This is a genomic window from Gammaproteobacteria bacterium (assembly GCA_015709695.1).
Taxonomy (GTDB): Bacteria; Pseudomonadota; Gammaproteobacteria; order Steroidobacterales.
Genome location: CP054183.1, coordinates 1,708,571 through 1,821,532, shown reverse-complemented (window position 1 = coordinate 1,821,532; position 112,962 = coordinate 1,708,571). Strand labels below are relative to the sequence as shown.

Sequence of the window (112,962 nt, the reverse complement as noted above, 5' to 3'; positions counted from 1 at the left end):
GCGCTTCGTGCAGAACGCCGCGGGCATGATCCTCTCGCCGCAGGCGGCGTTCCTCACGCTGCAGGGCTGCAAGACACTGTCCGTGCGCCTGGAGCGGCAGTCGGCCAACGCCATGGCGATCGCGCGCTTCCTCGAGGGGCACCCGCAGGTGGCCCGCGTCTGCTATCCCGGCCTCGAGTCCTTCCCGCAGCACGAGCTGGCGCGCCACCAGGCGAGCGGCTTCGGCGCCATGCTGTGGTTCGAGGTGAAGGGCGGCGTCGCCGCGGGCAAGGCGCTCATGGACGGCATCCGCGTCTGGAGCCTGGCGGAGAACCTCGGTTCGGTCGAGTCGCTGATCACCCACCCGGTCACCATGACCCATGGCGCGGTGGAACCCGCCGAGCGGCTGCGTGTCGGCATCACCGATGGCCTGGTGCGCGCCTCCGTGGGCATGGAGGACGCCGAGGACCTGATTGCGGCCCTCGACGCGGCCCTCGCCCTGACCCGCCGCTGAACAGCGGGCATGGGCGGGTATTGAAAACCCGCCGCCTGTCCCCATCTCCCTGTCCAGGGCCGGACGCGATCCGGCCGGCGAATCAGTTGGTACTGGACAGGAGACAAGCCCATGACACTGGTCAACTGGAGTCCGTTGCGCGAGTTCGACGATATCTTCGAGCGTTACAACCGGCTGTTCCATCGCCCGGCGGCAGCGGCCGCCAGCGATACGGGCGAGGTGGTGCAGTGGCGCCCGGTCGCCAACATCTCGGAGACCGACAAGGAATACCTCATCAAGGCGGAATTGCCCGAGGTCGAGAAGAAGGACGTGCAGGTGACGGTGCAGGAAGGCGTCATCACGCTGCGCGGCGAGCGCCGCTTCGAGCGCACGGACGACAGCGAGAAGCAGCATCGCGTGGAGTCATTCTACGGCAGCTTCGCCCGCAGCTTCTCGTTGCCTGCGGATGCCGACGAGGCGCGCATCTACGCCGAGTCGAAGGACGGCGTGCTGAAGGTGCACATTCCCAAAGCCCAGGCTGCCAAGCCGAAGCAGGTCGAGATCCAGGTGAAGTAGCACCACGCGGCAAGGGTTGATGCCGGGACCGGCCGCAACGGCCGGTCCCGGGCCCGCGCTGGCGGCGCCGGGTGCGTGGCTTGACCTAAGCGGCGACGCCGCTTGACCGAATCCACTGGACATATCAACGCCGCCTGAAACGGTGACGCCGTTCACCGTGGCGCTGCCCGGCCGCGCCTATGTTGGGCCCGAGTCGAGACGACCAGCGGCCGCAATGGCCGGGGTACGCGGGCCATGAAGACGGGCATCGCCTTTCGTGCAACAGTTCCCGGCCGCGGGGCCATGGTCCCGCTGCTGGCCCTGCTGGCCTCCGTCGCCACGGCGGGCGAGCCGCCGGTACTCCATGACTTCGACACCCGGCTGGCCGCGTCCCATGTCGTCGCCCCGCTGGAGATGGGCGGCGGCCTGGGTGCCCACGGCCTCGCCAGTGCCGTGATGCCCGGCAGCGAGCTGTCCGACGATGCGGAGGCCGCGGCACCCGCCGCGGAACTCGCCGCAGGCCTGGACCTGCAGGTGGATCGCAACCGGCGCAAGTTCCGCACCCGGGCCATCGACTGGGTGATGGACCAGTCGGTGGCCGCGGGTTATCTCGCCGACTTCCTCGTCGGCGGTGCGGATTCAGGCTGGCACTTCACCATGGACCCCCGTGGCGATGACGAGTACAGCCTGCAGTGGAAGGTGAAGTTCCGCTGAGTCAGCCGAGGTTCTTCTCGACGAACTCCCAGTTCACCAGGTGCGTCAGGAAGGTGTCGATGTACTTCGGCCGGTCGTTGCGATAGTCGATGTAGTAGGCATGTTCCCAGACGTCGATCGTCAGCAGCGGGGTCTGCCGGTGGGCGATCGGCGTATCGGCATTCGCGGTCTTGGCGATCTTCAGCCGACCGTCGGCGTCGCGCACCAGCCAGGCCCAGCCGGAACCGAATTGCGTCGCCGCGGCACTGCTGAATTCCTCGCGGAACTTCGCGAAGCCACCGAAGGCCTCGTCGATGGCCTTGCCGATCCTGCCGGACGGCGTGCCGCCGCCGCGCGGCTTCAGGCAATGCCAGTAGAAAGTGTGGTTGTAGACCTGGGCGGCGTTGTTGAAGACGCCACCCTCCGAGTTGCGCACGATGTCCTCGAGGGACTGCTTCGCCTGCGGCGTGCCGTCGATCAGTTTGTTGAGGTTGTTGACGTAGGCGTTGTGGTGCTTGCCGTAGTGGAAGTCGATGGTCTCCGCGCTGATGTGCGGGACCAGCGCTTCCTTTGGCCAGGGTAGCGGGGGTAGCTGGATTGCCATTGCTTCTTCTCCTTGGTTCCTGGGTTCGGGATTACTTCAGAGTGGATGGGTGCCGCTGGAGTTCCTGCGCATGGATTCCCGGCAGGTACTGCGTGCTGATCTGCGCCCATTCCAGCTGCAGCCAGGGCGTGTACTGCTCCGGATGGGTGGCGATTGCCGCGGTCAGCTCGTCGGGGGCGACGTAGCGCCAGTCGGCGACCTCCGCGGCATCGGCGCGCGGCTCGCCGTCGGCGACTCCGGCGAACACCCAGCAGAGCTCGTGCTCGACGCCGATGCCGCGATACTCGGCGCGGTACTCGAACTTGTAGAGGAAGCGCAGTTCCGCGCCCAGTGCCAGTTCCTCGGCGATGCGCCGGCGCGCCGCGGCTTCCACCGCCTCGCCCTGGCGGGGATGGCTGCAGCAGCTGTTGGACCAGTACAGCGGCCAGAGCGGCTTCGCGGCGCTGCGTTGCTGGAGCAGCAGCTCTCCCTCGCGGTTGAACAGGAACACCGAGAACGCACGGTGCAGCCGGCCGGCGCCCTGGTGGCACGCCTCCTTGGAGAGGAAGCCGGTCTCGCGGTCCGCGGCATCCACCAGGATCAGCATGTCGCGCGGGTTGTTGGCGGCTGCGCCCAGCGCGCTCACGGCGGCGTCCCGATGGCCAGGGCCATGGCGCGGAAGCCCTGCCTTTCGGCTGCCTGCTGCACGCGGCCGGCATCGGCTGCGCTCGCGCACAGCGCCACCATGGCGCCGCCGCCACCGCCGCCGGTGAGCTTCGCGCCCAGCGCTCCCGCGGCGCGGGCGATGCCGATGAGCCGCTCGAGTTCCGGCGTGGAGACCTGCAGGGCATTGAGCAGGCCCTGGCAGATGTTCATGAGCTCGCCGAGTGCCCGGTGGTCGTGGTCGCGCAGGGCGGCCACGGCCTGCAGCACCAGCGCGTCGATGTCATCGAAGATCTTCTCGTACAGGCGCGGGTGGCGCTCGCGCGCCTCGCGCACGTTGCCCACGGTCTTGGCGGTGAGTCCCTCGCTGTGCGTCATGCCGATCACCAGCTGCAGCGGCTGGTCGATCTGCAGCGGCTCCATCAGCGGCGGGTTGCCACGACGATAGAGCAGGGCCCGGCCATGGGTGGCCAGCGTGTTGTCGATGCCGCTGGGCCGCCCGTGGGCGACCTCCTCGGAGAGGAAAGCCAGCTCGTTGATCTCGGTGTCGTCGAGCCCCAGGCGGAAATGCCGGTCCAGCGCGCGGATGATGGCCACGGCCACCGCCGCCGAACCGCCGAGACCCATGCCGCGCGGCACGTCGGGAAACACCTCGATGCGCAGGTTGCGGTCGGTGAGTCCCAGGCGGTCGAGGATGGCGCCGGCGGCACGCTCGAAGGAGCGCCGCTGCTCCGGCGGCTTGGCCAGCTGGTACTCCACGCCCCAGCGCGGGATGATGAGTTCCACGCCGTGCCCTGCATCCGCCACCACGGCGCGGGTGGTGACCGGAAGGGGCAGGGCGATGGCATGGCGACCGTAGACGACGGCGTGCTCGCCGAGCAGGATCACCTTGCCGTGGCCGACCCCGGCCTCGGTGTCCGGCGCGCGGCGCAGCACCGTGCCGCCCGCCGCGGCCTGGCGCTCGCGCTGCAGCTCCGCCAGCAGCTCCTGCGCCTTCCACACCTTGATGTCGCCGTCGCGCAGCACGCGCTCCAGCACCTCGTCGAAGAGTTCCGGCGGCGTGCCCGCCGCCTTCACCACGCTGCGCGCGTGCAGCGTCATGTGGCCGGTCTGGATGCCTTCGGTGGCGAGCGCGCGCAGTGCCGCGAAGTTCTGTGCCAGGCCGACGGTGGCCATGACCTCGGCCAGCTCCTGGGCGCTCTTCACGCCGAGCAGGCGCATGTTCATGGCCACGCCGGGGTTGGATTCGAGCGGGCCGCCGACGATGCCCACCTTCATGGGAAGCTCGAGGCGGCCGCGCAGGTTGCCCTGGTCGTCCTTCCACCACTGCGACAGCGAGCTGTAGCGCCCGAGGCGGGCGGCATAGGCATGGGCGCCGGCCTCGATGGCGCGCCAGTCATTGCCGGTGGCGAGCGCCACGGCATCGATGCCGTTCATGATGCCCTTGTTGTGCGTGGCGGCGCGGTAGGGGTCCACGCAGGCGAAGTCCGAGGCGATGATGATGCCGTCGCGCACCCGTTCGCCGGAATAGCCCTTGCCGGCGAGGGCCGCCGCCGGCAGCGTCACTTCCGCGCTGGCCAGGGCGCGGTCGGCGAGGTTGGAGAGGATGCGCAGGAACACCGTGCCCTCGGTGATGGATTCCACCAGCGAAGCCACGCCCTCGCACATGCCGTTGACGAGGTTGGCGCCCATGGCGTCGCGGGTGTCCACCAGCAGGTGCATCACCAGCATCTCGCCGTCCATGGTGGTCATCGGGTGGCTTTTCACCTCGATGTCCACGGCGCCGCCGCCGCGTGCGGCCATGCGCGGATGCAGGCTGTTGGCGAGGTCGAGGATCTCCTGGCGGCGTTCCAGCAGGGCCGCCATGGCGCCAGCCATGTCCGGCACCTCGATCACCTGGATCTGGCCGATGAGGATCGGCGCGCCCGCCCGGGCGCGGAAGCCGCCGGCGCCGCGCGCCAGCTTGGCCGCGGCACTCAGCGCGGCGACGATCGAGGGTTCCTCCACCGCCAGCGGCACCACGTAGTCGCGGCCGTTGATCAGGAAGTTGAGCCCGAGGCCGATGGGCATGCCGAGGACGCCGATGACGTTCTCGATCATCTTGTCGGCGGCGTTGACGTCGAGCGTGGCCTCGCCGCGCGCCAGCCGCTCGAGGTCGGCGTCGGTGAGCAGGCCGCGCTCGTGCACGGCGCGGACGCGCTCGGCAGGCGACATGCGGTAGAAGTGGGGGATTCTCGATCGGGTCAAGGTGGCGATTCCGGGCAACTGCAGCTGGCGCGCCGCCAGGGCCAGCCGGCGCGGAGCCGGCCCGCAACCTGGCAGGCCAGACGTGATTATGCCATTTGCGGCTGGCCAACCCGATGCCACAATGGCTCCGGCTCTCCGGAGGAATCCGCCCGACATGACCCGGCGCTTCGTGATGGCAGCCCTCGCGGCTGCCGCCCTGGCCAGCGTCGCCGCCGCCCCGCGGCCGGCGCAGGCCGACGAGGGGATGTGGACGTTCGACCAGTTCCCGCGCGACGCGGTGCGCAGCCGCTACGGCGTGAACATCGACCAGGACTGGCTCGACCGCGTGCGCCGGGCGACGGTGCGTATCGAGGGCGGTTGCACCGGCTCCGTCGTCTCGCCTTCCGGCCTGGTGCTGACCAACGAGCACTGCGTGCGCGACTGCCTGCAGCGCCTGTCCGGCCCGGCGCGCGATGTCGCCGGCGCGGGGTTCCTCGCCGCCGATCGCGCCGGCGAGGAGCGCTGCGCGGCCGAGCAGGCGTCCATCCTCGAGCGCATCGAGAACATCACCGCTGCCGTGCAGGCCGCCGTGGGCGACGGCGCCGGACCGGCCGCGAACGAGCGGCGCAAGGCGACGCTCACCCGGCTCGAGCAGGCCTGCGAGGACGACTGGCGCCACCGCGGCGACCCGCATTCCTGCGAGGCGGTGACGCTGTATGGCGGCGGGCAGTACTTCCTCTATCACTACCGCCGCTATGCCGACGTGCGCCTGGTGCTGGCGCCGGAAGCCGACATCGCCTTCTTCGGCGGCGACCTCGACAACTTCCGCTTCCCGCGCTGGGACCTCGATTTCGCGCTGCTGCGCCTGTACGTGGATGGCAGGCCCGCGCAGACGCCGGACTTCCTGCGCTGGCGCCGCGCCGGCGCCGCGCCCGGCGAGGCGGTGTTCGTCGCCGGGCATCCCGGCAGCACGCAGCGCCTGCAGACCGTGGCGCAGCTGCGCTTCGAGCGCGAGTACGAGCTCGGGCACTGGCTGCTGCGCGCCGCCGAGCTGCGCGGCCGCTACCTGCAGTTCGCCAGCGGCGGCGCGGAGCCGGCGCGCATCGCCGAGGCGCCGCTGTTCTCGCTGGAGAATGCGCTGAAGGTCCGGCGCAACCAGATGGCGACGCTGCTCGACCACCGTTTCATGTCCGCGCGCGAGAAGGACGAGCAGGCGCTGCGGACCGCGGTGGCGGCCGATCCGCGCCTCAGGGCCGCATCCGGCGCCTGGGCGGACATCGACAGGGCGCTGGCAGGCTACGCTGCGTTCTACGACCGCTACCTGTTCCTCGAGCGCGGCGCAGCGCTGCAGGGCGAGCTGGCCTCGGCCGCGCGCCTGCTGGTGCGCGCGGCGATCGAGCGTGAGAAGCCCAACGAGCAGCGGCGGCGCGAGTTCAGCGAAACGGCCCTCCCGCAGCTGCGCCAGGAGCTGCTGGCGCCGCAGCCGGTGTACCCGGCATTCGAGACGCTGCGCCTCGGCTACTCGCTGGAGAAGCTGGTCGAGTACCTGGGGGTGGATGACCCGGCGGTGCGCCTGGCGCTGGGGCGCGAGGCCCCGCGCAACCTGGCCGCCAGGCTGGTGCGCGACACGCGCCTGGCGGATCCGGCCTTCCGCGAGCAGCTGTGGAATGGCGGGCTGGCGGCGGTGGAGGCGGCGGACGATCCGCTGCTGGCGCTGGCGCTGCGGCTCGAGCCGGAGGCCGCGGCCCTGCGGCGGCGCCATGACGACCAGGTCGAGGCGCCGATACGCGCCGCGGAGGAGCGGCTGGCGCGGGCGCGCTTCGCCATCCACGGCACCCGCAGCTACCCCGATGCCACCTTCACCCTGCGCCTGAGTTACGGTGCGGTGCAGGGCTGGCGCGAGGGCGACCACGACGTGGCGCCGTTCACCCGGCTCGACGGGCTCTACGCCCGCGCCACCGGCCAGCCGCCCTTCCGCCTGCCGTCGCGCTGGCTGCAGGCGCAGGCGCGGGTCAACCTGGACACGCCGTTCAATTTCACCACCACCAACGACATCATCGGCGGCAACTCCGGCAGCCCGGTCATCGACGCGCGCGGGCGCCTCGTCGGGCTGATCTTCGACGGCAACCTGCATTCCATCGGTGGCGACTATGGCTACGACGCGGCGCTGAACCGCGCGGTGGCGGTGCACCCGGCCGTGATGGTGCTGGCGCTGGGGGAGATCTATGGCGCCGATGCGCTGCTGCGTGAACTGACCATCGAATAGGAGCCCTGGGAATTTCATGGACAGGATCTGGCTGCGGAGCTACCCGCCCGGGGTTCCCCCGGACATCGAAATCGATCCGGCGGACTCGCTGGTGGGCATGCTGGAGCGCGCCTGCCGGCAATTCGCCGCGAGGCCGGCGTTCAGCAACCTCGGGCGGGACATCAGCTTCGCCGAGCTCGACCGCCTGAGCGAGCGTTTCGCTGCCTTCCTGCAGGGCGGTCTGGGTCTCGCGCGCGGCGAGCGCGTGGCGATCATGCTGCCGAACCTGCTGCAGTTCCCGGTGGCGCTCTACGGCGTGTGGCGCGCCGGACTGGTGGTGGTCAACGTCAACCCGCTCTACACGGCGCGCGAGCTGGCGCACCAGCTCAGGGACTCGGGCGCCACGGCGATCGTCATCGTCGCCAACGCCGGCGCCGTGCTGGAGGAGGCACTGGTGCAGACCGCGGTGCGCCATGTCATCGTCACGGAAATCGGCGACATGCTGGCCTTCCCGCGCCGTCAGCTGGTGAACTTCGTGGTGCGCCATGTGCGCCGCATGGTGCCGCGCTACCGGCTGCCGCGCGCCATCCGCTTCGACACGGCGCTGCGCCATGCCGGTGCGCTGCAGCCGGTGAAGCCGCGCGCTGCGGACCTGGCCTGCCTGCAGTACACGGGCGGCACCACCGGCCTCGCCCGTGGCGCCATGCTCAGCCACGGCAACCTGCTGGCCAACGTGCGCCAGATCAATACCTGGTTCGCGGGCGTGCAGCGCCCGGGCGAGGAGGTGGTGATCACCGCGCTGCCGCTCTACCACGTCTATGCGCTGACCTGTAACTGCCTGGCGTACACCGAGCAGGGCGGGCTCAACGTGCTGATCACCGATCCGCGCGACATGGCGGGCTTCATCCGCGAGCTGCGGCGCTGGCAGTTCACGGCCATCACCGGCGTCAACACGCTGTACCAGCACCTGGCGAACCACCCCGAGCTGAAGACCGTGGACTTCTCGCACCTGAAGATCGTCTCCGCCGGCGGCATGGCGGTGATGGAGGCCACCGCGAAGCAGTGGGCCGCGGTGACCGGCACCGAGATCCTCGAGGGCTACGGCCTGTCGGAGGCCTCCCCTGTGGTCAGCTCCAACCGTCCGGATCTCGCCGCCTGGAGCGGCAGCATCGGGCTGGCGTTGCCGGGCACGGATGTCTCGCTGCGCAATGACGAGGAGCGCGAGATGCCGGTGGGCGAGCCCGGCGAGATCTGCGTGAAGGGGCCGCAGGTGATGCAGGGCTACTGGGGCAACCACACGGCCACCGGTGAGGTCATGACCCGCGACGGCTACCTGAAGACCGGCGACATCGCGGTGATGGACGCCGACGGCTACATGCGCATCGTCGACCGCAAGAAGGACATGATCTCGGTCTCCGGGCTGAAGGCCTATCCGAACGAGATCGAGAATGTGGTGATGCTGCACCCGGCGGTGCTGGAAGCCGCCTGCATCGGCGTGCCCGACGCCGGTACCAGCGAGGCCGTCAAGGTGTTCGTGGTGCTGCGGCCGGGCAAGACGGCAACCGCCGACGACATCCGCAACATCTGCCGCGAGCACTTGGCCGCGTACAAGGTGCCGAAGCACGTCGAGTTCCGCGACTCGCTGCCGAAGTCCAACGTGGGGAAGATCCTCAGGAGGGAGCTGCGGGGGAAATAGGTCAGGCACCTCTCTTCATGGGGCATCGCAGAAAAATAAGTCAGGCACCTTTTCTCATTTTCTCAGGGCAGCGACGGCGGTCCAGTGGGCCTCGCTGGTCCAGCTGGCGATGAAGTGTTGTTCCTCGACGGGTGCGAGTTCGGCGTGGGCGCGGCGGCGGGCGGCGGCGACGGGGGCCTTGCAGCCTTCGAGCACGGCGCGGGTGCGGCAGAGGTAGGGCTCCAGGAAACTGTCGAGGCAGGATTCCAGTGCCTGGCCGGGCGCGCAGATCCAGTCGACCAGGCCGATCTCGAGCGCGCGCGCCGGTGCGATGCGCGCGGCGGTGGCGAGGATGCGCAGCGCGCGCCGGTCGCCGACGGTCAGGGCGAGGTCGATACCGCCGCCCCAGGCGGTGGTGACGCCGAGCTGCGCCTGCAGGAAGCCGATCTCGGCGTGGGGCGCGGCGATGCGCAGGTCGCAGGCGAGCGCGAGTTCGGCGCCGCCGCCGAGCGCCGGGCCGTTGAGCGTGGCGATGACGGGCACTGGGAAGGCGCGCACCTGGTCGAGCGCGGCGCGGCCGCGGCGGCTCATGGCGCGGGTGTCGTCCGCCGAACGGATGGCGTCGAGTTCCTGCAGGTCGCCGCCGGCGGCGAAGCACTTGTCGCCGGCGCCGCTGATGACGGCGCAGAGGATGCCGGTGTCGGCGGCATGCTCGCGGAGCGTGGCGCCGATCTCGTCGAGCAGGGTCAGCGCCAGGGCGTTGCGCTTCTCGGGGCGGTTGAGGGTGAGGTGGAGGACGGCGCCGCGGCGCCTGACGATCAGATCACTGGACATCGGCAGCGGCCCTCAGAAGTACAGCCGCATGACGCATTCGGCGACGCAGGCCGGCCGCGACTGGCCGTCGATCTCCACCGTGTATTCCTCGGTGAGCTCGATGCTGTTCTTCACCTCGGCCACCGCCAGCAGCCGGCAGCGCGCGCGGATGCGGCTGCCGACTGGCACCGCGTTGGGGAAGCGCAGCTTGTTGATGCCGTAGTTGATGATGTTCTTCACGCCGGGGAACAGCGGCTTCGACGCGTCCACGAGGCCGCGAAGGTAGGGATAGAGCGAGAGGGTGAAGTAGCCGTGGGCGATGGTGCCCTTGTAGGGTGATTCGGCGGCGGCGCGCTTCGCATCGACGTGGATCCACTGCAGGTCGCGGGTGGCGCGGGCGAAGTCGTCCACCATCTCCTGGGTGATGGTGAGCCAGTCGCTCAGGTGCACCTCGGCACCGGTCTTGCTGCTGAGATTGGCCAGGTTGCTGGCCAGGGCGTCGGCGGGTGCCATGGGCGACTCCTTGCGGGCGATTTGACGATTTCCGGCGGGCCGGGATGCTAGCAGATGCCCGTCGGGGCAGCGATGCATCGCCAGGCGTTCCGGGCGGGGAACCCGCGCGGCCGGCGCGCTTCCAATGTTCAGGAGGATGTCACGTTTCCGGCCGGCCCCGCGCCATTGGCGACCGATGGGCCTGCGGGCCTGACGATATAATCGTCACCATGATCGCCGTTTCCCGCAACGCCCCGCGTCCCGGCGGCCGCCTGGCCGGTACCGGGCTGTTGCTGGCGGTCGTGCTGGCGGCCTGCAGCAGCGCCAGCCAGCAGTCGCCCTCCGGCGGGGCGGGGCAGCCCCCGTCCGGTGGCATGGGCAGCCCGCCCCCGGGCAGTTCGGGCAGCCAGGGTGCCTCCGGTACCGCGGGCAAGCCGGGTGGGCAAACGGCGGGTCTGCCCGGCGCCCAGGGCAGTGGCCAGGCCGGTAGCCAGGCAGGCAGCCAGGCAGGCAGTCCAGGCGGCACCCAGGGTGGCCGGCAGGGCCAGTCCGGCAGCCAGTCCGGCCAGAGCAGCCAGGGCGGCTCGAGTGGCCAGACAGGCCAGGTTGGCCAGGCCGGGCAGTCGGGCCAGTCGGGCCAGTCGGGCCAGTCAGGCCAGGTCAGTCAGCATGGCCAGTCGGGCCATGGCGGCCAGGTTGGTCAGGCTGGGCAGGCGAGCCAGTCCGGCCAGGTCGGCCAGGCCGGTGCAGGCGGCGGTGGCGATGATCCGCAGGGTGCCTTCGACAAGTCGCTCGGTGATTTCGACGGTGAGATCGCCCGCGAGCGGGAAGTGCTGGCTTCGGCGGGCAAGGGTTCGGGCCAGGGTGCGCAGTCACGCGAGGCGGCGGATGCCGGCGCCGTGAAGGGCACCGGCGTGGCGGGCGGCCGCTTCCCCGGCGGTGTCGCGGATACCGGTCCGGGTGGTGCCGCCGGACCGGCCGGGATGCCGGGCGGTAACGCCGGCGGCGGCACGGCCGAGGCCGGTGCCGCCAACACGGGCAGCAGCGCCGGTGGCAGTGAAGCGGGCGGTCCGGGTCAGCAGCAGCCGGGCAATGCCGGCAGCGGCACCTCGGGCAGGGGCGCGGAGCAGGCGGGCAGCGCGGCGCCGGACATTCCCGCCGACATTCCCCAGGACGGCACGGGCGAGGACCAGGTGGCCCGGCAGCTGCGCGAGGCGGCGCTCGCCGAGAAGGACCCCAAGGTACGCGAGGCGCTATGGGACCAGTACCGCCGGCATACCGGCATCCGCAAGTGAGGCAGCCGTGGCGGCCGTGCTGAACCGCCGCTGGTTGCGTGCCGCTGCCGTGGTCGCGGCGATGGCGGCGGTCCTGCTGCTCACGGCGTGCTCGACCTCGCGCAACATCAAGTACGACACGGTGGCACTGGAGCGCACCGAGCAGCAGGTGCCCGAGGCCGAACTGCTCGACGTCGGCATCGTGCTGTTCGATCCCGGTGTCGCCGAGGGCGACGCCGATGCCGACAGCCTGGTGTTCCCGGAGGTGCGGCGCGCCGAGGCGCGCTACATGCCCTTCCACCTCAAGACCACGCTGGAGGCGAGCGGCCAGTGGGGCCCGGTGTGGGTGCTGCCGGAGAAGTCCGATTCGGTGGACCTGCTGGTCTGGGGCCGCATCGACCAGTCCGATGGCCTGGACGTGGTGATCCGCGCCGGCGCCTGGGACGCCACCGGTCGCGAGTGGCTGAACAAGACCTACCGGACGCGGGTTCCCGAGAAGGCCTACTCGAAGTACCGCGACCGGACGCAGGATCCGTACCAGAACGTCTACAACGAGATCGCCAACGACCTGCTGGAAGCGCGCCGCAAGCTCTCGGCGCGGGAGCTGCAGGCCGTGCACGAGGTGGCGGAGCTGCGCTATGCGGCGGACCTGGTGCCGAGCGCCTTCGAGGGCTACCTGGCGAAGGGCCGCAACGGGATCTACAGCCTGCAGCGGCTGCCTGCGGCCGACGACCCGATGCTGGTGCGCATGCGCGCCGTGCGCGAGCGCGAGTATGCGGTGGCCGACACGCTCAACGAGTACTACGCCTCGCTCTACTACGACCTCACCGGGCCCTACGAGGACTGGCGCAAGGTGTCGCGCGAGGAGACGATCAAGTACCAGGACCTCAAGCGCTCGGCGATGCTGCGCTACCTGCTCGGCGGTGCCGCCATCCTCGGCGCCGTGCTCTACGAGGGCTCCGGTGGCAGCAACAGCGCCGTCACCATGGTCGGCGTCATGGGCGGCATCGAAGGCATCAAGGCGGGCATGGGCAAGTCCGCCGAGGCCAGCATTGCCCGCGAAGGCCTGAAGGAGCAGGGCAAGTCGCTGGAGGCGGAGGCCGAGCCGCTGGTGGTGGAGGTCGAGGGCCAGACCCTGCGCCTGACCGGCAGCGCCGAGGAGCGCTACAAGGAATGGCGGCAATTGCTGCGGCAGATCTATGAAAAGGAAACCGGCCTGCCGCCACCACCCGCAGCCGCCGCGCCGGCCGCCAGCGGCTGAGCGCCAGCGCGCATGCCACAGCTGACGGCGGGAAGCACCGTGGCCGGGCGGTTCCGGCTGCTGCGCCTGCTCGGCCGCGGCGGCCACGCCGAGGTCTGGGCCGCCGAGGACGGGGCAGAGGCCCGCCCGGTGGCGCTGAAGATCGCCGGTGACGAGGCCGCTGACGCGCAGCTGCTGCGTGCCGGGTTCCTGCAGGCGCGCGCGCTCGTGCATCCGGGCATCCTGCGTCCGCTGGAGTTCATCGACGGGCCGCCGGCCTGCGTGGTCATGCCCCGTGTCGAGGGCGGGGACCTCGGCCAGCTCCGCGGCGCCGGGTGGCGCAGCGTGCTCGCCGCGCTGCTGGATGTGGCCGAGGCGCTCGATCACGCGCACCGCCAGGGCATCGTGCACCGCGATCTCAAGCCGGCCAACGTGCTGCACGAGGCGGATGGCCGCTGGCTCATCAGCGATTTCGGCACGGCAGCCGGGGACCGGGGCGGCACGCTGCCGGCGATGAGCCCGCAGCAGCTCGATGGCGCGCCGCCCGCCGTCGCCGATGACGTCTATGCCCTGGGCGCCATGGCCTGCGAGCTGCTGGCGGGTGAGCCGCTGTTCCATCCCGCCGTGGACGCGATGCGCATCCGCAGCGAGGCGCCGCGCATCCCGATGACCGACCTCGGTGGCGCGGCGCTGCCTGCGGCGCTGCGCGCGCTGCTGGCCGCGACACTGGACAAGGATGCGGCGCGCCGTCCGGCGAGCGCCGCGGCGCTGCGTGCCTCGCTGGCGGCGATTCTGGACGATGCCCAGGCCGCTCTTCAGGCCAACGACCCGGCGGCCGCTGGCGGCATCCTTGCCGTGGCGCGACGCGCCACGGCGCAGGCGCCCGCCGCGGCGGGCCCGCCGCGCCGCCGGGGCCTGCCCGCGGCGGCTGTGTACGGCGGCCTGGCGCTGCTGCTGGTCGTGGCGGTGCTGGTCATCGGCTTCCTGCCGGACTGGATGCGCGCGCGCGCGCCGCGGGTGGCACCCCCGGCAGCGCCGGTGCCGGCCGCGTCGCCGGCCGTCGCGGCCGAATCAGCGGCAACGTCGAACCCACCGCCGGCGTCCGCGCAGCCGGTATCGAGCGCCGAACTCGATGGGGCGCTGGGCGAGTTCCTGCGCCTCGACGACGAGTTGAAGAAGGCCGGGGCCGAACGCTGGGGTGGCGCCGACTGGACTGCCCTGCGCGAGCAGGCCCAGGCTGCCGATGCGGCCTATCGCGGGCGGGACCTGGCCGCGGCGCTGGCGGGCTACCGTTCGGCCACGACACTGGGCCGCGCCTTGCTGGCGAGCGCGCCACGGCGGCTCGCCGATACCCTGGCTGCCGGCGAGGCGGGATTGCTCGCCGGTCGGCAGGCCGAGGCCACCGCGGGCTTCACCGCGGCCCTGGCCGTGGATCCCGGCAACGCCGCCGCCCGCCGCGGGCTGGAGCGCGCCGGCCACCTCGACCAGCTGCTGGCGCTGCTGTCGCGGGCCCAGGCAGCGGAAGGCGCCGGCCAGCGCGCGCAGGCGCTCGAGCTGTACCGCCAGGCGGCGTCGCTCGATCCGGCCTCGGCGCCGGCCGGCGAGGGCGTGACGCGGCTCTCCCGCGCCGTGGCGCGCGACAGCTACGAGACGCAGATGGCGCGCGGCCTCGCCGAGCAGGCCGCGGGCCGCAGTGGCGCCGCGCGCGCGGCCTTCACCGCCGCGTTGCAGGCGCAGCCGGGGGATGCCGCGGCACAGGCAGCCCTGGCGCAACTCGATGCCGACAGCAAGCTCGCCCAGCTCGCGGCACGGCAGGCCGAGGCCCGCGCCTTCGAGCAGGCCGAGCGCTGGGGCGATGCCGCACGCAGTTACGAGGCCATGCTCGGCGTCGATGCCAACCTCGTGGCCGCGCGCGAAGGCCAGGAGCGGGTCCGCGCGCGGCTGGACCTCGACACGCGCCTGCGCGCCGCGATCGCCAACGCCGACCACTTCAACGACGACGCCGTGCTTGCCGCGGCGCGCAGCCTGCTCGCCACCGCCAGGGAGACGGCGAAGGAGACGCCGCAACCGGGCCCGCTGCTCTCCGGGCAGGTTGCCGAACTCGAGCGCCTGGTCAGCGTCGGCGCCACCCCGGTGCCGGTGCAGCTGGAGTCCGATAACCTCACCGAGGTGACCATATTCAAGGTGGGGCGCCTCGGCGCCTTCAGCACGCGCACGCTGGCGCTGCGCCCCGGCACCTACACGGCCGTCGGCGCGCGCGCCGGCTATCGCGACGTGCGTCGCAGCTTTCGCGTGGTTGCGGGCGGCGCGCAGCCGCCGGTGGTAGTGCGCTGCGAGGACGCCATCTGAACCGCCCGCTGGTCATCGGTTCGCCGGCGGGCACACGGCGGCTCACGGACGCCGAGCTGCCGATCCGCATCGGCAGCGGCTCGGCGGCCGACATCCGCGTACCCGGTCCCGTCACCGGGGAGATCCTCGGCCTCATCGGCTGCCTCGATGGGCGCCCCTTCCTGCAGGCCACGGCCAGTGCGGCCGCCGGTGGCACGACCCTGGCCGTCAACGCCGCGCCCGCAGCCGCCACCGGCTGGCTGGAGGACGGCGATGTCATCACCGCCGGCGCGCTGCGCATCGAATGCCATTTCGATGCCGAGGCATTGCGCTTCTCGGTGGCCTACACGGACACCGAGTACGCGACGCTGCCGCCGGTGGCAGCCACGGCGGCCGCCGCGCCCGGGCCGGCCATCACGGCGGAGCGCCTGCGGGCGCCGCCACCGGCCGGGCGCCGCCGCCGGCCCTGGTGGCTGTACGGCAGCCTCGCGCTGCTGGCCCTGCTGGCGCTGGAACTGTTCACCGCGCGGGCCGTCGGCATCCAGGTGACGCCGGCGCAGGCGCGGGTGACGCTGCGTGGCAGCTGGCTGCCACTGCAGCTCGGTGGGCGCTACCTGCTGCACCCGGGCCGTTACACCGTGGAACTGGCGGCCGATGGCCACGAACCGCTGACGGCGCCACTGGTGGTGGGCGAGGAGCGCAGCCAGGATTTCCATTTCAGCCTGAAGCCGCTGCCCGGGCGACTGGTGCTGGAGGGTGCTCCGAGCGGGTCCCTGCAGCTGAGCGTCGACGGCCAGCCGCAGCAGCCCGCGGCCGATGGCAGCTATGCCGTGGCCGCCGGCAGCCACCGGCTGCGCGTGGTGGCCGCCCGCTACCAGCCCTACGAGACCACGGTGGAAGTCACCGGCCGCGGCGAGCGCCAGGCCGTGCGGGTGGCGCTCGTGCCCGACTGGGCCGATGTCGACATCCGCAGCGAGCCGCCCGGCGCGCGCATCAGCGTGGGCGGGGAGGCGCTGGGCGTCACGCCGGCGACCGTGCCGGTCGCCAGCGGCCAGGCGCAGATCGAGCTGCGGCTCGAAGGCTACAAGCCCTGGCGCCAGTCGCTGCAGGTGACGGCCGGGCAGAAGCTGACGCTGCCACCGGTGACCCTGCAGGAAGCCGATGGCCTGCTGGAGGTGGTGAGCCTGCCGGCGGGCGCCGCGGTCAGCATCGATGGCCGCTACCGCGGCGTGACACCGCTGGAGACGGAGATCGCCCCGGGTCGCTCCCACACGGTGCTGGTGGCGAAGCCCGGCCACGAGACCGCCACGCGCAGCGTCGCCGTGGAGCGCCGTGGTTCGGCGTCGCTGCACGTGGAACTGGCGGCCCGGCTCGGCGTGGTGCGCGTGGAGAGCGAGCCGCCGGATGCGGAGGTCCTCGTCGATGGCGTCGCGCGTGGCCCCGCCGGACAGGAGCTGCAGCTGCTCGCGGTGCCCCATCGCATCGAGCTGCGCAAGGCGGGCTATGCCAGCTACGTCACCGAGGTGACGCCGCGGCCGGGCATGCCGCAGCGGGTGCAGGCGCGCCTGCTGACACCGCAGCAGGCGGTGATGGCAGCGGTGCCGAAGACGGTCACCACGAAGCAGGGCCAGGAGCTGCGGCTGGTCGGTCCCGGCGAGTTCGAGACCGGCGCGCCGCGCCGGGAGCAGGGCCGGCGGCCCAACGAGACCCAGCGACGGGTGCGCATCACGCGCGCCTACTACATCGGCCTGCGCGAGGTGACCAACCGCGAGTACCGCGAGTTCCGGCCCAGCCACACCTCGGGTGCCGAGAAGTACAAGCAGCTCGCAGGCAGCGATCACCCGGTGGTGATGCTCGGCTGGGAGGACGCGGCCAGCTACTGCAACTGGCTGAGCGACCGCGAGGGCCTGCCGCCGGCCTACGTGCTGCGCGATGGCGCGCTGCGCCTGGCCGAGCCCGCGACCCGGGGCTATCGCCTGCCCACGGAGGCGGAGTGGGAGTGGGCGAGCCGCTACAATGGCGGCGGTGGCGAGCGCCGCTACCCGTGGGGAGACCAGATGCCGCCTGAACCCGAGTCCGGCAACTTCGCCGACAAGTCCGCCAGGGGTATCGTCGCCAACGTGCTCGGCGACTACGACGACGGCTATCCGGTGACCGCGCCGGTCGGCCGCTTCCGGCCGAGTCCGCTCGGCTTCTTCGACCTCGGCGGCAATGCCGCGGAGTGGGTGAACGACCGCTACAGCGTGTACGGCGCGGGCGATGCCGTGCTCGTCGACCCGCAGGGTGCCGATACCGGCCAGTACCACGTGATCCGCGGCTCCAGCTGGCGCCAGGCCAGCATCAGCGAGCTGCGCTTCGCCTACCGCGATTTCGGCGACCAGGGCCGGCTGGATGTCGGCTTCCGCCTCGCCCGCAACGCCGACTGAGCCCGGGGCGAGGCAAGGGGGAACGACCATGCAGATATTCAAGGTGGGACTGGTGATGGCGGCCGGGCTGGGGTCCACCTGGGCGGCGCGTACGGTCACCGATGCCTGGCTCGGCCCGCAGCCGGCCGCCGCGGCCCTCGCGCAGGCCCCGGCTGCGGAGCCCGCTGCACCAGCCGGCGGCGCCGGTGGCGCCGCGGCGCCGGCAAAGCCGCCCGAACTCAGCCGCGAGGAACTCGATGCCGAGCTGCGCCGCGCCCAGGCCGAGCTTGCCGGCAAGCCCTCCGCCGATGAGCTGCAGGAGTTCCGGCCGTCGAAGCCGCTCGCCGCCGACCTCGCCATCGCCCTGCCATCCGACATCTGAGCCGCCGCCAGCACCCCGATCATTTCCGAGGTCAAGCCAGCATGAACCGCACCTTCAGCCAGGAAGCCGTGTTCCAGATGTTCGCGCTGGTGATCGCCGTGATCGTCGTGCACGCCCTCTACGTCACGGTGATCTACCCGAACGCCGAGGCCATCCTCGCCGCGCAGCTCGCCGCCATGCGCAAGGACCCGAACTACGAGGCGCCCGCCTCGCTGTTCGTCACCGTGCGCGACTTCGAGCCCGAGGCCTGCCTGATCCTCTCGGTGTGGTGCCTGGCGCTGATCGGCTACAAGTGGCGGCTGGTGGCGCAGGAGCGGCGGCTGTTCGAGCAGCCGCTGCTGCCGATCGCCGAGGGCATGCGCATCCTGCCGGAGGACAGCCGCGAGTACGTGCGCCACATCGAGGCGCTGCCGGCGGGCCAGCGCGAGCTGCTGCTGCCGCGGGTCATCACCCACACGCTGCGCCGCTTCGGCGCGGTGCGCAACCTGCAGGATGTCGCCACCTCGATGCACCGGCTGGTGGAGTCGGAAGCCAACCGCCTGGATTCCGAGATGGCGATGATCCGCTTCATCGTCTGGGCCATCCCCGCCATCGGCTTCGTCGGCACGGTGCGTGGCATCGGCCTGGCGCTGCGCATGGCGCACCGCGCCGTGGAGGGTGACGTGACGCCGGTGACCCAGTTCCTCGGCTCGGCGTTCAACGCGACGCTGGTGGCGCTGCTGACCTGCATCACCCTGATGTTCCTGGTGCACCAGCTGCAGCTGATCCAGGAACGCCTGGCCCTGGATGCCGAGGCCTGGTGCGAGGACAACCTGATCCGCCACCTGCATGTGAGCTGAGCGGCCGCAGCGGGAGCAGTACGGGCATGGCGACTGCCGCAGTGGACCTCAACGATGCCGCGCTGACCCTGGCCGCGGCGGGGCGTGTGCTGTGGGCGGAGCCGGGGCTGGCGGCGGCCACGGGGGCGCTGGGCAGGGCAGCCGGCGAGGCGGCGGCGCCGGTTTCCACGCGCCACTGGCGCGACCTGGACGATGGCCCGCTGCCGCGGCCGCTGGGCTCCTGGCGCAGCAGCGCGGATATCGTGCAGGCGCAGCTCCTGCAGCTGCGCGCCGCCCTGCCATCCGGCTGCGAGGCGCTGGTGGCCGCGGTGCCGTCCAGCTGGTCGGCGCGCCAGCTCGGGCTGTTGCTCGGCCTGGCGCGCGATGCCGGCCTGCCGCTCGCCGGCTTGGTCGACTCGGCGGTGGCGGCTTCGCGCCGGCCCGCGCCCGGCCGCGAGCTCTGGCACCTGGAACTCACGCTGCACGATGCCGGCCTGACGCACATCGGCCAGGCGGACGGTGCCTCGCGCGATACCGCGCAACGCCTCGACTGGCTGTCCTTCCAGGCCCTGGATCGCGCCTGCGCGCGGGCCATCGGCGCGGCGCTGCTGCGTGCCAGCCGCTTCGATCCGTTCCACGATGACGGAAGCGAGCGCCAGCTGTACGCCGGCCTCGCCGGCTGGCTGGCCGACCTGGCGGGGCATGAATCGCGCCGGGTGTCCATCAGCTACCGCGGCAGCGAATTCGCCGCCGAGGTCAGCGCGGCGGAGCTGCGCGCGGCGGTGACGCAGGCGGCCGAGCGGCTGCTGCAGCGGCTGCGCGCGCTGGCGCCGCCCGCCGCCGGAGCGGTGCTGCAGGTACCCGACCGCCTGGCCGGCTATCCGGGACTGCTGGAAAGCCTGGCAGGGCTGCCGGGCTGGGAGATCGTCACGCTGGAGCCGGGCGCGGCGGCGCTGGGCGCGCTGCGGCTGGCACCCACGGCGCCGTCCGGGGCGCTCGCGCTGGCGACGCAGCTGCCCTGGGACCGTCCGCCCCTGCCGTCGCATCGGGACAAAGGCAGCGTCCTGGCCGTGGTGGCCGCCGCGCGGCCCAGCCACCTGTGTTACGGCCATCGCCTGCTGCGGCTCGACGGCCGGCCGTTGCGCATCGGCTCGCAGCTCGCCGACGGCGAGTACGGCCTGCAGCTGCCCGCTTCGCTGCAGGGCCTGTCGCGCCGGCATTGCAGCCTCGTGCTCGAGGCCGGCCGCGTGCTGCTGCACGACCACAGCCGCTACGGCACCCGCCTCAACGGCGTGGCCGTGGAAGGCTCCGCCGTGCTGCATGCGGGCGACCGCATCGAGATCGGCCAGCCGCCGGTGGAGCTGCGGCTGCTGGCCGAGGAGGGCGTCGATGCGCCAGCGCCGTGAGCTGAACGTCTTCAGCTGGTCCTTCCTCGACGCCATCACCTGCGGCTTCGGCGCCGTGGTGCTGACCTTCGTCATCATCAACTCCCAGGTGTCCAGCAATGCCCGCGACGCCAGGGCGGACCTGCGCAGCGAGACCACGCGGCTGGAGCAGGAGGTGCTCGATGCGCGCAAGAACCTGGTGCGGCTGCGCAATTCGCTGGACGACGACCAGAAGGACGAGAAGGTGCTGGCCGAGGAGGCAGCGCGGCTGGCGGTGATGCTGGCGCGCATGCAGGCCGAGGTCTCGCAGGCCCAGGGCGACAGCAGCGCACGGCGCGAAAGCATCGAGCAGCTGCGCGCCGACGTGAAGCAGCTGGAGGAATCCAACCAGCGCCTGGCCGCGCGCACCACCGAGAAGGCGGGCAGCGGGCAGAAGCTGCGCAGCTTCACCGGCGAGGGCAACCGCCAGTACCTCACCGGTATCCGCATGGGCGGCAGCCACGTGCTGATCCTGCTGGATGCCTCCACCAGCATGCTCGGGCGCACCTATGTCAACGTGGTGCGCTTCCGCAACATGGCCGATGCGCGCAAGATCCGCGCGCCGAAGTGGCAGCAGGCGGTGCGCACGGTGGACTGGCTCACGGCGCAGATCCGGCCCGGCACCAGGGTGCAGATCTATGCCTTCAACGAGCAGGCGCAGGCGGTGCTCGACGGCACCGGCGGGCGCTGGCTCGAGGTCCGCGACGGATCCGAGCTGACGGCGGCCGTGGCGGCGGTGCGCAAGCTGGTGCCGGACAAGGGCACCAGCCTCATCAACGCCTTCGCGGTGGTGAAGCAGCTGCAGCCGCAGCCGGACAACATCTTCCTCATCACCGATGGCCTGCCGACCCAGGGCGAGAAGCCGCCCGCGCAGGTCGAGGACGTGAAGGAGGAGCGGCGCGTGAAGTTCATGGTGGATGCCGTGCGCTCGCTGCCGCGGCGCCTGCCGGTCAACGTGCTGCTGTTCCCCATGGACGGCGATCCGGATGCCGCCGGCTACTTCTGGGATCTGGCCTACGCCAGCGGCGGCTCGCTCATCACTCCCTCGCAGGACTGGCCCTGATGCGCCGCAAGCGTCGCGAACTGGAGATCTTCAGCCTGTATTTCCTCGACGGCATGTGCTGCGCCTTCGGCGCGGTGATCATGCTGCTGCTGATCACCAAGGCGGCCGAGCCGCGCATCATCGAGCAGGCCCGGGCGGACGAGCGCGGGCTGATCGCGGCACTGCAGAAGGAGCTGTTCGACATCCGTGGCGAAACCACGGAACTCGACCGGCAGATGAAGAGCGCGCAGGGCGACCGCCAGCGCGCGGATGCGACCATCGCCCGCCTGCAGGCAGACCTCGGCCGCATCCGCGGCCAGTACCAGGCCAGCCGCCAGCCGGCCGTGGACAGCGAGCTGGAGGGCCAGCTGCTCGCCACGCGCCAGCGGCTCACCGAGGAGATGCGCCGGCTGCTGGCCGGATACCGGGCACCGGAGAAGGACGCCACGGTGGGCGGCATCCCCGTCGACAGCGAGTACATCATCTTCGTCATCGACACCTCGGGAAGCATGTTCCAGGGGCCCTGGCAGCTGGTGATGCGGAAGATCTCCGAGGTGCTGCGCGTCTACCCGCGCATCAGGGGCATCCAGGTGATGAGCGACGAGGGCAAGTACATGTTCCCCAGCTATGCCGGCAAGTGGATCCCCGACTCACCGACGGCGCGGCAGCAGATCCTCGGCACGCTGGCGAACTGGAGCCCCTACAGCGACTCGAGCCCGGTGGAGGGCATCGCCGAGGCGATCAGCACCTTCTACGAGCCCGGCAAGCCGGTGAGCATCTACGTCTTCGGCGACGATTTCCCGACCGGGCAGGTCGAGGCCGTGGCCCGCTACGTGGAGCGCATCAACAAGGCCGATGCCAGCGGCAACCGGCTGATGCGCATCCACGGCGTGGGCTTCCCGACGCAGTTCGCCGGTGGCCGCATGGGCAACGGCCTGCGCTTCGCCAACCTGATGCGCACGCTCTGCGAACGCAACGGCGGCACCTTCGTCGCGCTGACGACGCTGAACTGAGCGGGCCGGCCCCGCGGCCCATTTCCCCACCAACCGGAGGAGCAAGCCATGACATCGAGCACGGACCTCACCAGCCGCCGCTGCAAGCCCTGCGAAGGCGGAGTGCCGCCGCTGGCACCGGCGGCGATCGCCGCGCTGATGCCAGCCCTGCACCCGGACTGGAAGCTGGCGGCGGACGGCAAGTCCATTCGCCGCGTCTTCGAGTTCTCCGGCTACAACCGCACCATCAGCTTCGTCAATGCCGTGGCCTGGATCGCCAACACCGAGGGTCACCACCCCGACCTCGAGGTCGGCTACGGGCGCTGCGCGGTGGCCTGGTGGACCCATGCGATCGGCGGCCTGTCGGAGAACGACTTCATCTGCGCGGCCAAGGTGGACCGTCTGGTCGACTAGGCATCCCCGCCGGGCCTAGAATGCGCGCGCGCGGCCGCCAGGCGGCCGGGAAAGCGCGCCGGATCCAGCCAGCCACCCGCCATGACAGACACCTCGCAATCGCAACGCCAGCTGGCGGTGCTCGCCCTCGGCGTGGTCTTCGGCGACATCGGCACCAGCCCGCTCTACGCCTTCCGCGCCGCGCTCGCCATCTCCCCGGCCATGGCCCAGCCGGAGAACGTGCTCGGCGCCCTGTCGCTGGTGGTCTGGGCGCTGATCATCGTGGTCTGCATCAAGTATGTCGCCGTGGTGCTGACCGCGGACAACCGCGGCGAGGGCGGCGTGCTGGCGCTGGCCACGCTGGTGCTGGGCGGCCGCGTCGCCCGCGGGCGCGTCCTCATCGGCAGCATGGGCCTGCTGGGGGCGGCGCTGTTCTTCGCCGATGGCGCCATCACACCCGCGATCTCGGTGCTGAGCGCGGTGGAGGGCCTGACGGTCAGCCGGCCTTCCCTCGACTGGCTGGTGGTGCCGCTGACGCTGCTCATCCTGCTCTGCCTGTTCCGCTTCCAGGCGCAGGGCACGGCGCGCATCGGCAGGTTGTTCGGTCCGGCGATGCTCGCCTGGTTCCTGACGCTGGCGCTGCTCGGCCTGGCGGCCATCGCCCGCAAGCCGGCGGTGCTGCAGGCGCTGAACCCGGCCCATGCCGCCGGCTTCATCCTGCACCACGGAGAATTCAGCCTGGCGGTGGTCTCGGCGATCTTCCTCGCGGTGACCGGTGGCGAGGCGCTGTTTGCCGACCTCGGGCACTTCGGCCGGCGCCCGATCCGCCTCGCCTGGTACACGCTGGTGCTGCCGTCGCTGCTGCTCAACTACCTGGGCCAGGGTGCGCTGGTGCTCGCCGACCCCGCGGCGGCCGCCAACCCCTTCTTCCTGCTGGCGCCATCCTGGGGGCTGCCGGCGCTGGTGGTGCTGGCCACGGCGGCGACGGTGATCGCTTCGCAGGCGGTGATCTCCGGGGTGTTCTCCGTGGCGCACCAGGCGGTGCGCCTGAGCTACGTGCCCCGCCTGGAAGTGCGGCATTCGTCGGCGAAGGCCTACGGCCAGGTCTACGTGCCGTTCGCCAACACCCTGCTCGGCATCGCCACCATCGTGCTGGTGCTCGGCTTCGGCAGTTCCGAGTCGCTGGCCGGCGCCTACGGCGTGGCCATCGCCATCGCCATGGCCATCGACACGGTGCTGATCCTGATGTGGCTGGCGCAGCGGCCATCGGCGCCCGATCGCGCGCTGATGCTTTTGATGGCGCTGATTTTCCTGCTGGACCTGGCCTTCTGCTTCTGCAACCTGCTCAAGGTTCCCGATGGCGGCTGGGTACCGATCGTGGTCGGCGCGGCGCTGTTCATCACCATGAATACCTGGACCAGGGGCCGTGTGATCATCGCCAGCTACATCGCCCGCGAGCATCGCAGCGTCTACCAGCTGCAGCAGCTGCTCGCCTCCGACAACCCGCCGCTGCGCGTGCCGGGCACCGCCGTCTATCTCGCCAGCAACCGCGAGGGCCTGCCCCGCGCGCTCTGGCACAACGTGCGCTTCAACAACGTGCTGCACGAGCAGGTGCTGCTGGTGACCATCGAGACCGAGGAAGTGCCGCGGGTCGGCCGCGACCGGCGCATGGAGATCACCGAGGTGCTGCCGGGCATGACCCGCATCGTCGCGCGCTACGGCTTCATGGAAAGCCCGCAGATCACCCAGGTGCTCTACGACGCCGACAAGGAGGGCCTGCGCTTCGACCCGGCGCAGGCGACGTTCTTCGTCGGCACCGAATCGGTGTTCTACGGGCGCAGCACCCTGCGTGCCTGGGAGAAGCGCCTGTTTGCCTTCCTGATGCGCAATTCCCGCCGCGCCGCCAGCTTCTACGGCGTGCCGGACACGCGGCTGGTGGAGTTCGGCACGCGCCTGCGGGTCTAGCCGCACCTGCCGGCCGTGGCAGCGGGCTTCCGTCGCTCCCGGTGTTTGCTAAGCTTGCGCCTTTCCACAGGAGAACCGCGATGACCCATCGTCTGCGCCCGTACGCGTGGTGGCTGGCCCCGGTCCTGCTGGGCCTGGCCGGTGCCGGCACCGCTGCCGACCTGAAGCTGGACACCGCCCAGGACAATCTCGCCGCCGCCCGCCGCATCCAGTGCTCGACGAAGGATGGCGAGGCCGTCACCTGGTACTGGAAGGGCCATGCGTACAGCCGCGTGCCGGGCGAGGCCGACCGCCAGCTGTTCGCGGTGGAGGGCATGAACATCCGCCAGTGCGGGCCGCTCAACGGCGCCACCGATGGCAGCTTCATGATGGCCACGCGCGAGGTGCTGGTGTACGAGGATCCGAAGACCGGCAAGGTCCTCGAGACCTGGGAGAACCCCTGGACCGGCAAGCAGGTCAAGGTGGTGCACGTGGCCAACGATCCGGTCAATCAGCGCATCGGCGCCACCGACCGCGCCGGGCGGCCGTTCAGGCTGCCGCTGGAGGTCATCGGCGGGCAGTGGTGGATGACCGCCACCGTGCCGCTGTTCTACCGCAACCCGCTCGCCGGCGACTACCAGGACTACATCGGCGGCAAGTACCACGCCACCGAGATGTTCAACTTCTTCGGCAGCGTGCCCGAGCTGGCCGACTCCCGCCGGCGCTCCGTCGGCGTCAGTGTCGGCTGGGTGCGCATGTCGGGCTGGCTGCCGTGGATGGAGATGGGCGACCGCGCCGGGCTGATCTACTTCAGCACCGCGGGCCGCAAGCTCGACCGCTGGGAGGACATGCCGGAGGCTTTCCGCAACGAGATCAAGGCCAACTACCCGCTGTACCTCGCACCGCCGCCGCTGGATGACCCGCGGCCGAACGAGACCAGCTGGTCGTACTTCAAGAAGGTGACGCCGGTCGGCAAATGAGCGCGCCGATGCAACAACCCGGGCGGCAGCTGCCGGTGCGCAATCCACGCACCGGCCAGGCCGACTACGTGATCCATCCGCCGGATGCCGCCGCGCTGGCGGTGCTGGGCGACCGGTTGCGGCAGGCGCAGCCCGCCTGGGCGGCCGCCGGCGTGGCGCACCGTGCCGGCGTGCTGCGCGAGTGGGCCGGCGCGCTGCTGGCCGATCCCGGGCCGGTGGTCGACGCGCTGGCGACCGACACCGGGCGCTACCGCCTGGCGCTGAGCGAGATCCAGCCGCTGCGTGGGCTGGTCGAGGGCTACGCGGCCATGGCCGCGGCGCTGCTCGCGCCGCCGGCGGAGCGGCCATCGGTCGCCCCGGGCATCGCCATCGGCACGGAATCGGTGCCGTACGCGGTGGCCGGGGTGATCAGCCCATGGAATTTCCCCTTCCTGCTGTCCACCCTCGATGCCATCCCGGCGCTGATGGCCGGCTGTGCCGTCATCGTCAAGCCGAGCGAGGTGACGCCGCGCTTCATCGCGCCGCTGATGGAGTCGGTGCGCCGCGTGCCGGAGCTCGCCGGCGTGCTGGCCTTCATCGAAGGGGATGGTGCGACCGGCGCGGCCCTCATCGAGGAGTCCGACATCGTCTGCTTCACCGGCAGCGTGGCGACCGGCCGCAAGGTGGCCGAGGCCTGCGCGCGGCATTTCATTCCCGCCTGCCTGGAACTCGGCGGCAAGGATCCGGCCATCGTGCTGGCGTCGGCCGAGCCCGCGAGGGCGGCCGAGGTGATCCTGCGCGCCTCGGTGCAGGCCACCGGCCAGGCCTGCCAGTCCCTCGAGCGGGTCTACGTGCAGCGGTCCATCTACCAGGCCTTCCTCGACCATCTGGTGGCCGCAGCCCGGCGCATCGAGCTGAATTACCCGGACATGCGCCAGGGCCAGGTCGGCCCGCTGATCTTCGCGCGCCAGGCGGAAATCATCGCCGGCCAGCTGGCCGATGCGCGGGCGCGCGGCGCGCAGGTGCTCACCGGCGGGGAGATCGAGTCCCACGGCGGTGGCAGCTGGCTGCGGCCGACGGTGGTCACCGGCGTCACCCAGGACATGAAGCTCGTGGCCGAGGAAACCTTCGGGCCGGTGATCCCGGTGATGCCCTTCGACGACATCGACGAAGCCGTGCGCCTGGCCAACGACTCGCAGTACGGCCTGTCGGCCGCGGTGTTCGGCGATGAAGGCGAGGCGCGGCGTGTGGCGAGCCGCCTCGATGCCGGCGCCGTCAGCATCAACGATGGCGGCCTCACCACCGAGGCCTTCGACGCCGAGAAGAATTCCTTCAAGTTCTCGGGCATGGGACCCTCGCGCATGGGTCCGTCGGGCCTGCTGCGCTTCCAGCGCAAGCGCGCCATCCTCATCCAGCGGGGGCGGGCCAAGGTCATGGCCGACCTCGACGAGCGCGGAGCCGGGCCCGTCAACTGAGCATGAATCCGGCCTGGCATCTGTTCGTGCCGAAGCTGGTGACGACGCTCCGGCAGGGCTACGGCGCCGGCGATTTCCGCCACGACCTCATCGCCGGCCTCACCGTGGCCATCGTCGCCCTGCCGCTGGCCATGGCGCTCGCCATCGCCTCCGGCACCACGCCGGCCAATGGCCTGGTCACCGCCGTGGTCGCCGGTTTCCTCATCTCGGCGCTGGGCGGCAGCCGCTTCCAGATCGGCGGGCCCACCGGTGCCTTCGTCGTCATCGTCTACGGCGTCATCGCCCGCCACGGCTACGATGGCCTGCTGCTCGCCACGCTGATGGCCGGCCTGATGCTGGTCGCGGCCGGGCTGGTGCGCCTGGGCACCTGGATCAAGTACATCCCGGAGCCGGTGGTGACCGGCTTCACCTCGGGCATCGCCGTCATCATCTTCTCCAGCCAGGTGAAGGACCTGCTCGGACTCGAGCTGGGCGCCGTGCCGGCGGATTTCTTCGCGAAGTGGGCCGCGTTCTGGGATGCGCGGGCGAGCTGGACACCGGCCGCGGTCGCGCTGTCCGCCGGTGCGCTGGCCCTGATCCTCGTGCTGCGCCGCCATGCACCGCGGGCGCCGGGGTTCCTGCTGGCCATCATCGCCGCGGCGCTGGTGGCGGCGCTGGGCGGCCTGCCGGTGGAAACCATCGGCTCGCGCTTCGGCGGCATCAGCGGCAGCCTGCCGGCGCCGTCGCTGCCGGCCATTTCCCTGGTGCGGATCCAGGAGCTGCTGCCCAGCGCCTTCACCATTGCCTTCCTCGCCGGCATCGAATCGCTGCTCTCGGCGGTGGTGGCCGACGGCATGACCGGCCGGCGCCATCGCTCCAACTGCGAGCTGGTGGCGCAGGGCGTGGCCAACACGGCCTCGGCGCTGTTCGGCGGGCTGCCCGCCACCGGCGCCATCGCCCGCACCGCCACCAGTATCCGCTCCGGCGCGCGCTCGCCGGTCGCCGGCATGCTGCATGCGCTGTTCCTGCTGCTGTTCATGTGGTTCCTGGCGCCGCTCGCCGCCTGGATTCCCATGGCCAGCCTCGCGGCGGTGCTGGTGATGGTCGCCTGGAACATGAGCGAGGTGGAGCGCTTCCGCCACCTGCTGCGCGGCCCGGTGGGCGACCGCGTGGTGCTGCTGGTGACCTTCGGCCTCACCGTGGCGGTGGACCTGACGGTGGCCATCGCCGTGGGCGTGGTGCTCGCCTCGATGCTGTTCATGCACCGCATGAGCGAGGTGGCCGCAATAGCCAGCGGTGCCAGCGCCGCCTCGCTGGGGCTGGTCGAGAACGACGTCGATGATTTCAGCCGGCCGCGGAGCGACACCTACTCGCAGCGCGATGCCCTGCCGCCGGGGGTCGAGGTATTCCAGTTCCGCGGGCCGCTGTTCTTCGGCGTGGCCGACCGGCTGTCCGAGGTCATCGATGCCATCGGCGGTTCGCCTCGGGTGTTCATCCTGCGCATGCGCGAGGTGCCGCTGGTGGATGCCACCGGCGCCGCGCGGCTGCGCGATTTCGTCAGCAGGGCCGGCCGCTGCGGCACCCGGGTGCTGATCTCCGGCCTGCAGCCGCAGCCACGGGAGGTGCTGGCGCAGGCGGGGGTCATCGGCGACGCTTCGCAGGTGACCGCTGTCGCGGATTTCGCCGCCGCAGTGGCGCTGGCGAGGCAGATCGTGGAATCCTGAGCCCCGGCGAAGCAGAGCGCCGGCGGATGGGCCGGGCATTGGACCAGCAGATGTACTTCGACCTGCTCAGGGCGAGCCGTGTCGTCTGGCTGCTGGCCGTGCTGGGCCTGCCGCCTGCAGCAGCGGCGAGTACCGAGGGCAACCCGGTGCCCGCGCCACCGGCCGCCACGGCACCCGTCAGCCGCATCCTCGTCGGGCTGCGCCCACCCGCTGCCACGGTGGACGGCCCGGCCGACGGCCGGGTGCAGGCACTCGCCTGGCGCAGCGGCCTGGATCTGCGCCGGCAGCAGGCCATCGGGCCGACGCTGCGGCTGCTCGAGCTGGAGCGGCCGGTGGCCGGCGGCGAGCTGGCGGAACTGCTCGCGAGGCTGCAGGCCGACGCCACGGTCGCCTTCGCCGAGCCCGACGCCCGCGTGCGGCGTCACGCGGTGCCCAACGACCCGCTGTACGCCGGGCAGTGGTACCTGAAGGGCAGCGAGGTGGCCGCCATCGATGCCGAGGCGGCCTGGGATGTCAGCCAGGGTGCGCCGGACATCGTCATCGCCGTGCTGGACACCGGCGTGCGCTTCGAGCATCCCGACCTGCTGCGCACCAGCCAGGGCGGCCGCCTGCTGCCCGGCTACGATTTCGTGCAGGCCGATGCGGATGGGGCCTTCCGCGTCGCCAACGACGGTGACGGCTGGGACGCGGATCCCGCGGATCCCGGCGACTGGATCAGCAGCAGCGATGCGCAGCTGCCGGTGTTCAGCGGCTGCACCGTCGAGGACAGCTCCTGGCATGGCACCCGCGTGGCCGGCCTGGTCGGTGCCCGCAGCAACAACCTCGCCGGCATCGCCGGCGCAACCTGGCAATCCTGGATCCTGCCGGTGCGCGTGCTCGGCAAGTGCGGCGGCAGGAATTCCGACATCCTGCAGGGCATGCGCTGGGCGGCGGGCCTTCATGTCGATGGCGTGCCGGACAATCCCTATCCGGCCCGTGTCCTCAACATGAGCCTCGGCGGCGAAGGCAGCTGCACGCAGAGCTATCGCACGGTCATCGGCGAGCTCGATGCCCTCGGGGTGGTCGTCATCGCCTCCGCCGGCAACCTCGGTGCGCCCGTGGACTACCCGGGCAACTGCCCGGGCGTGGTGGCCGTGGCCGGCCTGCGCCACATCGGCACCAAGGTCGGCTACAGCAACCTCGGCCGGGAAGTGGGCGTGTCTGCCCCGGCCGGCAATTGCGTGAACACCAGCGGCCCCTGCCTGTTCTCGCTGGATACCACGGTCGACCAGGGCACGACCACGCCACTGGGCCCGGCCTACACCAGTCCGCTCGATCCCAGCGTCGGCACCAGTTTCGCGGCACCTCAGGTGAGTGCCATCGCGGCGCTGATGCTCGGCGTCAACGGCAGCCTCGGTACCTCGCAGCTCATTGCGCGCCTGCGCGCCAGCGCGCGGCCGTTCCCGGCACCGGGCATGGGCGTGCCCCTGTGCCACGTCCCGACCAGCGCCAGCGACATCCAGGAGCTCGAATGCGGCTGCACCACCAGTACCTGCGGCGCCGGCATGGCGAACGCGCCGGCGGCGCTGGCCGAGGCCCTGCGGCCGATCGCCCGGGCGACGGCGACGCCGGTGTCCGTGCTGCCGGGGGAGGCGGTCACGCTCGATGCCGCGGCCAGCCTGGCCGCCAACGGGCGCAGCATCGCGTCATACAGCTGGGTGCCGGTGAGTGGCACTGCCGACATCGATCCGGTGGATGTCCCTGTCGCGAGCCTGCGGGCTGCCACCAGCGGACTGGTCACGGTGCGCCTGACCGTCACCGACGACCAGGGCGCGAGCGACAGCACCGACCTCGTGGTAACGATCCGCTCGCCACCGGCGCCGGCTGGCGGTGGTGGTGGAGGCGGGGGTGGAGGTGGCGGCTCGCTCGGCTGGGCCGGGCTGCTGCCGCTCGGGCTGGCTGCATTCCGTCGCAGCCGCGCAGCCTGATCAGAACATCGAGTTGCCGGATGGCGCGCCGGGCTCCGGGCCGCTGCCGCGGCTGGCGATGTACTCGCCGGTGATCATCTGGTCATAGGCCATGCCCGGGCCGATCATCGGATAGACGCCGGCATCCGGGTCGATGATGACCTCGAGGAAGGCCGGGCCGCGGTACTCCATGAATTCCTGCACCACGCGCGGCACGTCGGCCTTGCGGTCGAGGCGCGCAGCGTAGCCGAAGCCATCGGCCTGGGCCGCCTTGACGAAATCCTTGCGGCGCAGCGACTTGTCGCTGCCGGAGAGCCGCCCCTTGTAGAACAGCTTCTGCCACTGCTTGACCATGCCGTCGCCGAAGTTGTTGAGGACCAGCACCTTGATCGGCAGGCCGTAGGTGGTCACGGTCTCCATCTCGCCGAGGTTCATGCGCAGGCTGGCGTCGCCGTCGACATCGATGACCAGGCGGTCGGGCCGGGCGATCTGCGCGCCGATGGCTGCCGGCAGGCCGAAGCCCATGGTGCCCATGCTGCCCGAGGTCAGCCACAGGCGGGGCTGGCGGAAGTCGAAATACTGCGCGGCCCACATCTGGTGCTGGCCGACGCCGGTGGCGATGATGGCCTCGCCGCGCGTGTGGCGGTTGATCTCCTCGAGCACGTAGTACGGCTGGATGAGCGTGCTGTCGTGGTCGTAGCCGTAGGCATAGCGGCGCTTGAGGCCGGCCAGCTCGGCATGCCATTCGCCGAAGTCCTGGGGCTGGTGGTGGCGCTGCCCCCAGGCGGTGAGCGCGTCGAGGTCGCGGTCCAGCACGCCGACATGATGCCAGTCGACCTTGCGGACCTTGCCGATCTCGGCGGGGTCGATGTCGAAGTGCGCCACGCGGCGGGCCCTGGGCGCGAAGCGGTCGGGGATGGCGGCGACGCGATCATCGAAGCGCGCGCCGACGGCGATGAGGAAGTCGCAGTCCTCCACCGCGTAGTTGGCGAAGGCGGCACCGTGCATGCCGAGCATCTGCATCGACAGTGGATCGGTGGTGTCCACGGCGCCGATGCCCATCAGCGTGGTGGTGACCGGCACGCGGAACTGCTGCACGAAGCGGCGCAGTGCCGCCGAGGCGTTGGCATTGACCACGCCGCCGCCGGCATAGATCAGCGGCCGCTTCGACTCGCCCAGCAGCGCGAAGAAGGCCTTGCAGTCGCTGGCGGCCAGGCGGTTGTTGCTCACGGCCTCGATGCGCTGGCGATAACCTGGCGCGGGCAGCAGCCCGCCGCCCTGGAACTCGCCGATCCAGTTCTGGATGTCCTTGGGCAGGTCCACCACCACCGGCCCCGGCCGCCCGCTGCGGGCGATCTCGAAGGCGGTGCGGATGGTGGCCTCGAGCTTGAAGGGATCGGTGACGAGGAACACGTGCTTCGCCACCGGACCCATGATCGCGGAGACCGGCGCCTCCTGGAAGGCGTCGCTGCCGATCATGGCGGTGGGCACCTGACCACAGAGCACGACGATCGGGATGGAATCCGCCATGCTGTCGCGCACCGGCGTGACGGTGTTGGTGGCGCCGGGGCCGGAGGTGACCAGCACCACGCCGACCCGGCCGCTGGCGCGCGCGTAGCCCGCGGCCATGAAGCCCGCGCCCTGCTCGTTGGCGGGCACGAGGAGCGGCAGCGGGTCCTTGCTGGCGCCGTTGCGGTGCTCGTCGTTGAAGCGGAACACGGCGTCGTAGGTCGGCAGTATGGCGCCGCCGCTGTAGCCGAAGATGATCTCCACGCCCTCGTCGGCCAGCACCTGGACGATCATCTCCGCGCCGGTCATGCGTTTGCCGGCGAGGGGATGCGGCGAGGTCGCCGCAGCTTGGGGTGCTGTTTTCATAAGCATGGGCTGGCGGATGGGCAGGTTGAATGCCGGCGGGCCTGTGGACCCGAAGGACGGACCTGCCCTGCGAGTCTCTGCCAATCGTGTGTGCAATGCAAGGGTTTTGCAGGTTTTTCCGTGCATTGCGCGGCTATCGGGCGCGTCGGTTGATCCACCGGTGCCCACACGTCTCACCCGCAGCATTCACGGAGCGGGCGCAATGGGCGAGCACGGGGCAGGGGACATGGGCACGAGTGCGGCAGCGGTGCGCGACGAAGTCTTCCGCGAGCAGCGGCAACAGGTCGCCGACTTCCGGTTCGGCAGCGAGGTGGCGCAGGTCTTCGACGACATGCTGCTGCGCTCGGTGCCGTTCTATGCGGAGATGCAGCGGATGATCGCCGAGATGGCCGGCGACTTCGCCGTCAGCGGCAGCAACGTCTATGACCTCGGCTGCTCCACCGGCACCACGCTCCTGCACCTGCACCCGCACCTGCCGAAGGACATCCGCTTCGTCGGCGTCGACTCCTCGCCGGAGATGATCGAGAAGTGCCGGCAGAAGCTGGCCGAGGCAGGGTTCGACCGTCCCCACGAGATCACCTGCGCCGACCTCGACCAGGGCTGCCCGGTGCAGAACGCCTCCATTGCCCTGCTGGTGCTGACCCTGCAGTTCATCCGCCCCCTGAACCGCGACCGGCTGCTGGCGCAGATCCACGAGGGGCTCAACGACAACGGCTGCGTGTTCCTCGTCGAGAAGGTCATCGGCGAGGATTCGCTCTTCAACCGGCTGTTCATCGAGCACTACTACGAGATGAAGCGCCGCAACGGCTACAGCCAGCTGGAGATCAGCCAGAAGCGCGAGGCGCTGGAGAACGTGCTGGTGCCCTACAAGTTGCTGGAGAACCGCGAGATGCTGCTGCGCGCCGGCTTCCGCCATGTCGACGTATTCTTCAAGTGGTACAACTTCACCGGCATGGTGGCCGTCAAATGATGGTGGCCATCGGCAACTTCGCCTTCCGCTTCCGCAATTACCTGTTCCCGCTGGCGCTGCCGCTGGTGCTGCTGCCGGGGCCGCGGATCTTCGATGAATACTGGTGGGCGGCGCTGCTGGGCCTGCTGGTGGCCCTGGCGGGCCAGTCGGTGCGCGGCATGACCATCGCGCTGAAGTACATCATCCGTGGCGGGCGCGACCGGCGTGTCTACGCCGAGGACCTGGTGACCGACGGCCTCTATGCCCACTGCCGCAACCCGATGTACGTGGGCAACATCCTGATGATCTCCGGTGTCGCCATCACCTCCAACTCCTGGTGGTGCGTGGCCATCGTCATTCCCCTGTTCACGTTCCTTTACCTGGCCATCATCGCCGCCGAGCAGGCCTACCTGGAGCGGAGGTTCGGCGACGCCTTCCGCGCCTATTGCCGGGACGTGCCGGCCCTGCTGCCGCGGTTCCGCGGCCTGGCCGGGACCATCGGCCGCATGGAGTTCCACTGGCGCCGCTTGCTGGTGAAGGAGTACGGCACCGTGTTCGGCTGGGTGTCGCGCTGGATACTGGTGGTGGCCTGGAACCTGTGGCGGCTGGATCGGCTGCACCTCGACGACGCGGCCGTGCAGGGGCTCGTCGCCGGCTTCCTGGCCGTGCTGGCCTTCTGGCTGACGGTGCGCAGGCTGAAGCACCGGCGGCTGGTGGTGGCCGACTGAGGCCGCCGGCACCCGCATTGCATTGCCGCCCGTTCTGGGCGACGATTGCCAATCCAATCAACGTTATAGGCGGCCCGCCCGGCGGGCGGTCGCAAGTCCATGCGCCATATCATGTCCATCCTGCTGCAGAACGAGGCGGGCGCCCTGACCCGGGTGGCCTCGCTGTTCTCGACCCGCGGCTACAACATCGAGTCGCTGAGCGTGGCACCCACCGAGGACGCGCGCTTCTCCCGCCTCACGCTGGTGACCCACGGCTCGGACCAGGTGGTGGACCAGATCAGCAAGCAGCTGCTGAAGCTCGTGGACGTCGTCAACATGGCCGACATGACCGGTGGCGACCACATCGAGCGCGAGCTGCTGCTGCTGAAGACGCGGGTGGCCGATGCCGCCTGGGAGAAGGTGGCCGAGCTGGTGAAACGCGAGGGTGCGCGGGTGCTGGATGACAACCGCGCGACCTTCACCGTCGAGCTGACCAGCACCTGCGGCCGCATCGACGAATTCGTCGAGAAGATGTCGAACCTGGCCACCATCCTCACCGTCGTGCGCAGCGGCCCGATGGCCATCGGCCGCGGCGCCCAGACGGTCACCGCTGCCGTCGACTGACGCCGGCAGCGAGTCTCAGCATGGCCAGCCGCGCGCGCCGCCGCAGGGATGATTCACGCCTCCGCGAGGCATCCCGCGTGGTGGTCAAGGTCGGTTCCTCGCTGCTGGTGGAGAAGTCCACCGGCAGGCTGCACCGCAAGTGGCTGCAATCGCTGGTACGCGAGATCGCGCGCATGCGCAGCCGCGGCCAGCAGCTGGTGCTGGTGTCCTCCGGCGCCATCGCCCTCGGCCGGCGCTACCTCGGCCTGCGCCCGGAACAGCGCAAGCTCGAGGAACAGCAGGCCGCCGCCGCCGCCGGGCAGGTCATCCTCGCCCACGCCTACCAGGAGCTGCTCAACCGCCACGACATCAAGGTGGCGCAGGTGCTGCTGACCCTGGAGGACACCGAGAGCCGGCGCCGCTACCTCAATGCCCGCAACACCCTGCAGACCCTGCTGGAGCTGGGCGTGGTGCCGGTCATCAACGAGAACGACACGGTGGCCACTGCCGAGATCCGCTACGGCGACAACGACCGGCTCGGCGCCCGGGTGGCCGAGATGGTGAGCGCCGACGTGCTGGTGCTGCTTTCCGACGTCGATGGCCTCTACGATGCCGATCCCACACGCCAGCCCGATGCGCGCCTGATCCCGGAGGTGCGCGAGATCACGCCGGACATCGAGGCGCTGGCCGGCGCCTCGGGCACCGAGTTCGGCTCCGGCGGCATGGTTACCAAGCTGGCGGCCGCGCGCATGGCGCTCTCCGCGGGCTGCGACACGGTCATCGCCAGCGGCAAGCGGCTGCGGCCGCTCGCCGCCATCGAGGCCGGCAAGCCCTGCACCTGGTTCGTCAGCACCGGTTCGCCGCTGGCGGCGCGCAAGCAGTGGATTGCCGGCACGCTCAAGCCGCGCGGGCATCTCACCATCGATGCCGGCGCGGAGCGCGCGCTCGCCGGTGGACGCAGCCTGCTGCCGGTCGGCGTGGTGGCGGTGGAGGGGCGGTTCGGCCGCGGTGATGCGGTCACGGTGCGCAACCGCGAGGGGCGGGATCTCGCCCGCGGCCTCGTCGCCTATGACAGCGAGGAGGCGCGGCGCATCCAGGGGCGCCACAGCGAGGAGATCGGCGAGCTGCTCGGCTACCGCGGGCGCGAGGAAATGATCCACCGGGACAACCTGGTGCTGCTGAACGGGACGAACCATGAGCACAGCCACTGACGCCGGCGCCGTCGCGCTGCCGGAGCTGATGCGCGACCTCGGCCTGCGGGCCCGGGCCGCGGCGCGGGAACTGGCGCGCGCGACCACGGCGCAGAAGGATGCGGCGCTGCGGGCCGGCGCGGCCGCGATCCGCGCGGGCACCGCGGAGATCGTCGCCGCGAACGCACAGGACATGGCCGCGGCGCGCCAGCGCGGCCTCTCGAAGGCATTGCTCGACCGCCTGCTGCTCGATGCCGGGCGGGTCGAGGCGATCGCCCGCAGCATCGACGAGGTCGTGGCGCTGCCCGACCCCGTCGGCCAGGTGATGGCCGAGTGGACGCGGCCGAACGGCCTGAGGATCCGCCGCGTGCGCGTGCCGCTGGGCGTCATCGGCATCATCTACGAGAGCCGGCCCAACGTCACCGCGGATGCCGGCGCGCTGTGCCTGAAGTCGGGCAATGCGGTGATCCTGCGTGGCGGCTCGGAGAGTTTCCATTCCAGCAGCGCCATCCACCGCTGCCTGCAGCAGGGGCTGCGCGAGGCGGGGCTGCCGCAGGATGCCATCCAGATGGTGCCGACCACGGACCGCGATGCCGTGGGCCTGCTGCTCGGGCAGATGCAGGAGTTCGTCGACGTGGTGGTGCCGCGCGGCGGGCGCAGCCTGATCGAGCGGGTGCTGAGGGATGCGCGGGTGCCGGTCATCGGCCATCTCGAGGGCATCTGCCACACCTATGTGCACCGCTCGGCGGATGTCGCCATGGCGACGCAGGTGGCGCTCAATGCCAAGATGCGCCGCACCGGCATCTGCGGTGCCACCGAGACGCTGCTCATCGACCGGGCCTGCCTGGCGACGCACTACGCACCCATCGCCGATGCGCTGGTGGCGGCCGGCTGCGAGCTGCGCGGCGACGCCGAGGTCTGCGCGCGCGATCCGCGCGCGAAACCGGCCACCGAGCAGGACTGGCGCACCGAGTACCTCGACGCGGTGATCTCCATCCGCGTGGTCGCCGGCGTGGAGGAGGCGGTCGACCACATCAGCCGCTACGGCTCGGGCCACACCGAGGCGATCATCGCCGAGGACCAGGCCGCCGTGGCGCGGTTCTTCCGCGACCTCGACAGCGCCATCCTGCTGCACAACGCCTCCACGCAGTTCGCCGATGGCGGGGAGTTCGGCATGGGGGCGGAGATCGGCATCGCCACCGGCCGGGTCCATGCGCGCGGCCCGGTGGGCGCCGAGCAGTTGACCAGCTTCAAGTACCTGGTACTGGGCAGCGGCCAGACACGGCCCTGATCGCCGCCGCCTGTGACCTGCCTATCAGTCCGCACGCCTGGCTGAAGCAGGGTGCGGCACCTGCGACCTGTGCCGCAGAATCGCCCGCGGCGGGCGCGCTAGCCTCGGGGCCATGTACGGGGCCTTCATCTTCATGGGCGCGTTGTTCGGCGTGGCATTGAGTGTCACCGTCGGCCTGTTCTACGTGCTCAGCCTCGGTGGCGACTTCAAGTCCAGCCTGCATGATGTCGCCGGGCAGCTGCGCGACCGCCTCACCGGCCGGCGCCGTTACCAGCCGCAGGTATCCGGCGAGCGGCGCGTGGAGAGCGACAACCGCGTGCGCTCGCTGCAGGAAGAGCTGCGGGTCGCCAACCGCCTGCTCGACCAGGCCCGCGCCGAGCGCGAGGCCAGGGAACAGCAGGCCAGCCAGGGGGCCGACCAGCTCCGCGAACTCCAGCAGCAGGTCCTCGAGCGGGACGAGCGCATCCTCGCGCTGGAAGGCCAGCTCGGGCAGCAGGCTCCGCAGCTGCAGGCCTTGCGCGAACAGCTGGCGGAACGCGCCTCGCAACTCGCCCAGGCGCAGCGCCAGGCCAAGGACCTGCAGATGGAGATCGAGGTCCTGCACTCCGGCGTCGACGTCGTCAGTCCGTAGCAGCGCCCGGCCGGGCGTCGTGCCCGGTGTCATGCTAGGCTCGCCCCGCGCGGGGCGGGAGATCCACGGTTGGACTTCGACGTCATCATCATCGGCGGCGGCATCAACGGCGCCGGTATCGCCCGCGATGCCTCGCTGCGCGGCCTGCGGGTGTGCCTGCTGGAGCAGGGCGACCTCTGCGGCGCCACGTCGCGCTGGTGCAGCCGTCTCGTCCACGGCGGCCTGCGCTACCTGGAGTTCGCCGAGTTCGGGCTGGTGCGCGAGTCCCTGCACGAGCGCGAGGTGCTGCTGCGCACGGCGCCGCACCTGGTGCGGCCGCTGCCGCTGCTGATCCCGCTGCTGGCCGGGGCACGCCGTGGCCCGCTGACCGTCCGCGCCGGCATGTGGCTCTACGACCTGCTGTCCGCCGGCAAGTCCCTGCCATCGCACCGCATGCTGGATGCCGCGGCCACGCGCCAGGAGATGCCCGGCCTCGATGTCGCGGGCCTGCGCGGTGCCGCGGCCTACCACGATGCCCAGGTCCGCTTCCCCGAGCGGCTGGTGCTGGAGAACCTGCTCGCGGCCAGCGCCGCCGGCGCCGTCATCCGCCTGCACACCCGGGTGCAGCGCGTGCTCGTCGAGGCCGGCCGGGTGAGGGGCGTACTGGCGAGCGACCTGCGTCGCGGTACCACGGAGACGCTGGCGGCTCCCCTGGTGGTGAACGCAGCCGGGCCCTGGGTGGATCAGCTGCTCGACAGCCTGGCCGGCCGGCGCCAGCGCCGGTTCATCGGCGGCTCGAAGGGCACTCACCTCGTCACCGCGCCGCTGCCAGGGCTCGGCGCGAGCGCCTGTTATGCGGAGGCAGCGGCCGATGGCCGGCCCTTTTTCATCATCCCCTGGAACGGCATGACGCTGATCGGCACCACCGACATTCCTTTTGCCGGCAATCCCGGCGAGGTGCGCAGCGATCCGGCCGAGGTCGACTACCTGCTGGCCGAGGCCCGCAGGCTGTTTCCCGGCGCCCCGCTGTCACGCGCCGGGGTCCACTACAGCTACGTGGGTGTGCGCCCGCTGCCCGCGGCGGCGGGCAAGGACCAGGCGGCGATCACCCGGCGACACCAGCTGCGCCACCACCGCACGGTGGCCCGCGGCCTGTATTCGGTCATCGGCGGCAAGCTGACCACCTACCGCAGCCTCGCCGAACAGGTGGTGGACCGGCTGGCACGGCGTATCGGGCGCGATCTCGCCGAATGCAGCACGGCCCGGGAATCGCTGCCGGGCGCGCTCGCCGATCCGGTGCCGCTGGCGGCCGACATCACGGCCCGCACCGGCCTGGATGGCGCGGTGGCGGCGCGCCTGGTCGGTCTCTACGGCAGCCGGGCGGACGGCGTTGCCGCGCTCGTCGCCCGCGAGCCGGCGCTGGGTGCCACGCTGGGCAACGGGACCGCCATCGCCGCCGAAGTGGTGCATGCCTTCGAGGAGGAGTTCGCCACCAGCCTGGCCGACTGCCTGATGCGGCGGACGATGCTGGGGCTCGGCGCCGATCTCGGTGCCAGCGTGCTCGACGAGGCGCTGCGGGTCGCGGCGCGGCAGCTCGGCTGGGATGCGGGACGCTGCGAGGCGGAGCGCGCCGGCTTCCTCGCGGAAACCGCGGCGCTGCGCCTGCCGGTTCAGCGCTGAGGCGCCGCGTCCCCCGCGGGGGCGGCGCCAGCCGCGGGGGGCGGCTGGTCGCTGAGGGTGATGCCGCGCTTGCGCAGCTCCTCGACGATGATGGTGGCGTTGGCATTGCCGCCCTTGGCGAGCCGGGCGATCCGGCCGGCGAGGGAATCCATGCGCTCGCGCAGCCTGGCCGACTGGTCGACCTGGGCTTCCTGGCCGCTGATGGCTTCGCGCAGCTTGCCGCGCTCGATGACCAGCTGCGTGGTCTGGAAGCCGCTCCAGCCGATGACGGCGATGGCCAGCAGCATCAGCGGCAGGAACGCGTTCTGGTTGCCCTCGCTCATCGTGGCGCCCCGCCCGCAGCCGGGTCGATCTTGATGCCCTCGGCCGCCAGCAGGTCGCGCACCTGCTCGTCCTGCGTGCGTACCGCGCGCTGCGCCAGCTCCTGGACGATCTGCCCGTAGAGCTGCTCCATGGCGATGCTCTGCTGGATGTACTGGGCCCGCGAAGCGGCCTCGGTCTTCAGCGTGGTGTTGGCCTGGACCATGAACATGTTGGTGACGGCCAGCGCCACGGCGAGGATGCCGGCGCCGGTGAGGATCCAGTACTGTGCGGGCTTCAGCATGGGCGGGGAGCCTAGCGCTTTCCCGCGCGGCTGTCACCCGCGCGGGAGCCTGCTACAGGTTCTGGATCAGCCGGTCGCCGAACTCGGAGCACTTGACCTCGCGGGCGCCGTCCATGAGGCGCGCGAAGTCATAGGTCACCGTCTTCTGGCCGATGGTCTTGTCCATGGCGGAGATGATGAGGTCGGCGGCCTCGGTCCAGCCCATGTAGCGCAGCATCATCTCGCCCGAGAGGATCACTGAACCCGGATTGACCTTGTCGAGGTTGGCGTACTTGGGCGCGGTGCCGTGGGTGGCCTCGAAGACCGCGTGGCCGGTGACGTAGTTGATGTTGGCGCCCGGGGCGATGCCGATGCCGCCAACCTGGGCGGCAAGCGCGTCGGAGAGGTAGTCGCCATTGAGGTTCATGGTGGCGATGACATCGAACTCCTTCGGCCGGGTCAGCACCTGCTGCAGGGTGATGTCGGCGATGGTGTCCTTGATGAGCACGCGGCCGGCCTTCAGCGCCGCATCCTGCTCCTCGTTGGCGGCCTTCTCGCCCTTCGCGGCCTTGGTCTTCTCCCACTGCTCCCAGGTGTAGACCTTGCCGCCGAACTCGCGCTCGGCGAGCTCGTAGCTCCAGTTCCGGAAGGCGCCTTCCGTGAACTTCATGATGTTGCCCTTGTGGACGATGGTGACGCTCTTGCGCTGGTTGGCGACGGCGTACTCGATCGCCGCGCGGAACAGCCTCTCGGTGCCGTCCTTCGAGACCGGCTTGATGCCGATGCCGGAGCTGGCGGGGAAGCGGATCTTGCCGAACTCCTTGGCGAAGTTGGCCTTGAACAGCTCGAGGAAGCGGCGATTGGCCTCCGAGCCCGCCTCGAACTCGATGCCGGCGTAGATGTCCTCGGTGTTCTCGCGGAAGATGACCATGTCGACGCTGGCCGGGTTGCGCACCGGCGAGGGCACGCCCTCGAACCAGCGCACCGGGCGCAGGCAGACGTAGAGGTCGAGCAGCTGGCGCAGCGCCACGTTGAGCGAGCGGATGCCGCCGCCGATGGGCGTGGTGAGCGGACCCTTGATGGAGACCAGGTACTCGCGGCAGGCTTCCACCGTGGCGTCGGGCAGCCAGTTGTTGAACTGGTCGAAGGCCTTCTGGCCGGCGAAGACTTCCACCCAGTGGATCCTGCGCTTGCCGCCGTAGGCGCGGGCCACCGCCGCGTCGAGCACCCGCACCGATGCGCGCCAGATGTCCGGACCGGTGCCGTCACCCTCGATGAAGGGGATGATCGGGTTCTCGGGCACGCGCAGCTTGCCATTCTGGATGCTGATCTTCGCGCCGCCCGCGGGGGCAGTGATCTTCGGCTCGGCCATGGGAACGGACTCCTTGAATCGACAGATTACAAGGGTGCCGGTGTTCACTTGTTGCCTTGTTGGTCTGCCAAGGCAGGCCAACAAGGCAACAAGTGAACACCGGCACCGTCAGAGGGCGCCAATTATCGTGAGTTGGGCGGGTCCTGCCAACCGCGTCGATGCCCGCGGGGCCGGTCCCTGGGCCGGCCTACGTACATTTCCCGATCCCGGCAGGGGATCTCAGCGGGCGATGTCCTCGACGCGGGACGGCTCGGCGAGGAAGCGCAGCAGGGCCGCGCGGACCAGCGGCTGGCGGAAGCTGTCGATATGCCCGCCGTCGTAGGCCAGCAGGGCGCTGGGCGGGCGTGCCGCTGCCCGCAGCGACTCGGCGTGGTGGAAGCCGACGATCGGGTCGCTGCGGCCGTGGATCAGCAGCAGCGGCACCGGACTGATGTGGCCGACCTGGTCGAGCAGGTCGTAGCCGTCGGGCATGCTCCAGGCGATCGGCCACTGCAGGGGCCAGGTCAGCCAGCTGCGGCTGGCGACCTCGCGGGCGATCCAGCCGTAGCGGGCGAAGCCGGCGTCGAGCACCACGCCGGCGAAGCGCGCGCGCACCGCCGGGTCCGAGCCGGCGAGGTAGCCGCCGAGCGAGGCACCGAGGCTCTGCCCGAGCAGGTAAAGCGGCCGGCCGCGGCTCTCCGGGTCGGTCGCCAGCCAGTCGAGCGCGGCACGGATGTCGCCGAACACCGCGGGCAGCCGCGGGCTGCCCTGCGAGTCGCCGAAGCCGCGGTAGTCGAGCAGCAGCACCTGGTAGCCCGCGGCCGGCAGCCACCACACGCTGGCGATGTGCGTGCTGATGTTCTCGGCATTGCCGTGCAGGAACAGCACCGTGCCCTGCGGCTCGCCCTGCGCCGGCAGCCACCAGGCCGCGAGCCGGGTGCCGTCGGCCGCCTGCAGTGTCACGTCCCGGTACTGCAGGCCGAGCTCGGCGGGCGTGCGCAGCAGCGGCTTCATCGGCACGAACAGCAGCCTGCCGCAACTGCCGAGCAGCAGTGGCAGCAACAGCAGGGAAAGCCGGCGGAGCAGCGTGGCCATGGGCTCAGAAATGGTAGCGCAGCGCGAGGCTCGCCTCGTCGACGCGGTCGTGGTCGTTGACGCGCCGCACGAGCTGCAGGCGCAGGCCGAGGTTGGCGCCGAGCACCACTTCGTGGCGCAGCGCGAGCTCGGTTCGCTCCTCGCCGCCGGTGAAATGGTAGTAGTCGGCGCTGGCGAGCGTGATGCCGGCGCCGCTCTCCAGCCTCAGGCCGACGGCCAGGCCGGGGGCGAGGTCCAGGGAATGGTCGAGCGCGTGGTTGGCCTCCAGCCGCCCGGTGCCGAGGGCGTAGAGCAGCAGCGCCGGCCGGGGCGCCCAGCTGCCGCCGAAGCCGGCGTTGGCCTGGGTGGCGAGCACGTCGTCGCCATCGACCCATTGCCGCTCCAGGCCCGCGTTCACCCGCCAGGACCAGCCGCGGAAGAACAGGTCGCGCGCTGCCAGCGAGGTGATCTCGAGCGCGTCGAAGCGCTGCAGCTGCAGGGTGCCGCCTTCCCTGAGCCGCACGACGAAGCGCGCCATGTTGAGCGAGGCGCCGGCGGGATAGCCCGGTGCCGGGTCGAGCAGGTCGTGGTAGCTGATGCGCCACTCCAGGTCGCCGAAGCCCCGCGATTCCTCCAGCCCGGCCGCGACCGCGACCAGCCCGGTGCGGTGGCCGGTCTCCGGTGCCGCCGGCCGTGGCGCCGGCGCCGGTGCCGGTGCGCCCGCCGTCTGTTCCAGGCGCTGCAGCAGTGCGAAATTCCGCCGGCCGAGCGCCTCGGTGGTCGGCGCATGCACGGCGCGGTCGCGCAGGTACTGGTAGGCGACTTCGGCCACCAGCCGCTGGCGCGCGGGGGCCAGCGCGGCAAACGCCCGGGGATCGGCGTCGGGGTCGTCGGCCAGCTGCCGGGCCAGCTGGCGCTCCGCGGCGTCGAGCTGCGCAATCTGCCAGCGCAGCGTGGTGCGCGTGGCCGGCCGCCAGGCGACATCGGCGACCATGCCCGCGTCGATCACGGCGCGCACGGTGTCGATCGGGATCGCGTAGTTCGGGAACCGGTCGGCGAGGTCGTGGCCGGGGCGTGCGACGTCGAGCAGTTCCAGCAGCCGCAGCGAGCAGTTCTCGTCGAAGAAGTAGTAGTCGAAGTTGATGTCGCGCAGTTCCCAGGCATGGGCCAGCAGGCGATCGAGTTCGGCGGCGTCGAGATCGAGGCGGTATTCCCAGAGGTCGCGGCTCTCCAGGCGGGAATACTCGCGCAGCTTCTCGAAGTACGGGCCGGCGGCGAAGCGCCCGGGGTAGCCGCCGAACAGCCCGCGCCAGGCGTAGACGAAGCCGTTCTCGTCGGGCGGCACCGTGGCGCCGAAATTCAGCGCCCAGGAGAGCAGTGGCGTGCGCCGTTCAGGCGTGGCCGAATCGAAGCGCAGGAAGGTGTGCCCGTACATCGACGACGGGCTGTTGAGGTAGCTGGAGGCGAACACCAGCACGGCTTCGCGCACCGCCAGCACGCTCCGCCACTCCTCGTACTCCGGGCAACTGGCGGGCGGCAGCGTGGCGGCCAGCCCCGGCAGGCGTGCGCGGAGCCACTGCGTGCGTGCCGGGAAGCGGCACTGGGTGGCGGCATCGATGCGCAACGCCGCGAGCGTCGCCGCGAGTTCAGCGGCCGGGTCCTGCGCACCGCGCGGGCTGAGGAAGAAACCGGGATCGTCGACGAAGTTGCGCAGCCGGCCGGGAATCCAGGACGGCGTGTAGTGCAGCAGCTGCAACCATTCGCGCTGCCCGGCCAGCGCCGCCACCTCCGGGCCATCGGTGTCGATGACGGGGGCGGCGGGTGCCGCCGCGGCCAGCAGCAGCCCCAGGGCCAGGCCCGCGTGGCGGGCACGGCCGATGCGCGCGGACGGCGGGGGCACCTCGGCGAGCCGCACCGGAGCGGCCCCTGTCGGGGCCGCTCCGGCGGGCCATCAGGTCAGGATACGTAGTGCGCGAGCTGCTCGTGCCCGCGCATCAGTTCCACGACGCGATCGCTCACCTGCTCGGCGGTGACATCGGCCGAGGGAAACAGGGTGGCGAAATTGTCGTGCATCAGCTGCTTGAACGCGGTGCGGTCGGCTTCGTCGACGCCCATGGCGACGGCCACCGCCGTCAGGGCCTCGCCGTCACCACGCGCCACGTCCTCGCTGAACTCGTCCATCACGGCGCCGATGAGCGACTTGCCGCCGTAGGTCAGCTTGCCGTTCGCCGAGCAGCCGTTGGTTCCGGTGGTCATGCCGAAGGTGGCATTGCCGGAAGTGCCGTTGGTGAGGCTGGCGACGATGTGGGCGCCGAGGCCGGACTGCCCGTTCATCAGCATGTTGCCCCAGCCGCAGTTCGGTCCGCCCGGTGCTTCGGCGAACGCCACCGCAGACGTGCCCATGAGGGCCGCAACCATCAAGATTCGCTTCATGTGACCTCCCGTGTGAAACAGAAATCGCGGACCCGCATCATCCCCGGATGATGTATCGCGACCGCGCGGGGGAGACTAGCACAGTCGCGGCATGCCGCGAGCGGCCTGGTGCACGGTCGTGTGACGCCATCGATCCGGTGGGCTGCGCTCAGGGCGTGCGCCAGGCGATTTCCAGATACAGCTCGCGCTCCCGCCCCGGGAAGTAGCGATAGGTTGGAGCCGGGAAGGCGACATAGTCGGCGCGTTCGGCATAGAGCCTGTCGGCCAGGTTGTCGATCCGTGCCGTGAGCGTCCAGTCCGCCGACAGGCGCCAGCTGCCGCGCAGGTTGAGCAGGTCGTGGCCGTCGTAGCGGGTGGTGTTGCCGACATCGAGGCTGTAGCTGCCGATATGGACCCACTCCAGCTCGGCGGTGGCGCGGCCCCGGGCGAAGCCGAGATGCGCGCTGCCGAGCGTGCGCGGTGCCGTGTCGATGTCTTCGCCGGAACGAATCGGCTCACCGCCGGGCGTGACGGCATCGAAGGCGTAGGTCTGGCGGGAGTAGCTGCCGGCCAGTCCGGCATAGAGGCCGGATGACCATTGCCGCTGCGCCTGCAGTTCCAGGCCACGGTGGCGCGTGCGGCCGTCGCCGACGTTGAAGCGGCTGGCGTCCTGGAAGATGACATGGTGCTTCTTCATGGTGTAGCCGACGGCCTCGATGCGGGTGGTGGCGCTCAGCCAGTGCAGGCCCAGCTCCGCGCTGTCCAGCGTCTCGGATTCCAGGTCGGCGCGCACCTGCTGCGATTGCAGGCGATAGAGCTCGGCCGCCTGCGGCGGGCGGAAGCCGCGGGCGAGGCTCGCATAGGCCGACAGGCCTGGCGTGATGTGCCACAACAGGCCGGCGTTCGGCGCCAGGTTGAAGAAGTCGTCCTGCCGGTCGGCCGGCCGGCTGTAGCGGCAGGGACCCGGGGTGCACGGCGTGCCATCGTCACGCGTGTTGCCATCGATCATGTGGTTGTCGTAGTCGTAGCGCATCATCTCGGCGCGCAGGCCGGCCTCGGCGAACCAGCCGGTGCCGAGCGGCAGCCGCAGCTGAGCGAAGCCGCCGGCAAGGTAGCTGGTGGCGTCGTAGTCGTAGTGGCGGCCGGCCGGCAGGCTGCCGATGCCGGAATCGCCGGCCTGGGTTTCCTTCAGGTAGCCGCGGGCGAGCTCGAGGTCGACGCCGGAGGTGAGTGCCCGGCCGCCGCCGAGCGGGACGTGGCGGGTGGCCATGAGGCCGGTGCTCCACTGGCCGTTTTCCTCGCGGGGCTTGCCGGGCAGGAAGTGCTGCAGGAAGTCCATGCCCGAGCGGTGCAGCCAGGCGCGCAGGTCCGTGCCGGCCAGCGGCTGCCCCGCGGCCGGCGTGAAGCGCAGGTCGAGCCGCTCGCTGTCGGCCTTGCGGTAGGCCTCGGGATTGAGGTTCTGCCGCCGCAGCGTCTCGTCCTTGTAGGCGTCCTGGCCGACGATGTACCCGGCAGTCTCCTGGTCGAGCACCGTGCCGGCGAAACCGGCTTCCAGCGTTCCGGCGGCGCTGTCGTGTGCGAGCCGGAAGAAGCCCTTGGCCTGGTCGTAGCCGGCATCGTCGCGGAAGTCGCCGTCGTGGTTGAGCAGCAGGCCGGCCACCGCCGCGTCATCGCCGAGCGGGCCGCGCCACTGGCCGATGCCGCGCCAGTAATCGTATGGCCCCGCCTCGAGGCTCCCGGAGAATCCCGCCGGTCCACCGGGCGCGGGCAGCAGGAAGTTCAGCGTGCCGTGCAGGCCGTTGGCGCCGTAGGCGGCCTTCGCCGGTCCGCGTACCACTTCCATGGCGATCGCCTGCTCGGTGAGGATCTCGAACAGCTCGTTGACGTTGCAGAATCCTGCGGGCCTTACCGGGATGCCATCTTCCAGCATGAGGAAGGCACCGCAGGAGCCGGGGCCGGTGAGCACCGGCGAGCGGATCGCCGGCAGGCTTTCCTGGCCCGAGCCGCGCTCCAGCCAGGTGCCGGCAGCCTGCATGCCGAGCTCCACCGGATGCGTGGCGCCGACCAGGCCGATGCGCCCGGCGTCGATGCGCGCGGTGTTGCCGAGCAGGTCGATGCCGGCAACCGGTTCGCGGGTGGCGGTGACGAGGATCTGCGGGGAGAGGGGCCCGTCGCTGCCCGCGGCGGTGGCGCTGGCCAGCCAGCACGCCAGCAGGACCGTGGCCAGTGCCCTGCCAGGATGCGACCGGCCCCGCACGCGCGGTCAGCGCTCGATCGGTTCCAGCACCACGCTCGGCAGGTCGCTGCCGCGCGAGTAGCGATGCCGCGAGCCCATGTCCTGCAGCACGCTGTCGCGTTCGGCACGGGTGGCGTACCAGTGCTCGGTGTGCCAGCCGGCATCCACGAGCCGTGTGAAGGGATCCTCCGGCGGCGCGCTGACGCGGATGCCGAAGCGCAGTTCCTTGGCCGGCGGGTGGCTGGCGTTGTTGGGCTGGGAAACTTCCACTGTCATCACTCCTGCCTTGCCCGGCTGTCGTGCCCGAGCCAGCCGCGAAGTCTGCGGCCGAGCGGCTGCAAGGTCCAGCGCCAGGCGCGTGCCGCGGCACTGGGCCGGGCCAGCAGCCGGCGCTGCCGCGCGGTGAGCCGGTCGGGGCAGTACTGGCGCTTGTGCTTGAGGAGGTGGCGCAGGTCCTCGCGCGCCATCAGCCGGAACAGCCGTCCTCGGCCGGGATCGATCCAGGCGAGCTGGAAGTCGATGAGCGCAGGCGCGCCGGCATCTGTCACCAGCCAGTTCGGCTCGCGGGCGAGGTCGTTGTGGGCCACGCCGCGCCGGTGCATGCGCACCAGCAGCCGCAGCGCGAAGCGGTAGTAGGCCGGGTCCACGGGCCGGGCTTCGCGCAGGGTGCGGCCAGCGATGGCACTGCGGGTCAGTCGCCGGCCGTCCCAGCCGAGCAGGCGGGGGACGCCATCGAGGCCGGCCAGCCGCCGCAGCGCCCGCGCTTCCCGGGCCGCCAGGCGGCGCGACAGCGGCCGGGCCCACCAGCGGGCCGCGTCCGTGTCACGGCAGGCCACCGCCGGCTCACCCGGGAGCAGGACGACGGTGCCGAGGATGGCGGTACTCTGGATGGGCATGACAACCGGCCGGGGAAACACGCAGAATCCGGGCGATCCCCCGTCTGCAACCGGCACGCACAGCGGTGCCGGCATGAGGAGTCACCATGTCAGAGCATACCGCCCTGGTCCGCTGGCAGAACACCGGCGATGCCATGGAGCCCGAGGACTATCCGCGCGACCACCGCTGGGAATTCGCCGGCGGCCCCGTCGTGCCCGCATCCGCCGCGCCGGCCTACAAGGGTGGCGCCGGCTGCATCGATCCCGAGGAGGCGCTGGTGGCCGCGGTCTCCTCCTGTCACATGCTGACCTTCCTGGCGATCGCCGCCAGGAAGAAACTCGTCGTCGTCAGTTACCGGGACCAGGCCGTCGGCCACCTGGAAAAGGACGCCGACGGGCGGCTGGCGATCACCCGCATCGAACTCAGGCCCGTGGTGGAATTCGCCGCCGGCATGCAGCCCGGCGCCGAAGACCTGCGGCGACTGCACGAGTCCGCCCACCGCAACTGCTTCATTGCCCATTCCATCAGGGCGAGCGTGACGGTGGCGTAGGCGGCTGGCACGGCACGAACCCGCCGCCCCATGGGGTTTGAACATACTATTCCCACAAGCGGCGGTGATGGGTTACATTCGGGATGCTGGCGATGAGGATGCCAGCCGTTGTGACGGGGGCGCCGAGGGAGTCGCAACAACCATTTTGGGGAGGGCCGAAGATGGCCGCAGGATTCGTGATGCAGGGGCGCAGTCTGCTGGTGGCCGGGTGTGCGGCATTGATGCTGGGCACCGGCCTGGGCAGCGAGGCGATTGCGCAGGAGACGAAAGCCAAAGGCACGCTGGACGAAATCATCGTCACCACGACCAAGCGCGAGGAGACGCTGCAGAGCGTGCCCATCTCGGTCGGGGTCATCGGCGGCCAGGCGATCGAGGAGTTCGGCCTGAAGGGCCTGGAAGACGTACAGAACTACGTGCCCAACCTGGTCATCCAGGAAACCCTCGGCAGCTACTCCATCCGCATCCGCGGCATCGGCTCGGGCGCCAGCCAGCTTTCCTTCGTGAGCGCGGTCGGCACGTTCACCGACGGCGTCTACTGCGGGCGGCCACGCTGCTTCCAGAACCCGCTGTTCGACGTCGCGCGCATCGAGGTGGTCCGTGGCCCGCAGGGTGCGCTGTTCGGCAAGAACACCATCGCCGGCGCGGTGAGCACCATCTCGAACGGCCCGACCGAGGACCTGTATGCCGAGGTCAGCACCGGGGTTGAAGTGGCCGAGGGCGGCTACAACCTCAAGGGCATCCTCTCGGGTCCGATCACCGATACGCTCGGCTTCCGGGTGGCGGCCCAGGGTGAGTACCTGGACGGCTACGTCAAGAACACCACCACGGGCAAGGACGAGAATGCCGTGGATTCGCAACTGATCCGCGGCATCCTCGAGTGGAAGCCGACGGATAACCTGCGGGTGCAGTTGAAGGCCGAGCAGAGCAGCCGGGACTATGATGGTTACACCAACCAGTTGATCGCCTGGGGCGGCAATCCCGGTACCGCTTACTACAACCCGCTGACGGCCGGCGTGCCGTTTTCCAAGGTCGAAAAGCTCGACTGGAAGACCTCGGCGCTGGTGATCTGGCCGGATGGCCAGTACGACAACACCGATGGCTCGAACTATGCGCTGCAGGCCGACTGGGATATCGGCGGTTTCACCCTGACGTCGATCACCGGCGCCGTCGGCTTCGACTTCAAGCGGCGGACGGCAGCGACGGTCGCCACCGTGCTGGCGATCGACAGCCAGATCATGGAGGACTACGAGCAGTACAGCCAGGAACTGCGCCTGCTGTCGCCCACCGGCGGGGTGTTCGACTACGTCATTGGTGCCTACTACTCCAAGGACAACTCGAAGATCGAGCAGACCGGTGTCTACATGCCGTCGTTCGGCACGCTGTACACCAACCCGCCGAACCTCGACAGCATGAGCTTCGGCGCAACCCCGCGCTCCTACCGGGGCGAGGGTGACAGCTATTCGGCCTACGCTACCGGCACCTTCCATTTCATGGATGATCAGCTGCGGACCATCCTCGGCCTGCGCCTCGGCAAGGACACGATGGATGCGCACTCCTGGATCAGGAACAGCACCTACAGCCGGGTCACCGACTCGACAACGCCCATCGGTCCGCCCGGACAGCTGGGCGCCAACTATCCGGAGTTCAACCTCTATGGTGACCGCGAGGAGCGCTACACGCTGCCGTCTCTCACCGTCCAGTACGACCTGACCGACGAGATCATGAGCTACATCTCCTATGGAGAGGGCTTCAAGGCCGGCGGGTTCATTGCCAACGACCAGCTGGTCGGCGCGAACGTGCTCGCCCAGGTCGCCGCCACCACGGTGGGCGGTGTCAGTTCCTGGGCCATGGAATACGCCGGCATGCCGACCATCACGCCGGCGCAGCTGCAATCCGGGGTCTGGCTGAAGCAGAACAACGGTGTCTGGGACTACAAGCCGGAGAAGTCGGAGAGCTGGGAGCTCGGCGCCAAGATGAAGTTCCTCGATGGCGCCCTGAACTGGAACATCGCGCTGTTCCACACGGAGTTCAAGAACATGCAGTCGTCCCAGTACGACGGCATCCGCTTCATCACCCGCAATGCCGCCCAGGCCACCACCAAGGGCATCGAGACCGATATCCAGTGGCGGGCGACAGACAACCTCACGCTGGGCTTCAGTGGTGGCTATGTCGATGCCACCTATGACGAGTACAAGAACACCTTCTGCAAGGTCATCAAGGAGGATGGCACCCTGGCGGTACCGGGCTGCACCAACGGCAACGGCGACCTGTCCGGCGAGCCGCTGGAGCGGACGCCGAAGGTCGAGGGCACGCTGACCGCCGACTGGGACAGCCAGATCAGCTCGTCGCTGCGGCTGCTGGTCAACGGTGCGGTTTCCTATTCGGGTGACTACTTCATCACGCAGGACATGTCGCCCCTGTACGAGCAAGGCAAGTTCACCAAGATCGACCTGCGACTGGCCCTGGCCGACGTCGATGACCGCTGGGAGGCAGCGATCATCGGCCGCAACATCACCGACCAGGAGACGATCAACCATGCGTTCCAGGTGGGACGGGCCCATGCGGCATCGGTGTCTACTCCGCGGTACGTCACCCTGCAGGGCACCTGGAGGTTCCGCTAGAACGAGGCAGGAACGGCATCGACAAGTCGAAGGGCGGGCATTGTGCCCGCCCTTCTTTTTGGTTCATCGCAGGCTGGCGGGGTAATGGCCTGTCGTCGGCTCTCCAGGGCAGCGGGAGAGCCGGGATGGAACGGGAAGTCATCGACCACCCTCGTCGAGGGCATCAACAACCGCATCAAGGTCATCGAGCGGATGGCCTACGGCTTCCGCGACCAGGAGTACTTCTTCCTCAAGATCCGGGCGGCCTTCCCCGGAGTTGCGCGATGAACCAAAAAAAAGCGGCCCGGGCTTGAAGCAACGGGCCGCAATGCGGAGGAATCGTCGCCGGGGCGGGCTAGAAGACGCCACCTTCGGCCGGGGCGGCGCTGCCGTCCTCGACACCGAAGGTGCGCGCACCGCTCGGGGCCGGGGTGGTCATCTCCGGGTCCGCAGCCGCTGCACGGCTGGCGCCCTGGCCCGGCAGCGCCGGGGCGATGGCCGCCAGGGTGTCGATGAAGCGGCGGCCGGAGGCCTGTGCGGGAATGCTGGTGTCGGTGAGGATCTTCGCGGCGCTGCGCTCGCCCTGGTAGTACTCGCCGTTGGCGTCGCTGTCCATGGACAGCACGCTGCCGTCCAGGGAGACGCCGGCGAAGAAGCCGCGGCTGCGCGCGTAGGAGTAGATCTCGCTCTGCATCTGCAGGTCGGTCGCGGCGCTGGCCTGGCGGCCCACCGGGCCGGCGGCGATGGAGGCATCCCCGCCGAGGGTGATCTTGCCGCTGGACAGGCCGTCCAGGGCGCGCTGGCTCTTGAATACCAGCACCAGGTCCGTGGATTGCAGCCCGGCCTGGAAGCCGATGCTGCCGCCGGCCAGCTGCACGAAGGCCGGGTTGCTCCACTGGCCGTCGGCGCGGCGTGCGACGACGATGCCGCGCCCGTAGGTGCCGCCGAGGACGAAGCCGCCCTTGAGCACGCCGGGGATCACGGCCACCGCGTAGGCCCGGCTGAGCAGGGCCGGGGGCACGGCGTTCTCCGGGATGCGTTTGAGGTCCTGCAGGATCTGGGTGGCGGTATCCACCCGGTAGTCGAGCTCGGAGGCCGTGGCGGCGCTGCTGGCAGCGGCGCAGGCCAGGGCAAGCAGAATGGCAGTCAGTCTCGTCATGGTCGTTCCCTCCTGGTTTGGGAGCTCGCGGACCTTCTTGACGAGACCTTCCGAGCGTTGGCCTTAATTTACTGCAAATCATGCCGTTAGGAAAGAGTCTTTTTAATCGAGGTGAGCGGAGGAGGATAGACCCCTGTCAGGCTTGGGTTGACGCTGGCGAGGCCCGCCGGCCCGGCGGGACGCACCCGGGCGATTGCGACCCCCGGTTGGGCCCTCTAGGATGCCGCGCATGACCGGCGAGGCGACCTTTCCGTGCCGCCTCTGTGGCGGGCGCAACCTGTACTTTTATTTCTCCCTCGGCAACGACGGGCGGTTCCGCTATTACCGCTGCCCCGACTGCGCGCTGGTCAACTACGACCTCGCGACGGGGCTTGACCAGGAACAGTACACCCTCGAGTTCATCGACCCGACCGACGACCGGGCCCCCAGGAACCTCGACAAGGACCAGTCCTGGGCCTTCATCCAGCGCCAGCTGCCCGGCCCAGGGCGGCTGCTGGACATCGGCTGCGGCACCGGCCGCCTGCTGTACCTGGCGCAGCGAGCGGGCTGGCAGGTCAAGGGCCTGGAGCTCTCGCCCGCCATGGCGGCCTTCGTGCAGGACAAGCTCGGCGTAGAGGTGATGGTGGGGGATTTCCTCGCCAGCGATCCGGCACCGGACGATGCCGGGGCATACGACATCGTCTGCCTGCGCCATGTGCTGGAGCACTTGCCCGATGGGCTCGGCGCCATGGCGCGCATCCGCGCCCTGCTGCGCCCGGGCGGGTATTTCCTCGCCGAGATGCCCAATGTCGAGGCGCTGTCGAAGCGCTGGCGGCGCTTCGCCGAGGGCGCCGGGCTGCACCGGCGGCGCTTCCCGCCGGATTTCGTCGCCGGCCACTGCAACGAGTACTCGCGCCGCGCCTTCGGCGAACTCTGCCGGCGCAGCGGCTTCGAGCTGCTGCGCTGGGAGACCTACTCGAAGAAGCCGCTGGCCAACTGGTTCCTCAATCGCGTTGCCGTCGGCACCAAGGCGCGGGCGCTGGCACGGCTCGCCTGAACGGCGGCTCAGCCGCGCGTCGCGGCCTCGGCGTAGGCGGCGCGGGTGGCCTGCGCGGACTTTTCCCAGCTGAAGCCGCGTGCATGGCTGGCCGCCGCGGCGCGCCGGGCGGCGCCCATGTCCAGCGCCCGATCCAGTGCCGCCGCCATGTCGTCGACATCCATGGGATCGGCGATCTCGGCATGACCCGCTGCCACTTCCGGGGCTGCGCCGAGACTGCCCGCCACCACCGGCAGGCCGCAGGCCATGGCTTCGAGAATCGGCAGCCCGAAGCCCTCGTAATAGGTCGGGAACAGCAGTGCGGCCGCCGAGCGGTACAGCGCCTCGATCTCCGCGTCGCTGCAGAAGCCGAGCAGTCGCACCCGGCTCTCCAGGCCAAGCCGGGTGACGGCCTCCATTACCGTCTCGCCGCCGAGCGCCATGGGTCCGGCCAGCGCCAGCATGCGCCCGCGCGCCGCGGCTGACCGGGCGAAGGCCTCGACCATGCGCGCAACGTTCTTGCGCGTGGACACGCGACCGACGAACAGCACGAAGCCGGCCGCCAGGCCATGGCGTGCCGCCACCGCGGGATCGGCCGCTGCGTCGTGGCGGAAGCGCTCCTCGATGCCATGGGGAATGACACGCACGCGCTGCGGGTCGTAGCCGAACAGCTCGAGCAGGTCGCGGCGGGTCACCTCGCTCGGTGCAATGACGAGGTCGGCCGTCTCCCGCAGCTCTTCGTAGGCGCGCTGCTTGCGCGCGCGGAAAGCGGCCGGGGCGAACCAGTCCTCGGCGACCCGCAGGGCGGCAAGGTCGTGCACCGTCACGACGCCGGCCGGCTCCTTCCAGGCGGGCAGCCAGGCCTCGGTGCCGTGCACCACCTCGGGGCGCAGCCAGGGCGAGCGCAGCCAGGGGCCGTGATAGCTGCGCACGGGCAGCTGCGCGGGATTCGGCAGCCAGGCGCGGCGGCGCCAGCGCGAGAGCCGGACCAGCAGCTCCAGGTGGTCGTCGGGAAAGGTCGCGGCGAGCGCTTCGCTCAGGAAGCGCGCGTAATGGGCGACCCCGGTGGGCTCCCGCAGGCAGGCCGTGGTGACTTCGATGCCGATGCGCATGGTCGCTGCCATGCTACAGGAGGGTGGCGTCCCCTGCCGTTCATCGTGCAGGGGGTGGAGAAGCTGCCTGGATCGGCGCCGTGCGGCCTAGATCGTCCCGTTGACGATGGGATTGAAGGCCATCAGTGAATCGCGCAGCGACGGCGGGCCGAGGCCGTGCATGGGGAACTTGCTGGCGAACTGCGCCTGCTCGCCGTGCAGGGCCATGTAGTTGAGCGCCACGGTCTCCACCAGCAGGTTCACATTGTTGGCGGCCGGTGTGCCGGCGGTCTCCACGGAGCCGTCGGCGCGGAACCAGCCGAGCTGCTGGTGGCGCTCCGCCGGCCGGCCGTCGCCGGTGAAGAGCGTGGGGCGGCCGCCCGGGTTGTAGACCAGGAAGAAGCTCGCGGCGGTGTTCTGGTCGTCGCCGGTCCACACGCCCTTGCCGCGGCCATTCGGCGAGTTGTCGAGCATGCCGCTGGAGTTCACCGAGCCGTCGCTGAACACGTAGAGCATCAGCGGCACGCCGACGCGTGCCGCGTACTCCAGGCAGGCGCCCATGCAGGCGCCGGCACGGAAGTCGCGCAGCTCGCCGGTGGAGCGGTCGCCGGTGTGGTAGTCGAAGCCGCCCATGGTGATGGTGCCGGCACCGGCGTAGCCGTTGACGACCATCTTCATCACCGCGGCGGTCTTGCGGAACTCGCCGTCGCCATCGAACTCCGCATCGCTGAAGATGCCGGTGGCGCCCTTGATCTGCGCATCCAGCTCCGGGTTCAGCGCCGAGGGGTTGCCGTAGCGGTCGGTGATCGATGCCGACTTGACGTAGCCGCAGCGCACCAGGTCCTTGATGACCGCATCGGCGCTGACCTTGGTGTCCACACGGCCGAGCTTGCTGTGGCTGATGCGCTCGATGGACTCCATCACCGCCACCGCGTCGTCCTGGTTGAGCAGTCCCACCAGCTTGCCGGTGTCCACCAGGCCGGTGACGTCGCTGGTGCGGTCCACCTTGGTCGGGCGCACCGAGACATCCATGGTGGCGGCGGGGGCCATGGAGTTGCCGCCGGAATCCGAGCTCTGCGAGCCGATCAGGGTCAGCAGCTCGCCATCCGCGCCCGCGCGCCAGATGGCATACATCGGGTTGTGCGGATTGTTGCCGGTGTCGTTCTCCGAGCGCGCCGGGATCACAGCGCCGTTGATCGCGGCCATGGTGCCGGCCGAGAGGCGGGTCTTCATGCCGCGCAGGAACGAGCTGTCGCTGTGGAAGGCGAGGCCGAGCGTCGTGTCGATGAAGCCGGGCGCCGCCGGGGTCATGTCACCGGGCAGGCCGAGCTTGCCGTAGCCCGCGGTGGTGAGGAAGTCCTGCTGGCCGCCCTGCTGGCCGACCAGCACGCTGGAGCCGGCGATATTGGCGCCGCCCGCCAGGTCGAAGCAGATGAAGGGGATCTTGCCGGCGCCGAGGTTGGAGATGCCACAGGGACCGAGCAGTGCCTGGATATCCGGCGAGAGCGCGGCATGGGCCGCCCTCGGGTCGGCGAACAGGCTGAACAGCGAAGCCCCGGCCACCACGGCGCCACCCCTGGCGAAGCCCTGGGCGATGAACTCCCGCCGGCTCACCGGGCGGCGATGATCCGGGTGCCGCAGTGGCTGGTCCAGGCCGAATCCCTTGCGATTGCGCGTCATGACTTGTGCCTCGTTCCGTCCTACTGCACCAGCATGCCGGCGCTGCCGAGCGCGGCGGCACAGCTGGCCTTGACCACCACGGGGGTGCGGTCCGCGGCGCAGCTGCCGCCGCAGGCCGTGAGCCGGTCCATGAGATTGTCGAGTTCCGTCTTCATCTCCACCGAAGGCTGCGAGGCCAGGTTGCTGTTGAGCACCTTCGCCACCAGCGGATCCAGCACCAGGTCGCGCTCGCCCGCGGTGTCGAAGGCCTGGCTGGCGGGCAGGGCGAAGTTGAAGCCCGGGAAGAAGGCGGTACGCAGCGGCACGCTGTCCACCAGCGCGTTGCAGTACTCGATGGCGAGCTGCGCCACGCCCACCTGGTGCGCCGAGAGGAAGCCCTCGATGCTCTCGACGGCGGGCAGCTGCTGCTTGATGGTCGTGAAGGTCTGCTTGACGCCGGTCGCCTGCGTGCTCACGCCCGTCACCTGCGACATGGTGGCGTTGATCTCGTCGAATATGCGCACGCCGATGTCCGGTTGCGGCGGGCCATCCGGCGGCGGCGGGGGCACCAGCACGGCCGGCTCGGTGCGCACGTCGGTATGGGTGCCGAGGACCTCGAAAGTGAGGAAGAACTCGTCGCCATCCGGTCCGAGGTTGAGCGGGATCACCGTGCCCACGCCGCCGAGCGACTGCCCGGATGCGCCGATGGTGGTGTCGAGGTTGACGTAGGCCTGGCCCACCTGGGACTCGACGCCATTGACGCCGATGCGCATGGCCTTCACCGGGACGTTCAGCGTCGGCGGCGAATCCGAGAGCACGATGAACAACGGCTTCTGGAACAGGTAGCTGTAGGTGTCGAAGCGCGCCACCTCGAACATGACGTAGGCATCCGGCACGTTGACCTGGCTGGCCACCGAGAACAGCAGGAAGTACTTCTCGCCGACGCCGACCGCGAGGTTCTGCTGCACCTGGGCCTGGGTCAGCGCGCGGTTGTGGATGGCCACCATGCGCAGCACGCCCTTCCACTGGCGGTCGCCGGAGACCTCGTTGCCGAGCACGAAGGCGAAGGTGTCGTCCCAGTCGTTGAGGTTGTCGCCGCCCAGCGGGTCTGCGTCGCCGGTGTACTCGCCGTTGACGTAGATGCGCCGGCCGTTGACCTGGTCGTAGGTCACCACCACGTGCTGCAGCGTCGCCTGCAGGCGACGCGCGGCGTCGGCCGTGGACAGGCGCGGCTCGCCGTTGCCGTCGCTGAGCGCGTTGCGGTTGAGGAAGTCGTAGTTGTAGAGCGTCTGGCCGAGGGTGAAGTTGCGCGCCGTGGTGCCGGCCGAGTAGCTGACGATGCGCGCGTCCTCCTGGGTGACGTTGCCCGGGGCGACCCAGGCTTCGATGGAGTACTCGCCGGTGGCGCCGATCAGGTCGCGCAGCTTGCGGCTGGCGGTGGTCGAGCCCTGGGCCTTGCCGGACTTGACGCTGATGCCCCAGCCGCCGACCCAGCTGATCTCGCCGGACAGCGTCAGGTTGATCGCCGGGTTGACACCGCTGGTGTCGAAGGCGGTGGTGCCCGAGCCCTCCTTGAATTCCCAGAGGGCGATCTGGCTGGCCTCGTAGCGGTTGCCGCCGCTGGCCACCGTGCCGTCGGTGAGCTTCAGCGCCTTGCTCACCACGAGGTTGGCGGCCACGCCGGTTACCGGCACCTGGGCGGCGAAGGCTTCGATGGCCGCCTGCATCTCGGCGGAGTTGGCCGCGCAGTCGCTCCAGCAGTTGTGGAACTCGTCGCGCAGGCGCACCACCAGGCGCGACTGGTCGGGGTGGTCGAGGTTGATCTTCGCCTTCGCCGCCGCGTAGGCCGCCGCCAGGTCCGGGTCGGCGAAGAACGGCTGCTCGGGCGTGCGTGCCGTGGAGCTGTGGCAGGCCGCGCAGTACTCGGTGAGGATTGGCTCGTAGAGCAGCGTCTGGAACAGCGTCGGGTCGGCCGGGAAGGCACGGCTCTGGCCCACATCCTTGATCACCGGCGGCTGGATGTTGATCTGCCGGCTGCCCACCGCGCCGCTCGGGTTGGCCCAGTTCTCGATCCACTGGGCGATGATGTCGGAGCAGGCGCCCAGGCTCGCGCCATCGCTGCCGAGCCAGCAGTGGTGGCCACCGGCCACCTTCTGCGCCAGCTGCGAGGAGGGCGGGTCGCTGCGGTTCACCACGGTGTTGGCCGCCTCGTAGGCGAGGTTGACGTTGTCCTCGCGCGCGAACTGCGGCGCCTGGCCGCCCGCCTCGTGGCAGGAGCCGCAATCGGCCGGCGTGCCTTCGCGCACGTTGGCCCACAGCGCCGACATGAAGGCCTGGATATCGCTGGTCTGCGGTGGCGGACCGCCGTAGGAGGACACGCCCGGATTGCCGCCTGAGAGGTTCGGCTTGCCCACCACGTCGGCGCCGCCGCCGCCGCAGGCGGCAAGCAGCACGGCGGCGGAGGCGGCCAGCAGCGCGCGACGCAGGGCCGGGAACAGCTGCAGCAGGGTCATGCTTGCCTCGATGCGTTTCATGCTCAGTCCCCCTTGCAGTACACGGCCGCCTCGGCGAACGTGCGCTTGAGCTTGAAGCCGTTGGCCCTGAGGGAGCTGACCATGGTGTCGACCTGCCCGCGGTCGGCGCCGTTCGCCGGGTCGCGCAGGCAGACGTTGCGGAACACCTTCTGTACCTGGCAGCGTGCGAAGGCATCGCTGTTGGCCAGCTCCGCGCCGAGCGAGGCCGCGCCCTGGCCCGAACCGCTGCTGCCGCTGCCGCTGGCTGCCCAGCCCAGCACGCGGTTCTGCCCGCGACGCCAGTAGTTGACCCAGTGGTCGTCCTGGGTGACGTAGCCGGTCTTGAAGTTGTCGGCGTTGATGAGGAACTTCGGCTGCACCTGGCCGGGCGTGTACACCAGCCGCCCGGCGACCTGGTCCCAGTTGTAGTAGGCGAAGGCCTGCGTCATCGGGTCCAGCCCGGTGTGGCAGCCTGCGCAGGCATTGAGGTACACGCGGCTGTCACCGCCGGGTGAGCGCGAGACGTCCTGTGGTATGCGATCCACCGGCAGCGAGGGATCCTTGAGCTCTTCGAGGTCCTTGCACAGGTGGTTGAGTACCGTGAAACGGAACATGGCGCGGTTGGTGCCCGCGATGAAGAACGCCTCGGAGGCGGCGCGGGTGCTGAGCACGCCGGCGATCGCCGCGGCCGGCAGGTCGGTGACGGCCGTCTGCGTGGTCTGCACCAGGCCGGTCTTGAGGTCCGCACCCTGGTCGTCCATGGCCTGGTAGTGCGCATTGCTGGTCATGGAGTAGGCCGGCAGCCCCAGCCCGGGGCCGCCGACGTAGAGGATGTTGGCCGACAGCACGGTGTTGAATGGCACGTCGTCGCGCACCATGCCGACGATGGTGGCGGTGTAATCGTTCAGCGGCACGAACACCGACTGCGCCTTGTTGGTCCAGGGCGCGGCGAAGTTCTTCAGCGTGACGTTGTAGAACGACGGCGACTCCATGGCCGTGAAGGCCGCGGCCATGGCATTGCCGCCGGAGATGTCGGCCGCCATCGCATCCAGGGTCGCCGCCGTGGGCGGTACCCCCGACAAGCGGTCATGGATGCGCTTGGCCTGTTCGCGCGCGCCTGCCAGCGCGCTGCCGCTGGCCAGCACCAGCAGCAGGCCCAGCACCAGGCCGCGCGCAGCAAGCCGCCCGCGGCCGCCGGCCACGGGGTCCGTGATGCATGTCCCAAGCGAAGCCCGCGAGGGCTTCCGCGTACACCCGCCGTTCATAGCACCCGTCCGCACACAACAGCGCATTGCGCGCTGCGGGGAAGTGTAGGCCCCCGGTGACCATCCCCTTCTGTGATCGCCTTAACAGTCCGCTCATTTCGCCATGCATTACGTTAGCTCCGCTGCGTCTGTCCGCGCCGCGCGGGCTCAGACTTTCCGCGGGTGTTGGATTAATGCGGGTGTGTGCCATGGCGTACCGGCTGCGGGGCGAATGCGTGCGTATTGACTGGATGAAGACGGCTCTCCTGCTGTGGGCGGGCGCCATGCTCGGCGCCTGCGGTGGCGGTGGCGTCGGCGTCGGCAGCGGGCAGGGGCCCGACCCCGTGGTGCCGGACGTCGCCATCGCCTATGTGGTGCGGCCACTTCCCGCCAACGGACAGGGCCAGCTCGTCGCCGCCGATGCGCGCCGGCTGCGTACCTTTCATCCGGGTGCCGATCTCTGGGTGCGCGAGCGCGCCGCGCCCTCCGCGGCGGCGCGCAATGTCACCGGCAGCCTCACCCAGGGCCGGTACGACATCCGCGATCTTGAAACCTCGTGGGACGGCGAGCGGGTGATCTTCGCCATGTGCGGGCCCATCGATCCGGATGCCGACGACGAGGACCAGCCGAAGTGGGGCATCTGGGAGTACGACCGTGTGCGCGACGTGCTGCGCCGGGTCATCGACTCTGATGTCATCGCCGCGGCGGGCCACGATGTGGCGCCGCATTACCTGCCCGACGGCCGCATCCTCTTCTCCTCCACGCGCCAGCGCCAGACCGGCGCGGTGCTGGTGGACGAGGGCAAGCCGCAGTATGCCGGCCTCGAGGAGGACCGTCGCGAGCCCGCGTTCGTGCTGCACGTGATGGATGCCGATGGCGGCAACATCCACCAGGTCTCCTTCAACCAGAGTCATGATCTCGACCCGACGGTGCTGTCCACCGGCGAAGTGGCCTTCACCCGCTGGGACAATGCCGGCAGCGTCGGCGAGATGTCGCTCTACAGGATGAATCCCGACGGCACCGGCCTGCAGCTCCTCTACGGCGCCAACAGCCACGCCACCGGCACCGGCGGCGCCACGGTGCAGTTCCTGCAGCCACGCGAGATGGCCGATGGCCGCCTGCTGACCATCCTGCGTCCGTTCAGCGCGCCGAGCCAGGGCGGCAACCTGGTGGCCATCGACACCGCGCGCTACGTCGACAACACGCAGCCGCTGGCCGCCGACATCGGCATCCTCACCGGTCCGGCACAGGCGGCCGCCACCGTGAACGATGCGCTGACCGACGGCAGCATCTCCCCGCGCGGCGCCTACGCTGCTGCGTATCCGCTCCACGACGGCACCGGCCGGCTGCTCGTCAGCTGGAGCCAGTGCCGGGTTCTCGATGCCGGACGGCCGATGCCCTGCACGCCGGAGCGACTGGCCGTTGCCGGAGTCCAGGCGGCGCCGCCGGTCTACGGCATCTGGGTCTACGACCCGCGCGACAGCACGCAGCTGCCGGTGGTCGCGCCCGTGGAGGGCGTCATGGTCAGTGACGTGGTGGCCTTCGAATCACAGCCGCTGCCGCCGGTGATCTTCGACAAGGAAAGCACCGGCGAGCTCGATCCCGAGCTGCTGGCGGAGGGCGTGGGCCTGATCCGCATCCGCAGCGTCTACGACATCGACGGCACGGCTTCGCGCGACATCGCCACCACCGCCGATCCGTCCCTGACCACCGCGGACCAGCGCCCGGCACGCTTCCTGCGCCTGGAGAAGGCGGTGGCCATCCCGGACCGCACGGTGCGCGACTTCGACAACTCCGCCTTCGGCGCCTCGGCCGGGCAGGGCATGCGCGAGATCCTCGGCTACACCATGGTGGAGCCCGACGGCTCGGTGGTGGTCAAGGTGCCGGCCAACGTGCCGGTGGCGCTGAGCGTGCTCGACGCCCAGGGGCGACGCATCAGCGCGCGCCACCAGAACTGGCTGCAGCTGCGCGCCGGCGAGGTGCGCAGCTGCAATGGCTGCCACAATCCTTCCTCGCAGCTCTCCCATGGTCGCGACGGCCTGTTCGACAGCGCCTGGCCGGGGGCGGCACTCGACGGGCAGCCATTCCCGCATGCGAACCCGGCGCTGTTCGCCGACAGCGGCGAGACCATGGCCGATGCCCGTGCGCGCATCTCCTGCGCCACCGACTGCGCGGCCATCACGCCCGGCGTGGACCTGCGCTTCGACGATGTCTGGACCGACGCCGTGGCTTCGGGCCGCGCCCCCGACGCCAGTTTCGCCTGGCGCTACGCGGATCTCTCCACGCCCGCGCCCGCCAGCGCCGCCTGCCTCGCCGCGTGGACGCCCCAGTGCCGCATCACCATCAACTACGAGACCCACATCCACCCGCTGTGGTCGGTGAACCGCCAGGTCGTCGACGGCAACAACGTGGTGGTGGCCGACCACAGCTGCACCAGCTGCCACAACGTGGTGGATGGCAATGGCGCGGCGCAGGTGCCTGCGGGTCAGCTCGACCTCTCGGCCGGTGCCTCCGATCTGCGCCCGGAGTTCTTCAAGTCCTACGTGGAGCTGTTCTTCGGCGACAACGAGCAGGAGCTCAACGGCGGCGCGCTGCAGGACGTGCTGGTGCAGGTCGGCGTCGACCCCGACACCGGCGATCCGATCTTCGCGCCGGTGCCGGTGAGCGCGGTGATGTCGACGGCGGGATCGCTGCAGTCGCCCGGGTTCTTCAACCGCTTCCTCGCCGGCGGCAGTCACGCCGGCTGGCTCAGTGGAGCCGAACTCAAGCTGCTGGCCGAGTGGGTGGACCTCGGCGGCCAGTACTACAACAACCCCTTCGACGCTCCGCTGAACTGAGGCTGCATGCCAACCAGGATCCTCATCGCCCTGCTGGCCGCGCTTGTCCTGGTGGCACCCGCTTATGCAAAGCCCGCGACCCTCGAGGTGGTGGTGGCGGAGCCCTACCTGGAGATGCACACCGGGCCGGGGCGCGGCTACCCGGTATTCCACGTGGCTGATCGCGGCTCGAAGATCGAGGTGCTGAAGCGGCGCACCGACTGGTTCAAGGTGCGCACCGACCGCGGCGTCACCGGCTGGGTGCGTGACGAGCAGCTGGCGCAGACCCTCCGGGAGAGCGGAGAGCCGCTGGTCATCACCGACCCGGGCTGGGACGACTTCGCCAGCCGCCGCTGGGAGACCTCCCTCAGCCTCGGGGATTTCGACGGCGCCAGCTCCATCTCCCTGACCGGTGCCTGGCGCATGTCGGCCAACCTCTCGGTGGAGCTGCTGGCCGCCCAGCTGAGCGGCGAATACTCCGATGGCTGGATGGCCGGGCTGCGGCTGGTGCACACGCCGTTCCCCGACTGGCGGATCTCTCCCTACCTGCTGCTCGGCACCGGCGTGCTCAGCATCAGCCCGCGCGCCAGCCTGGTGAGCACGGAGGACCGCACCGACCAGTACGGCCAGGCCGGGCTGGGCCTGCGCGCCTACCTGACCAGGCGCTTCATGTTCCGCGCCGAGTACACGGGCGACATCGTCTTCACCAGCCGCGACGACAACGAGGAAGTGGAAGAATGGAAAGCAGGATTCGCGTTTTTCTTCTGAGGGCCGCGCTGCTGGGCATCGCCGCGGCGGCTGCCGGCGGCTGCGCCAGCCGCTCGCTGGACCGCGAGGCCGAGGCCGACCAGGCGCGCCCGGTGATCGACCCGCAGGTCGAGCGCCGTGATGTCAGCCGTCCCAGGGTCGACACCGAGGACTTCGAGCTCGGTGGCTATGTCGGCTTCCTCAGCGTCGAGGACTTCGGCAGCAACACCGTGTACGGGGCGCGGCTGGCCTACCACATCACCGAGGGACTGTTCGCCGAAGCCACCTGGGGCACGAGCGATGCCGGCAAGACCAGCTACGAGATCCTCTCCGGCAGCAGCGCGCCCCTGCTCACCGACGACGAGCGCCAGTTCCAGTACTACGACGTTTCGCTCGGCTACAACCTGCTCCCGGGCGAGGTGTTCATCGGCCGCAACCACGCCTTCAACAGCGCGCTCTACCTGCTGGTCGGCGCCGGCAACACCCGCTTCGCCGGCGACGACTACTTCACCTTCACCTACGGTGCCGGCTACCGGGTGCTGGCCCTCGACTGGCTGGCGCTGCATTTCACCGTCCGCGACCACATGTTCGACATCGACATCACCGGCGAGGACAAGTCCACGCACAACATCGAGTTCACCCTGGGCGCCACGGTGTTCTTCTGAGGAGGAGGGCAGATATGCAATCGATGACACGCGCAACCGCCATGCCCGCCGCGCTCGCCGCGCTGCTGCTGGTGCTGCCGCTGGCGGCGCCCGCCGCGCCCGCCACCGCGCCGGCGCCCGACTTCAGCCTGCCGGCCCGTGCCGGTGGCGATGTTTCCCTCGCCAGCCTCAGGGGCCAGGTCGTGCTGGTGAACTTCTGGGCTACCTGGTGCGGCCCCTGCCGCAAGGAGATGCCGCTGCTCGAGCAGATCTACCAGCGCTACAGGGGCCTCGGCTTCACGCTGCTCGCCGTCAACGTCGAGGAAGACAGCGCCGGCGCCGACCGCTGGCTCAAGGACACGCCGGTGACCTTCCCCGTCCTCTTCGACCGCGACAACCACGTCAGCAAGCTCTATCAGGTCACCGCCATGCCCAGCACCGTCATCATCGACCGCAAGGGTCAGGTCCGCTTCATCCACTACGGCTACACGCCCGGCACCGAGGACCAGTACCAGGACCAGGTCCGCAGCCTCATCCGGGAGAAGTCATGACACCGCGCGTCCTCGTCCTCGCCCTGCTCGCCATGGCCGCAACCGGCTGTGGCATCCAGCCCTGGGTCAAGCCCTACGAGCGTGACCGCCTCGCCGATCCCATCATGAGCTGGGACCGCAACCCCGTCTCCGCCGCCTACACGCACCACGTGCTCGAGGCGCGCGAAGCCGCCCGCGGCGCCACCGGCAGCAGCGGCGGCGGCTGCGGCTGCAACTAGGAAGAGCGATATGGAAAGGAACCTCGACGTGGAACGGGCCGGAGGCCGCTGCCCTCCGAACCAGGCGAGTATCGGGGAGCGGCTGCGGAGGGCTGCGGCCGCAAGGCCCGCCGCTGCGCTCGCCATCCTCCTCTGCGCGAGCCTCGGTGTCCGCGCAGGCGTCCTCCCCGAGGACCGCGCCGACGTCCTCTACCACTACTACGACGGCGGCGGCGTGCAGATCGACGGCCCCTCCATCCTGGTCCGCAAGAGCGCCGGCCAGGACCTCTCCTTCAACGCCAACTACTACGTCGACACCGTCAGCAGCGCCTCCATCGATGTCGTCACCCAGGCCAGCCCCTACAGCGAGGAGCGCAAGGAAACGACACTCGGCATGGACTACCTGCGCGGCGACACCACCCTGAGCGCCGCCTGGACCCGCAGCGATGAAAGCGACTACCAGGCCACCACCTGGAACCTCGGCCTCAGCCAGGAAGTCTTCGGCGGCCTCACCACCGTCTCCATGGGCTACGGGCGCGGCGCCGACGACGTCGGCAAGCGCGACTCGGACTTCAGCCAGCCCGCCGACCACTGGCGCTACCGCCTCGGCCTCTCGCAGATCCTCACCCGCAACCTGATCGCCAGCATCGACTACGAGTCGGTGGCGGACGAGGGCTTCCTCAACAACCCCTACCGGCGCGTGCGCTACGCCGACGGCAGCAGCGCCACCGGCTACAGCTACCAGGACGAGGTCTACCCCCGGACGCGCGACAGCAACGCTGTCGCGCTGCGCCTGCGCTACTTCCTGCCCTACCGCGCGGCGGTGTCGGCCGGATACCGCTACTACGACGACAGCTGGGGCATCGGTGCCTCCACCTACGAAGTGGGCTACACCCACCCCTGGCGGCGCTGGACCTTCGATGTCGGCTACCGCTACTACACGCAGGAGGCTGCGGACTTCTACAGCGACCTGTTTCCCTACGCCGACGCGCAGAACTTCCTGGCGCGGGACAAGGAGCTCAGCACTTTCGGCAGCCAGGCACTGCGCTTCGCGGTGGGCTACGAGGTGCCGATCCACTTCACCCGGATGCTGGACAAGGGGTCGGTGAACCTGGTCTACGACCACTTCATGTACAGCTACGACGATTTCCGCGACATCCGCGGCAGCGGCGCCACCCCGGGCAGCGAGCCACTGTACAGCTTCTCCGCCGGCGTGCTGCAGCTGTTCTTCTCGCTCTGGTTCTGAGCCCGTGCGCTGGGGTACGCTGGCGGCCCCCGCAGGCTGCTGGCGTCGCTGCAATGCTGATCCCCGACCGGTCCTTCGCGATTTTCGCTGCCATCCTCGCCCTCGGCTGCAGCGCGGCGGCGCACGCCGCCTGGTATGCCGACAGCCAGGACAAGATGGGCACGCGCATCGATGTCGAGATCTGGCACGAGAGCGAGCCCGAGGCGCGTGCACTGATTGCCGCGGCCATGGCCGAGTTCGACCGCATCGAGGCGGAGATGAGCACCTTCCGGCCGGACTCGGAGATCTCCCGCGTCAATGCCCGCGCCGCGGATGGCCCGGTGCCGGTGAGCGCCGAGCTCTACGGGCTGGTGGCACGCTCGCTGGAGATGTCGGTACTCTCGCAGGGTGCCTTCGACATCACCTTCGACAGCGTCGGCCAGCTCTACGACTACCGCCGCCGCATCAAGCCGACGGATGCCGAGATCGCCGCGCGCCTGCCGGAGATCAACTACCGCCATGTGGTGCTCGATCCGGCCGCTCACAGCATCCGCTTCACCATGCCCGGCACCCGCATCAATCTCGGCGGCATCGCCAAGGGCTACTCGGTGGAACGGGTCATCGCCCGGCTGCGCGCCGCCGGTGTGCAGCACGCGCTGGCGACCGCCGGCGGCGACACGCGCCTGCTGGGTGATCACCACGGCGCGCCGTGGATCGTCGGTATCCGCGATCCGGACGATGTCAGCAAGCTGGTGACGCGCCTGGCGCTGGTCGACGAGGCGATCTCGACCTCGGGTGACTACGAGCGCTACTTCATCGAAGGGGGCAAGCGCATCCACCACATCATCGATCCGCGTACCGGCAAGTCGGCCAGCGGCGTGCGCAGCGTGACCATCGTCGGCCCCGATGCGGTGATGACCGAGGGGCTGACGAAGACGGTCTTCATCAAGGGCCCGGACCAGGGCCTCGCCATCGTCGCCTCGGTGCTTGGCTACGAAGCGGTGGTCGTCGACGACCAGCGCCGGGTGCGCTACTCGAAGGGCCTCGCCTCGGGCAGCGGCAAGCGCTAGCGGGCGGGCAGTCGCCGCCGGATCACGCCGAGCAGGCCGAGCGCCGAGCCGAGCAGCCAGGCCGCGGCGGGCACCGGGACCACGGCATTGCCACCGAAGAAGGCGCTGGAAATCTCGCCGGGACCGGGATCCATGTCGTCGAAGCCGGCGACGTGGGCCGCGAAGTACCAGGCTCCCTGGGCACCGCCGGAGCCGGCCACCGCATAGTCGCCGACGACGTCGCCCGTGATACCGGTGATGCGGAAGGCCAGCGGGTTCTGCCGGTTGCTGCCGGTGCCGCCCTCGGTGACCTCGTAGGAGCCGAAGCCGTCCATGTTGCCGGAGCCTGTCGACCAGCCCGATGGGCCGACGATGTTGGCGCCCGTCAGGGTCTGGGTGGAGTTGAAGCCGAATTTCTGGATGCCGAAGTTGCTGCCGGCGTCCATGGTCAGCGAGGCGAGAGGCGTCACCAGGAATTCGATGTCCCCCGGATGCAGCGTGCTGTCGGAGATCGTCACCTGGAGATAAGGCGTGCCATCGGGCCAAGCCACCTCGGTGTTGCTCTGGTCCATGTAGAAGCTGAGCGACGCGGCCTGCGTCGCGCCCGCGGCCAGCAGCAGCGGTACCAGGGTCATGGGCAGGAATCGCTTGATCATGAAGGCGTCCCCCGTCTCGTCGCTTCTTTTGTCCGCTCCGGGCGGTGTTCAGCCGACCCCGGAGCGTCGTTTGGCCGACAGTGCGCCTGTCGCCCGGCGAGCGCAAGCAGAAAAACAATCCATTTGACGTAATCCGGGCACCGGGCCGGATTGCCGCCGCAACTCGCCCGGCGCGGTGGCCGGTGCCGGCAAACGGTGACCGCAATCACAGGCATTGTGTCCAAGCCCTGCCACCATTCCCGCCGGGAGGATGCCCGCCACGGGCGCGCGTCCTCCTGATGTTTCATGGGCAAACCCGCTGCGAGGCGGGGACGCAAAGCCTCCGGTCCGCGGCCTGCCTGTCGGCAGGGCTGCCGGATAGCGGGGTTGCCGGTGATCCGCCCGCTGCTGATGGCGTGCGCTGCCGTGTCGTCCCGATCCTCCGCTGCGTGGGCCCGCAGGCCAACCCGGGACGCAGCAGCGATGGCACCGCAGGACCGTTCCACCGAGATGCTCCACGCGCGCGCGCGCGGCCGGCGGCTGGCGCTGGCCGTGGCGACCCTGTGCGGTGCGATGCTGCTGGTCCACGCCGCACGCGAGGCCCGGGGCAGCGAGCCGGTGCCGACGGCGGCACCGGACTTCGCGCTGAAGAGCACGGGCGGGCAGAACCTGCGGCTCTCGGAGTATCGCAGCGAGGTCGTGGCGCTGGCCTTCGTGGCGAGCTGGTGCGGCAGCTGCCGCGACAGCCTGGCTGACCTGAGGCAGTTGCAGGAAACGCTGGGTCCGCAGGGGCTCAGCGTCATCGCCGTCAGCTTCGACGAACCGTCGGTGGCCACTGCCATGGCCGCCGGCGCCTTCCCCGTGCTGCTCGATCCGGACGGCGAGGCCGGCCGCCTCTATGACGTCGGCCGTCTGCCCGCGCTGGTGCTGGTGGACCGTGCCGGGATGCTGCGTGCCTCGCACCGCGACGGCAAGCCGGTGGCCGAGGCGGAACTGGCGCGGGAAATCCGCGGGCTGCTCGCCGAGTAGCGCGATCCGAACGACGAAGACAGGTGAAGCCGACATGAAACACGCATGGCGCTGGATGATGCCGTTGTGGCTGGCGAGCACGCTGGTCCTTGCCGGGCCGCAGGCGGAGCCGGCCGATGAATCCGCGGATGGCAAGGCCATGGACCAGCAGGTGCAGGGGCTCAAGGACGAGGTGCTGGACCTCAACCGGGAGCTCTTCATGCTGGAAGAGGAGCTGCTGTTCCCGGCCAACACCCAGGTGGCGGTATTTGTTTCCATGGACGTGGGCGAGTACTTCGCCCTGGATTCGGTGCAGCTGGCTCTGGACGGCAAGCCGGTCAGCAAGTACCTGTACACGGAGCGCGAGACCCGCGCGCTCAACCGCGGCGGGGTGCACCGGCTCTACCTCGGCAACCTCAAGGCCGGCGGCCACGAACTGGTGGCGATCTTCACCGGGCAGGGCACCCACGAGCGCGACTACCGCCGTGGCGCCACGCTGAAGTTCGAGAAGGGCATCGGCGCCAAGTTCGTCGAGCTGGCGATCTCCGACCGCGCCAGCAAGATGCAGCCCGAGTTCATGGTCCGCGAGTGGGAATGACCGGTGCCGCGTCCGCCGCGCTTCAGTGACTGGCTGACCGCGCTGCTGCTGGCCGGCGGCGTGGTCGGTGGTGGCGCGCCGCGCGCCGCCGAGCCGGTGACCGGCACGGTGGTGCGCGATCTCTACTACGGCGAGGCGCTGTTCCAGTTCTACCGCCAGGATGACTTCACCGCGCTGACCCACCTGCTGGTGGCACGCGATGCGGACCGGGTACCGCACCACGAAGCCGAGGCTGAGCTGCTGCTCGGCGGGCTATACCTGTCCTACGGCCAGCACGAGCACGCCGAGGCGGTGTTCGAGCGGCTGCTGGCCGGCTCGCCCGATGCGGCGGTGCGTGACCGCGCCTGGTTCTACCTCGGCAAGCTGCGCTACCAGCGCGGCCTCGTGCAGGAAGCACTGGCCGCCTTCGGCCGCATCGGCGGGGACCTGCCCGAGGCGCTGGCTGCCGAACTGCCGATGCTGGTGGCGCAGTGCCACATGGCCAGCGGCGACTTCGACGGCGCCCGCCGCGTGCTGGAGGCCTGGGACGCCCCCGACAGCTGGCTCGCCTATGCGCGCTACAACCTCGGCGTGGCACTGGTGCGCCTGCAGCGTGTGGCGGAGGGCGCGGCGCTGCTCGATCGCGTCGGCCGCATGGATGCGGCCACTGCCGAGCAGAAGGACCTGCGCGACAAGGCGAACCTGGCGCTCGGCTATGCCTGGCTGCAGGCCAACGATGCGGCAAAGGCCCGGCCGGTGCTGGAGCGCGTGCGGCTGCGTGGACCGTTCGCCAGCAAGGCCCTGCTCGGCGTCGGCTGGGCGGATGCCCTGGCCGCCGACTACCAGGCGGCACTGGGTCCCTGGCTCGAACTCATGGACCGCGACCTGATGGACAGCGCGGTGCAGGAATCCTTCCTCGCCGTGCCGTACGCGCTGGGCCGGCTCGATGCCCATGGCGCCGCGGTGGAGCGCTACCAGAAGGCGCTCGCCACCTTCGACACCGAGATGGGACGGCTCGATGGCGCCATCGGCCGGGCCCGCGGCGGCACGCTGCTGCCGGCGCTGCTGCAGGATGACGATGCCGGCCTCGGCCGCTGGTACTGGCGGCTGGACGCGGTGCCGGACGGTGACGATTCCCGCTACCTCTATCTGCTGATGGCCGACAACGCCTTCCAGGAAGGCTTCAAGAACTATCGCGACCTGGTGGCCCTGGAGCACCACCTCGACGACTGGCGCCAGCGCCTGGAGACCTACGCCGACATGGTGGACACGCGCCGCACCGCCTTCGCCACCCGGCTGCCGGCCGCCGAGGAGCGGCTGGCAACGGTGGATGTGGCCGTGCTGCAGGCGCGGCGCTCGGCGCTGGCGGAACGGCTGGCGCAGGCCGTATCCGCGCGGGATGTCGCGGCGCTGGCGACGCCGGAGGAGCAGGAGCGCTGGGCAAGGCTGGCGGCGCTGGCGGCCGATCCCGGCTTCGCCGGCGCGGCGCCCGAACTGAAGGAACGCCACCGGCTGCTGCGGGGCGTGATGCTCTGGGACCTCGACCGCGCCTTCAGGGAGCGTGCCTGGCGTGCCGGCCGCGCGCTGCAGGATCTCGATCGCGAACTCGGTACTGCCGAGGCCCGCCTGGCGTCGATCGAGGCGGCGCGGACGGCGGAGCCGGCGCGGTTCGCCGACTTCTCGGCGCGCATCGCCGCGCTCGCACCGCGCATCGGCAGCCTGCAGGCGGCGGTGGCGGCCACGCTGCATCGGCAGGAAGGCACGCTGGTCGCCATGGCGGTGCGCGAGCTCGATGCGCAGAAGGAGCGGCTGGCGAGCTATCGCGTGCAGGCGCGCTTCGCCCTGGCAACCATGTATGACCGCGCGGGCACCCAGGCCGCGAGCCGCACCCCGATTCCGGCCACGGCGGGCGGCGGGAGCGCGCCATGACGCTGCCAGCGCTGGGCCTGTCCATCGCCGTGGCCGCAGGCCTGTGGCCGTTCTCCGGCGGCAGCAATGCCGATGCCACCATCGGCAGCCTGCGGCGGCAGCCGCCACAGCTCGACCTGCGCGTCAGCGTGCCCGATGGCAGCGCGCGCGCGAGAGAGGAGTACCAGCAGTTCCTGGCGCTGCCCGGCACGCCGGGCGACATGCGCGCGGAATCCATGCGCCGGCTGGCCGACCTGTACCTGGCCGCCGGCGAGGAAGCCGAGGCAGCCGGTGGTGCGACCGGCGGCAGCGAGGACTTCACCCGCGCCATTGCCCTGTACCAGCAGTACCTGCAGGAGTTTCCGCGACGTGGTGGTGCCGACGAGGTGCTGTACTCGCTGTCGCGCGCGCAGGAAGGCGTGGGTGATCCGGCTGCCGCGCTGGCGACGCTCGACCGGCTGGTGCGGGAATATCCGCGCAGTACCCTGGCCGCCGAGGCCGAGTTCCGCCGTGGCGAACGGCTGTTCGTGCTGCGCGACTATGCAGCTGCCGAATCCGCCTTCGCCGCCGTGGTCGGCGCCGGTGACGCCGGCGCCTTCTACGAACAGGCGCTGTACAAGCAGGGCTGGTCGCAGTTCAAGCTCGGGCAGTACGAGGAGTGCCTGGAGCCGTTCCTCGCCGTGCTCGGGCGCCGCCTGGCCGGCGTCACCGGGCAAAGCGACCAGCAGGCGCTGGACGGGCTCGGCAAGGCCGAGCGCGAGCTCGTCGAGGACACGCTGCGGGCCATGAGCCTGTCGGTCTCGCAGCTCGACGGCATGTCGGGTATCGATGCGCTGCTCGACCGCCACGGCGGCGTGCCCTTCGCGGATGTCATCTACGGCGGCCTCGGTGACCTCTACCTGTCACAGGAGCGCTATGGCGATGCCGCGGGGGCCTATCGCCGTTTCGTCGAGCGCGAGCCGACGCACCCGCGGGCGCCCTACCTGCAGGCGCGGGTCATCGACGCCTATGCGGCCGGCAAGTTCCCGGGCAAGGTGCTGGAGGCCAAGGCGCAGTATGTCGAGCTCTACGGGCTGGACAGCGCCTACTGGGCCAATAGCGCACCCGCCTCGCGGCCGGTGGTGGTGCAGCATCTGAAAGAGAGCCTGGCCGACCTCGCCAGCCATGACCACCAGCGCGCGCAGCAGACCCACGCAGCGGACGCCTACCAGAAGGCAGCCGGCTGGTATCGTCGCTATCTCGCCTACTTCCCGGATGATCCCGAGTCCCCGCAGCGCAATTTCCTGCTGGCGGAGATCCTCTTCGAAGGTGGCGATCACGATGCGGCCACCGTGGAATACCAGCGCACGGCCTATGCCTACGGCAACCACCCGCAGGCGGCGGAAGCCGGTTATGCCGGCCTGCTGGCGGCGCGCGAGCACGAGAAGGCACTCGACGGCGCGGCGCGCGAAGCCTGGCACCAGGCCTATATCGACGGCCAGCTGAAGTTCGCCGCCACGTTCCCGGAGCACCCGCAGGCCGCTGCCGTGCAGACCAGTGCCGCGGAGGATCTCTACCGGCGCGGCGAGCTGGCGCGTGCCGTTGCGGTGGCCGGCGAGGTGGTGACGCGCACGCCGCCGGCCGATCCGCAGCTCGAGCAGGTGGCCTGGACGGTGCTGGCCCATGGCCAGTTCGACCTGGGCCGCTACGCCGATGCCGAGCGCGCCTACCTGCGCCTGCGCCAGATCGGCGGCGGCGACGCCGCCGGGCGTGCCCAGGTGGAGGAGCGCATCGCCGCATCGGTGTACAAGCAGGCCGAGGCAGCGAAGGCGGCGGGAGACCACGCCGCGGCGGTAGCCGGCTTCCTGCGCGTGGCCGAGGCGGCCCCTGCCGCCAGCAGCGTGCCCGATGCGTTGTATGACGCATCCGCATTGCTGGTCGCCGACCAGCAGTGGTCGCAGGCGGTGGATGTCCTGCAGCGGTTTCGCCGCGAGTTCCCCCAGCACCGCTTCAACGCCGATGTCACGCAGAAGCTGGCCGTGGCGCTGGATGCCGCCGGGCGCGGCCAGGAGGCGGCGGGCGAATTCGAGGCCATTGCCGCCACCGCCAGCCTCGGTGCCGAGGTGCATCGCGAGGCCCTGTGGCGCGCGGCGGAACTCTACCGGCAGTCCGGGCAACGGGCCGCCGAGCAGCGGGTCTACGAGCAGCTGGTGGCGCGCTTCCCGCAGCCGCTGCCCGAGGCGCAGGAGGCGCGCTCCCGCCTGGCCGGGCTGGCAGGCGATGCCGGCGATACGGCCGCCCGCCGCCGCTGGCTGGGCGCGATCATCGCGGCGGATGCGGCAGCCGGGGCGCAGCGCACCGACCACAGCCGCTACCTGGCCGCACACGCCGCGCTGGAGCTGGCCGCGCCGCTGCGCGATGCATTCCTCGAAGCGCGCCTCACGGTGCCGCTGCCGAAAAGCCTGAAGGCGAAGAAGCAGCGCCTGGAACTGGCGCTGGCAGCCTACGGCAAGGCGGCGGACTACGCCGTCGCCGACGTCACCACCGCGGCGACCTTCGAGACCGCGGAGCTCTACTACGCGCTCGGCCGCGCCGTGCTCGAATCGGAGAAGCCGGCCAGCCTCGGCGCCGAGGAGCGCGAGGAATACCAGCTGCTGCTGGAGGAGCAGGCCTTCCCGTTCGAGGAGAAGGCCATCGAACTGCACGGGCTGAACGCCGAGCGCAGTGCCGATGGCCTGTACGACGAGTGGGTCCGCCGCAGCTTCGCGCGGCTGGCGACCCTGAGCCCGGCGCGGTATGCGCGCAGCGAGAGGACCGAGGCCTATGTCGCCGCACTGGACTGAACCGCGCCTGCCGCGATGGCTGCTGGCGCTGCTGGTGGCCGGCATCGGCGCCTGCAGCGGCCCGGCACAGCGCGAGGAGCCGGCGACGACGGCACAGGCCGACCCCGTGGCGGCGTCACGCTACGCCGGGGCGCTGGCGGTGCTCGCGGCGGGTGACGATGCGCAGGCCCAGCCGCTGCTGCAGGCGCTGGTGCTGGAGTATCCCGACTATTCCGGGCCGATGGTCAACCTCGCCCTGCTCCACAGCCGGCGCGGCGAGCCCGGGCCGGCGACCGCCCTGCTGGAGCGTGCGGTGACGACCTGCACGGACTGCGCTGCCGCCTGGAATGCGCTCGGCGTCCTGCAGCGCCAGCAGGGGCGCTTCGCCGATGCCGAGCAGTCCTACCTCAAGGCGCTGGCGGCCGATGCCGGCTATGCCAATGCCGCCTTCAACCTCGGCGTGCTCTACGACCTCTACCTGCAGCGCCCCGAGCTGGCGATGGAGCAATACCTGCGTTTCCGCCAGCTGCTGGCCGACGATCCGGCCGCAGGCGATGTCGACAAGTGGATTGCCGACCTCCAGCGGCGCACGCGGGGCGTGCAGCGCGCGGTGCAGGCGGAGGCGACCCCGCCATGAACCGCCGCAGGCTCCGCATCGCCCCATGCTGCGCGGTGTTCGCGCTGGCTGCATTCGCCAGCCTGGCGGCGCGCGCCGACGATGCGCCGGCCCCCGCCACGGCCGGCAAGCCGCCAGCCGCAGCGTCCGCGAAGGGGCCGGACCGGCTCGAGCTCGATGCCAGCTCGATCCGCGGCAACCAGGAATTGCCCAAGGTCCTCTACATCGTGCCGTGGAAGGAGCCCGGGCTGGCGCAGCCGGCCGGCAGGCCCCTCAACAGCCTGGTGGACGAGGTGCTGGCACCCGTGGACCGTGAAGTGTTTCGCCGACAGATGCGCTATTTCGATCAATTGTATGCGGCGCCGGCCCCGGGAAGTGCCGGTGCGGAGCAGGGGCGCTAGCGCCCGCCATCGAAGGGTTGTGCGGTTGCGGGTGCGCCCGCGTGTGTTTTCGACCAGGAGGCTGTGCACATGGAGATCTACTCGTTCGTCGTCGCGTTCTTCCGCGACGGTGGCTTCTTCCTCTATCCGATGGCGGCGGTGTTCGTCGTCGGCGTCGCGATCGCCATCGAGCGATTCGTGGTGCTGACGAAGACCAGCGTGGAGAACCGCCAGGCCTGGGAGAGAATCACGCCCAGCCTCAAGGCGGGCAACCTGCAGGAAGCGATGAAGGTCGCCGAGAAGTCCGGGTCCGCGCTGGGCACGGTGCTGTGCTACGGCCTGTCGCGGGCGCGCGCCACCTCGCGCCGCGATGACATCGAGAAGGCCATGGAGGAGAGCCTGCTGGAGATCATCCCGCGGCTCGACAAGCGCACGCACTACCTCGCATCGCTGGCCAACATCGGCATGCTCATGGGCCTGCTCGGCACCGTGATCGGCCTGATCTCGGCCTTCGGCGCCATCTCCACGGCCAACCCGGCCGACAAGGCGAGCCTGCTGGCGGCGAGCATCTCGGTGGCGATGAACAACACCGCCGGCGGCCTGGTGGTCGCCATCACCCTGCTGCTCAGCCACATGTTCCTGGAGTCGAAGACCACGGCGCTGATCGACAGCCTGGAGGTCGGTGCGCTGAAGTTCCTCAACACCATCACCGAGCGCACCGCCGGCATGGCGCCGCCGCCGGCCGCCTCGGCACCGACACCGGGCGTGGCGCGCAACCCGCTCCCGGCACGCGGCACGGCCTGAGCCATGAAGGCCTCCAAGCACGTCAGGCGCGTGCGCCGGCACCACCTGCGGCGACGCGGGGCGGGGGACCTCAACATCGTCCCCATGATCGACATGATGGTGATCCTGGTGTTCTTCCTGATCTTCACCGCCGTGTTCTCCAGGACCAGCATCCTGGAACTGAACCTGCCGGCGGCGAACGCCAGCGTGCCGGAGCTGCCCGAGGGCCTGCATCTGGAGGTCATCGTGCGTGACGGCGCCATCGAGGTCTCCGACCAGGCCACCGGCGTGCTGAAGAGCCTGCCGAAGGCGGCAGCCGGCTACGACCTCGGCGGCCTCGCCGAGTACCTGAAGCTGGTCAAGGCGCGCTTTCCGGACAACCAGGACGTGACCATCCTGCTCGCGCCCGCCATTCCCTACGACGTGCTGGTGCAGGTCATGGACACCGTGCGGGTCTACGAGGTGCCCGGCAGCCAGGGCTGGGCGCGCGTCGAGCTGTTCCCGAACATCTCCGTGGGGGATGCGCCGACATGACACCGACCCGCGTCAAGCAGCACCGCAAGCGCCGGCACACCACCGAGGGGCACCTGGTGCTGGTGCCGTTCATCGACATGATGACCATACTCGTGGTGTTCCTGCTGCTGCACACCGCCGACGTGGACATCCTGCCGAACACGCAGGACATCTCCATCCCGCAGTCGGTCTCCGACATCAAGCCGCGCGAGACCGTGGTGGTCATGGTCACCCGCGACAGCCTCTACGTCGCCGGCCAGCGCGTCGGCAGCGTGGCCGAGGTGGCCGCCAGCGAGGGCACGGTCATCGAGCCGCTGAAGGCGGCGCTGCTCGGCCAGAGCGAGCGGGTGCTGGGCGACGGCCACGCCGCCGCCCGCGAGGTCACCATCATGGGCGACCGCGCGGTGCCCTACAGCGTGCTGAAGAAGGTCATGGCCACCTGCACCAGCGCCGACTTCGGCAAGGTGTCGCTGGCCGTGCTGGAACGCGAGCGGGCACGGCCCCGCACCGCGGCCTGAGAGGCATCGGGACGGCCATGAGCGTGCACGTGCAGTACCGCATCTACGATCTGCCCTGGACCGCCGACGAGGAGGCCGAACGGCGCTTCCGGCGCATCCTGCGCAATGGCTTCATCGCCTACGTGGTGGTGGCGTTGCTGATGCCCTTCCTGCCGGTGATGGAGCGGGAGCGCCCGCGCCAGCCGGAGATTCCCGAGCGCGTGGTGAAGCTCATCGTCGAGCAGCCCAGGCCACCACCCCCGCCGCCACCGCCGGTGATCGAGCAGCCGAAGCCCGAGCCCAAGGTGGCGAAGGTCGAACCCCGGCCCGAAGCGCCGCGGCCCGTGCCCGTGGACCGGCGCGAGGAGGCGCGCAGGAAGGCGCAGCGCTCGGGCCTCATGGCGCTGCAGGACCAGCTGGCCGAGCTGCGTGACACCGATGTGACCTCGAAGCTCGCCGCCCGCCGGCAACTCGGTGCCACCGCGGGCGAAGCCCCGCAGGTGGAGCGCTCGCTGATCACCGCGAAGGCGGGCAAGGGCAGCGGCGGCATCAATACCGCGGCGCTGAGCCGCGATACCGGCGGCGCAGGACTGGCCGGCCGTGCCACCACCCGGGTGGACAGCCGCCTGGCCGGCCTCGCCGAGGCGGCCGATACCAGCCCGCGCGGCAGCGACGGCAAGGCGTCGCGCAGCCGCGAGGAAATCGAGATGGTGTTCGACCAGAACAAGGGCGCGATCTACGCGCTTTACAGCCGTGCGCTGCGGCGTGATCCCTCACTCCAGGGCAAGCTGGTGCTGCGCCTGACCATCGAACCGTCCGGGGCCGTATCCGCCTGCGAGGTCCTGTCCTCGGAGCTCAAGGATGACGAGCTGATGCAGAAGCTGGTGGCGCGCGTGAAGATGTTCCGCTTCCCGGACAAGGACGTGGCCACGGTCACGACCACCAAGCCCATCGATTTCTTCCCGGCCTGACGGGCCTGGCGGGGGCGTGGGTGCATAAAGGCCCGCTCGCGAATGAAATCGCAAGTCACTGACTGGCAAGGGAATGCGCCAGGCCCCTGCGCAGGCCCCGCGCGACGGGCCGGGCAGGGCCGCCAACGCAGCCGGGAAAGCTGCAGTCCAGCGGTGAAGAATCAATGACTTGGGATTCCCTGGCCTGACATAAGCGGCGCGATTGGCCAGATTGCCGAATCGCCGGCCCCGTTCCGCCCCTCTTGTATATACTTGCTCCGCCTGTCAGCCGAACCCTGGCTCATGCCAGGCCCCGGGAGCCGCGAAAGCAGCGTCCAAGGGGTGGCCCGACGGGTTCCACGCCTGGGCAAGTCCCGAAGATTTGCGTCCGGCGTCCCGGGAAGCAGTTCTGCCACGGTCTCCTGTCGGGGTGTACCGTTGGCAGGATTTTCCGGGACGCCGGGCCAACACCCCGCTTGCCCGCCCAGCTAACCGCACGATTTCCGCCGCTGCTCCTCCAGCTTCTGCCGCTGCGCCTGCAGCTTGCGGCCCCGCTTCGCGGTGTAGCCGGCGCGCCGTTCGGCTTCGATGTCCCCGAGGCGCTGGTCGATGCGCGCGCATTGCTCGCGGTTCTCGCTGCGCCTGCCGGCGAATGCCGGTGCGGCCAGCAGCACGGTCACGAGGAATATCCGTCGATCCATGTCCGTTCCCCTTTCATGAAGGAAGAGCGGCCATGCTGGCCGTTGCAGCCGGCACCGGCCAAGGCGTGAATGCGGCAGGAGCGGGGGGAAACCCGCGGGGCTTCAGCGCGGGTTGCGGGCGATGACGAACTCTTCGACGACACGTCCGCCAATCAGGTGTTCCTGAATGATGCGCTCGAGCACCTCGGGCGTGCAGTTCCGGTACCAGATGCCGTCCGGATAGACCACGGCCACCGGGCCCTGCATGCAGACCTGCAGGCAGTTCGCCCGGCTGCGGTAGATGCCGCCGGCGCCGGTGAGGCGCAGTTCCACCAGGCGCTTCTTCAGGTACTTCCACGACTCCACACCGGCCTCGCGGCTGCAGCACTTCGGCTCCGACTGCTCGGCGCAGAGAAAGAGGTGGTGACGGATGGCGCCGATGCCGAGGCGCTCGACCCGCTCTGCAATGGTCTCCCCAGGCGCGGCATCTCGGCCCATCAGCGTTCCTCCAGGATGCTTGGATGCGGTGGCGCCACATTAGCAGCTCCGCCCGCAGGCGCCAGCATCCGGTCCCGCATTGGCAGCGTGCTATGATCCGGCGGCGCCGGCCGGGGGAGGGCGTGCAGGACTCATGGCACACGACGACGCATCAGCGCGGGCCGTCCTCTATGCGCTGCTCGCCAACCTCGGCATCGCCATCGCCAAGACCTGGGCCGCCTGGTTCACCGGCTCAGGCAGCATGCTCGCCGAGGCGATCCACTCCTATGCCGATGCCGGCAACCAGGTGCTGCTGTTCATCGGCATGCGCCAGGCGCGGCGACCGGCGGATGCCGAGCACCCGCTCGGCTACGGCAAGCTCAGCTATTTCTGGAGCTTCATCGTCGCCCTGCTCCTGTTCAGCGTCGGCGGCCTGTTCTCCATCTACGAGGGCATCCACAAGCTGACGGCACCGGAACCGCTCAACGCACCCTGGGTCGGCATGGCGGTGCTCGCTGCCGCCATCGTGCTCGAGGCGCTGAGCCTGGCCGGCGCCCTGCGCGAAATCGGCCGGCTGCGCGGCAACAGGCCGCTGTCGGAGTGGTTGCGGCACACGCGCAATGCGGAACTGGTGGTGGTCCTCGGCGAGGACATCGCGGCCCTGGTCGGCCTGGTGGTCGCCTTTGCCTTCCTCGGGCTCACCGTGCTGTCCGGCGACCCACTCTACGATGCGCTGGGCTCGATCGTCATCGGCGTGGTGCTGGTGGCGGTCTCGATGTTCATCGCGCGGCGCATCCGCGGCCTGCTGGTGGGCCGCTCGGCGGAACCGGCGCTGCGCGAGGTCATCGAGCGCATCATCGCCGCCGATCCCGCCATTGACCGCGTGTTGAACACGATTACGGTTCAGATGGGCCCGAAGGTGATGCTGGCGGCGAAAATCGCCATGCGCCGCGACCTCGGCATCGAGGACGCCGTGGCGCGCATAAACGAGCTGGAGCGGCGGCTCAAGGCGGAGGCACCGCAGATCGGCTGGTGCTTCATCGAGCCGGACCTCCGGGACTAGTGGCGAAACCTGATCGCGAGGCATCGAGAATGAGCAGTGCGGAGACCAGGACCATCATGGATTTTCTGGCGGAGAACCCCGCCGTGGACGTGTCGCGCGCCTGGGAGCGTTGCCTGGGCATCCACTCGCGGATCGTCGAGCGCGTCAAGGCGCGCTTCCCGGTGGAGCGGCATGCGCAGAATGCCGGCGAGGACTACTGGACCTCGGCGGACCGGCAGCTGGAGGGCGGCTTCTGGGGCTACACCGGGCCGCAGGTGGACTGGCTGGTGTATTCCTGGATCGGCAACCGCAAGGCCAGCATCCTCGACATGAATGCCACCGTGTTCCTCAGCCAGCAAAATCGCGTACCGCACCTCTGCGTCATCTTCGGCACCATCCCCAGGCTGTACTTCTACGCCGAATACATCCCGCGGGTGGACCTGCGTACCAACCTCGCGTACCTGGAGAAGTACTACGAGCCCGCGAATGCCGGCTTCCTGCAGTTCCGCAGTGACCCCGCATGGACGCGCTTCGTCAGCCACGGTACCTACCTGCGGGCGCTGATGTCGCCGGTGGCGATCAGCTCGCATGCGGAACTCGATGACGCGAACATCGGTACCTGCGAGAAATTCCTCACCAGCTTCGTCGATCGCTGGTTCGGCTGGCTGGACGATGCCGAGCCAGTGCCGGAGCAGGAACGCGCGGCGCAGCAGGCCCATGACTACACCGTGCGGGATCTGGGCTACCGCACCGATCCGATGAACGTGCTGCCGCAGCGGGTGCTGGGTGAGGCGGAGTTCAACCGGCGCCTGGAGATGCGCATCGGCACGCGGCAGATGGCGGAGACCCGCAACCGCTGGGCGGCGCGGGGCTAGCGGGAGACGTCGACGCGATCAGTTGCCGACGATGGCGAGGAGGAACACCAGCGGGAAGAACGCCGCGATGACGACCATCAGCAGCTCGTTGACCATCTCACCCGCATTCCTGGACTCGTTGAACACAACCCTTCTCCTTGCTGTTTACTGCTTTTCCGTTGTTGCGGATGAAAGGCTATCCTTGCGCCATGACAGTTTCATGTCAGGGCCGTAACGGCCTGTAACACTTTGTAACGCCGGCACGTGCTGCCGGCCCACGGGCTACAATGGCCCCGCACCACGCAGCAGGGCCGCACCAACGCACGGGCGCGTACGATACGGGCTGATTCGCCGTGAAACTGTGAACCATGCCACGAATTCTCCTGATCGATGACGACGAGAAGCTGGGCGAGTTGCTGGGCGCCTACTTCCGCCGTTTCGACCTGGAGCTCATCGCCGCGAACCATCCAGCGCTAGGCCTGGAGTACCTGCGCAAGCACAGGCCGGACCTGGTCATCCTCGACGTCATGCTGCCCGACCAGGACGGTTTCCAGGTCTGCCGCGAGATTCGCCGCGAGAGCGCGGTGCCCATCATCATGCTCACTGCCCGGGGTGACGTGACCGACCGGGTCGTGGGCCTGGAACTGGGTGCCGACGACTACATGCCCAAGCCCTTCGAGCCGCGCGAGCTGGTGGCGCGGGTGCAGAACGTGTTGCGCCGCGCGGCGCCGCGCGAGGAGCCGGCCGACCAGGGCCGGCTGCGATTCCGCGGCCTGGAGATCAACCTCGAGCGACGCACGGTGGAGATGGAGGGCAGCAGCGTCGACCTGACGACCATGGAGTACCAGCTGCTGGTGCTGTTCGCCAGCCATCCGGGCCGAACCTTCACGCGCGACGAGATCCTCAACGAGCTGCGGGGCATCGATGCGCAGCTGTTCTCGCGCTCCGTGGACATCCTGGTGAGCCGCCTGCGACAGAAGCTCCGTGACACCACCCGCCAGCCGCGCTTCATCAAGACCGTCTGGGGCACGGGCTACACCTTCGTGGGCGCGGAGCCTGGCGCGTCGTGATCCGCAAGATCGCCCATTCGCTGTCCGCACGTCTGCTCGGCGTGTTCCTGGCCACCTCCATCGTCTACGCGGTGGCCTCGCGCTACACCTTCGACCTGGTGTGGGGTACCGGCTACCTCAGCGAGATCATCGGCGGCCACATGGCGCTGCACATCGACTATGTGCTGAAGGACCTCGGCAACCCGCCCAGCGTCGAGCGCGCCGAGGCCATCGTCCGCAAGGTGCCCATGGACATCATGCTGCGCGGACCGGACCTCAACTGGTCTTCGGCGCCGAATTTCCCGCCGCTGGACCGCATCCCGTTCCAGAAGAGCGAATTCCTCCTGCCCTACGTGGAGAACGACCAGCAGGGATGGACCAAACTGGTGCAGCTCATGGAGCTGGCGCGCTACCACCGCCGCGCCTACGTGAAGATCATCGACGGAGACTACGAGATCATCTTCGCGGCACCGAAGCTCTCCGAGCCGCCGCACGCGGACCTCACCACGCCGGCGGTGGGAGTGCTGGCGATCTTCGTGCTCTCGGGCTGCTACTTCTCGGTGCGCTGGCTGGTACGGCCGATCAAGTGGATCAAGGAAGGCGCGGCGCGCATCGGCCAGGGCGACCTCAGCTATCGCATTCCCACCACCCGCCGGGACGACCTCGGCGAGCTGGCGGCGGACATCAACCGCATGGCCGACGAGGTCGGCGGCATGCTCGAAGCCAAGCGCCAGCTGCTGCTGGCGATCAGCCACGAGCTGCGTTCGCCGCTGACCCGCGCCAAGGTGGCGCTGGAGTTCCTCGACGACGAGGGCATCAAGGGCAACCTGATGCAGGACATCAAGGAAATGGAGCGGCTGATCGCCGATCTCCTCGAAAGCGAGCGCCTCAATACGCGCCACTCGAAGCTGCAGCTGGCGAGCCTGGACCTCGCCGAGCTGGTGGCGAGCGTCATCGCCGCCGATTTCGCCGAGCTCTCCGGTCGCATCCGCCTGGGTTGCCCGCCGGAGCCGTTGCCCATGGAGGGCGATGCCACGCGCCTGCGGCTGCTGGTGCGCAACCTGGTGGAGAACGCGCTGCGCTACACGCCGGCCGACGGCCAGCCGGTGGAGGTCGCGGTGGCGGCGGCGGATGGCGGCCTGGAGATCCGCGTGCGCGATCACGGTCGGGGCATGAGTCCGCACGACCTGGCACGGGCTACCGAGCCATTCTATCGCGCCGATCCGGCGCGAAGCCGCGCCACCGGCGGGCTCGGTCTCGGGCTCTACCTGTGCCGGCGCATTGCCGAGGCCCATGGCGGCACACTGTCGCTGGCGAGCGAGCTGGGATCGGGCACCGAGGTCAGCGTGCGGCTGCCGCAGCGGCCGCCGGCCTGAGGAGCAGGGGATGGACGAAAACGGTCGCTACGTCGGCAGCGCGGGCATGCCGATGCTTGCCGCGGTGGAGGACGCCGAGCGGGATTTCCTCGCCGGCCGCCGCCACCAGGGGCAGGAGCTGGAGAGCGCGGTGCGCATCTTTCTCGAGATTCTCCGCGGCTTCGAGTCGCTGGCATTCACCGGCCCCTGCGTGACGGTGTTCGGTTCGGCGCGCTTCCCCGCCGGCCACCCGTACTACGAAACCGCCCGGCAGCTTGGCTCGGCGCTCGCCCGTGCCGGCTTCGCGGTGATGACCGGCGGCGGGCCGGGCATCATGGAGGCGGCGAACCGCGGGGCCCGCGAGGCGGGTGGCGTCAGCCTGGGCTGCAACATCCGCCTGCCGCGCGAGCAGAAGCCCAATGCCTACCTCGATCGATTCGTCGAGTTCGAGCACTTTTTTCTGCGCAAGGTAATGCTGGTCAAGTATTCTTGCGCCTTCGTGGTCATGCCGGGCGGCTTCGGCACCCTCGACGAGGCCTTCGAGGTGATGACGCTGATCCAGACGCACAAGCTGGGCAACTTCCCGGTGGTGGCAATGGGCGGGCAGTTCTGGCATTCCCTGCGCGGGTTCCTGGTGGATACGCTGGTGGCCGAAGGCACCATCGACATGGGCGAACTCGACATGCTCAGCCTCGTCGACGATGTCGACGAGGCCATCGACATCATCCGGCGCGCCGCTGCATGCGGCGGCAAGGGTCAACCATGAAGGCACTCGCCCCGCTGTTCTTCGTCATCCTGATGTCGGCAGCCGCCGCGCCGGCCCGGGCGCGGGAGGGCGACTACCACGTCGCCGTGACGCCGTTTGCGGGCTATCGCATGGGCGGCAGCATCGGCGCCGAAGGCGATCAGCCGGACGTGGAACTCGATGACGCCAGTGCCTTCGGCCTGATCGTCAACTTTCCGGCCGAAGACATCGGCGTGGAAGCACGCACCGAGTGGGAACTGTATTACAGCCGCCAGACGACGGACGTCGAACTGGCGCCGCCCGGCCTGCCGCCCGGCGTCGGGGTGGACAGCAGCTATTTCCTGGCCGGCGGCAACTACATCGCTGCGGGCGAGACGGTCCAGCCGTTCCTCGCGGCCGGCATCGGCGCCGCCAGGCTGTCCGTGGATGGCGCCGGCGACGATACGGTGTTCGCTTTCGGCATCGGCGGCGGGGCCATGCTGTTCCCGGAGAGTCGCTTCGGCCTGCGCCTGGAGGGTCGCGTGCTTGGCGCGGTGCTGGACAGCGACAGCGCCCTGTTCTGTGCATCCGGCAGCAATGGCGCCACCTGCGCCTTCCGGGCCAGCGGCGACATCCTCTGGCAGTGGGAGGTCTCCGCCGGGGCCGTGCTGCGCTTCTGAGCCCGGCAATCGGGTAGCATGGCGCCCCCGGGCCGCGATGCGTGGCCCGCCCAGCGAGGATTCCCGCGATGGTCAGCAAGGACCCGGCGGCAACGCCCTTCGACCAGGCGGCCGAGAGCGTGGTCGCGCTCGGCAACCGCGTGCTGGACCAGGACAGCAGCGCCGACCTGTGGGAGGTAGCCTCCGGCCTGCTGGCCGGGGCGATCCAGTTCTGGCTGTTCTCGCGCCAGCCCTGCGACGATCCGTTCTGCGAGTCCTGTGCAGAGGTCAGCACCGCGGAGCGGCGGCTGCGCAAGCTCATGGAAGAGGCGCGCCAGCTGGCCGAGGACAGCGACTACTACGCCTCGCCGCACGACGTGAACGTCGGCTCCGCCTGAGCGCTCCGGGCGCTCTCGGTTATCCCGCATGCGCCCCCGCGACGGGGCTGTGATATATTGCGCGGCCTTTGAAATCACTGGATTTTTGCAGGTGGGACATGGCGAAGATCAAGGTCACGGATCGCGAGGGCCACAAGCTCGAGATCGAGGCGAAAGACGGCCTCACGCTCATGGAGCCGCTGCGTGACGTCGCCGATGGCCTGGAGGCCCTCTGTGGCGGCATGTGCTCGTGTTCCACCTGCCACATCTTCGTCGAGCCCGGCTGGGCGGCGAAGCTTCCGGCTGCCAAGGACGACGAGATGGAGCTGCTCGAGAGCTCGGAGTGCTATCGTCCCGGTGAGTCCAGGCTGGCCTGCCAGGTCCGCGTCAGCCCCGCCCTCGAGGGCATCGAACTGGTGATCGCTCCAGCCGAGTGAGCATCGACCCGCAGCACCTCATCGGTCTGCGCGCCCGCGGCGAGCGCCTCGCCTACGGCACCCGCGAGGTCCTGCTCTACGCGCTTGGCATCGGCTTCGGGCATCAGCCCGGGAGTGCCGGCGAACTTGGCTTCGTCTACGAAGGTGCCGGGCTCAAGGTGGTCCCGACGCTGGCCAGTGCGCTGGCACGCAGCGGTTTCCTCAAGGGCTGCGGATGGGACGAGGCCCGGCTGGTTCCGGCGTTCGAGCGCCTGACCCTGCTGCGCGCGCTGCCGCCGGCGGGCAACTTCCTGCTGGATGGCGAGGTGGCCGCGGTACACGACCTCGGGCAGGACACGGGCACCCTGGTGATGCTGCGCCTGCAGGCACGCCATGCGGCCGACGACCAGCCGGCATTCACCGTGGAGCGCGGCATCCTCGCCCGTGGTGACGGGGGCTGCGGCGCGACGCTGGGCAGCGTGCCGGCGCCACCGCTGCTGCCGGCGCGCACCGCGGATTTCAGCTGCGAACTCGACATCGCGCCCGAACAGGCGCTGCTCTACCGGTTGAGCGGCGACATGCACCCGATCCACGCCGATCCGGCACTGGCGCGCCGCGCCGGCCTGCCGGGTCCGGTGCTGCACAACCTGTGCACGCTGGGCGTGGCCTGCCGCGGCGTGCTCGAGGTGATCTGCGACTTCGACCCGACGCTGGTCACCAGCTTCGAGGGCCGCTTCACCGGCGGTGTCTACCCCGGCGACCGCCTGGCGCTGGAAATCTGGCAGCAGGCCAACGTGCTGTCCTTCAGGGTCCGTGTCCCGGCCCGGGACCAGGTGGTGGTGGACCACGGCCGCTGCGTGCTGGCGACCTGAGGGCCGCCGGCGCGGCGGGTGCACTGACCTGGCCTGGTGGCCTTCCCGTCCCGGTTCGTCAGCGTGGCTGGCGCGGCCGCAGCTCCGGCAGCTTCACCCGCACTGATTCCAGCAACCAGCCGCTGCCGCGCCCGTACCGGGCGTCCAGGCGCATCATCCAGCGGTACATGGTGCGCCCGAACCACACCGAGAACAGCAGGGTGATCAGCACGGGCTTCCAGCCCAGCACCCAGGTGTCGCCGTACAGCGCATATTTGATCAGCGCAAAAATGATGAAGGCCCCGCCGTTGACGTAGAGCGTCACCGCGATCGCGATCCTGCGATACAGCGCCGGGTTGCCCTTGAATTCCATACGCAGGTCGTCCCTTGTTCGCGGTGTCCGTCAGAACGGCTTGGTGATGGCGAGGAACACGATCAGTACCGCAAACACCATGATCGGCGGGCTGGTGACCAGGAAGAACATCCAGTGCTGCTGGATGGACCGCTCGTAGCCGGCCATGTCGCCCGCCTCGCGCAGGCGGCGCTTGTTGCCGCCGAAATGGGACAGGTGGTAGTCGACGATCTCGATCGGTATCGCCACGAGACAGACGAGGATGATCTTCAGCAGCAGCCAGTTCGTCGCCGTGGTCCAGCCGCCGAGCACGTACATCAGCGGTCCGGTGATGATGATGACCGGGAAGGCAACATGCTCGAAGATGATGCCCTGGTCGAAGCGCTCCATTGCCCAGTTGCGCAGGGTGATGATCTCCTGGTCCTGCGGATTGCGCCGCCAGGCCTTGAACACCGGCACGAGGAAGTACGTGTAGGCGACCACGGTGCTGGCGATCCACACGGCGACGGCCAGCACATGGATGAACTTGATCTGGAGATACCAGGGGCCGAGGAATTGTCGGAGCAGATCGAGCATCGTCACGCCGGGTTGCGACATCCGGCAAACCGACGCCGCGCCGGGCGCCCGGTCTGCATGGAGTACAGATCGGGCAGGTTCTAGCAGCGCGGCGCGCAGGTTGTCAAGCAAATTGATAATATCGCCATGCCGGCGGCAAAGCCCGTGCGCGGCAGGTCGTCTCTGGTCACGTTGGCTCAGTCAGGGGGAAGCGATGCTCTACTCGCTGTCGGAACAGCTCATGCGCGCGGCGCGCCAGTCCAGGGCGGCAAGGGTCCATGACCACGTGGGAAGCATGGACTGGCAGGGCATTGCGCAGCGGGTTGCGCTGATGGCGGGTGTGCTCAGGGATCTCGGTGTGGCGCCCGGCGATCGCGTGGCGCTGCTGGGCCACAACAGCATCGACTATCTGTGCCTGTATTTCGCCATACCCTGGGCGGGCGCCATCAGCGTGCCGGTCAACACCCGGCTGTCCACCGCGGAAGTCATCGAGCAACTGGAGGATTCGCAAAGCAGCGTGTTGCTGGCGGATACGGAATATTCCGCGGTGGCTCAGGCAGCCCGCGAACGGCTGCCGTTGCTCCGCCACATTGTCTGCATGGGACGGGCCGCGGCGCCGTCTGGCATGCAATCCATGGAGCAGCTGCTCGCGGGAGTGGCGCCGGCAGCGGATGCCGGCCGCCGCGACGACGACGTGGCCATCCTGTTCTACACCGGCGGCACCACGGGGCGATCCAAGGGCGTGATGCTCACGCACCAGGGCGTGGTCGTCGGCACCCTGCAGTGGGCGTACACGGTCGGTGTCGGGGCCGAAGACACGCTGCTGATCGCCATCCCGATGTTCCACATCGCGGCGGGAATGAATGCCATCGCGGCGGTCATGCTGGCCGCCGGCCTGGTGATCCAGCCGCGCTTCGATCCGCCGGCAGTGCTGGAGCTGATCGCCCGCCACCGTGTCAGCAAGACGGCGCTGGTGCCCACTGCGCTCGAGATGCTGATCACCTCACCGGGTTTCGCGCGGGCGGATGTTTCCAGCCTGACACGCATCACCTACGGTGGTGCGCCCATGCCCACGCGGATTCTCGAGCTGGCGCTGCAGAAGCTTCCGCATACGCGCTTCTACCAGATATACGGCCAGACCGAGAGTGGTGGCGTGGCTACCTGCCTGCTGCCCGGCTACCACGTCCTGGGCGGCGAAGCCGGTCACAAGCGTCATACCGCGGGCCAACCGGTCGTCGGCATGGACCTGCGCATCCTCGATGCCGACGGCGAGGAGTTGCCGCGAGGCGAGGTCGGGGAGATCTGCCTGCGCGGGCTGGCATTGACGCCAGGTTACTGGAACCGGGCCGAGCAGACCGCCGCCCTCTACACCGATGGCTGGCTGCGCACGGGCGATGCGGGATTTCTCGATGCCGACGGCTTCCTGACGATCGTCGATCGCGTGAAGGACATGATCATCAGCGGCGGCGAGAACGTCTACGCCGCGGAAGTCGAGGGCGTGCTGTACCAGCATCCCGCGGTGGCGCAGTGTGCGGTGATCGGCATACCCAGCGAGCGCTGGGGCGAGGAGATCCATGCCGTGGTGCTCCTGCATGCCGGTGGGAGCGCAGGGGCCGAGGAGCTGATGGCGTTCTGCAGGGAACGCATCGGAGCCTTCAAGTGCCCGCGCAGCGTCAGCTTCCGGCAGGAGCCGCTGCCGGCGACCAGTCTGGGCAAGATCCGCAAGAACGAGTTGCGCGCGCCGTTCTGGGCCGGACGCGGACACCGCGGTCGCGGCTGACACGGGTCCGCGACAGCACGGCAGAGACACCATCTGGCAGGCGGGATCACCCAGGAGAATCGGCATGTCGCAGGCACGTCCAGCGGATTTTCTGACGGTGCAGGCCGGGGTCCAGCCAGGGAAGCGCGCTGTCGTCGATGACCGCGGGGGCGGAGGCGTGCGGTGCTGGACCTATGCCGAGCTGAACCAGCAGGCGAACCGCCTGGCCAACCTGCTGCTCGGGCTCGGCGTGCGGCCGCGCGACAAGGTGGTCTGGTGCGGGCAGAACTCGCTCGGTGCGGTGCGCATGATCCACGCCGCACGCAAGATCGGCGCCATCGCGGTGCCGCTCAACTACCGCCTGGTGCCGGCCGAAATGGCCTACATGACCGGCGACTGCGGGGCGGCCGTGGTCTACATCGATGCCGAGCATGCCGCCAGCTTCGCCAGCATCCGCGACAGGCTGCCGACGGTGCAGCAGGTGCTGGTTTTCGACGGCACCCCCCTCGAGGGACAGATCCAGGTCGAGGAGCTGCTGGCCGGAGCGAGCGATGCCGAGCCTGTCGTCGACCTGGCCGGAACCGCCGGCACCATGACCTACACCTCCGGAACGACCGGCAGGCCCAAGGGTGCGCTGCGGACAGGTTTCGGAGATCCCGGCCTGCAGCAGACCATGGTCGGGATGATCGGCTACCGGCCCGATGACGTGTATCTCAGCACGGGTCCGCTGTACCACGCGGCCCAGGGCGCCTTCCTCGGCATTGCCACGTCCCTCGGCAACACCGTGGTCCTGCAGCGCAAGTTCGATGCCGAGGACTGGCTCAGGCTGCTGGTCGAGTACGGGGTGACCTGCACCTTCTCGGCACCGACGCCCATCCGCATGCTGTGCAACCTGCCGGCTGCGGTGAAGGCACGCTACGACCGATCCGGGTTGCGGATCATGGTCGCGAATGCCGCTCCCTGGTCGTTTGCGCTCAAGCTGCAGTACCTTGCGGATTTTCCGGAGGATTCGCTGTGGGAGCTGTATGGCTCGACCGAGCTGGGCGTGAACACGCTGCTCGAGCCGAAGGACCAGCGGCGCAAGCCCGGCTCGTGCGGCAAGCCCCTGCCAGGCGTGGAGATCGCGCTGTTCGACGATGCGGGCGCGCGCATCACCCGGCCCCACGTGCCCGGCGAACTGGCGGTGCGCTCGAAGAGCGTCTTCTCCACCTATCACAACGCCCAGGACAAGTACGACAGCAATCGTCGCGGCGACTACATGACCGTCGGTGACGTGGCGTACTTCGACGAGGAGGGCTACTTCTACATCTGCGACCGCAAGTCGGACATGATCGTCTCGGGTGGCATGAAGATCTACCCGGCGGAGGTCGAGGCCGCGCTGGAGATCCACCCGGACATCGACGATGTGGCCGTGTTCGGCATTCCGAACGAGGAGTGGGGCGAGAGCGTGCATGCGGTCGTGGTGCCGGTGCCGGGCTGCACGCCCAGCGCGGAATCCGTGATCGCGCATGCACGCGGGCATCTTGCCGGCTACAAGATTCCGCGCTCGGTGAGTTTCGCCACCGAGATCCCGCGCAACGCCTCCGGCAAGATCCTCAAGCGCGAGTTGCGGGCGCCGTTCTGGGAGGGGCGATCGCGACAGGTGGTCTAGCCGGGTGACCCCGGTGACCCCGGCGGCATGTTGCGGCCGGCGACCTTGCCCGGCTGGCGTCGCAGCGCGCGCTCCGGCAGCTTCAGTCGGCGGCTTTCGAGCGTCCAGCCACGGCCGGTGCCGAAGCGCGCGTCGAGCCGCAGCATCCAGCGGTAGCTCAGGCGCGCGAACAATGCCGTGAACAGCACGGCGCCCAGAACGGGCTTCCAGCCGAGGAGCCAGGTGGAACCGCGGGCCCAGTACTGCAGGCCGGCCATGCCAAGGTACAGGTAGAGGTTGAGGATGACCGACGAGGCGATGGCAATGCGCCGGTACTTCGCGGGGTTGCCGCTGAATTCCACGCGGATGTCCTCCTAGAAGGGCTTGGCGATGGCCAGCAGCACGATCAGCAGGCCGTAGACCATGACGGCCGGTGTCGTCACCAGGATGAGCCACCAGTGCCGGTGCACCATGTGCTCGTAGCGCACCATGTCCCCGGAGGCCCTGATGCGGTACTTGTTGCCGCCGAAATGCGACATGTAGTAATCCATGATCTCGATCGGGATGAACAGGCCCACGACGATGAGCAGCTTGAGGTCCATCCAGGCCACACCGGGCCTGAAGCCGGCGGCGAGGTACATCAGCGGGCCGGTCACCAGGACGATCGGGAAGAAGACGTGCTCGTAGATCACGGCTTCCTCGAAGCGCTCGAGCGCCCAGTTGCGCACGGGGATGATCTCGGCATCGCCGGGGTTTCTCCGCCAGGCCTTCATGACCGGCAGCAGGTAGTAGGCGTAGGCCGTGGAGGCGCTCCAGACCCAGCCCAGCGCCGCCGTCACGTGCAGGAACTTGATGTAGAGGTAGTAGGGAGACACGATCGTTGTCAGAAGCTGCAGCATGGCCGCGCATCTCCGGGAGGCAGGTCAGGCACCGGGCATCCGGTTATTCATCAACCATATTGACATAGTACGAAGTTCGAGTCAGGCAGGTTTGCGACGCCCACCACCGGCAGTCCTGCTCCCGTGGCGTCCGCCGGAGTGCTTCGCTAAGCTAGCGGGCATTCCGCGGCAGCCGCTGTACGCCGGAGAATCCGCACAACCCCCCGACGGAGCACAGACGCCGCCATGCCACGCATCAGCATCGACCTGCCCGGGCAGTTTGCCTTCGCCACCGACCTCACGATCTACGTGGGGCACATCAATTACGGCAGCCACCTCGACAACGCCATGCTGATCAGCCTCGTTTCCGAGGCGCAGATGCGCTACTTCGCCGCGCTGGGCTACCCGGAGGGCCGGATCGACGGTCTGGTCACGCTGATCGCCGACGCCGCCGTCCAGTACAAGTCGGAGGCGTTCCGCGGCGAAGTCATGGTCGTGCGCATGGCTGCCGCTGACTTCAACCCGAAGGGATGCGACCTGGTGTGGTGCATGACCGAGAAGGTCTCCGGCCGCGAGGTGGCGCGCGGCAAGACCGGGATCGTGTTCTTCGATCTGGCAACGCGCAGGCTGGCGTCCATGCCGGAAGGGTTCAGGCAGCGTACCCGCGCGTTGCCGACACAGGAGGAGGGACCATGAACGCCCCGAACAGGCTCTGGCGCATTGCCAGCCGCCCCGTCGATGCCGTGTCCAGGCAGAACTTCCTCTGGGTGGAAGAACCGATGCCGCAGCCAGGCGCAGGCGAACTGCTGGTGCGTGTCATCTATCTGTCGATCGACCCGGTGCAGCGCTACTGGCTGTCGCCGGATGCCACGTTTGGCCCGCCGGCCGACGCAGGCATGCCGATGCCGGGCCGGATCTGGGGCGTCGTCGAGCAGTCCGCCAGCCCGGCCTTCCCTCCGGGCACGCTGGTTGCCGGCCCGGGGATCTGGGCCCAGTGGTGCACCCTGCCGGTTGCCGCGGCGGAGCCGGTACCCGACTGGCCCGGCATTCCGTTGCTGGCCCACACCTCCCTGTTCTGCATGCAGGCGCTCACTGCCTATTTCGGCCTGCTGGAGATCGCCGCGCTGCGCAAGACCGACACCGTGGTCGTGTCGGCGGCAGCCGGTGCCGTCGGTTCCCTGGTGGTGCAGATGGCCCGCATCAATGGCTGTGCCCGGCTGGTCGCCATCGCCGGCAGCGAGGACAAGTGCCGGTGGCTGCACGAGCAGCTGGGCGCAGATGTGGCGATCAACTACAGGACGTCGGACATCGGCCAGGCGCTCGATGCCGCCTGCCCCGATGGCATCGATGTCTATTACGACAACGTGGGGGGCGACATCCTCGATGCCGTGCTGGCGCGGATCAATGCGCACGCCCGCATCGCCTGTGGCGGCTTCATTTCCCACTATGACGACGGCGGCCAGCCGCGGGGCATCCACAATTTCCAGATGCTGGCCCTGAAGCAGGCCCGCGCCGAGGGCTTCAGCTGCTTCGAGTACGTGCCCCGCGCCGGGGAGGCGTTCGCCGCCATCCGGCGCTGGCATGAGCAGGGGCGGATCAGCTACCGGGCCCATCTGCTCAAGGGCCTCGAGCAGGCGCCGGAGGCGCTGGCCGGCATCTTCGCCGGCCGCAATACCGGCAAGACCGTCATCGAAGTCTCGCCACCTCCCCCGGAGAAAGCCTCATGACCTCCAGTGACGCGGATGACAGCAGGCAGATCGAGGTGCTGTTCCAGCGCTACATCAAGGCCTGGAACGCCCGGGATTTCGCCTGCATCGCCAACGAGGTCTACCGTACACCCGTGCCGGTTTTCGACACCGGGGCCACCAGTACGCTGGAGACACCCGAGGCCATCGTCAGCCTGCTCTCGGGGCTGCGCGGCGAACTCGACGCCGCCGGTTTCACCCATTCCGAGCTGGTGGAGGTTTCCCACTGTGATCTCGGCGGCGGCCTGGCGTTCGCCAGCTTCCACTACCGCCGGTTCAATGCGCGGGACCCGCAGGCAGGCAAGGAGGTGCTGTCATCGGCCTATGTCCTCCGCCGCTATGCGGAGGGCTGGCGCTGCGTGGCCCATGTGGTCCAGCCACAGCCCGGCCGCCTGCGCTGCACGCCGGTGTAGACGGCGCCCCCCACCCGGGCGCATGGATTTGGCCCGGCGGGCCGGGTACACTGCGCCCGCCTGACTCGGACGTGGGGCGGTAGCTCAGCTGGGAGAGCGTCGCGTTCGCAATGCGAAGGTCGGGAGTTCGATCCTCCTCCGCTCCACCATTCATCCCAATCCCGGATCCTGCCCGCTGGGGTTTCTCGCCCATGCTGCGCCAGCGCAGGTTGCCGATCCACGAGAATGGCGTCTTGGCTGCTCACCAGCCACTTCCGCGGGCCCGACGGATCCGCAGGATGTGAAAAATATGTCAGGCACCATTTCCGATTTCCCGACTGGAGCAGGAGCATCTGAGCTAGTCGGTTGGGTACGCGAGCGGATCGACCAACTGTTGTAACAGGACTGAATAAAGACTAAATTAAGTCACTAGTGGATCAATGGAGGTGGAGGAGCCATGCGCTACTCAACACAGGTCAAACCCATCAGTTACCTCAAGGCAAACGCCGCCGAAGTTCTGGCGCAATTGACCGAGGGGCGAGAGCCGCTAGTAATCACCCAGAACGGGGAGGCCAAGGCCGTCATTCAGGATGTTGCCTCCTACGAAGAAACGCAGGAAACGTTGGCGCTGCTGAAAATTCTTGCGCTGGGCAATGCGCAGATCGAGGCGGGCAAGGCAAAGCCGGTGCGTGACGTTGTCGCAAGGCTGCGGGCCAAGTAGGCTTCAAGAAATGGCCGGACGCAAGCACGAGGTCTTGCTGACCGAGGGTGCCGAGCAGGATTTGGAGTCGATCTACGACTACATCGCTGAATTCGACTGCAAGGCCAATGCCGACTACGTCCTGGATCGTTTGTTGGAGGTCGTCGAAAGCCTGATGGCGTTCCCGGAGCGTGGTGCCTATCCCAAGGAACTGGCTGGCCTCGGCATTCGGGATTATCGGCAGACTGCCTTCAAGCCCTATCGAGTGATCTACCGTATCATGGGTCAGAAGGTCTACATCTACATGATCGCCGATGGTCGGCGGGATATGCAGTCACTCTTGGCGCGGCGTCTACTTGGGGGGTGACGATCAAGAGCACGTAGAAAACCGCAGACGTGCACCATTCATCGACGCCCGACTGGTTCCGGTCGGGCGTTCTCGTTTGCGGATGTCGTTGTGACCCGAGGGCGGTCGGAATCGTGTGGCCCGCTCTGAAAAATATGTCAGGCACCATTTCCGGCACCATTTCCGCGGGCACCATTTCTCCTGGGGAAAATATGTCAGATACCATTTCGAGGGTGCTTGCAGTCGGCGTAAGATGTGACGCAGAACGACAAGAATCAGGAATGAAGGCGGAAGCACCCATGAAGACATATTTCCTGGCTGGCCTGCTCCTGGCTGCCGCGACCACCGCCCATGCCGAAACGGTCACGGCGAGGGTGGTGGCGGACGACTACTACAGGGTGTTCGTCGGCGATGCCGACGGCGCTTCCCTGACCGAGGTCGGGGCCTCGGGAAGCACCACCTGGCCGGGCCAGGGAGCGACCTTCAGCTTCGAAGCCAGTGCCGGGCAGCATATTTTCGTCGCCGCCTGGGACAGCGCGTCCTACGGCCCGCCGCATGCCTGGATCGGCGAGTTCGACATTGCCGGCACCAAGCTCTACTCGAACACGACCGACTGGGTGGGCAAGGACCACGGCAGCATCAAGGATCCGTCCGCGAGTGATGCCGAAGCCCTAGCGACCTCCGCAACGGCCTGGTCCACTCTCATGGTGAGCATGCCCAACGGGTCTTCACCCTACGGCAGCCTGATCGGCGGTTCCCCGGCGAGCTTCGTGTGGACGGACGTCTTCGGTGGCAGCAGTGCCAGCGAGGGCGGCTATGCCCTGTTCAGGACGGTGGACCCCGTGGTCACGCCATTGCCCGGTGCACTGCCTCTCCTGCTGTCCGGCTTCGGCCTGGTGGCGCTGAGGGCACGGCGGAAGTAGTCCTGCCGCGGTTGCGGTAGCGGTCAACACACGACCGATCCGCCGCCGGCCGTCCGGCCCCGACCGGCCGCGGCTGCACGGAGTTCGCGTGCCTCATGATCCAGGGCGGCATCGCAGCTGGCCATCTTGCGAGCCATTCCTCCGGGGCCTGGCCAGCAGCGCTCGGAACGCATCATGAAGCTCGGGATCCTGACCTACGGCACCGAGGGCGATGTCCGCCCGCTGGCCGCCCTGGGAGATGCGCTGCGCAGGGCAGGACACGAGGTGTTCCTGCTCGGGGATGCCCGGACACTGGGTACGGCACAGGCGCTGGGCCTGCCCACGGCGGTGTTGTCCGGCGATATCCGCGAGCTGTTTGCCAAGTGGGGACGGCAGGAGCCGCGCAGCACGGCCGGCGCGCTCGTCAGGCTGGTCAACGCGAACACCGCGGCCTGGATGCGCGAAACGCTGGCGGCGGCACGTGGCTGCGATGCCATCGTAACCTCCGGGCTGGCGGCTCACCAACCAGCTGTTCTGGCTGTCGTTCAGGAAGGCGCTCAACCGCGCGCGCCAGGACGTGCTCGGCCTGCCGGCGAGGAGGGCATTGTGGACGAGCCATCCCATGCTCTACGGCATTTCACCGACGCTGCTGCCCGCGCCCGCGGACTGGCCGGCCCAGGCGACCATGTGTGGCCAGTGGCTGGTTCCGGCGGCAGGGGACTACCGGCCTGCGGAGCAACTGGCGAGGTTCCTGTCGGCCGGAGAGCCGCCCGCTTACGTGGGATTCGGCAGCATGACGGGAATCGACATGCGCGCGATGCTCGAGGCGGTGGTCACCGCCCTGGCCGGCCGACGCGCGCTGTTCTGGCCGGGCTGGAATGGCCTGGCTGGCATGCGGCTTCCCGACCATGTCCTGGCCATCGGCGAGACGCCGCATGACTGGCTGTTCCCGCGGACGGCCGCCGTGATCCACCACGGCGGCTCCGGCACGAGCCACTCGGCGTTGCGGGCGGGCAAGCCCTCCATCGTCATGCCCTTCACCGGGGACCAGCCCTTCTGGGCGGCCCGCCTGCGGCAGCTGGGGGTGGCGCCGGCGGCGCTGTCGACGGCGCGCCCGGATGCGGCAGCCCTCGCCACGGCCCTCGACTTCGTTGCGCAGCCGGCTGTCATCGCACGCGCGGCCGACCTCGGCAGGACGATGGCCCGGGAAGATGGCCTGGGCACGGCAGTCGCCGTCATCGAACGGCTGCAAGCTGTATTTCCGCGCGACCTCGGCTAATCTTGCCGCCGCCAGACCGCAACGATCCGGGGACGGGAACCCGGAGCTGACAGACGGGGGAAGATCGTGATGCAACGAGTGCCAGCGCTGCGCCGTGCCGGATGGCTGCGGCCGGGTTTCCTGATGATGGCGATGCTCGGGCTGACCGGCTGCATGAGCTACGGCGCGGTGACGCTCGACCGCGACCGCCTGGACTTCACCCAGGCCATGGCGAATTCCTGGAAGCAGCAGACGCTGCTGAACATCGTCAAGATGCGCTACGGCGACACGCCGATCTTCGTCGACGTCGGGCAGATCGTCAGCAGCTACCAGCTGGTCAGCAGCATGCAGGCCGGCGGCGTGCTGTATCCCAACCTGCCGGCGTCCAGCAGCAGCTCCAACAGCGTCGTCAACCTCGGCGTGCAGGGGCAATACACGGACAAGCCGACCATCACCTACGTGCCGCTGTCGGGTTCGCAGTTCGTGCGCACGCTGATGACGCCGATCCCGCCCATCCGCCTGTTCGAGCTGGTCGAGGCGGGCTGGCGCGTGGACATGCTGTTCATGGCGGCGGTGCAGACCGTGAACGGCCTGTCCAACAGCCGCGGCGGGGCGCAGCTGCGGCTGGAGGACCCGGAGTACGTGCAGCTGCTGCAGGCCATGCGGCGGGTGCAGGCCTCCGGCACGGTGGGTTCGCGGCTGGAAATCGACAAGGACAACAAGAGCGAGGGGCTCGTCATGTTCTTCGCCGGCCGCAACCTGACCCCCGAGGTTCAGGCGGACTGGGACGTGGTCAAGCGGCTGCTGGGGCTGAACCCGGCGAAGAACACCTTCTCGATCATCTACGGCGAGTTGCCGCCGGGGCGTGACGATGTCATCGCCCTGCACACCCGCTCCGGTTTCCAGATCCTCTACGAGCTGGCGACCTTCGTGCAGATCCCGGAGGAGCACGAGCGCGAGATGCGCGCCTACCCGCACCTGCCCGCGCCGCCCGATGGCCGCGAGACGCTGCCGCCGCTGATCCGCATCCTCAGCGGCGAGACCAAGCCGGACGATGCCTTCGCCACCGTGTTCTACGGCGACCGCTGGTACTGGATCGAGAACCGTGACCTGGCCTCGAAGGGGATGTTCTCCTTCCTGCTGGTGATGCTGACTCTCGCCGAGTCCGGGCCCAGCGCACCGACGCCGTTCGTCACCATCCAGGCGAACTGAGGCGGACCGCCAGCGGAATTTACGTGAAACTTACAGGCCGGGCCCGGCCCGGAATGGAGAAGTTACGGCACCCTGCCGAACACTGGGACATCGCAATGTTGCGGTGCCTCGAGATGCAGGGACATGCCTTCCGCAGCCGGTCAGTTCATTCCGAAATGCGTACTTGCAGCCTGCGGCCTGTTGCTCGGGCTGCCGGGCATGGCGCATGCCCAGGCCAGCGGCTACGCTGCCCTGACATCGGACTACGTCTGGCGGGGATCCTCCCAGACCCAGGAGGAACCCGGCCTCCAGGCCAGCTTCAGGTACGGCCATGATTCAGGCGTCTATGCGTCCGCCTGGGCATACAACGTCAGGTTCAGTCCGGACAATGGCGCCAGCAGCGAGTTCGACCTCGCCGTCGGCTGGAGCGGCCGGATTGCCCCGGACTGGACACTCGACCTCTATTTCCAGCGCTACGAGTATCCATCGACCACGGTCGATCTCGACTGGAATGAACTCAACGCCGCGCTGACCTGGCGCGACCGGTACTGGCTGGCCGTCGCGTACTCCGGCGACGCCATGGCGAGCGATGAAACAGGCACCTACATCCTGGCCGGTGCGCGCTATCCGCTTGCCGGCACCTGGCGCCTGGAGGCAACGCTCGCCCGCTACCTGCTCGCCAGCAGTTTCGCGGACGACTACACGCACGGATCCCTTGGTGTGGTGTGGGCCTTCCAGGCCCCATTCGAAATCCGCCTGACGCTGCACGACACGGATGCGGCGGCAGAACGCCTGTTCCCCGGCCTGGCCGGATCCCGTGCCGAACTTGCCCTGCAGGCGTCCTTCTAGCGGCAGTGCAGGCATACGCATGGGCGCGCCTGCCGTGCCGGCCAGTCACTCCCGGAGACCCGGATCATGATCGAGTACCTGCTGTTCCTGCTGCTGCTCCTGGCGCTTGGCTGGCCACTGGGCCACTACCTCGCCATGGTGATGCGCGGCGAGGCGATGCGCGGTGATGCGTTGTTCGGCTGGATCGAGCGGCCGATCTATGCGCTGCTGGGAACGCGAGCGGAAATCGGCATGAGCTGGCGCGGTTATGCCGGCGCCTTTCTCCTCAGCAACCTGGTGCTGGCCATCGTCGTATGGACCATCTTTATGACCCAGGCCTGGCTGCCACTCAATCCGGACGGCGTGCCGAACATGAGCTGGGACCTCGCGCTGCATACCATGGTGTCGTTCCTGACGAATACCAACCAGCAGCACTACTCGGGGCAGGCGCAGCTCTCCTACCTGTCACAGATGACGGGCATCGTCGGCCTGCAGGTGGTGACGCCGGTCATGGGCCTTGCGGTTGCGGCGGCCACGCTTCGCGGCCTGTTCGGCGGCCGCCAGGCAGGCCAGCGCGGCACGAATGGCGCGGGTACCGGCGTCGATGTCGGCAACTACTGGGCCGATGTCACGCGGGCGACCCTGCGCTGCGTGCTGCCGGTCTGCCTGCTGTGGTCGGCGTTGCTGACCTGGCAGGGAGTCCCGGCGACCCTGGCGGCCGGCCCGGTGATCGAGCCGGTGGAGTCCTCGGCAGAGTTCCGCGAGCAGAAGATCCCGCTGGGCCCGGTGGCACCGATGGTGGCCATCAAGCAGCTCGGCAGCAATGGCGGCGGCTGGTATGGCCCCAACAGCACCGTGCCGCTGGAGAATCCGACGCCATTGTCGAATTTTCTGGAGGTCCTCGGCATCGCGCTGATCCCGGTGGCCATCGCCTTCATGGTCGGTCCGTTCACCGGCCGCCGGCCCTTCGGCATCATGGTGGTCTGCACCATGCTCATCATGTCGGTGGCCTCCACCGGCCTTGCGCTGTGGTCGGAGGGACATTCCGGCACGACTGCGGACCCGGCGTTGATGGAGGGCAAGGAAGTGCGCCTGGGCGCGGATGCCTCGGCCCTGTGGGCGGCCACGACGACACAGATCAACAACGGTTCGGTCAACATGATGCTGGACTCGTCCGCGCCGCTGACCGGCCTGGTGGCGATGACCAACATGCTGATCAACAGCATCTGGGGCGGTGTCGGCTGCGGCATCCAGCAGTTCATCGTCTACCTGCTGCTGAGCGTGTTCCTGGCGGGCCTGATGACCGGCCGCACGCCCGAGTTGTTCGGGCGCAAGGTGGAAGGGCCCGAGGTCAGGCTGCTCGCCATCCTGGTGCTGTGGCAGCCGGTGGTACTGCTGGGATTCACCGCCGTGGCGCTGGCCTTTCCCGATCTCACGGGGAACTCCAATCCGGGCTTTCATGGCATCAGCCAGGTGTTCTACGAGTACACCTCGGCCTTTGCCAACAATGGCTCCGGGTTCGAGGGTCTGGGCGACGCGACCACATGGTGGAACGTGACCTGCGCCATCGTTCTGGCGGCCGGCCGATTTCCGGCACTGGTGATACCGCTCGCCATCGCCGCCATGCTCGCCGCCAAGCGCCAGGCCCCGGAAGGTGCCGGCACGCTGCGCGTGGAAACCCCGACTTTCGCGCTGACGCTGATCGGTATCGTCGTGATCCTCACGCTGCTGCAGTTCATGCCAGTACTGGTGCTCGGGCCGGTGGCTGACCATCTCCTGCTGGTATCGCAACTCTCCCGCTGAAGGTGGCCCGGAAATGAACAAGAGGCATGCAAGACTGGCTGCGGACGTGTCCCTCGACAGCGGACATGACTTGCGATCGGCGATCATCCATTCTTTCGGCAAGCTTGCGCCGTGGCACGTCCTGCGCAACCCGGTGATGGCCGTGGTCTGGGCCGGCACGATCGTCACCGCCCTGGCGACGCTCGCGGGCCGGACCGGCGCGGGCTTCGGCTGGGCGGTGACCGCCACGCTGCTGGCCACGGTGCTGTTCGCCAATTTCGCCGAGGCGGTGGCGGAGGCACGCGGCCGTGGCCAGGCCGCATCGCTGCGGCGTGCGCGCAAGGACCTGGTGGCGCGCCGCCTCGACGAGTCGGGAGGCGAATCGGTCATCCCGGCCGCGGAATTGCGTGCGGATGATCGCGTCGTCGTCGAGTCGGGGCAGCTGATCCCCGCCGATGGCGAGATCATCGTAGGGATGGCGACGGTCAACGAGGCTGCCGTGACCGGCGAATCCGCGCCGGTTCTGCGCGAGGCCGGCACGGATCGCTCGGGCGTCATCGGCGGCACCAAGGTGCTGTCGGACCGCATCGTCGTCAGGGTGACTGCCGAGCCCGGCAACAGCTTCCTGGACCGCATGATCGCCCTGGTGGAGGGCGCATCCCGGCAGAAGACCCCCAACGAGATCGCGCTGGGCATCCTGCTGGCAGTCATGACCCTGACCTTCCTGGTGGTGGTCGTGACGCTGCCGTTCATCGCCGCCTTCGTTGGCGTGGAGATCGACCTGGTGTTGCTGGTGGCGCTGCTGGTGTGCCTGATCCCGACCACCATCGGCGGCCTGCTGCCGGCCATCGGCATTGCCGGCATGAACCGCGCACTGCGGGCCAACATCCTTGCCAGGTCCGGCAAGGCCGTCGAGGTGGCGGGCGACGTGGATGTCCTGCTGCTCGACAAGACCGGCACGATCACCCACGGCGACCGGCAGGCCACCGCCATGCATGCGCTGGCCGGGGTCGATGCCGCGCAGCTGCGCCAGGCCGCCCTGCTGGCCTCGCTGGCGGACCCGACGCCCGAGGGCAAGTCCATCGTCAGGCTGGCGCGTGGCGGCGACGAGCCGGGCGGCGAGCCGGCGGGTGCGCGCTTCGTGCCGTTCTCGGCGCAGTTGCGGATGTCGGGCGTGGACCTGCCTGGTGGCCGGGTGATCCGCAAGGGCGCCATGGATGCCATCGTGGCGCATGTGCAGGCCCTGCAGGGCGAGGTGCCCGCCGGGCTGGAGGCGCGTGTCGGCGAGGTGGCGAGGAGGGGAGCGACGCCGCTGGTGGTCAGCGACGGGCACCAGGTGCTCGGCGTCATCGAGCTGTCCGATGTCGTGAAGCACGGCATCAAGGAACGCTTTGCGCGCCTGCGGGCCATGGGGGTGCGCACCGTGATGATCACCGGCGACAACACCCTCACGGCGGCGAACATCGCTGCCGAGGCGGGCGTCGACGACTACATCGCCGAGGCGCGACCGGAGGACAAGCTGGCCCGCATCCGCGAGGAGCAGGCGGAGGGTCGCCTGGTGGCGATGGTGGGCGATGGCACCAACGATGCGCCGGCGCTGGCCCAGGCGGATGTCGGGCTGGCGATGAATTCCGGCACGCAGGCCGCCAAGGAGGCGGCCAACATGGTGGACCTGGATTCCGATCCCACCAAGCTGCTCGAGGTGGTCGAGATCGGCAAGCAGCAGCTCATCACGCGCGGCGCACTGACCACCTTCTCGCTGGCCAACGATGTGTCCAAGTACTTCGCCATCCTGCCGGCGCTGTTTGCCGGCGCCATCCCGCAGATGGCGGTGCTCGATGTCATGCGGCTGGCGAGCCCGGCCAGTGCGGTGTTGTCGGCGCTGGTCTTCAATGCGCTGATCATTCCGCTGCTGATTCCGCTGGCGCTGCGGGGCGTGCATTTCAGGCCAGCCGGTGCCAGCGAGCTGCTGCGCACCAACATGCTGGTCTACGGCGTGGGGGGCGTGCTGCTTCCCTTCGCCGGCATCAAGGCCATCGACGTGGTGTTGTCGGCCTGGTTCATCATCTGAGGGTTCGCCATGCAAGGTCATGACAAAATTGCGACGCGGGGATCCGGCCAGACGCCGGCCACGGTATCCGACCGGGGGGTCCTGCGGGGCTCCATCGTGCTGGCCCTGGTCAGCCTCGCGGGCTTCGGTTTCCTCTATTCGCTCGCCGGGGTCGGGGTGGGCCAGGCGCTGTTTCCCGCTGCCGCCAACGGCAGCCTGATCGAGGACCAGGGCAGGATCGCCGGTTCGTCCCTCGTCGCCCAGCCCTTCGCGGGCGACCGCTACTTCCGGCCGCGGCCATCGGTGGCGGGATACAACCCGATGGCGATGAGCGGCAGCAACCAGGCACGCACCAATCCCGCGCTGCGCGCGCAGCTCACGGCAGCCCGTGCGGCAGTGGCCGGCCGGGAGGGCGTGGCGCCGGAGCAGGTGCCGGGCGACCTGATCACGCACTCGGGCAGCGGCATCGATCCGCATATCAGTCCGCAGGCGGCGGCCATCCAGGTGGCGCGCATTGCCCGGGCCCGCGGCGTTGGCGAGGAGGCCGTGGCCGGGCTGGTGGCCCGATACAGCAAGGGGCCGCAGTTCGGCGTGTTCGGCCGGCCGCGGGTCAACGTGCTCGAGCTGAACCTGGCGCTGGATCGCCAGCTGCCGCCGGTCGCCGCTGCAGGAGCCGGCCGCTGAGCGTGGCGGCTCCGGCCGTTGTCGCCCTTCCGCGGCCTGTGGTCTCATGGGCTGCCCGGACTCGAGGACCTGGTCTGTCATGGGAGCTGAACGGAGTGAGCAGGCGGATGCCCTGCTCGGTGAGCTGAAGCGCCAGGCCGCCGGGCGGCTGACGGTATTTCTCGGGGCAGCCCCCGGCGTCGGCAAGACCTACGCCATGCTGGCCCGCGCACGCGAGCTGCAGGCCAAGGGGACGGACGTCGTCGTCGGCATCGTCGAGACCCATGGTCGCAGCGAGACGCAGGCCATGGTCGACGGCCTGCCGGTCATGCCGCGAAAGGTCGTGGAGTACCGTGGCCGGCAACTCGAGGAGCTGGATCTCGACGGCCTGCTGGCGCGCAGGCCCGCGATCGCCCTCGTCGACGAACTGGCGCACCGCAATGTCCCGGGGAGCCGCCACGAACGCCGCTGGCAGGACGTGGAGGAGCTGCTCGACACCGGCATCGATATCTACACCACCGTCAACGTCCAGCACCTGGAGAGCCTGAACGACCTGGTGCACCAGATCACCGGGGTGCGGGTCAGCGAAACCGTGCCCGATTCCATCTTCGAGCGCCTGCGCGACATCCGCCTGGTCGACCTGCCGGCGCGCGAGCTGATCGAGCGCCTGAACCAGGGCAAGGTCTATCTGCCCGAGCACGCGGCCCAGGCCCTGCAGGCATTCTTCTCGCCCTCGAACCTGACGGCGCTGCGGGAACTTGCCATGCAGACCGTTGCGGAACACGTGGACGCCGACCTGCGCGAGAGCCGGGCGGCCCGCGGGCTGGAAGGCATCGCCATCCGCAGCCACATCCTCATTGCCATCGACGGCCGCGGCCATTCCGAGTACCTGGTTCGGGCCGGTGCCCGTATCGCCGAACGCCGCGGTGCACCGTGGTCGGTGGTGACCGTGGATACCGGGCGCTCGGCCGATGCAGCCGTGCAGGCCGGCGAGCCAGGCGCGGCGGCACCGGTGCCTGGCAGGGCGGCCCGCGAGGAGCAGCAGCGCCAGGCGGAGATCGACAAGGCGTTCGCCCTGGCGCGCGACCTCGGCGGCGATACCGAGGTGCTGCACAACACCGACATCACCCTCGCCCTGCTCGATGCGGCAGGGGCGCGTGGCGCCCGTTCCATCATCATCGGGCGCACGCGCGAGCGGCCCTTCGCCCGCATCTTCAACCGCACGCTGACCCAGCAATTGCTGCAGCGGGGGGCGCGCTACGAGCTGACGATCGTCAGCACTCCGCAGGCCCGCAAGCGCTCGCTGCGCATGCCGGAATTCTCCGGCGCGGCGCTGGCGCGGCAGGAACCGGGGCTGATCCTCATGGCCAGCGCCGGGGCGACGGCTGCCGCCGCCGTCGCCGAGCACTTCCTCGGCCTGCAGGACCTGTCGATGGTGTTCCTGGTGGCGGTGATGCTGGTGGCATCGAGGACCCGCATGACGGCGGCCTTCATCACCGCCGCGCTGTGCTTCCTTGCCTACAACTTCTTCTTCATCGAGCCGCGCTTCACCTTCCTGATCAGTGCCCAGCGTGGCGTGGCCACGGTGATGCTGTTCCTGGCGGCGGCGCTGATCGCCGGCCGGCTGGCCTCGCAGTTGCGGCGACAGGTGGTGGCGCTGCGGGCATCCAATGCCCATGCGACTGCCATGCAGGGCCTGGGGCGCAAGCTGGCGGTGGCCGCCGACCTCGGTCAGGTCATCGCGGCGGGCTCGGCGATCCTGCAATCGACCCTGCATGCGCAGGTGTGGATGGACATCAAGGGCGAGTCGGGCCCGGCGGACGGGGCGCAGGGGCTGACGGAGAAGGACCGCATGGCAGCCTCCTGGACCGGGCAGCACGGCCAGGCGAGCGGGCGCTACACCGACACCCTGACGCATTCGCCCTGGTGGTTCCTGCCGGTCCGCTCGGGCCAGGACACGCTGGGCGTGGTCGGCCTGAAGTTTCCCCCCGACATGGGCCGGTTGTCGTTCGAGCAGCGCCGGCTTGCGGAGAGCATGGTGGAGGACATCGGGCAGGCAGCCCTGCGCACCCGCCTGGTATCGGACCTGGAGGAGGCGCGCGTCACGGGGGAGACCGAGCGGCTGCGCTCGGCGCTGCTGTCCTCGGTATCGCATGACCTGCGCTCGCCGCTGTCGTCGATCATCGGCGCCGCGGATGGCCTGGCACGCTACGGAAAGGACATGAGCCAGGGCGACCGGCAGAGCCTGCTGGAGACCATCCACACGGAGGGGGAGCGGCTGGACCGCTACATCCAGAACCTGCTGGACATGACACGGCTCGGGCAGCAGACACTCACCCTGTCGAAGGAGTGGATCGGCATCGACGAGCTGGTGGGCTCGGCCTCCAGGCGCCTGCAGCGCTACGAACCGGGCACGCGCGTAGAGTGCGACATACCCCCGGGACTGCCGCCGATCCACGTCCACTCCGCGCTGATCGAGCAGGCCTTGTTCAACGTCATGGAGAATGCGGCGAAGTTCTCGCCGGCCGGGGTGGCGGTGCTGGTACAGGTACGTCGCGCGGCACCGGACCGGCTGCAGGTCGATATCACCGACCGCGGGCCGGGCATCCCCGAGGAAGAGCGGCGGCGCATCTTCGACATGTTCTACAGCGTGGAGCGTGGCGATCGCGGCCGCCAGGGAACAGGCCTGGGCCTCACCATCGTCCAGGGCATCGTCGGTGCGCATATGGGAAGCGTCGAGGCATTGCCGGGCGCGGACGGCCGCGGGACCACGCTGCGCATGACCCTGCCATGGGGGGAGTATGCGAAGCCGGAGGCAGGGGATCGTGTTGCCTCCCGCTGAGCGCGAACAGCGGGCGCCGGCCGCGCGCATCCTCATCATCGATGACGAGGCGCAGATCCGGAAGTTCGTCGACATCAGCCTGCGCTCGCAGGGCTACTCGACCCTCCTCGCGGAGACGGGCCAGCAGGGCCTGACGCTGCTGGCCAGCAGGGGTGCGGACCTCGTCGTCCTCGACCTGGGCCTCCCGGACCAGGACGGCAAGGATGTGCTCAGGGAACTGCGGCTCTGGTCGCGGGTGCCGGTCATCGTGCTGACGGTGCGCTCGGACGAGAACGAGAAGGTGGCCCTGCTCGATGCCGGGGCCAACGACTACGTGACCAAGCCCTTCGGCGTCGAGGAGCTGATGGCCCGCATCCGCTCCTTCCTGCGTAATGCCGCGGCCGGCAGGGACGAGACCCCGGTCTTCGACGACGGCAACCTGCGCATCGACCTGGCGCGGCGGGAAGTGGCCATCGGCGGGCAGGCCGTCGTGCTGACCCGCAAGGAGTTCTCCCTGCTGTCGTTGCTGGCCTCCCAGCCGGGGCGGCTGGTGACGCAGACGCAGCTGCTGAAGGAGCTGTGGGGACCGACGCATGCGGAGGACACGCACTACCTGCGCATCCTCGTCGGCAAGCTTCGCGCCAAGCTCGGGGACGATGCTTCGGCGCCGCGCTACATCGCCACCGAGCCCGGCGTCGGCCTGCGCTTCATCGCCAGGGACCGGCGCGACGCCTGAGCGCGAGGTTCAGCCTGCCGCGGTCTCCGGCAGCGGCGTGAACTCGTGGTCGTCTCCCGCGGGCAGGGCCATGCGCTGCATGCGCCAGTCCTCGCGCGCCTGCTCCAGCCGCTCGCGCGAGGAGGAGACGAAGTTCCAGTCGATGTAGCGCTCGCCGACCGGTTCGCCCCCGAGCAGCATGACGGTGGCGGGTTGCGGGGCGCTGATCGTCACCGCGCGGCCCGGGGGCAGCACCTGCATGTCGCCGGTGTCCAGGGGGTGGCCGTCGATTTCGATCCTGCCGCTGCTGACATAGACGGCCCGCTCCCGGTATTGCGTGCCGAGGCCGCGGCGCGCGCCGGCCTCCATGTCCCAGTGCAGGTAGAACAGGGGCGAGAGGGTCCTCACGCTGGCGGCCTGGCCGTCGATGGCGCCGGCGATCAGCCTGCCGCTGACGCCGCCTTCGTGGATCTCCGGCAGTTCCGCGGCGCCTTCATGGTGGTGGAAGGACGGCTCGGTTTCCTCCAGTTCCCGGGGCAGCGCCACCCAGGCCTGGATACCGTGCATGCGCGCCCCGTGGGCGCGCGCGTACTCGAGGCGCTCGCTGTGGGTGATGCCGCGGCCCGCGGTCATCCAGTTGACCTGACCCGGACGGATCTCCTGGTGGCAGCCGAGGCTGTCACGGTGGGTCAGCGCGCCGCTGTAGAGGTAGGTGACGGTGGCGAGGCCGATGTGGGGATGCGGCCGCACGTCGAGTTCCCGCGGGATGCCGGGGGCGAGGTCGAGCGGCCCCAGGTGGTCGAAGAAGATGAAGGGCCCGACCATGCGCCGTTGCGCGTGGGGCAGCACCCGCCCGACGACGAAGCCGCCGCCGAGGTCGCGGCTGCGCCGCTGGATCCGCATGCCGTCGTCCATGACCATCCCTCCTAGCGCAACCCGCTCTTCTTCAGCAGGCGGTGGAAATTGCCACGGTCCAGGCCGAGCGAGCGCGCCGCGGCGGCGGCATTGCCGCCTTCCTGCTGCAGCCGCGCCTGGATGACCTCGCGCCGATAGGCTTCCATGATCTCGCCGAGCGGGCGGTGGTCGCCCCGCGCCGGCTGGGCGGGCACGACGGCGGCGGCAGGCACCACGGCGGCGCCGGTGTCGAGGTGCTGGGTGGTGATCTCGATGACGCGCTGGCGCGAGGGTGAGTCGCTCAGCGCGCGGATCATGGCGCGTGAGAGGGCGTGCTCGAGCTCGCGCACGTTGCCGGGCCAGGGGTAGTGGCCGAGCCACTGGCGCGCGCTGCGGCTGAGCCGGGCGCCGTGCAGGCCGAGGCGGCGCTGGTTGCGCTCGATGAAGTAGCCGGCGAGCATCAGCACGTCGTCGCCGCGCTCGCGCAGCGGCGGCACGCGCAGCGGGTAGACGCTCAGCCGGTGGTAGAGGTCGGCGCGGAAGCGGCCGGCGGCGACCTCGCGCTTGAGGTCGCGGTTGGTGGCGGCGATGACGCGCACGTCCACGCGATGGTGGGCGTCGCTGCCGACGCGCTGGATCTCGCCGTTCTGCAGGGCGCGCAGCAGCTTGGCCTGCACGGTCGGCGGCAGCTCGCCCACCTCGTCGAGGAACAGCGTGCCCTCGTCGGCGAGCTCGAACTTGCCGACGCGGTCATCGGTGGCGCCGGAAAAGGCGCCGCGCACATGGCCGAAGAGCTCGCTCTCGGCGATGGTCTCGGGCAGCGCCGCGCAGTTGATGTAGACCATCGGCTCCTGGGCGCGCGTCGAGTGGCGGTGGATCAGTCGCGCCACCAGCTCCTTGCCGACACCGGTCTCGCCGAGGATCAGCACCGGCAGGTCCGAAGGCGCCACGGTGCGCGCCTCGCGTTCCAGCTGCTGCATGACCGGGCTGCCGGCGATCAGCTCGTCGGTCGCGGTGTCCTGCACGCCCGAGCGCTGGATGCGGTGATGGCGCTCGAGCTGCTCCTCGAGCCGCTGGATCCAGTCGGCGGCGCGCACCGTCGCCGCGGCCATGGCCACGAAGGCGCGGAACACCTCCGGGTCGATGGCGTCGAAACTGCCCGGCGTCAGGGCATCGAGCGTCACCGCACCCCAGGGCTGGCCGTCGACGTACAGCGAGGCGCCCATGCAGTCGTGCACGTACAGGTGCTCGCCGGCCTTCTCCACCAGGCCGTCGTAGGGGTCTGGCAGCGCGGAGTCGGCGGGAAAGCGCACCGGCTCGGCGCTGTGCAGGATCTGCGCGAGGCGCGGCTGGTCGCGGATGACGAAGCGCCGGCCGAGCGTGTCCGGGCTGAGGCCCTGCACCGCGCGCGGCACCAGCTGCTGGCCGTCGCGCTGGAGCAGGGCGATGGCGTCGCAGGGGAAGCTGCGGCGGAAGGCATCGAGCAGGCGCGCATAGCGTTCCGTCCGGGACAGCGCCTTGGACAGGTCGGCGACCGCGCTGGCGAGGTTGACGAATGCCGCCGACGTCGTCGGATCGACACTGGCGTTGTCCGCCAGACATCGCGCCTCACGCTGTTCTTCGAACAACGGACTCTTTCAAGACATTGATTCCGAAGGGAAGCGGATTCTGGCCCGATTCTTGATCCAGGTCAATTGAGGGCCGTCTGCTGCCCGATCACCAGTACAGGGAGGAACCGTTGCATGAAGACCCGTCCGCTTGCGCTCGCGTTGCTGCTGGCCGCCGCGCCCACGCTCGCCGAAACCGTCAAGGTGGAGATCCCGGTGCGCGAGGTCGAGATCGAGATCGACAACGCCGGCACCAGGGCGCCGATGTGGACCTACGGCGGCACCATCCCCGGCCCGCTGCTGCGCGTGAAGGAAGGCGATGTCATCGACTTCACGCTGGTCAACGACGCCGCCAACAAGAACAGCCACTCCATGGATTTCCATGCCGGGCGCTTCGACGTGCTCGGCGAGTTCGAGGCGGTCAAGCCCGGCGAGAAGAAGGGCTTCACCTGGAAGGCCGAGTATCCGGGCGTGTGGATCTACCACTGCGGCGCCGACTCGATGTCCGAGCACATCTCGCGCGGCATGTACGGCGTGGTCATCGTCGATCCGAAGGAGGGCTACAGCCGCGACTACCCGAAGCCCGATCGCGAGTACGTGCTGGTGCATGGCGACCTGTTCGAGGCCGGCGCCTCGGCCGAGGAGCGCACGGCCGGGCAGAAATGGAAGGGCGTGCTGGTCAACGGCCGGGTGTTCCACTACGACCCGGTGCACGACTCCAATGCCAGCCTGACGCTGGAATCGAAGCCCGGCGAGCGGGTACGCATCTTTTTCGTCAACGCCATGATCAATGACTGGGCGGCGTTCCACCCCATCGCCGGCATCTGGGACCGCGTCTGGGACAACGGCAACCCGAAGAACGTGCTGTGGGGCATGCAGACGGTGCAGGTACCGCCATCCCATGGCGTGGTGCTCGACATCGTCAGCCCGAAGGACCGCCCCACCAACAACGCGCTGGTCGACCACAGCATGACGCATGCCATGAACGGCGGCATCACCGTGCTGATGAATCATGCCGATGCCAGCCCGACCGCCGGCCGCGGCGACCAGCTGATCGTCCGCTGAAAGGAACTGCCATGAAGCACATCACCGCTCCGCTCATGGCGTTGCTGCTGGTGGCCCTGCCGCTGGCGGCCGACGCCGACATCGCCGCGGACGTGCAGCAGCAATGCGCCGGCTGCCACGCCCTCGGCCACGACTACGCCACCCTGGGTATCGGCGAGCGCGCACAGCGCAAGGGTCCGCCGCTCGACTACGCCGGCAACAAGTTCCGGCGGGACTGGCTGGCTGCCTGGCTCGAGAAGCCGGTACGGCTGCGGCCCGCGGGCATCTTCCCGCCCGCCCTGGTGAACAAGGGCGCCGAGGGGGACGTGGTCGATGCCGCGAAGCTGCCGGCGCATCCGGCGGTGCCGGCGGCGCAGGCCGGTGCCATGGCCGACTACCTGATGACGCTGGCCCCGCGCGATGACCTGATCAAGGCCGAGGCCTACCAGCCCGGCACGATCGCCGAGCGCATGGGCAAGATGAACTTCGGCAAGTTCAAGGGCTGCGACGGCTGCCACCAGGACGAGCCGGGCGTGGGCGGTGTCTCCGGGCCGGAGCTGTACACGGCATGGAAGCGGCTGCAGCCGGCCTTCATCAGCTCCTACATCGCCAATCCCGTGGCCTGGGATCCGCACACCATGATGCCGCGCGGCGACAGCAATGCCGATGCGGTCCACAAGCTGGCCGACTATCTGAAGGTCATCGGGGAGAAGCAGCCATGAGGAAACTTCTGATGCTGGTGCCGTTGCTGCTGCTGGGCGCGACGGCCGGGGCCGCCGATCGCGGCGCCGAGCTCTACCAGGTCTACTGCGTGCAGTGCCACGGCGTGCAGGGCAACGGCAAGGGCGTCAACGCCACCCACATGTCGGTGCAGCCGCGCGACCACACCGACAGCAAGGAAATGTCGGCGCGCACCGACGAGGAGCTGTTCAAGGTCATCCAGCAGGGCGGCAAGTCCATCAACAAGTCGGTGCTGATGCCCATCTGGGGCGGCAACCTCGGCGATGACGACATCCGCGCGCTGGTCGCGCACCTGCGCCAGATGTGCTGCGCGAAGCAGTAGGAGGGATCGACGATGACCGCTGCATCACGTGCTGCATGCGCCCTGCTTCTGGCACTGGGTCTGGCGCCCGGCGCGCAGGCCGAATTGCGCAAGTTCGACATGACCATCGAGGAGTTCGACTTCGAGGTGGCGCCCGGGCTCACCACCAAGGTGTGGGCCTACGACGGCCAGGTGCCGGGACCGCTGATCCACGTGCGGGAGGGCGATGACGTGGAGGTGACGGTGCAGAACAACACCACCATGAGCCACACCGTCCACTTCCATGGCACCTACCAGACCGGCACCTGGCAGATGGATGGCGTCCCCGACGTCTCGCAGAAGGCCATCGAGCCCGGCGACAGCTTCACCTACCGCTTCGTCGCCGACAAGCCGGGCAGCCTCTGGTACCACTGCCACGTCAACACCGCCGAGCACATCGACCTGCGCGGCATGTGGGGGCCGATGATCGTCGATCCGAAGAAGCCGACGGCGCTGGAGAAGCAGGTGACGAAGGACGCCATCGTCATGTTCTCCGGCTGGGATTCCTCGGTGGCGAAGGAGTATGGCAAGAACGGCGTGCCGCACCGCGAGCTCGACTACTTCTCCATCAACGGCAAGTCCCATCCGGGAAACCAGCCGATCCGCGTGAAGAAGGGCGATGTGCTGCGCCTGCGCCTGTATGCGCCCAATGCGCCGGTGGCCTTCCACCTGCATGGCCACGATTCGCTGGTCACCCACAAGGATGGCCTGCCCATCACGCCCTATCCGGTGGATGTCATCGCCATGCAGCCCGGCGAGCGCTACGACCTCATCGTGCGCATGAACAACCCCGGCATCTGGATGGCCCACGACCACATCGAGGAGCACACCACCGCCGGCGGCAAGGAAGGCGCAGGCTCGATGCTGGTGGTGGAGTACGAGGGCATCGACAAGCCCGGCTTCTACATGTGGAAGGATGTCGCCTACGACCCGGACTTCTACCTCAGCGAGTCACTGAAGAAGCCCTACGGCAAGCACAACAACCCGGGCTTCATGGGCTTCGATCCCGCGCTGCCGCGACCCGCGGCGCCGGCGGCCGGCGGCCACGCGGGCATGTAGCGCGATGCCTCAGGCCAGGGGCTTGAAGGTGCCCGAGAGCTCGTAGCGTTTTCCCGGGTGGTAGAGATCCGCCGCCGTCACCACGCGACCACCGCTCCAGGTGCGGCGGCGGATCAGCAGGCAGGCCTCGTCCGCCTCGAGCTTCAGCAGGCGCCGCAGGCGCGCATCGGGCATGACCGCCTGCACCGTGTGCTCCGCCTCGTGCAGCGGCGCGACCCGCACCAGGAACTCGTAGGGTGTCACGCGGGTGAAGTCGTTCTTCAGGTAGCCGGGTGCCGCATCCGGGTTGACGTAGCGGTCCTCGAGCTGCAGCGGCGTG

General features: G+C 69.6%; 105 protein-coding genes, 1 tRNA gene, 2 pseudogenes and 1 riboswitch (2 of these 109 only partly in view). Of the genes and pseudogenes, 78 read left to right on the top strand and 30 right to left on the bottom strand.

Features of this window, described 5'->3' with window-relative positions:
* From HRU81_08535 to HRU81_08525, 3 genes are all read left to right on the top strand, one after another.
* Positions 1-493: the 3' end of a PLP-dependent transferase gene (locus HRU81_08535; GenBank protein ID QOJ32138.1), read on the top strand. Its footprint begins 665 nt before the window's first position; only the last 493 of its 1,158 coding nucleotides appear in the window; its start codon lies off the left edge, out of view; the stop codon is at positions 491-493.
* 111 nt (positions 494-604) lie between these two features.
* Positions 605-1,048 carry an Hsp20/alpha crystallin family protein gene (locus HRU81_08530; protein ID QOJ32137.1) on the top strand — a complete coding sequence of 148 codons (444 nt, stop codon included), beginning with the start codon at positions 605-607 and terminating at the stop codon, positions 1,046-1,048.
* 234 nt (positions 1,049-1,282) lie between these two features.
* The gene (locus HRU81_08525; protein ID QOJ32136.1) at positions 1,283-1,741 is read left to right on the top strand and encodes a hypothetical protein; all 459 of its coding nucleotides are present in this window, start codon (positions 1,283-1,285) and stop codon (positions 1,739-1,741) included.
* A gap of 1 nt (position 1,742) precedes the next feature.
* Here the strand turns inward: HRU81_08525 and HRU81_08520 are convergent, their stop codons facing one another.
* Genes HRU81_08520 through HRU81_08510 form a run of 3 tightly spaced genes read right to left on the bottom strand, consistent with a single transcriptional unit; the run spans position 1,743 to position 5,369 of the window.
* Complete coding sequence (locus HRU81_08520) at positions 1,743-2,324, bottom strand: superoxide dismutase (GenBank protein QOJ32135.1); 582 nt, start codon at positions 2,322-2,324, stop codon at positions 1,743-1,745.
* 31 nt (positions 2,325-2,355) lie between these two features.
* On the bottom strand, positions 2,356-2,910 hold the full coding sequence (idi, locus tag HRU81_08515) for an isopentenyl-diphosphate Delta-isomerase (protein QOJ33349.1): 555 nt from the start codon (positions 2,908-2,910) through the stop codon (positions 2,356-2,358).
* A 35-nt stretch (positions 2,911-2,945) separates the two neighbouring features.
* Positions 2,946-5,369 (bottom strand): hydroxymethylglutaryl-CoA reductase, degradative, encoded by a 2,424-nt coding sequence (locus tag HRU81_08510; GenBank protein ID QOJ32134.1) that lies wholly within the window; start codon positions 5,367-5,369, stop codon positions 2,946-2,948.
* Here HRU81_08510 and HRU81_08505 point away from each other — a divergent pair.
* A complete protein-coding gene (locus HRU81_08505; GenBank protein QOJ32133.1) occupies positions 5,368-7,458 on the top strand; it encodes a S46 family peptidase in 2,091 nt (696 codons plus the stop codon). The genes HRU81_08510 and HRU81_08505 overlap by 2 nt on opposite strands.
* Before the next feature lie 16 nt (positions 7,459-7,474).
* Entirely contained in the window at positions 7,475-9,133 is a 1,659-nt protein-coding gene (locus HRU81_08500; GenBank protein ID QOJ32132.1) for an AMP-binding protein, read from the top strand.
* Between the two features lie 54 nt (positions 9,134-9,187).
* Here the strand turns inward: HRU81_08500 and HRU81_08495 are convergent, their stop codons facing one another.
* On the bottom strand, positions 9,188-9,946 hold the full coding sequence (locus HRU81_08495; protein QOJ32131.1) for an enoyl-CoA hydratase/isomerase family protein: 759 nt from the start codon (positions 9,944-9,946) through the stop codon (positions 9,188-9,190).
* Positions 9,947-9,958: 12 nt separating this feature from the next.
* On the bottom strand, positions 9,959-10,438 hold the full coding sequence (locus tag HRU81_08490) for a MaoC family dehydratase (protein ID QOJ32130.1): 480 nt from the start codon (positions 10,436-10,438) through the stop codon (positions 9,959-9,961).
* 209 nt (positions 10,439-10,647) lie between these two features.
* On the opposite strand from HRU81_08490, the gene HRU81_08485 reads away from it, so the two are divergent.
* The 15 genes from HRU81_08485 (at position 10,648) to HRU81_08415 (ending at position 30,763) form a co-directional block, all read left to right on the top strand.
* A complete protein-coding gene (locus HRU81_08485; GenBank protein QOJ32129.1) occupies positions 10,648-11,712 on the top strand; it encodes a hypothetical protein in 1,065 nt (354 codons plus the stop codon).
* 7 nt (positions 11,713-11,719) lie between these two features.
* Positions 11,720-12,952: a hypothetical protein gene (locus HRU81_08480; protein ID QOJ32128.1), complete on the top strand. Its 1,233-nt coding sequence runs from the start codon at positions 11,720-11,722 to the stop codon at positions 12,950-12,952.
* 12 nt (positions 12,953-12,964) lie between these two features.
* On the top strand, positions 12,965-15,280 hold the full coding sequence (locus HRU81_08475; protein QOJ32127.1) for a protein kinase: 2,316 nt from the start codon (positions 12,965-12,967) through the stop codon (positions 15,278-15,280).
* Positions 15,281-15,597: 317 nt separating this feature from the next.
* Positions 15,598-17,685 (top strand): PEGA domain-containing protein, encoded by a 2,088-nt coding sequence (locus HRU81_08470; GenBank protein ID QOJ32126.1) that lies wholly within the window; start codon positions 15,598-15,600, stop codon positions 17,683-17,685.
* A 28-nt stretch (positions 17,686-17,713) separates the two neighbouring features.
* On the top strand, positions 17,714-18,046 hold the full coding sequence (locus tag HRU81_08465) for a hypothetical protein (protein ID QOJ32125.1): 333 nt from the start codon (positions 17,714-17,716) through the stop codon (positions 18,044-18,046).
* 41 nt (positions 18,047-18,087) lie between these two features.
* Positions 18,088-18,885, top strand: a complete 798-nt coding sequence (locus HRU81_08460; GenBank protein ID QOJ32124.1) for a MotA/TolQ/ExbB proton channel family protein — start codon at positions 18,088-18,090, stop codon at positions 18,883-18,885.
* A 26-nt stretch (positions 18,886-18,911) separates the two neighbouring features.
* A complete protein-coding gene (locus tag HRU81_08455; GenBank protein ID QOJ32123.1) occupies positions 18,912-20,270 on the top strand; it encodes an FHA domain-containing protein in 1,359 nt (452 codons plus the stop codon).
* Positions 20,254-21,351 carry a VWA domain-containing protein gene (locus HRU81_08450; protein ID QOJ32122.1) on the top strand — a complete coding sequence of 366 codons (1,098 nt, stop codon included), beginning with the start codon at positions 20,254-20,256 and terminating at the stop codon, positions 21,349-21,351. The genes HRU81_08455 and HRU81_08450 overlap by 17 nt, the downstream gene beginning before the upstream one ends.
* The gene (locus HRU81_08445; GenBank protein QOJ32121.1) at positions 21,351-22,343 is read left to right on the top strand and encodes a VWA domain-containing protein; all 993 of its coding nucleotides are present in this window, start codon (positions 21,351-21,353) and stop codon (positions 22,341-22,343) included. Before HRU81_08450 ends, HRU81_08445 begins: the two co-directional genes overlap by 1 nt.
* A 48-nt stretch (positions 22,344-22,391) precedes the next feature.
* A complete protein-coding gene (locus tag HRU81_08440) occupies positions 22,392-22,736 on the top strand; it encodes a 4a-hydroxytetrahydrobiopterin dehydratase (GenBank protein QOJ32120.1) in 345 nt (114 codons plus the stop codon).
* A gap of 81 nt (positions 22,737-22,817) precedes the next feature.
* Positions 22,818-24,680 carry a KUP/HAK/KT family potassium transporter gene (locus HRU81_08435; GenBank protein ID QOJ32119.1) on the top strand — a complete coding sequence of 621 codons (1,863 nt, stop codon included), beginning with the start codon at positions 22,818-22,820 and terminating at the stop codon, positions 24,678-24,680.
* Between the two features lie 80 nt (positions 24,681-24,760).
* The gene (locus HRU81_08430) at positions 24,761-25,639 is read left to right on the top strand and encodes a DUF1838 family protein (GenBank protein QOJ32118.1); all 879 of its coding nucleotides are present in this window, start codon (positions 24,761-24,763) and stop codon (positions 25,637-25,639) included.
* Positions 25,640-25,647: 8 nt separating this feature from the next.
* Positions 25,648-27,093, top strand: coding sequence for an aldehyde dehydrogenase family protein (locus HRU81_08425; protein ID QOJ32117.1), 1,446 nt, complete (start codon positions 25,648-25,650; stop codon positions 27,091-27,093).
* 2 nt (positions 27,094-27,095) lie between these two features.
* A complete protein-coding gene (locus tag HRU81_08420) occupies positions 27,096-28,796 on the top strand; it encodes an STAS domain-containing protein (GenBank protein QOJ32116.1) in 1,701 nt (566 codons plus the stop codon).
* Between the two features lie 26 nt (positions 28,797-28,822).
* Positions 28,823-30,763 (top strand): S8 family serine peptidase, encoded by a 1,941-nt coding sequence (locus HRU81_08415; protein ID QOJ32115.1) that lies wholly within the window; start codon positions 28,823-28,825, stop codon positions 30,761-30,763.
* Here HRU81_08415 and ilvB read toward each other — a convergent pair whose 3' ends face one another.
* A complete protein-coding gene (gene ilvB / locus HRU81_08410) occupies positions 30,764-32,560 on the bottom strand; it encodes a biosynthetic-type acetolactate synthase large subunit (protein QOJ33348.1) in 1,797 nt (598 codons plus the stop codon).
* A gap of 283 nt (positions 32,561-32,843) precedes the next feature.
* Between ilvB and cmoA the strand changes: the two genes are divergently transcribed.
* The 7 genes from cmoA to glpD all read left to right on the top strand — a co-directional run bounded on the left by cmoA (position 32,844) and on the right by glpD (position 39,647).
* Positions 32,844-33,587, top strand: a complete 744-nt coding sequence (gene cmoA, locus HRU81_08405; protein QOJ33347.1) for a carboxy-S-adenosyl-L-methionine synthase CmoA — start codon at positions 32,844-32,846, stop codon at positions 33,585-33,587.
* Entirely contained in the window at positions 33,584-34,294 is a 711-nt protein-coding gene (locus tag HRU81_08400; GenBank protein ID QOJ32114.1) for an isoprenylcysteine carboxylmethyltransferase family protein, read from the top strand. Before cmoA ends, HRU81_08400 begins: the two co-directional genes overlap by 4 nt.
* Positions 34,295-34,393: 99 nt before the next feature.
* Positions 34,394-34,897 (top strand): acetolactate synthase small subunit, encoded by a 504-nt coding sequence (gene ilvN, locus HRU81_08395; protein QOJ32113.1) that lies wholly within the window; start codon positions 34,394-34,396, stop codon positions 34,895-34,897.
* Positions 34,898-34,917: 20 nt separating this feature from the next.
* Positions 34,918-36,087 carry a glutamate 5-kinase gene (locus HRU81_08390; protein QOJ32112.1) on the top strand — a complete coding sequence of 390 codons (1,170 nt, stop codon included), beginning with the start codon at positions 34,918-34,920 and terminating at the stop codon, positions 36,085-36,087.
* 28 nt (positions 36,088-36,115) lie between these two features.
* Positions 36,116-37,357, top strand: coding sequence for a glutamate-5-semialdehyde dehydrogenase (locus HRU81_08385; protein ID QOJ33346.1), 1,242 nt, complete (start codon positions 36,116-36,118; stop codon positions 37,355-37,357).
* A 112-nt stretch (positions 37,358-37,469) separates the two neighbouring features.
* Positions 37,470-37,988 carry a hypothetical protein gene (locus tag HRU81_08380; GenBank protein ID QOJ32111.1) on the top strand — a complete coding sequence of 173 codons (519 nt, stop codon included), beginning with the start codon at positions 37,470-37,472 and terminating at the stop codon, positions 37,986-37,988.
* Between the two features lie 69 nt (positions 37,989-38,057).
* Positions 38,058-39,647, top strand: coding sequence for a glycerol-3-phosphate dehydrogenase (gene glpD / locus HRU81_08375; GenBank protein ID QOJ32110.1), 1,590 nt, complete (start codon positions 38,058-38,060; stop codon positions 39,645-39,647).
* Here the strand turns inward: glpD and HRU81_08370 are convergent.
* The 9 genes from HRU81_08370 to HRU81_08330 form a co-directional block, all read right to left on the bottom strand.
* On the bottom strand, positions 39,638-39,970 hold the full coding sequence (locus HRU81_08370; protein QOJ32109.1) for a hypothetical protein: 333 nt from the start codon (positions 39,968-39,970) through the stop codon (positions 39,638-39,640). The two genes, glpD and HRU81_08370, sit on opposite strands and share 10 nt — an antisense overlap.
* Positions 39,967-40,251 carry a hypothetical protein gene (locus HRU81_08365; protein QOJ32108.1) on the bottom strand — a complete coding sequence of 95 codons (285 nt, stop codon included), beginning with the start codon at positions 40,249-40,251 and terminating at the stop codon, positions 39,967-39,969. The genes HRU81_08370 and HRU81_08365 overlap by 4 nt, the downstream gene beginning before the upstream one ends.
* Positions 40,252-40,303: 52 nt before the next feature.
* Positions 40,304-41,602, bottom strand: a complete 1,299-nt coding sequence (gene icd / locus HRU81_08360; GenBank protein ID QOJ32107.1) for an NADP-dependent isocitrate dehydrogenase — start codon at positions 41,600-41,602, stop codon at positions 40,304-40,306.
* A 219-nt stretch (positions 41,603-41,821) separates the two neighbouring features.
* Positions 41,822-42,676: an alpha/beta hydrolase gene (locus HRU81_08355; GenBank protein ID QOJ32106.1), complete on the bottom strand. Its 855-nt coding sequence runs from the start codon at positions 42,674-42,676 to the stop codon at positions 41,822-41,824.
* 4 nt (positions 42,677-42,680) lie between these two features.
* Positions 42,681-44,570: a DUF4105 domain-containing protein gene (locus HRU81_08350; protein QOJ32105.1), complete on the bottom strand. Its 1,890-nt coding sequence runs from the start codon at positions 44,568-44,570 to the stop codon at positions 42,681-42,683.
* A gap of 41 nt (positions 44,571-44,611) precedes the next feature.
* Positions 44,612-45,088, bottom strand: a complete 477-nt coding sequence (locus tag HRU81_08345) for a DUF3015 domain-containing protein (protein ID QOJ32104.1) — start codon at positions 45,086-45,088, stop codon at positions 44,612-44,614.
* A gap of 148 nt (positions 45,089-45,236) precedes the next feature.
* Positions 45,237-47,324: a TonB-dependent receptor gene (locus HRU81_08340; protein QOJ32103.1), complete on the bottom strand. Its 2,088-nt coding sequence runs from the start codon at positions 47,322-47,324 to the stop codon at positions 45,237-45,239.
* A 6-nt stretch (positions 47,325-47,330) separates the two neighbouring features.
* Positions 47,331-47,573, bottom strand: coding sequence for a hypothetical protein (locus HRU81_08335; protein ID QOJ32102.1), 243 nt, complete (start codon positions 47,571-47,573; stop codon positions 47,331-47,333).
* A gap of 5 nt (positions 47,574-47,578) precedes the next feature.
* On the bottom strand, positions 47,579-48,199 hold the full coding sequence (locus tag HRU81_08330) for a serine/threonine protein kinase (GenBank protein QOJ32101.1): 621 nt from the start codon (positions 48,197-48,199) through the stop codon (positions 47,579-47,581).
* Positions 48,200-48,285: 86 nt separating this feature from the next.
* Between HRU81_08330 and HRU81_08325 the strand changes: the two genes are divergently transcribed.
* The 3 genes and pseudogenes from HRU81_08325 (at position 48,286) to HRU81_08315 (ending at position 51,617) form a co-directional block, all read left to right on the top strand.
* Positions 48,286-48,729, top strand: a complete 444-nt coding sequence (locus HRU81_08325) for an OsmC family protein (protein ID QOJ32100.1) — start codon at positions 48,286-48,288, stop codon at positions 48,727-48,729.
* 161 nt (positions 48,730-48,890) lie between these two features.
* Positions 48,891-51,350, top strand: a complete 2,460-nt coding sequence (locus tag HRU81_08320) for a TonB-dependent receptor (GenBank protein ID QOJ32099.1) — start codon at positions 48,891-48,893, stop codon at positions 51,348-51,350.
* 141 nt (positions 51,351-51,491) lie between these two features.
* Positions 51,492-51,617 (top strand): annotated as a pseudogene (locus HRU81_08315) (transposase).
* Positions 51,618-51,684: 67 nt separating this feature from the next.
* Here HRU81_08315 and HRU81_08310 read toward each other — a convergent pair.
* A complete protein-coding gene (locus HRU81_08310) occupies positions 51,685-52,488 on the bottom strand; it encodes a lipid-binding SYLF domain-containing protein (protein QOJ32098.1) in 804 nt (267 codons plus the stop codon).
* 229 nt (positions 52,489-52,717) lie between these two features.
* On the opposite strand from HRU81_08310, the gene HRU81_08305 reads away from it, so the two are divergent.
* Positions 52,718-53,524: a class I SAM-dependent methyltransferase gene (locus tag HRU81_08305; GenBank protein ID QOJ32097.1), complete on the top strand. Its 807-nt coding sequence runs from the start codon at positions 52,718-52,720 to the stop codon at positions 53,522-53,524.
* An 8-nt stretch (positions 53,525-53,532) separates the two neighbouring features.
* Here the strand turns inward: HRU81_08305 and HRU81_08300 are convergent, their stop codons facing one another.
* From HRU81_08300 to HRU81_08285, 4 genes are all read right to left on the bottom strand, one after another.
* Positions 53,533-54,615 carry a glycosyltransferase family 4 protein gene (locus tag HRU81_08300; protein ID QOJ32096.1) on the bottom strand — a complete coding sequence of 361 codons (1,083 nt, stop codon included), beginning with the start codon at positions 54,613-54,615 and terminating at the stop codon, positions 53,533-53,535.
* A gap of 87 nt (positions 54,616-54,702) precedes the next feature.
* A complete protein-coding gene (locus tag HRU81_08295) occupies positions 54,703-56,274 on the bottom strand; it encodes a general secretion pathway protein GspF (protein ID QOJ32095.1) in 1,572 nt (523 codons plus the stop codon).
* 20 nt (positions 56,275-56,294) lie between these two features.
* Positions 56,295-58,766, bottom strand: coding sequence for a LamG domain-containing protein (locus HRU81_08290; protein QOJ33345.1), 2,472 nt, complete (start codon positions 58,764-58,766; stop codon positions 56,295-56,297).
* Between the two features lie 23 nt (positions 58,767-58,789).
* Complete coding sequence (locus HRU81_08285; protein ID QOJ33344.1) at positions 58,790-59,932, bottom strand: hypothetical protein; 1,143 nt, start codon at positions 59,930-59,932, stop codon at positions 58,790-58,792.
* Positions 59,933-60,294: 362 nt separating this feature from the next.
* Here HRU81_08285 and HRU81_08280 point away from each other — a divergent pair, with 362 nt between their 5' ends.
* The 7 genes from HRU81_08280 to HRU81_08250 are packed head-to-tail and all read left to right on the top strand — an operon-like array spanning position 60,295 to position 67,260.
* Positions 60,295-62,847, top strand: a complete 2,553-nt coding sequence (locus tag HRU81_08280; GenBank protein ID QOJ33343.1) for a hypothetical protein — start codon at positions 60,295-60,297, stop codon at positions 62,845-62,847.
* Positions 62,848-62,853: 6 nt separating this feature from the next.
* The gene (locus HRU81_08275) at positions 62,854-63,594 is read left to right on the top strand and encodes an SH3 domain-containing protein (GenBank protein ID QOJ32094.1); all 741 of its coding nucleotides are present in this window, start codon (positions 62,854-62,856) and stop codon (positions 63,592-63,594) included.
* Entirely contained in the window at positions 63,564-64,238 is a 675-nt protein-coding gene (locus tag HRU81_08270) for an outer membrane beta-barrel domain-containing protein (protein QOJ32093.1), read from the top strand. Before HRU81_08275 ends, HRU81_08270 begins: the two co-directional genes overlap by 31 nt.
* A gap of 41 nt (positions 64,239-64,279) precedes the next feature.
* Positions 64,280-64,768: a TlpA family protein disulfide reductase gene (locus HRU81_08265; protein ID QOJ33342.1), complete on the top strand. Its 489-nt coding sequence runs from the start codon at positions 64,280-64,282 to the stop codon at positions 64,766-64,768.
* Positions 64,765-64,986: a DUF4266 domain-containing protein gene (locus HRU81_08260; protein QOJ32092.1), complete on the top strand. Its 222-nt coding sequence runs from the start codon at positions 64,765-64,767 to the stop codon at positions 64,984-64,986. The genes HRU81_08265 and HRU81_08260 overlap by 4 nt, the downstream gene beginning before the upstream one ends.
* 10 nt (positions 64,987-64,996) lie before the next feature.
* Positions 64,997-66,211 (top strand): DUF3570 domain-containing protein, encoded by a 1,215-nt coding sequence (locus HRU81_08255; GenBank protein ID QOJ32091.1) that lies wholly within the window; start codon positions 64,997-64,999, stop codon positions 66,209-66,211.
* 53 nt (positions 66,212-66,264) lie between these two features.
* Positions 66,265-67,260, top strand: coding sequence for an FAD:protein FMN transferase (locus HRU81_08250; GenBank protein ID QOJ32090.1), 996 nt, complete (start codon positions 66,265-66,267; stop codon positions 67,258-67,260).
* Here HRU81_08250 and HRU81_08245 read toward each other — a convergent pair.
* Positions 67,257-67,895, bottom strand: a complete 639-nt coding sequence (locus HRU81_08245) for a hypothetical protein (GenBank protein QOJ32089.1) — start codon at positions 67,893-67,895, stop codon at positions 67,257-67,259. The two genes, HRU81_08250 and HRU81_08245, sit on opposite strands and share 4 nt — an antisense overlap.
* A 278-nt stretch (positions 67,896-68,173) precedes the next feature.
* A riboswitch (cyclic di-GMP riboswitch) is annotated at positions 68,174-68,269 on the top strand.
* Between the two features lie 88 nt (positions 68,270-68,357).
* Here HRU81_08245 and HRU81_08240 point away from each other — a divergent pair.
* From HRU81_08240 to HRU81_08195, 10 genes are all read left to right on the top strand, one after another.
* Positions 68,358-68,903 carry a TlpA family protein disulfide reductase gene (locus tag HRU81_08240; GenBank protein QOJ32088.1) on the top strand — a complete coding sequence of 182 codons (546 nt, stop codon included), beginning with the start codon at positions 68,358-68,360 and terminating at the stop codon, positions 68,901-68,903.
* 34 nt (positions 68,904-68,937) lie between these two features.
* On the top strand, positions 68,938-69,480 hold the full coding sequence (locus HRU81_08235; GenBank protein ID QOJ32087.1) for an AraC family transcriptional regulator: 543 nt from the start codon (positions 68,938-68,940) through the stop codon (positions 69,478-69,480).
* A gap of 3 nt (positions 69,481-69,483) precedes the next feature.
* Positions 69,484-71,388: a hypothetical protein gene (locus tag HRU81_08230; GenBank protein QOJ32086.1), complete on the top strand. Its 1,905-nt coding sequence runs from the start codon at positions 69,484-69,486 to the stop codon at positions 71,386-71,388.
* On the top strand, positions 71,385-74,189 hold the full coding sequence (locus HRU81_08225; GenBank protein QOJ32085.1) for a tetratricopeptide repeat protein: 2,805 nt from the start codon (positions 71,385-71,387) through the stop codon (positions 74,187-74,189). Before HRU81_08230 ends, HRU81_08225 begins: the two co-directional genes overlap by 4 nt.
* On the top strand, positions 74,170-74,805 hold the full coding sequence (locus HRU81_08220; GenBank protein ID QOJ32084.1) for a tetratricopeptide repeat protein: 636 nt from the start codon (positions 74,170-74,172) through the stop codon (positions 74,803-74,805). The genes HRU81_08225 and HRU81_08220 overlap by 20 nt, the downstream gene beginning before the upstream one ends.
* The gene (locus tag HRU81_08215) at positions 74,802-75,185 is read left to right on the top strand and encodes a hypothetical protein (GenBank protein ID QOJ32083.1); all 384 of its coding nucleotides are present in this window, start codon (positions 74,802-74,804) and stop codon (positions 75,183-75,185) included. Before HRU81_08220 ends, HRU81_08215 begins: the two co-directional genes overlap by 4 nt.
* Before the next feature lie 69 nt (positions 75,186-75,254).
* Positions 75,255-75,968, top strand: a complete 714-nt coding sequence (locus HRU81_08210; GenBank protein QOJ32082.1) for a MotA/TolQ/ExbB proton channel family protein — start codon at positions 75,255-75,257, stop codon at positions 75,966-75,968.
* A gap of 3 nt (positions 75,969-75,971) precedes the next feature.
* A complete protein-coding gene (locus HRU81_08205; protein ID QOJ32081.1) occupies positions 75,972-76,481 on the top strand; it encodes a biopolymer transporter ExbD in 510 nt (169 codons plus the stop codon).
* Positions 76,478-76,978 (top strand): biopolymer transporter ExbD, encoded by a 501-nt coding sequence (locus tag HRU81_08200; protein ID QOJ32080.1) that lies wholly within the window; start codon positions 76,478-76,480, stop codon positions 76,976-76,978. The genes HRU81_08205 and HRU81_08200 overlap by 4 nt, the downstream gene beginning before the upstream one ends.
* Before the next feature lie 17 nt (positions 76,979-76,995).
* A complete protein-coding gene (locus HRU81_08195; GenBank protein QOJ32079.1) occupies positions 76,996-77,928 on the top strand; it encodes an AgmX/PglI C-terminal domain-containing protein in 933 nt (310 codons plus the stop codon).
* 467 nt (positions 77,929-78,395) lie between these two features.
* Here the strand turns inward: HRU81_08195 and HRU81_08190 are convergent, their stop codons facing one another.
* Both HRU81_08190 and HRU81_08185 read right to left on the bottom strand, forming a co-directional pair.
* Positions 78,396-78,608 carry a hypothetical protein gene (locus HRU81_08190; protein QOJ32078.1) on the bottom strand — a complete coding sequence of 71 codons (213 nt, stop codon included), beginning with the start codon at positions 78,606-78,608 and terminating at the stop codon, positions 78,396-78,398.
* Positions 78,609-78,710: 102 nt separating this feature from the next.
* Positions 78,711-79,085, bottom strand: a complete 375-nt coding sequence (locus tag HRU81_08185) for a (2Fe-2S) ferredoxin domain-containing protein (GenBank protein QOJ32077.1) — start codon at positions 79,083-79,085, stop codon at positions 78,711-78,713.
* A gap of 133 nt (positions 79,086-79,218) precedes the next feature.
* On the opposite strand from HRU81_08185, the gene HRU81_08180 reads away from it, so the two are divergent.
* The 9 genes from HRU81_08180 to HRU81_08140 all read left to right on the top strand — a co-directional run bounded on the left by HRU81_08180 (position 79,219) and on the right by HRU81_08140 (position 86,412).
* Positions 79,219-80,127: a cation transporter gene (locus HRU81_08180; protein ID QOJ32076.1), complete on the top strand. Its 909-nt coding sequence runs from the start codon at positions 79,219-79,221 to the stop codon at positions 80,125-80,127.
* A gap of 29 nt (positions 80,128-80,156) precedes the next feature.
* Positions 80,157-80,981: a hypothetical protein gene (locus HRU81_08175; GenBank protein ID QOJ32075.1), complete on the top strand. Its 825-nt coding sequence runs from the start codon at positions 80,157-80,159 to the stop codon at positions 80,979-80,981.
* 347 nt (positions 80,982-81,328) lie between these two features.
* Positions 81,329-82,030 carry a response regulator transcription factor gene (locus tag HRU81_08170; protein ID QOJ32074.1) on the top strand — a complete coding sequence of 234 codons (702 nt, stop codon included), beginning with the start codon at positions 81,329-81,331 and terminating at the stop codon, positions 82,028-82,030.
* Positions 82,027-83,385 carry a HAMP domain-containing histidine kinase gene (locus HRU81_08165; GenBank protein QOJ32073.1) on the top strand — a complete coding sequence of 453 codons (1,359 nt, stop codon included), beginning with the start codon at positions 82,027-82,029 and terminating at the stop codon, positions 83,383-83,385. Before HRU81_08170 ends, HRU81_08165 begins: the two co-directional genes overlap by 4 nt.
* A 10-nt stretch (positions 83,386-83,395) precedes the next feature.
* Positions 83,396-84,130 carry a TIGR00730 family Rossman fold protein gene (locus tag HRU81_08160; protein QOJ32072.1) on the top strand — a complete coding sequence of 245 codons (735 nt, stop codon included), beginning with the start codon at positions 83,396-83,398 and terminating at the stop codon, positions 84,128-84,130.
* Complete coding sequence (locus HRU81_08155; GenBank protein ID QOJ32071.1) at positions 84,127-84,768, top strand: outer membrane beta-barrel protein; 642 nt, start codon at positions 84,127-84,129, stop codon at positions 84,766-84,768. Before HRU81_08160 ends, HRU81_08155 begins: the two co-directional genes overlap by 4 nt.
* A 68-nt stretch (positions 84,769-84,836) precedes the next feature.
* Complete coding sequence (locus HRU81_08150) at positions 84,837-85,145, top strand: hypothetical protein (protein ID QOJ32070.1); 309 nt, start codon at positions 84,837-84,839, stop codon at positions 85,143-85,145.
* A gap of 98 nt (positions 85,146-85,243) precedes the next feature.
* Positions 85,244-85,561 (top strand): 2Fe-2S iron-sulfur cluster binding domain-containing protein, encoded by a 318-nt coding sequence (locus HRU81_08145; GenBank protein ID QOJ32069.1) that lies wholly within the window; start codon positions 85,244-85,246, stop codon positions 85,559-85,561.
* Positions 85,558-86,412, top strand: coding sequence for a 3-alpha,7-alpha,12-alpha-trihydroxy-5-beta-cholest-24-enoyl-CoA hydratase (locus tag HRU81_08140; GenBank protein QOJ32068.1), 855 nt, complete (start codon positions 85,558-85,560; stop codon positions 86,410-86,412). Before HRU81_08145 ends, HRU81_08140 begins: the two co-directional genes overlap by 4 nt.
* A 58-nt stretch (positions 86,413-86,470) precedes the next feature.
* On the opposite strand, the gene HRU81_08135 is transcribed toward HRU81_08140, so the two are convergent.
* Both HRU81_08135 and HRU81_08130 read right to left on the bottom strand, forming a co-directional pair.
* On the bottom strand, positions 86,471-86,764 hold the full coding sequence (locus HRU81_08135) for a hypothetical protein (protein ID QOJ32067.1): 294 nt from the start codon (positions 86,762-86,764) through the stop codon (positions 86,471-86,473).
* A 30-nt stretch (positions 86,765-86,794) separates the two neighbouring features.
* Complete coding sequence (locus HRU81_08130) at positions 86,795-87,340, bottom strand: DUF2269 family protein (protein QOJ32066.1); 546 nt, start codon at positions 87,338-87,340, stop codon at positions 86,795-86,797.
* A gap of 172 nt (positions 87,341-87,512) precedes the next feature.
* Here HRU81_08130 and HRU81_08125 point away from each other — a divergent pair, with 172 nt between their 5' ends.
* Both HRU81_08125 and HRU81_08120 read left to right on the top strand, forming a co-directional pair.
* Positions 87,513-89,078, top strand: a complete 1,566-nt coding sequence (locus HRU81_08125; GenBank protein QOJ32065.1) for a long-chain-fatty-acid--CoA ligase — start codon at positions 87,513-87,515, stop codon at positions 89,076-89,078.
* 64 nt (positions 89,079-89,142) lie between these two features.
* Positions 89,143-90,708, top strand: coding sequence for an AMP-binding protein (locus HRU81_08120; protein ID QOJ32064.1), 1,566 nt, complete (start codon positions 89,143-89,145; stop codon positions 90,706-90,708).
* Here the strand turns inward: HRU81_08120 and HRU81_08115 are convergent.
* On the bottom strand, positions 90,705-91,049 hold the full coding sequence (locus HRU81_08115; protein ID QOJ32063.1) for a hypothetical protein: 345 nt from the start codon (positions 91,047-91,049) through the stop codon (positions 90,705-90,707). The two genes, HRU81_08120 and HRU81_08115, sit on opposite strands and share 4 nt — an antisense overlap.
* Before the next feature lie 12 nt (positions 91,050-91,061).
* Positions 91,062-91,586 carry a hypothetical protein gene (locus tag HRU81_08110; protein ID QOJ32062.1) on the bottom strand — a complete coding sequence of 175 codons (525 nt, stop codon included), beginning with the start codon at positions 91,584-91,586 and terminating at the stop codon, positions 91,062-91,064.
* 225 nt (positions 91,587-91,811) lie between these two features.
* On the opposite strand from HRU81_08110, the gene HRU81_08105 reads away from it, so the two are divergent.
* The 15 genes and pseudogenes from HRU81_08105 to HRU81_08035 all read left to right on the top strand — a co-directional run bounded on the left by HRU81_08105 (position 91,812) and on the right by HRU81_08035 (position 106,979).
* Complete coding sequence (locus tag HRU81_08105) at positions 91,812-92,261, top strand: thioesterase family protein (protein QOJ32061.1); 450 nt, start codon at positions 91,812-91,814, stop codon at positions 92,259-92,261.
* Positions 92,258-93,292: an NADP-dependent oxidoreductase gene (locus HRU81_08100; GenBank protein ID QOJ32060.1), complete on the top strand. Its 1,035-nt coding sequence runs from the start codon at positions 92,258-92,260 to the stop codon at positions 93,290-93,292. Before HRU81_08105 ends, HRU81_08100 begins: the two co-directional genes overlap by 4 nt.
* The gene (locus HRU81_08095) at positions 93,289-93,723 is read left to right on the top strand and encodes a hypothetical protein (GenBank protein ID QOJ32059.1); all 435 of its coding nucleotides are present in this window, start codon (positions 93,289-93,291) and stop codon (positions 93,721-93,723) included. The genes HRU81_08100 and HRU81_08095 overlap by 4 nt, the downstream gene beginning before the upstream one ends.
* 73 nt (positions 93,724-93,796) lie before the next feature.
* Positions 93,797-93,872: transfer RNA gene (locus HRU81_08090), tRNA-Ala, on the top strand.
* Positions 93,873-94,159: 287 nt separating this feature from the next.
* Positions 94,160-94,423, top strand: coding sequence for a type II toxin-antitoxin system Phd/YefM family antitoxin (locus tag HRU81_08085; protein ID QOJ32058.1), 264 nt, complete (start codon positions 94,160-94,162; stop codon positions 94,421-94,423).
* 10 nt (positions 94,424-94,433) lie between these two features.
* The gene (locus HRU81_08080) at positions 94,434-94,769 is read left to right on the top strand and encodes a type II toxin-antitoxin system RelE/ParE family toxin (GenBank protein QOJ32057.1); all 336 of its coding nucleotides are present in this window, start codon (positions 94,434-94,436) and stop codon (positions 94,767-94,769) included.
* Positions 94,770-95,047: 278 nt separating this feature from the next.
* Complete coding sequence (locus tag HRU81_08075) at positions 95,048-95,671, top strand: hypothetical protein (protein ID QOJ32056.1); 624 nt, start codon at positions 95,048-95,050, stop codon at positions 95,669-95,671.
* 174 nt (positions 95,672-95,845) lie between these two features.
* Positions 95,846-96,929, top strand: a pseudogene (locus tag HRU81_08070) (glycosyltransferase family 1 protein).
* Between the two features lie 69 nt (positions 96,930-96,998).
* The gene (locus HRU81_08065; GenBank protein QOJ32055.1) at positions 96,999-98,120 is read left to right on the top strand and encodes a hypothetical protein; all 1,122 of its coding nucleotides are present in this window, start codon (positions 96,999-97,001) and stop codon (positions 98,118-98,120) included.
* Positions 98,121-98,243: 123 nt separating this feature from the next.
* Entirely contained in the window at positions 98,244-98,948 is a 705-nt protein-coding gene (locus HRU81_08060; protein QOJ32054.1) for a hypothetical protein, read from the top strand.
* A gap of 66 nt (positions 98,949-99,014) precedes the next feature.
* A complete protein-coding gene (gene kdpA / locus HRU81_08055; protein ID QOJ32053.1) occupies positions 99,015-100,730 on the top strand; it encodes a potassium-transporting ATPase subunit KdpA in 1,716 nt (571 codons plus the stop codon).
* Positions 100,731-100,743: 13 nt separating this feature from the next.
* The gene (gene kdpB, locus HRU81_08050) at positions 100,744-102,780 is read left to right on the top strand and encodes a potassium-transporting ATPase subunit KdpB (GenBank protein QOJ32052.1); all 2,037 of its coding nucleotides are present in this window, start codon (positions 100,744-100,746) and stop codon (positions 102,778-102,780) included.
* 9 nt (positions 102,781-102,789) lie between these two features.
* A complete protein-coding gene (gene kdpC / locus HRU81_08045; GenBank protein ID QOJ32051.1) occupies positions 102,790-103,443 on the top strand; it encodes a potassium-transporting ATPase subunit KdpC in 654 nt (217 codons plus the stop codon).
* Positions 103,444-103,522: 79 nt separating this feature from the next.
* Complete coding sequence (locus HRU81_08040) at positions 103,523-106,264, top strand: sensor histidine kinase KdpD (protein ID QOJ32050.1); 2,742 nt, start codon at positions 103,523-103,525, stop codon at positions 106,262-106,264.
* Positions 106,224-106,979 carry a response regulator gene (locus HRU81_08035; protein ID QOJ32049.1) on the top strand — a complete coding sequence of 252 codons (756 nt, stop codon included), beginning with the start codon at positions 106,224-106,226 and terminating at the stop codon, positions 106,977-106,979. The genes HRU81_08040 and HRU81_08035 overlap by 41 nt, the downstream gene beginning before the upstream one ends.
* A 9-nt stretch (positions 106,980-106,988) precedes the next feature.
* On the opposite strand, the gene HRU81_08030 is transcribed toward HRU81_08035, so the two are convergent.
* Positions 106,989-107,879, bottom strand: a complete 891-nt coding sequence (locus HRU81_08030; protein ID QOJ32048.1) for a pirin family protein — start codon at positions 107,877-107,879, stop codon at positions 106,989-106,991.
* Between the two features lie 5 nt (positions 107,880-107,884).
* Entirely contained in the window at positions 107,885-109,450 is a 1,566-nt protein-coding gene (gene norR / locus HRU81_08025; protein QOJ33341.1) for a nitric oxide reductase transcriptional regulator NorR, read from the bottom strand.
* A 144-nt stretch (positions 109,451-109,594) separates the two neighbouring features.
* Between norR and HRU81_08020 the strand changes: the two genes are divergently transcribed.
* From HRU81_08020 to HRU81_08005, 4 genes are read left to right on the top strand one after another with little or no spacing between them, the layout of a single operon-like run.
* Positions 109,595-110,524 carry a multicopper oxidase domain-containing protein gene (locus tag HRU81_08020; GenBank protein QOJ32047.1) on the top strand — a complete coding sequence of 310 codons (930 nt, stop codon included), beginning with the start codon at positions 109,595-109,597 and terminating at the stop codon, positions 110,522-110,524.
* A gap of 11 nt (positions 110,525-110,535) precedes the next feature.
* Entirely contained in the window at positions 110,536-111,225 is a 690-nt protein-coding gene (locus HRU81_08015; protein QOJ32046.1) for a cytochrome C, read from the top strand.
* The gene (locus HRU81_08010; GenBank protein QOJ32045.1) at positions 111,222-111,566 is read left to right on the top strand and encodes a cytochrome c; all 345 of its coding nucleotides are present in this window, start codon (positions 111,222-111,224) and stop codon (positions 111,564-111,566) included. Before HRU81_08015 ends, HRU81_08010 begins: the two co-directional genes overlap by 4 nt.
* A gap of 12 nt (positions 111,567-111,578) precedes the next feature.
* Positions 111,579-112,643, top strand: coding sequence for a multicopper oxidase domain-containing protein (locus HRU81_08005; GenBank protein ID QOJ32044.1), 1,065 nt, complete (start codon positions 111,579-111,581; stop codon positions 112,641-112,643).
* 9 nt (positions 112,644-112,652) lie between these two features.
* On the opposite strand, the gene hutC is transcribed toward HRU81_08005, so the two are convergent.
* A protein-coding gene (gene hutC, locus HRU81_08000; GenBank protein QOJ32043.1) for a histidine utilization repressor crosses the window boundary here: on the bottom strand, positions 112,653-112,962 show its 3' portion. 449 nt of this gene lie beyond the right edge of the window; the window shows 310 of its 759 coding nt (coding positions 450-759); its start codon lies beyond the right edge, outside the window; the stop codon is at positions 112,653-112,655.

Bases quoted from the DNA above. Each gene is read 5' to 3' on its own strand.
- HRU81_08530 (QOJ32137.1), top strand. From the start codon at position 605: ATGACACTGGTCAACTGGAGTCCGTTGCGCGAGTTCGACGATATCTTC.
- HRU81_08525 (QOJ32136.1), top strand. From the start codon at position 1,283: ATGAAGACGGGCATCGCCTTTCGTGCAACAGTTCCCGGCCGCGGGGCC.
- HRU81_08520 (QOJ32135.1), bottom strand. From the start codon at position 2,324: ATGGCAATCCAGCTACCCCCGCTACCCTGGCCAAAGGAAGCGCTGGTC.
- idi (QOJ33349.1), bottom strand. From the start codon at position 2,910: ATGCTGATCCTGGTGGATGCCGCGGACCGCGAGACCGGCTTCCTCTCC.
- HRU81_08505 (QOJ32133.1), top strand. From the start codon at position 5,368: ATGACCCGGCGCTTCGTGATGGCAGCCCTCGCGGCTGCCGCCCTGGCC.
- HRU81_08510 (QOJ32134.1), bottom strand. From the start codon at position 5,369: ATGTCGGGCGGATTCCTCCGGAGAGCCGGAGCCATTGTGGCATCGGGT.
- HRU81_08500 (QOJ32132.1), top strand. From the start codon at position 7,475: ATGGACAGGATCTGGCTGCGGAGCTACCCGCCCGGGGTTCCCCCGGAC.
- HRU81_08495 (QOJ32131.1), bottom strand. From the start codon at position 9,946: ATGTCCAGTGATCTGATCGTCAGGCGCCGCGGCGCCGTCCTCCACCTC.
- HRU81_08490 (QOJ32130.1), bottom strand. From the start codon at position 10,438: ATGGCACCCGCCGACGCCCTGGCCAGCAACCTGGCCAATCTCAGCAGC.
- HRU81_08485 (QOJ32129.1), top strand. From the start codon at position 10,648: ATGATCGCCGTTTCCCGCAACGCCCCGCGTCCCGGCGGCCGCCTGGCC.
- HRU81_08475 (QOJ32127.1), top strand. From the start codon at position 12,965: ATGCCACAGCTGACGGCGGGAAGCACCGTGGCCGGGCGGTTCCGGCTG.
- HRU81_08465 (QOJ32125.1), top strand. From the start codon at position 17,714: ATGCAGATATTCAAGGTGGGACTGGTGATGGCGGCCGGGCTGGGGTCC.
- HRU81_08460 (QOJ32124.1), top strand. From the start codon at position 18,088: ATGAACCGCACCTTCAGCCAGGAAGCCGTGTTCCAGATGTTCGCGCTG.
- HRU81_08455 (QOJ32123.1), top strand. From the start codon at position 18,912: ATGGCGACTGCCGCAGTGGACCTCAACGATGCCGCGCTGACCCTGGCC.
- HRU81_08450 (QOJ32122.1), top strand. From the start codon at position 20,254: ATGCGCCAGCGCCGTGAGCTGAACGTCTTCAGCTGGTCCTTCCTCGAC.
- HRU81_08445 (QOJ32121.1), top strand. From the start codon at position 21,351: ATGCGCCGCAAGCGTCGCGAACTGGAGATCTTCAGCCTGTATTTCCTC.
- HRU81_08440 (QOJ32120.1), top strand. From the start codon at position 22,392: ATGACATCGAGCACGGACCTCACCAGCCGCCGCTGCAAGCCCTGCGAA.
- HRU81_08435 (QOJ32119.1), top strand. From the start codon at position 22,818: ATGACAGACACCTCGCAATCGCAACGCCAGCTGGCGGTGCTCGCCCTC.
- HRU81_08430 (QOJ32118.1), top strand. From the start codon at position 24,761: ATGACCCATCGTCTGCGCCCGTACGCGTGGTGGCTGGCCCCGGTCCTG.
- HRU81_08425 (QOJ32117.1), top strand. From the start codon at position 25,648: ATGCAACAACCCGGGCGGCAGCTGCCGGTGCGCAATCCACGCACCGGC.
- HRU81_08420 (QOJ32116.1), top strand. From the start codon at position 27,096: ATGAATCCGGCCTGGCATCTGTTCGTGCCGAAGCTGGTGACGACGCTC.
- HRU81_08415 (QOJ32115.1), top strand. From the start codon at position 28,823: ATGGGCCGGGCATTGGACCAGCAGATGTACTTCGACCTGCTCAGGGCG.
- ilvB (QOJ33348.1), bottom strand. From the start codon at position 32,560: ATGACCGGCGCGGAGATGATCGTCCAGGTGCTGGCCGACGAGGGCGTG.
- cmoA (QOJ33347.1), top strand. From the start codon at position 32,844: ATGGGCACGAGTGCGGCAGCGGTGCGCGACGAAGTCTTCCGCGAGCAG.
- HRU81_08400 (QOJ32114.1), top strand. From the start codon at position 33,584: ATGATGGTGGCCATCGGCAACTTCGCCTTCCGCTTCCGCAATTACCTG.
- ilvN (QOJ32113.1), top strand. From the start codon at position 34,394: ATGCGCCATATCATGTCCATCCTGCTGCAGAACGAGGCGGGCGCCCTG.
- HRU81_08390 (QOJ32112.1), top strand. From the start codon at position 34,918: ATGGCCAGCCGCGCGCGCCGCCGCAGGGATGATTCACGCCTCCGCGAG.
- HRU81_08385 (QOJ33346.1), top strand. From the start codon at position 36,116: ATGCGCGACCTCGGCCTGCGGGCCCGGGCCGCGGCGCGGGAACTGGCG.
- HRU81_08380 (QOJ32111.1), top strand. From the start codon at position 37,470: ATGTACGGGGCCTTCATCTTCATGGGCGCGTTGTTCGGCGTGGCATTG.
- HRU81_08370 (QOJ32109.1), bottom strand. From the start codon at position 39,970: ATGAGCGAGGGCAACCAGAACGCGTTCCTGCCGCTGATGCTGCTGGCC.
- HRU81_08365 (QOJ32108.1), bottom strand. From the start codon at position 40,251: ATGCTGAAGCCCGCACAGTACTGGATCCTCACCGGCGCCGGCATCCTC.
- icd (QOJ32107.1), bottom strand. From the start codon at position 41,602: ATGGCCGAGCCGAAGATCACTGCCCCCGCGGGCGGCGCGAAGATCAGC.
- HRU81_08355 (QOJ32106.1), bottom strand. From the start codon at position 42,676: ATGGCCACGCTGCTCCGCCGGCTTTCCCTGCTGTTGCTGCCACTGCTG.
- HRU81_08345 (QOJ32104.1), bottom strand. From the start codon at position 45,088: ATGAAGCGAATCTTGATGGTTGCGGCCCTCATGGGCACGTCTGCGGTG.
- HRU81_08330 (QOJ32101.1), bottom strand. From the start codon at position 48,199: ATGCCCATCCAGAGTACCGCCATCCTCGGCACCGTCGTCCTGCTCCCG.
- HRU81_08325 (QOJ32100.1), top strand. From the start codon at position 48,286: ATGTCAGAGCATACCGCCCTGGTCCGCTGGCAGAACACCGGCGATGCC.
- HRU81_08320 (QOJ32099.1), top strand. From the start codon at position 48,891: ATGGCCGCAGGATTCGTGATGCAGGGGCGCAGTCTGCTGGTGGCCGGG.
- HRU81_08310 (QOJ32098.1), bottom strand. From the start codon at position 52,488: ATGACGAGACTGACTGCCATTCTGCTTGCCCTGGCCTGCGCCGCTGCC.
- HRU81_08305 (QOJ32097.1), top strand. From the start codon at position 52,718: ATGACCGGCGAGGCGACCTTTCCGTGCCGCCTCTGTGGCGGGCGCAAC.
- HRU81_08300 (QOJ32096.1), bottom strand. From the start codon at position 54,615: ATGCGCATCGGCATCGAAGTCACCACGGCCTGCCTGCGGGAGCCCACC.
- HRU81_08295 (QOJ32095.1), bottom strand. From the start codon at position 56,274: ATGACGCGCAATCGCAAGGGATTCGGCCTGGACCAGCCACTGCGGCAC.
- HRU81_08290 (QOJ33345.1), bottom strand. From the start codon at position 58,766: ATGACCCTGCTGCAGCTGTTCCCGGCCCTGCGTCGCGCGCTGCTGGCC.
- HRU81_08280 (QOJ33343.1), top strand. From the start codon at position 60,295: ATGCTCGGCGCCTGCGGTGGCGGTGGCGTCGGCGTCGGCAGCGGGCAG.
- HRU81_08275 (QOJ32094.1), top strand. From the start codon at position 62,854: ATGCCAACCAGGATCCTCATCGCCCTGCTGGCCGCGCTTGTCCTGGTG.
- HRU81_08270 (QOJ32093.1), top strand. From the start codon at position 63,564: ATGGAAAGCAGGATTCGCGTTTTTCTTCTGAGGGCCGCGCTGCTGGGC.
- HRU81_08265 (QOJ33342.1), top strand. From the start codon at position 64,280: ATGCCCGCCGCGCTCGCCGCGCTGCTGCTGGTGCTGCCGCTGGCGGCG.
- HRU81_08260 (QOJ32092.1), top strand. From the start codon at position 64,765: ATGACACCGCGCGTCCTCGTCCTCGCCCTGCTCGCCATGGCCGCAACC.
- HRU81_08255 (QOJ32091.1), top strand. From the start codon at position 64,997: ATGGAAAGGAACCTCGACGTGGAACGGGCCGGAGGCCGCTGCCCTCCG.
- HRU81_08250 (QOJ32090.1), top strand. From the start codon at position 66,265: ATGCTGATCCCCGACCGGTCCTTCGCGATTTTCGCTGCCATCCTCGCC.
- HRU81_08245 (QOJ32089.1), bottom strand. From the start codon at position 67,895: ATGATCAAGCGATTCCTGCCCATGACCCTGGTACCGCTGCTGCTGGCC.
- HRU81_08240 (QOJ32088.1), top strand. From the start codon at position 68,358: ATGGCACCGCAGGACCGTTCCACCGAGATGCTCCACGCGCGCGCGCGC.
- HRU81_08235 (QOJ32087.1), top strand. From the start codon at position 68,938: ATGAAACACGCATGGCGCTGGATGATGCCGTTGTGGCTGGCGAGCACG.
- HRU81_08225 (QOJ32085.1), top strand. From the start codon at position 71,385: ATGACGCTGCCAGCGCTGGGCCTGTCCATCGCCGTGGCCGCAGGCCTG.
- HRU81_08220 (QOJ32084.1), top strand. From the start codon at position 74,170: ATGTCGCCGCACTGGACTGAACCGCGCCTGCCGCGATGGCTGCTGGCG.
- HRU81_08215 (QOJ32083.1), top strand. From the start codon at position 74,802: ATGAACCGCCGCAGGCTCCGCATCGCCCCATGCTGCGCGGTGTTCGCG.
- HRU81_08210 (QOJ32082.1), top strand. From the start codon at position 75,255: ATGGAGATCTACTCGTTCGTCGTCGCGTTCTTCCGCGACGGTGGCTTC.
- HRU81_08205 (QOJ32081.1), top strand. From the start codon at position 75,972: ATGAAGGCCTCCAAGCACGTCAGGCGCGTGCGCCGGCACCACCTGCGG.
- HRU81_08200 (QOJ32080.1), top strand. From the start codon at position 76,478: ATGACACCGACCCGCGTCAAGCAGCACCGCAAGCGCCGGCACACCACC.
- HRU81_08195 (QOJ32079.1), top strand. From the start codon at position 76,996: ATGAGCGTGCACGTGCAGTACCGCATCTACGATCTGCCCTGGACCGCC.
- HRU81_08190 (QOJ32078.1), bottom strand. From the start codon at position 78,608: ATGGATCGACGGATATTCCTCGTGACCGTGCTGCTGGCCGCACCGGCA.
- HRU81_08185 (QOJ32077.1), bottom strand. From the start codon at position 79,085: ATGGGCCGAGATGCCGCGCCTGGGGAGACCATTGCAGAGCGGGTCGAG.
- HRU81_08180 (QOJ32076.1), top strand. From the start codon at position 79,219: ATGGCACACGACGACGCATCAGCGCGGGCCGTCCTCTATGCGCTGCTC.
- HRU81_08175 (QOJ32075.1), top strand. From the start codon at position 80,157: ATGAGCAGTGCGGAGACCAGGACCATCATGGATTTTCTGGCGGAGAAC.
- HRU81_08170 (QOJ32074.1), top strand. From the start codon at position 81,329: ATGCCACGAATTCTCCTGATCGATGACGACGAGAAGCTGGGCGAGTTG.
- HRU81_08160 (QOJ32072.1), top strand. From the start codon at position 83,396: ATGGACGAAAACGGTCGCTACGTCGGCAGCGCGGGCATGCCGATGCTT.
- HRU81_08155 (QOJ32071.1), top strand. From the start codon at position 84,127: ATGAAGGCACTCGCCCCGCTGTTCTTCGTCATCCTGATGTCGGCAGCC.
- HRU81_08150 (QOJ32070.1), top strand. From the start codon at position 84,837: ATGGTCAGCAAGGACCCGGCGGCAACGCCCTTCGACCAGGCGGCCGAG.
- HRU81_08145 (QOJ32069.1), top strand. From the start codon at position 85,244: ATGGCGAAGATCAAGGTCACGGATCGCGAGGGCCACAAGCTCGAGATC.
- HRU81_08135 (QOJ32067.1), bottom strand. From the start codon at position 86,764: ATGGAATTCAAGGGCAACCCGGCGCTGTATCGCAGGATCGCGATCGCG.
- HRU81_08130 (QOJ32066.1), bottom strand. From the start codon at position 87,340: ATGTCGCAACCCGGCGTGACGATGCTCGATCTGCTCCGACAATTCCTC.
- HRU81_08125 (QOJ32065.1), top strand. From the start codon at position 87,513: ATGCTCTACTCGCTGTCGGAACAGCTCATGCGCGCGGCGCGCCAGTCC.
- HRU81_08120 (QOJ32064.1), top strand. From the start codon at position 89,143: ATGTCGCAGGCACGTCCAGCGGATTTTCTGACGGTGCAGGCCGGGGTC.
- HRU81_08110 (QOJ32062.1), bottom strand. From the start codon at position 91,586: ATGCTGCAGCTTCTGACAACGATCGTGTCTCCCTACTACCTCTACATC.
- HRU81_08105 (QOJ32061.1), top strand. From the start codon at position 91,812: ATGCCACGCATCAGCATCGACCTGCCCGGGCAGTTTGCCTTCGCCACC.
- HRU81_08100 (QOJ32060.1), top strand. From the start codon at position 92,258: ATGAACGCCCCGAACAGGCTCTGGCGCATTGCCAGCCGCCCCGTCGAT.
- HRU81_08095 (QOJ32059.1), top strand. From the start codon at position 93,289: ATGACCTCCAGTGACGCGGATGACAGCAGGCAGATCGAGGTGCTGTTC.
- HRU81_08085 (QOJ32058.1), top strand. From the start codon at position 94,160: ATGCGCTACTCAACACAGGTCAAACCCATCAGTTACCTCAAGGCAAAC.
- HRU81_08080 (QOJ32057.1), top strand. From the start codon at position 94,434: ATGGCCGGACGCAAGCACGAGGTCTTGCTGACCGAGGGTGCCGAGCAG.
- HRU81_08075 (QOJ32056.1), top strand. From the start codon at position 95,048: ATGAAGACATATTTCCTGGCTGGCCTGCTCCTGGCTGCCGCGACCACC.
- HRU81_08065 (QOJ32055.1), top strand. From the start codon at position 96,999: ATGCAACGAGTGCCAGCGCTGCGCCGTGCCGGATGGCTGCGGCCGGGT.
- HRU81_08060 (QOJ32054.1), top strand. From the start codon at position 98,244: ATGCCTTCCGCAGCCGGTCAGTTCATTCCGAAATGCGTACTTGCAGCC.
- kdpA (QOJ32053.1), top strand. From the start codon at position 99,015: ATGATCGAGTACCTGCTGTTCCTGCTGCTGCTCCTGGCGCTTGGCTGG.
- kdpB (QOJ32052.1), top strand. From the start codon at position 100,744: ATGAACAAGAGGCATGCAAGACTGGCTGCGGACGTGTCCCTCGACAGC.
- kdpC (QOJ32051.1), top strand. From the start codon at position 102,790: ATGCAAGGTCATGACAAAATTGCGACGCGGGGATCCGGCCAGACGCCG.
- HRU81_08040 (QOJ32050.1), top strand. From the start codon at position 103,523: ATGGGAGCTGAACGGAGTGAGCAGGCGGATGCCCTGCTCGGTGAGCTG.
- HRU81_08035 (QOJ32049.1), top strand. From the start codon at position 106,224: ATGCGAAGCCGGAGGCAGGGGATCGTGTTGCCTCCCGCTGAGCGCGAA.
- HRU81_08030 (QOJ32048.1), bottom strand. From the start codon at position 107,879: ATGGTCATGGACGACGGCATGCGGATCCAGCGGCGCAGCCGCGACCTC.
- HRU81_08020 (QOJ32047.1), top strand. From the start codon at position 109,595: ATGAAGACCCGTCCGCTTGCGCTCGCGTTGCTGCTGGCCGCCGCGCCC.
- HRU81_08015 (QOJ32046.1), top strand. From the start codon at position 110,536: ATGAAGCACATCACCGCTCCGCTCATGGCGTTGCTGCTGGTGGCCCTG.
- HRU81_08010 (QOJ32045.1), top strand. From the start codon at position 111,222: ATGAGGAAACTTCTGATGCTGGTGCCGTTGCTGCTGCTGGGCGCGACG.
- HRU81_08005 (QOJ32044.1), top strand. From the start codon at position 111,579: ATGACCGCTGCATCACGTGCTGCATGCGCCCTGCTTCTGGCACTGGGT.